Annotated in this window: 84 protein-coding genes, 1 other RNA gene and 1 riboswitch (2 of these 86 only partly in view); of the genes, 43 read left to right on the top strand and 42 right to left on the bottom strand. The window is 46.8% G+C overall.

Annotated elements, in window-relative coordinates; translation table 11 throughout:
* The 3 genes from R3D00_18060 to R3D00_18050 all read left to right on the top strand — a co-directional run.
* Window positions 1-202: the final stretch of a DUF1573 domain-containing protein gene (locus R3D00_18060; protein ID MEZ4775094.1), read on the top strand. Its footprint begins 920 nt before the window's first position; the window shows 202 of its 1,122 coding nt (coding positions 921-1,122); its start codon lies beyond the left edge, outside the window; it ends in the stop codon at window positions 200-202.
* 186 nt (window positions 203-388) lie between these two features.
* Window positions 389-760, top strand: a transfer-messenger RNA (tmRNA) gene (gene ssrA / locus R3D00_18055).
* Between the two features lie 233 nt (window positions 761-993).
* A complete protein-coding gene (locus R3D00_18050) occupies window positions 994-4,383 on the top strand; it encodes a gliding motility-associated C-terminal domain-containing protein (GenBank protein ID MEZ4775093.1) in 3,390 nt (1,129 codons plus the stop codon).
* Window positions 4,384-4,397: 14 nt separating this feature from the next.
* On the opposite strand, the gene R3D00_18045 is transcribed toward R3D00_18050, so the two are convergent.
* The 5 genes from R3D00_18045 to R3D00_18025 form a co-directional block, all read right to left on the bottom strand.
* A complete protein-coding gene (locus R3D00_18045; GenBank protein ID MEZ4775092.1) occupies window positions 4,398-5,294 on the bottom strand; it encodes a hypothetical protein in 897 nt (298 codons plus the stop codon).
* A 100-nt stretch (window positions 5,295-5,394) separates the two neighbouring features.
* A complete protein-coding gene (locus R3D00_18040; protein ID MEZ4775091.1) occupies window positions 5,395-5,970 on the bottom strand; it encodes a hypothetical protein in 576 nt (191 codons plus the stop codon).
* Window positions 5,971-5,980: 10 nt separating this feature from the next.
* Window positions 5,981-6,634 carry a hypothetical protein gene (locus R3D00_18035; GenBank protein ID MEZ4775090.1) on the bottom strand — a complete coding sequence of 218 codons (654 nt, stop codon included), beginning with the start codon at window positions 6,632-6,634 and terminating at the stop codon, window positions 5,981-5,983.
* Between the two features lie 140 nt (window positions 6,635-6,774).
* Window positions 6,775-7,206, bottom strand: a complete 432-nt coding sequence (locus tag R3D00_18030; protein ID MEZ4775089.1) for a hypothetical protein — start codon at window positions 7,204-7,206, stop codon at window positions 6,775-6,777.
* A 1-nt stretch (window position 7,207) separates the two neighbouring features.
* On the bottom strand, window positions 7,208-8,842 hold the full coding sequence (locus R3D00_18025; protein ID MEZ4775088.1) for an RHS repeat-associated core domain-containing protein: 1,635 nt from the start codon (window positions 8,840-8,842) through the stop codon (window positions 7,208-7,210).
* Window positions 8,843-9,041: 199 nt separating this feature from the next.
* Here R3D00_18025 and R3D00_18020 point away from each other — a divergent pair, with 199 nt between their 5' ends.
* From R3D00_18020 to R3D00_18010, 3 genes are all read left to right on the top strand, one after another.
* Window positions 9,042-9,341 carry a hypothetical protein gene (locus R3D00_18020; protein MEZ4775087.1) on the top strand — a complete coding sequence of 100 codons (300 nt, stop codon included), beginning with the start codon at window positions 9,042-9,044 and terminating at the stop codon, window positions 9,339-9,341.
* A 224-nt stretch (window positions 9,342-9,565) separates the two neighbouring features.
* On the top strand, window positions 9,566-12,844 hold the full coding sequence (locus R3D00_18015; GenBank protein ID MEZ4775086.1) for a SusC/RagA family TonB-linked outer membrane protein: 3,279 nt from the start codon (window positions 9,566-9,568) through the stop codon (window positions 12,842-12,844).
* A gap of 42 nt (window positions 12,845-12,886) precedes the next feature.
* Window positions 12,887-14,380: a SusD/RagB family nutrient-binding outer membrane lipoprotein gene (locus R3D00_18010; protein ID MEZ4775085.1), complete on the top strand. Its 1,494-nt coding sequence runs from the start codon at window positions 12,887-12,889 to the stop codon at window positions 14,378-14,380.
* An 83-nt stretch (window positions 14,381-14,463) separates the two neighbouring features.
* Here the strand turns inward: R3D00_18010 and R3D00_18005 are convergent, their stop codons facing one another.
* A complete protein-coding gene (locus R3D00_18005) occupies window positions 14,464-16,608 on the bottom strand; it encodes a choice-of-anchor J domain-containing protein (protein ID MEZ4775084.1) in 2,145 nt (714 codons plus the stop codon).
* Window positions 16,609-16,830: 222 nt separating this feature from the next.
* On the opposite strand from R3D00_18005, the gene R3D00_18000 reads away from it, so the two are divergent.
* From R3D00_18000 to R3D00_17970, 7 genes are all read left to right on the top strand, one after another.
* A complete protein-coding gene (locus tag R3D00_18000) occupies window positions 16,831-19,164 on the top strand; it encodes a DUF4838 domain-containing protein (protein MEZ4775083.1) in 2,334 nt (777 codons plus the stop codon).
* A 44-nt stretch (window positions 19,165-19,208) separates the two neighbouring features.
* Window positions 19,209-20,453, top strand: coding sequence for a DUF5009 domain-containing protein (locus tag R3D00_17995; GenBank protein MEZ4775082.1), 1,245 nt, complete (start codon window positions 19,209-19,211; stop codon window positions 20,451-20,453).
* A 7-nt stretch (window positions 20,454-20,460) separates the two neighbouring features.
* A complete protein-coding gene (locus R3D00_17990) occupies window positions 20,461-21,423 on the top strand; it encodes a glycosyl hydrolase family 18 protein (GenBank protein MEZ4775081.1) in 963 nt (320 codons plus the stop codon).
* Window positions 21,424-21,643: 220 nt separating this feature from the next.
* On the top strand, window positions 21,644-22,549 hold the full coding sequence (locus R3D00_17985; GenBank protein ID MEZ4775080.1) for a hypothetical protein: 906 nt from the start codon (window positions 21,644-21,646) through the stop codon (window positions 22,547-22,549).
* 15 nt (window positions 22,550-22,564) lie between these two features.
* A complete protein-coding gene (locus R3D00_17980) occupies window positions 22,565-23,161 on the top strand; it encodes a CDP-alcohol phosphatidyltransferase family protein (GenBank protein ID MEZ4775079.1) in 597 nt (198 codons plus the stop codon).
* A 25-nt stretch (window positions 23,162-23,186) separates the two neighbouring features.
* Window positions 23,187-24,134 carry a phosphatidate cytidylyltransferase gene (locus R3D00_17975; GenBank protein MEZ4775078.1) on the top strand — a complete coding sequence of 316 codons (948 nt, stop codon included), beginning with the start codon at window positions 23,187-23,189 and terminating at the stop codon, window positions 24,132-24,134.
* 24 nt (window positions 24,135-24,158) lie between these two features.
* Window positions 24,159-24,830 (top strand): lysophospholipid acyltransferase family protein, encoded by a 672-nt coding sequence (locus R3D00_17970; GenBank protein ID MEZ4775077.1) that lies wholly within the window; start codon window positions 24,159-24,161, stop codon window positions 24,828-24,830.
* 364 nt (window positions 24,831-25,194) lie between these two features.
* Here the strand turns inward: R3D00_17970 and R3D00_17965 are convergent, their stop codons facing one another.
* Entirely contained in the window at window positions 25,195-27,036 is a 1,842-nt protein-coding gene (locus tag R3D00_17965) for a kelch repeat-containing protein (GenBank protein MEZ4775076.1), read from the bottom strand.
* A 135-nt stretch (window positions 27,037-27,171) separates the two neighbouring features.
* Between R3D00_17965 and R3D00_17960 the strand changes: the two genes are divergently transcribed.
* Window positions 27,172-28,554: a SusD/RagB family nutrient-binding outer membrane lipoprotein gene (locus R3D00_17960; protein ID MEZ4775075.1), complete on the top strand. Its 1,383-nt coding sequence runs from the start codon at window positions 27,172-27,174 to the stop codon at window positions 28,552-28,554.
* 252 nt (window positions 28,555-28,806) lie between these two features.
* Window positions 28,807-29,415 (top strand): hypothetical protein, encoded by a 609-nt coding sequence (locus tag R3D00_17955; protein MEZ4775074.1) that lies wholly within the window; start codon window positions 28,807-28,809, stop codon window positions 29,413-29,415.
* Between the two features lie 386 nt (window positions 29,416-29,801).
* Here the strand turns inward: R3D00_17955 and R3D00_17950 are convergent, their stop codons facing one another.
* The 3 genes from R3D00_17950 to R3D00_17940 form a co-directional block, all read right to left on the bottom strand.
* Window positions 29,802-34,739 carry a PKD domain-containing protein gene (locus R3D00_17950; GenBank protein MEZ4775073.1) on the bottom strand — a complete coding sequence of 1,646 codons (4,938 nt, stop codon included), beginning with the start codon at window positions 34,737-34,739 and terminating at the stop codon, window positions 29,802-29,804.
* 49 nt (window positions 34,740-34,788) lie between these two features.
* A complete protein-coding gene (locus tag R3D00_17945; protein ID MEZ4775072.1) occupies window positions 34,789-35,133 on the bottom strand; it encodes a translation initiation factor in 345 nt (114 codons plus the stop codon).
* Between the two features lie 336 nt (window positions 35,134-35,469).
* On the bottom strand, window positions 35,470-36,321 hold the full coding sequence (locus R3D00_17940; GenBank protein ID MEZ4775071.1) for an aminotransferase class IV: 852 nt from the start codon (window positions 36,319-36,321) through the stop codon (window positions 35,470-35,472).
* Between the two features lie 118 nt (window positions 36,322-36,439).
* Here R3D00_17940 and R3D00_17935 point away from each other — a divergent pair, with 118 nt between their 5' ends.
* Window positions 36,440-38,500 carry a S9 family peptidase gene (locus tag R3D00_17935; protein MEZ4775070.1) on the top strand — a complete coding sequence of 687 codons (2,061 nt, stop codon included), beginning with the start codon at window positions 36,440-36,442 and terminating at the stop codon, window positions 38,498-38,500.
* A 36-nt stretch (window positions 38,501-38,536) separates the two neighbouring features.
* On the top strand, window positions 38,537-39,805 hold the full coding sequence (locus tag R3D00_17930) for a glycosyltransferase (protein ID MEZ4775069.1): 1,269 nt from the start codon (window positions 38,537-38,539) through the stop codon (window positions 39,803-39,805).
* Here R3D00_17930 and R3D00_17925 read toward each other — a convergent pair.
* The 3 genes from R3D00_17925 to tsaD all read right to left on the bottom strand — a co-directional run bounded on the left by R3D00_17925 (window position 39,794) and on the right by tsaD (window position 43,895).
* Window positions 39,794-40,216: a response regulator gene (locus tag R3D00_17925; protein ID MEZ4775068.1), complete on the bottom strand. Its 423-nt coding sequence runs from the start codon at window positions 40,214-40,216 to the stop codon at window positions 39,794-39,796. The two genes, R3D00_17930 and R3D00_17925, sit on opposite strands and share 12 nt — an antisense overlap.
* Before the next feature lie 89 nt (window positions 40,217-40,305).
* Window positions 40,306-42,840 (bottom strand): TonB-dependent receptor, encoded by a 2,535-nt coding sequence (locus tag R3D00_17920; GenBank protein MEZ4775067.1) that lies wholly within the window; start codon window positions 42,838-42,840, stop codon window positions 40,306-40,308.
* Between the two features lie 50 nt (window positions 42,841-42,890).
* The gene (tsaD, locus tag R3D00_17915; GenBank protein MEZ4775066.1) at window positions 42,891-43,895 is read right to left on the bottom strand and encodes a tRNA (adenosine(37)-N6)-threonylcarbamoyltransferase complex transferase subunit TsaD; all 1,005 of its coding nucleotides are present in this window, start codon (window positions 43,893-43,895) and stop codon (window positions 42,891-42,893) included.
* Window positions 43,896-44,019: 124 nt separating this feature from the next.
* Here tsaD and R3D00_17910 point away from each other — a divergent pair, with 124 nt between their 5' ends.
* A complete protein-coding gene (locus tag R3D00_17910) occupies window positions 44,020-48,534 on the top strand; it encodes a translocation/assembly module TamB domain-containing protein (protein MEZ4775065.1) in 4,515 nt (1,504 codons plus the stop codon).
* 61 nt (window positions 48,535-48,595) lie between these two features.
* Here R3D00_17910 and R3D00_17905 read toward each other — a convergent pair whose 3' ends face one another.
* On the bottom strand, window positions 48,596-51,445 hold the full coding sequence (locus R3D00_17905; protein ID MEZ4775064.1) for a M4 family metallopeptidase: 2,850 nt from the start codon (window positions 51,443-51,445) through the stop codon (window positions 48,596-48,598).
* A gap of 282 nt (window positions 51,446-51,727) precedes the next feature.
* Here R3D00_17905 and R3D00_17900 point away from each other — a divergent pair, with 282 nt between their 5' ends.
* Window positions 51,728-52,576, top strand: a complete 849-nt coding sequence (locus tag R3D00_17900) for a universal stress protein (protein ID MEZ4775063.1) — start codon at window positions 51,728-51,730, stop codon at window positions 52,574-52,576.
* Between the two features lie 54 nt (window positions 52,577-52,630).
* Here R3D00_17900 and R3D00_17895 read toward each other — a convergent pair whose 3' ends face one another.
* Window positions 52,631-53,311 (bottom strand): rhomboid family intramembrane serine protease, encoded by a 681-nt coding sequence (locus tag R3D00_17895; protein ID MEZ4775062.1) that lies wholly within the window; start codon window positions 53,309-53,311, stop codon window positions 52,631-52,633.
* Window positions 53,312-53,395: 84 nt separating this feature from the next.
* On the opposite strand from R3D00_17895, the gene R3D00_17890 reads away from it, so the two are divergent.
* Window positions 53,396-55,138, top strand: a complete 1,743-nt coding sequence (locus tag R3D00_17890) for an ABC transporter ATP-binding protein (protein MEZ4775061.1) — start codon at window positions 53,396-53,398, stop codon at window positions 55,136-55,138.
* Window positions 55,139-55,190: 52 nt separating this feature from the next.
* On the opposite strand, the gene R3D00_17885 is transcribed toward R3D00_17890, so the two are convergent.
* The gene (locus R3D00_17885) at window positions 55,191-58,226 is read right to left on the bottom strand and encodes a T9SS type A sorting domain-containing protein (GenBank protein MEZ4775060.1); all 3,036 of its coding nucleotides are present in this window, start codon (window positions 58,224-58,226) and stop codon (window positions 55,191-55,193) included.
* Window positions 58,227-58,607: 381 nt separating this feature from the next.
* A riboswitch (SAM riboswitch) is annotated at window positions 58,608-58,718 on the top strand.
* A gap of 276 nt (window positions 58,719-58,994) precedes the next feature.
* On the opposite strand from R3D00_17885, the gene R3D00_17880 reads away from it, so the two are divergent.
* Window positions 58,995-60,311: an O-acetylhomoserine aminocarboxypropyltransferase/cysteine synthase gene (locus R3D00_17880; GenBank protein ID MEZ4775059.1), complete on the top strand. Its 1,317-nt coding sequence runs from the start codon at window positions 58,995-58,997 to the stop codon at window positions 60,309-60,311.
* 55 nt (window positions 60,312-60,366) lie between these two features.
* Entirely contained in the window at window positions 60,367-61,383 is a 1,017-nt protein-coding gene (gene metX / locus R3D00_17875; GenBank protein ID MEZ4775058.1) for a homoserine O-acetyltransferase, read from the top strand.
* Window positions 61,384-61,419: 36 nt separating this feature from the next.
* On the opposite strand, the gene R3D00_17870 is transcribed toward metX, so the two are convergent.
* The 9 genes from R3D00_17870 to R3D00_17830 form a co-directional block, all read right to left on the bottom strand.
* Window positions 61,420-62,310 carry a transglycosylase SLT domain-containing protein gene (locus R3D00_17870; GenBank protein MEZ4775057.1) on the bottom strand — a complete coding sequence of 297 codons (891 nt, stop codon included), beginning with the start codon at window positions 62,308-62,310 and terminating at the stop codon, window positions 61,420-61,422.
* Between the two features lie 189 nt (window positions 62,311-62,499).
* The gene (locus R3D00_17865; protein ID MEZ4775056.1) at window positions 62,500-63,672 is read right to left on the bottom strand and encodes an acyl-CoA dehydrogenase family protein; all 1,173 of its coding nucleotides are present in this window, start codon (window positions 63,670-63,672) and stop codon (window positions 62,500-62,502) included.
* A gap of 27 nt (window positions 63,673-63,699) precedes the next feature.
* On the bottom strand, window positions 63,700-64,236 hold the full coding sequence (locus R3D00_17860) for an adenine phosphoribosyltransferase (GenBank protein ID MEZ4775055.1): 537 nt from the start codon (window positions 64,234-64,236) through the stop codon (window positions 63,700-63,702).
* A gap of 74 nt (window positions 64,237-64,310) precedes the next feature.
* Window positions 64,311-65,528 (bottom strand): helix-hairpin-helix domain-containing protein, encoded by a 1,218-nt coding sequence (locus R3D00_17855; GenBank protein ID MEZ4775054.1) that lies wholly within the window; start codon window positions 65,526-65,528, stop codon window positions 64,311-64,313.
* Between the two features lie 93 nt (window positions 65,529-65,621).
* Window positions 65,622-67,796 (bottom strand): PAS domain S-box protein, encoded by a 2,175-nt coding sequence (locus R3D00_17850; GenBank protein ID MEZ4775053.1) that lies wholly within the window; start codon window positions 67,794-67,796, stop codon window positions 65,622-65,624.
* 17 nt (window positions 67,797-67,813) lie between these two features.
* Window positions 67,814-68,719: a TraB/GumN family protein gene (locus R3D00_17845; protein MEZ4775052.1), complete on the bottom strand. Its 906-nt coding sequence runs from the start codon at window positions 68,717-68,719 to the stop codon at window positions 67,814-67,816.
* A 22-nt stretch (window positions 68,720-68,741) separates the two neighbouring features.
* Window positions 68,742-69,752 (bottom strand): TraB/GumN family protein, encoded by a 1,011-nt coding sequence (locus R3D00_17840; protein MEZ4775051.1) that lies wholly within the window; start codon window positions 69,750-69,752, stop codon window positions 68,742-68,744.
* Between the two features lie 53 nt (window positions 69,753-69,805).
* A complete protein-coding gene (rocD, locus tag R3D00_17835) occupies window positions 69,806-71,050 on the bottom strand; it encodes an ornithine--oxo-acid transaminase (protein ID MEZ4775050.1) in 1,245 nt (414 codons plus the stop codon).
* Between the two features lie 46 nt (window positions 71,051-71,096).
* Window positions 71,097-71,759, bottom strand: coding sequence for a metal-dependent transcriptional regulator (locus R3D00_17830; GenBank protein MEZ4775049.1), 663 nt, complete (start codon window positions 71,757-71,759; stop codon window positions 71,097-71,099).
* A gap of 263 nt (window positions 71,760-72,022) precedes the next feature.
* Between R3D00_17830 and R3D00_17825 the strand changes: the two genes are divergently transcribed.
* Window positions 72,023-76,504, top strand: a complete 4,482-nt coding sequence (locus R3D00_17825) for a PKD domain-containing protein (protein MEZ4775048.1) — start codon at window positions 72,023-72,025, stop codon at window positions 76,502-76,504.
* Between the two features lie 77 nt (window positions 76,505-76,581).
* Window positions 76,582-77,931, top strand: coding sequence for a signal recognition particle protein (gene ffh / locus R3D00_17820; protein ID MEZ4775047.1), 1,350 nt, complete (start codon window positions 76,582-76,584; stop codon window positions 77,929-77,931).
* A 2-nt stretch (window positions 77,932-77,933) separates the two neighbouring features.
* Here the strand turns inward: ffh and R3D00_17815 are convergent, their stop codons facing one another.
* The 3 genes from R3D00_17815 to R3D00_17805 are packed head-to-tail and all read right to left on the bottom strand — an operon-like array spanning window position 77,934 to window position 79,830.
* On the bottom strand, window positions 77,934-79,106 hold the full coding sequence (locus R3D00_17815) for an aminotransferase class I/II-fold pyridoxal phosphate-dependent enzyme (GenBank protein ID MEZ4775046.1): 1,173 nt from the start codon (window positions 79,104-79,106) through the stop codon (window positions 77,934-77,936).
* Window positions 79,107-79,112: 6 nt separating this feature from the next.
* Complete coding sequence (locus R3D00_17810) at window positions 79,113-79,526, bottom strand: OsmC family protein (GenBank protein MEZ4775045.1); 414 nt, start codon at window positions 79,524-79,526, stop codon at window positions 79,113-79,115.
* Between the two features lie 58 nt (window positions 79,527-79,584).
* A complete protein-coding gene (locus tag R3D00_17805; protein ID MEZ4775044.1) occupies window positions 79,585-79,830 on the bottom strand; it encodes a hypothetical protein in 246 nt (81 codons plus the stop codon).
* A 1-nt stretch (window position 79,831) separates the two neighbouring features.
* Between R3D00_17805 and R3D00_17800 the strand changes: the two genes are divergently transcribed.
* The 5 genes from R3D00_17800 to R3D00_17780 all read left to right on the top strand — a co-directional run bounded on the left by R3D00_17800 (window position 79,832) and on the right by R3D00_17780 (window position 85,645).
* Window positions 79,832-83,275 carry a M36 family metallopeptidase gene (locus R3D00_17800; GenBank protein ID MEZ4775043.1) on the top strand — a complete coding sequence of 1,148 codons (3,444 nt, stop codon included), beginning with the start codon at window positions 79,832-79,834 and terminating at the stop codon, window positions 83,273-83,275.
* Window positions 83,276-83,318: 43 nt separating this feature from the next.
* Window positions 83,319-83,759, top strand: a complete 441-nt coding sequence (locus tag R3D00_17795) for a hypothetical protein (GenBank protein MEZ4775042.1) — start codon at window positions 83,319-83,321, stop codon at window positions 83,757-83,759.
* Between the two features lie 108 nt (window positions 83,760-83,867).
* A complete protein-coding gene (locus R3D00_17790; protein MEZ4775041.1) occupies window positions 83,868-84,413 on the top strand; it encodes an SCO family protein in 546 nt (181 codons plus the stop codon).
* Window positions 84,397-84,831 (top strand): cytochrome c, encoded by a 435-nt coding sequence (locus tag R3D00_17785; GenBank protein MEZ4775040.1) that lies wholly within the window; start codon window positions 84,397-84,399, stop codon window positions 84,829-84,831. Before R3D00_17790 ends, R3D00_17785 begins: the two co-directional genes overlap by 17 nt.
* A gap of 4 nt (window positions 84,832-84,835) precedes the next feature.
* Window positions 84,836-85,645, top strand: coding sequence for a crotonase/enoyl-CoA hydratase family protein (locus R3D00_17780; GenBank protein MEZ4775039.1), 810 nt, complete (start codon window positions 84,836-84,838; stop codon window positions 85,643-85,645).
* Here R3D00_17780 and R3D00_17775 read toward each other — a convergent pair.
* The 5 genes from R3D00_17775 to R3D00_17755 form a co-directional block, all read right to left on the bottom strand.
* Window positions 85,642-86,676: a hypothetical protein gene (locus R3D00_17775; GenBank protein MEZ4775038.1), complete on the bottom strand. Its 1,035-nt coding sequence runs from the start codon at window positions 86,674-86,676 to the stop codon at window positions 85,642-85,644. The genes R3D00_17780 and R3D00_17775 overlap by 4 nt on opposite strands.
* Before the next feature lie 44 nt (window positions 86,677-86,720).
* The gene (locus R3D00_17770) at window positions 86,721-87,140 is read right to left on the bottom strand and encodes a hypothetical protein (protein ID MEZ4775037.1); all 420 of its coding nucleotides are present in this window, start codon (window positions 87,138-87,140) and stop codon (window positions 86,721-86,723) included.
* A 10-nt stretch (window positions 87,141-87,150) separates the two neighbouring features.
* Window positions 87,151-87,483: a hypothetical protein gene (locus R3D00_17765; GenBank protein MEZ4775036.1), complete on the bottom strand. Its 333-nt coding sequence runs from the start codon at window positions 87,481-87,483 to the stop codon at window positions 87,151-87,153.
* Window positions 87,484-87,495: 12 nt separating this feature from the next.
* Entirely contained in the window at window positions 87,496-88,071 is a 576-nt protein-coding gene (locus tag R3D00_17760; protein ID MEZ4775035.1) for an RNA polymerase sigma factor, read from the bottom strand.
* A 68-nt stretch (window positions 88,072-88,139) separates the two neighbouring features.
* A complete protein-coding gene (locus R3D00_17755; GenBank protein ID MEZ4775034.1) occupies window positions 88,140-88,868 on the bottom strand; it encodes a hypothetical protein in 729 nt (242 codons plus the stop codon).
* Window positions 88,869-88,959: 91 nt separating this feature from the next.
* Here R3D00_17755 and hutU point away from each other — a divergent pair, with 91 nt between their 5' ends.
* From hutU to R3D00_17730, 5 genes are read left to right on the top strand one after another with little or no spacing between them, the layout of a single operon-like run.
* The gene (gene hutU, locus R3D00_17750; protein MEZ4775033.1) at window positions 88,960-90,648 is read left to right on the top strand and encodes a urocanate hydratase; all 1,689 of its coding nucleotides are present in this window, start codon (window positions 88,960-88,962) and stop codon (window positions 90,646-90,648) included.
* 9 nt (window positions 90,649-90,657) lie between these two features.
* The gene (gene hutI / locus R3D00_17745) at window positions 90,658-91,896 is read left to right on the top strand and encodes an imidazolonepropionase (GenBank protein ID MEZ4775032.1); all 1,239 of its coding nucleotides are present in this window, start codon (window positions 90,658-90,660) and stop codon (window positions 91,894-91,896) included.
* 5 nt (window positions 91,897-91,901) lie between these two features.
* The gene (locus R3D00_17740; GenBank protein MEZ4775031.1) at window positions 91,902-92,714 is read left to right on the top strand and encodes an N-formylglutamate amidohydrolase; all 813 of its coding nucleotides are present in this window, start codon (window positions 91,902-91,904) and stop codon (window positions 92,712-92,714) included.
* A complete protein-coding gene (hutF, locus tag R3D00_17735; protein MEZ4775030.1) occupies window positions 92,701-94,074 on the top strand; it encodes a formimidoylglutamate deiminase in 1,374 nt (457 codons plus the stop codon). The genes R3D00_17740 and hutF overlap by 14 nt, the downstream gene beginning before the upstream one ends.
* Window positions 94,075-94,078: 4 nt before the next feature.
* A complete protein-coding gene (locus R3D00_17730) occupies window positions 94,079-94,855 on the top strand; it encodes a phytanoyl-CoA dioxygenase family protein (protein MEZ4775029.1) in 777 nt (258 codons plus the stop codon).
* A gap of 549 nt (window positions 94,856-95,404) precedes the next feature.
* Here the strand turns inward: R3D00_17730 and R3D00_17725 are convergent.
* From R3D00_17725 to R3D00_17705, 5 genes are all read right to left on the bottom strand, one after another.
* Window positions 95,405-95,815, bottom strand: a complete 411-nt coding sequence (locus R3D00_17725) for an HNH endonuclease signature motif containing protein (GenBank protein MEZ4775028.1) — start codon at window positions 95,813-95,815, stop codon at window positions 95,405-95,407.
* Window positions 95,812-96,057, bottom strand: a complete 246-nt coding sequence (locus tag R3D00_17720; GenBank protein MEZ4775027.1) for a hypothetical protein — start codon at window positions 96,055-96,057, stop codon at window positions 95,812-95,814. Before R3D00_17720 ends, R3D00_17725 begins: the two co-directional genes overlap by 4 nt.
* Window positions 96,058-96,351: 294 nt before the next feature.
* Window positions 96,352-96,579 (bottom strand): hypothetical protein, encoded by a 228-nt coding sequence (locus tag R3D00_17715; protein ID MEZ4775026.1) that lies wholly within the window; start codon window positions 96,577-96,579, stop codon window positions 96,352-96,354.
* 876 nt (window positions 96,580-97,455) lie between these two features.
* On the bottom strand, window positions 97,456-98,100 hold the full coding sequence (locus tag R3D00_17710) for a gluconate 2-dehydrogenase subunit 3 family protein (protein ID MEZ4775025.1): 645 nt from the start codon (window positions 98,098-98,100) through the stop codon (window positions 97,456-97,458).
* A gap of 30 nt (window positions 98,101-98,130) precedes the next feature.
* Entirely contained in the window at window positions 98,131-99,867 is a 1,737-nt protein-coding gene (locus R3D00_17705; GenBank protein ID MEZ4775024.1) for a GMC family oxidoreductase, read from the bottom strand.
* Between the two features lie 103 nt (window positions 99,868-99,970).
* On the opposite strand from R3D00_17705, the gene R3D00_17700 reads away from it, so the two are divergent.
* Entirely contained in the window at window positions 99,971-101,068 is a 1,098-nt protein-coding gene (locus tag R3D00_17700) for a Gfo/Idh/MocA family oxidoreductase (GenBank protein MEZ4775023.1), read from the top strand.
* A 144-nt stretch (window positions 101,069-101,212) separates the two neighbouring features.
* Here the strand turns inward: R3D00_17700 and R3D00_17695 are convergent, their stop codons facing one another.
* The 3 genes from R3D00_17695 to R3D00_17685 all read right to left on the bottom strand — a co-directional run bounded on the left by R3D00_17695 (window position 101,213) and on the right by R3D00_17685 (window position 103,990).
* Complete coding sequence (locus R3D00_17695; protein ID MEZ4775022.1) at window positions 101,213-102,172, bottom strand: T9SS type A sorting domain-containing protein; 960 nt, start codon at window positions 102,170-102,172, stop codon at window positions 101,213-101,215.
* Window positions 102,173-102,301: 129 nt separating this feature from the next.
* Entirely contained in the window at window positions 102,302-102,673 is a 372-nt protein-coding gene (locus R3D00_17690; GenBank protein ID MEZ4775021.1) for a DUF3276 family protein, read from the bottom strand.
* 102 nt (window positions 102,674-102,775) lie between these two features.
* The gene (locus R3D00_17685; GenBank protein MEZ4775020.1) at window positions 102,776-103,990 is read right to left on the bottom strand and encodes a hypothetical protein; all 1,215 of its coding nucleotides are present in this window, start codon (window positions 103,988-103,990) and stop codon (window positions 102,776-102,778) included.
* Window positions 103,991-104,267: 277 nt separating this feature from the next.
* Between R3D00_17685 and R3D00_17680 the strand changes: the two genes are divergently transcribed.
* The 8 genes from R3D00_17680 to R3D00_17645 all read left to right on the top strand — a co-directional run bounded on the left by R3D00_17680 (window position 104,268) and on the right by R3D00_17645 (window position 114,194).
* Entirely contained in the window at window positions 104,268-105,185 is a 918-nt protein-coding gene (locus tag R3D00_17680; protein ID MEZ4775019.1) for a hypothetical protein, read from the top strand.
* Window positions 105,178-105,987 (top strand): hypothetical protein, encoded by an 810-nt coding sequence (locus R3D00_17675; GenBank protein ID MEZ4775018.1) that lies wholly within the window; start codon window positions 105,178-105,180, stop codon window positions 105,985-105,987. Before R3D00_17680 ends, R3D00_17675 begins: the two co-directional genes overlap by 8 nt.
* A gap of 73 nt (window positions 105,988-106,060) precedes the next feature.
* Window positions 106,061-108,451, top strand: a complete 2,391-nt coding sequence (locus R3D00_17670; protein ID MEZ4775017.1) for a T9SS type A sorting domain-containing protein — start codon at window positions 106,061-106,063, stop codon at window positions 108,449-108,451.
* 13 nt (window positions 108,452-108,464) lie between these two features.
* Window positions 108,465-109,304, top strand: a complete 840-nt coding sequence (locus R3D00_17665) for a hypothetical protein (GenBank protein ID MEZ4775016.1) — start codon at window positions 108,465-108,467, stop codon at window positions 109,302-109,304.
* Between the two features lie 12 nt (window positions 109,305-109,316).
* Window positions 109,317-109,589, top strand: a complete 273-nt coding sequence (locus R3D00_17660) for a hypothetical protein (protein MEZ4775015.1) — start codon at window positions 109,317-109,319, stop codon at window positions 109,587-109,589.
* Window positions 109,590-109,716: 127 nt separating this feature from the next.
* Entirely contained in the window at window positions 109,717-111,642 is a 1,926-nt protein-coding gene (locus R3D00_17655; GenBank protein MEZ4775014.1) for a T9SS type A sorting domain-containing protein, read from the top strand.
* A 13-nt stretch (window positions 111,643-111,655) separates the two neighbouring features.
* Window positions 111,656-112,420: a hypothetical protein gene (locus R3D00_17650; GenBank protein MEZ4775013.1), complete on the top strand. Its 765-nt coding sequence runs from the start codon at window positions 111,656-111,658 to the stop codon at window positions 112,418-112,420.
* A gap of 361 nt (window positions 112,421-112,781) precedes the next feature.
* Window positions 112,782-114,194 carry a T9SS type A sorting domain-containing protein gene (locus tag R3D00_17645; GenBank protein ID MEZ4775012.1) on the top strand — a complete coding sequence of 471 codons (1,413 nt, stop codon included), beginning with the start codon at window positions 112,782-112,784 and terminating at the stop codon, window positions 114,192-114,194.
* A 189-nt stretch (window positions 114,195-114,383) separates the two neighbouring features.
* Here R3D00_17645 and R3D00_17640 read toward each other — a convergent pair whose 3' ends face one another.
* Window positions 114,384-115,343: the 3' portion of a sodium:solute symporter gene (locus R3D00_17640; protein MEZ4775011.1), read on the bottom strand. 759 nt of this gene lie beyond the right edge of the window; 960 of the gene's 1,719 nt are visible here — the last part of the coding sequence; its start codon lies off the right edge, out of view — the gene reads right to left on this strand; it ends in the stop codon at window positions 114,384-114,386.

Here is a 115,343-nt window from a genome sequence, read left to right as displayed (position 1 = left end):
CATGGTGATCGCAGGAGGAAAAACCTCTGAGATTGTGGCCACATTTGACTCCAGAGGACGCAGCGGCGCGCAGACCAAAACCATCACTGTTCGCTCCAATGACCCCGACAGTCCGACAATCGTATTGCGACTGAAAGTGGAAGTGGAAAAAGATCCTTTCCATATGGATGATGCCGGTCCGGCAGTGAGAAGCCAGCGTTAATAATAGCCAATAGCCAATAGCCAATAGCTAATGGCCAATAGCCAATAGCCAATAGCCAATAGCCAATAGCCAATAGCCAATAGCTAATGGCCAATAGCCAATAGCTAATAGCTAATGAAAAATTGCAACTATTTAGATTGCGATTCGTATATTTGTATCGCTGGCAACAGCAAGTTATTTTGAAATGGGGACGACACGGAATTGACGGGTCGGTAAATGTAAAGTATAAGCATGCAGTGGGGTGTAGAGGAACCACTTAAATCCACTTCTGCAAACCATAAATGGCGAAAGAAATTACGCTCTCGCAGCTTAGTTAGACTAAGTTCTGAGATGTTTTCCGGGAGTTTTTATCTGTCAGACTCTCATATGGAAAACACATCAACCCCGACAGGTTGCTGCTGTGAACGGCCTTGGCCACAGCCTAAGACTAGAGGCAAACTCATCAGGCACGCCCCCGTTGTTCGGGTATCCTGACGAGTAACAAAGAACAACTAAGCATGTAGAAGGCTCTATGTATGCTTTCTCCGGACGAGGGTTCGACTCCCTCCGTCTCCACACCATATGAACGAAACTCTCCGGCAGATAGACTTGCCGGGGAGTTTTTTTGTTTTCTTCTGACACATTTACTGACAGATCATGTAACGAGGATAATTCCGTTGGATGGCTGATTTTCAGGGAGTTCAACTGAATAATTTTCCTTAATTCAAATATCAGAAAGAAGCCATTTTTCTGAAAAAACAGGGAGTTTTTTGCTGAGAAAATTGTATCTTCCCCCAAACACAATTCCAGCAATGAAATTACCTGCCCTTGCCTGCATTTTTTTGCTTACCCTGTTTCCATTTTCCGCCAGTCTGGCTCAGGGTGAAGCCTTTCACTGGTACTTTGGTTATGACAGCACAGGTCTGGACTTTCATACCAATCCTCCCTCGCTGCTGAATAATAGTCCTATGCAAATGCTTATCTGGGGTGGTGCCACCCTGTCGGATCCCTGCGGCAATCTGGTTTTTTACACCAATGACGAGGAGGTATGGAATCGCAATCACCAGATCATGCCTAATGGAACAGGATTATTTGGATATCCCAATGTGCAAACCGTCGTTGTGCCTCATCCGGGAAATGGAAATCTCTATTATATTTTCACTACAGGTCGTGATTATATTAATACAACCTACCCAAATGAAGAAACCATCCTATGTTATTCTGTTGTGGATATGAGTCTTCAGGGAGGAATGGGGGATGTGATTATGAAAAACACTTTTCTGGAAGACAGTGCTTCCGGTAAAATTGCCGGTGTTCAACACAGCAACCAGACCGATATATGGGTGGTAACCCTTGATGGCGCAACCGATGAATTTCATGCATACCTGATCACCGCTTCCGGACTTAACCCCGTTCCGGTTATCAGTTATGTCGGCCCGATTTCTACCGGACTTTCTTATTTTGATTTTATTTTTTTGGGGCAAACAAAATTTTCTCCGGATGGGAAAAGACTGGCACTTACCCTTCAGAAGACGGATACGACCGTGGTGTTAGATTTTGATCCCGGAACGGGGATCGTCAGCAATCCCCTTTTTCTTCCTGAAATCACTTCCTCCTATAATGATGACAATACCATGGGCCTGGAATTTTCTCCGGATGGTTCGAAATTGTATCGGACATATCTCAATGATTCAGTCATGTATCAATACGATCTGAATGCCGGGTCGCCTGCGGCAGTCATCAATTCGGTTACCCCGGTAGGAATAAGTACTGCTCAGACAGGATTAGTTACCATGCAACTAGGGCCGGATGGTCGGATTTATGTAACGAGGGAGGATGGAATGACCTATACGATGGATGTGATTGCCCACCCCAATTTACCGGGAACAGCCTGTACCTATCTGAATCAGGGAATAAACCTCTTTCCTGGGCGAACTCATAATTTCACGCCCACCTTCCTGGCACATTATCTGCTGCCCTTTGAGATTTCCCTTTCAGGGGGAGGAAGTAGCAATGGGACGGTTCACTGCACCGGTGATACGACATTTTTTTCCCTTTCGGGGGTTCGTGGACTGGATTCAGCCCTCTGGGATTTTGGCGACCCGGGTTCGGGGATGCTCAACTTTGCCAATGACCCCGCACCGGTTCATCTCTACAATACCCCCGGCACCTATCCGGTCGAAGTAATCATCTATCGCGGCTGTCCCGAACCCGATACCCTGCGCGATACCCTCTCGGTTTTGCCCCAACCCTTGGTGGATCTGGGGCCCGATTCCACCCTTTGCAGTGGCACACCGCTCTCACTTCTGGCGGGAAATCAGCCGGTGAATTACCTCTGGCAGGACGGTTCGACACTAAACACCTTCCCGGTAACTGCCTCCGGGCTTTACTGGGCCGAAGCTGCCAATGCCTGTGGCACTTTTCGCGATTCGATCCTCGTGAATATTGACACCCTGCCCCAGGTGGAGTTGGGGGTGGATACTTTTCTCTGTCCCGGATCGTCCTTTCTGCCCGATATCACTACCTCCGGCGCTTCCTATCTCTGGCAGGATAGTTCGACTGCCAGTCAGTTTCTGATCAGTGCCTCCGGACTCTACTGGGCCGAGGCCACCAATACCTGCGGGAGTTCCCGTGATTCGATCCTTGTCGAAACCGACACCCTCCTTCCCCTGAGTCTTGGGCCTGATACCACCCTTTGTGCCGGAGAAAGTCTGGTGCTTTCGGGCGTTCTGAGCAGTTTTTCCCCGCTGAACTACCTCTGGAATGACAACCTCACCGATTCGGTGCGAACGGTGAGCACGGCAGGATTATATGTATTGACCGTGAGCAATGCCTGTAGCAGTGTGAAAGACTCGGTGGATGTGGCCGTATTGCCCCAGCCGCAAATCAGCCTGGGCAGTGATCAGACCCTTTGCACGGGAGAAACCCTGCTCCTTTCGGCAGCTTTTCCCGGAGGGAATTATCTCTGGCAGGACGGAACAACGGATTCCGTATTTCTCGTCTCTGGGCCGGGAACCTATTCCGCAGCCCTCTCCACCTTCTGTGGAACGGTTGCCGATACCGTAGAAATTTTTTATGACCCGGTTCCTGTGGTGGAACTGGGAGAAGATACGATTCTCTGCGAAGGCAGTACCCTTCGGCTGGATGCCACATTTCCCGGGGCCACAGCCCTCTGGCAAAACGGCAGCACAGCTTCCATTCTGATGGTCAGCACAGCAGGGGTATATTCCGTTACCCTGACCAACACCGCCTGTGAATTCAGGGATACCCTTGTTGTAACCTACCAACCCCTGCCGGTACTTTCACTCGGAGCGGATACCCTCCTTTGCGATGGGGCCACCCTGGAGGTGAATGTCGCTTTTCCCGGTGCAAGCTACCGCTGGCAGGATGGTTCGACCGGCCCCGGTTTTCTCATTGCCGCTCCGGGAACCTATGCCGTTACGCTTTCTGCTTACTGTGGGGAGTTGCGCGATACCCTGGTGGTGGATTACGGCACAAGTCCGGCAGTAAATCTCGGTTCGGACACCACCCTTTGTGAAGGAGAAACTCTCCTGCTGGATGCTACGTTTGCCGGTGCTGCCTACCAGTGGCAGGACGGTTCGATACTTCCATCTTTTCTGATTCAGACGGCGGGAACCTATGCGGTTACCCTTAGCACGGCCTGTGGCAGTGAGACGGATGAAATCCGAATCCGGTACGAGACCCTGCCCGAAGTGGCACTTCCGGCAGACACCACCCTCTGCGAAGGACAGACCTACCGGTTGGATGTCTCGGGAACGGGGAACCGCTACCGCTGGCAAGACGGATCGGATCAGCCGGAGTATCTGGTGCGGGAAGCGGGGCTGTACTTTGTGGAAGTGTTTAACACCTGTGGCAGCCGAAGCGATTCGATGGAAGTCCGGACGGTGGATTGCAACTGTTACCTCTACCTGCCCACGGGATTTACCCCCAACAATGACGGGTACAACGACCGGTTCAGCATCGGCTATCAGTGCGGATTTTTGCAGTTTCAGCTACAGATTTTCAACCGGTGGGGGGAAAAGGTGTTTGAAAGCAACAGCCCCGATCAGAGCTGGGACGGACGGTCAGGAGGCAAAGCCCTGCCGGAGGGTGTTTACACCTGGCAGGTGATCTACACCTATGAAAACCGGGTGAGGGCACTGACTCAGGTCAGAGCCGGGACGGTAACGCTGATACGGTAGGCTAACAAAAAGAATTACCATCGATACATCACCCCACATTGGCAGAAATATTGTTGAAATACCGGCCGGTCTTCGGTGTAGGGATTAAAAAAGTCCTGCTGGAATAAAACTTCTGCGTTGAGGTTTTTTAGTAAGGGAAAACTGCTGTTCAGATAAAGACTTTTACGTGAGGTTCTTCCTCGTTCCTGCATTAGCATACCCCCGAAAGTATTGCTCCATTTCTGAAAAAAAGTCGCACTACCTGAAAGATCCACTGTCCAGGTTTGATGAAAATCCTGCGACCATTGGGAGTGGAGGTACGAACCTGTGGCATTCAGACTAAAGGGAATCGAAAAAGTGAGTACCTGGCTCAGATTGACCATATTTGCAGAAAAGTCGGTTTTCCCCGAAAGGCTTCGGCTGATCTGTTGGGAATACAGGAAGGAGGTAGTAGCTGTCATTCCCCCGAAAGAGAAGCTGTAACCACTGGTAGCCGAAATCACGGATATCCGATCAGAAAGTTGCAGACTGTCGGTTCGATTATTTTCCCGATAGAGGGGGGCGAACTGAAGCTGAAAATAGGGTAGCTTTCTGGGCCGGAGCCGGAGACTTACCCCTGCGGAAGTTACCGTCGTGCGGGTTATTTTGTAAGGAAGAAGATTGTCAAAATCTCGCCGGGCAAAGCCAGAAAGGGTGAATTTTCCTTTCCAGAGAGATTGGTCGGTGCGGAATTCATACCGCTGTCGGTCCGTGATAAGCAAGGGCGCGCCCATGGAGTAATAACCAGGCTGAATCCCTGTCATCCGGCCCAAAAACCGGGTGCTGGCACCCGGTGTGGCCACCACCTGAACAGACCATGCTTGTCCCTGAATGCGGGAAGGGCCAGATACCGGATTCACCCAGGATACCGTATCCCGGAAGGGGAGATACACTGAGCCGGATTCCGCCTCCAGTTGGGAATGATTGATTCCATTCTCCTTCGAGGATCAGACGAGATTTCCAAAGCAGTAACCGGCCATCCAACCCGTAAAGTTAATTGGCGGCAACCTCCAGCCCTTTGACGGCAATACCATTCACACTCAAAGGAGAAAAATAGGGAAATACTGTGCCTATTCCCAGCTTTTCGACCGAAGCCAGGAAGGAACGTGCTTTGGAAAACACGCCCAGTGAACGCAATGCATCTGGTTCCTGAAGGAGGGTAGAAATATTTCCCTGTTTGAGTTTTTCCGCTTCCTCGAGTTTTTCCCGAAGAGCTTGGGCTTTTCGAAGGGTTTTTTCGAGTTGCTCAAGCTTGTTGCGTTTTTCCTCCAGTCGGCGGAGATTTTCACACTGGCTTCGGATTCGCTGCAACTGGCGAAACCGCAGATAGTCATTGATCCGGAGGGAATCCAGATACCCACCGAGTTTTTCCCTATCCCATCCTTCTGTTTTTTTATCCAGCGATTCGCAATCAAGGCGAATTTCCGTATATTCCGGAGAAGCCAGTACCTGCCGGATTCGATCCAGTTGTTCGAGTTCCTTAAGTTGGGAAAGGAGGGTTGAGTCTTGCAGAATCTTCTGATAAGGGCCCAACTGATGCAGGGCCTTCTGATAAGCTGATTCCCGCAAGGCCTGTATTTTATGGGTTAAGGAGATATCCTCGGGTAAATTTCCCCTGGCAGCGGCCTGTATTTTTGTCAATGCCTGTTGCCGCATCGTGGAGAGTAACTGGCGGGTGAATACCCCACACCGACACACGCGGACTTGCCTGAAAGCGGATATAGCGCGGTGGAATCCCGGTGAAAAGATCAGGCTGGTTGGAGATGCGGGCCGTGAGGCGTGCCTGACCGGAAAAAGCAACCGGCTGTTTTTTTTTGTTTGCCGAAGCTGTGGGGGAAATCGGTGTGGTTTCGTATCGCCGGGACACACACTGAGTACCCAATTCCTGCCCGTTATCTTCCTGAATGACCGAAAGGCAAAAGGTATAAACCCCTGCCGGAAGGGATTCGACTCCTTCCATATGCACAACCGGAATCTCACCCGGCAAAAAAGTGCGCCCGCCGGGTGCAAGTAAAACGGGTGCAGACTGGAGGAAAAGGATTTCCCGGCTGGTTTTCAACCGGGCGGTAACATATACCCGCTGCGACGCAGGGTGGTGGTTTTGCAGCCGGAAGGCAAAAGCCCCCTCCGGAAGGAAAGAAGACGAGCCACTCGCCAGAAATATCTCCACCTGCGCCTGGACGATCAGGGGGAAGAAAAAAAAGAGAGGGAATATGAGTTTAACGTATGGCAATAGGTTGGGTTTTGAGGGGGAGTGGGAACCGTTGAGTGAGTTGCGTTACATATCAGGTTTTTATAGAGAGCCCATGTTCATTGGCCGCTTTTGGTGGGTGTGGTATAGTGTAGTCCATACTTGTTTATTAACTTACTGCCTTACTCCAGAACCACCCCAAATGCTCTCACAAATCCCTGTTCGTTAAATATGATGTTAAGCTCATAATAGGGACTATATCCTTCGCATTCATTTTGAGAAAGAATATAGGACATCTCTACTATCTTCTTTTCCTCTGTTTCCACGATACTATTCGGGATTCCTAATACATTTTCTACACAAGTTGAACTCCAATCTTTTAATATAAAAAGCGATTTTAAAGAAAATATTATCATTCTAAATCTATCACACCCTAATGAATCTGATTTCCATTTTTGGGAAAAATGGGGATATATCGTATTTAGGATACCTTCTAGACTATCACACCTGAATGCCCAGGAATTATCCGTAGCTTTATTCGTATCTGCCACATATGTTGCCTTACAACCCCAGAAAGACAAGGCTAGCAAAATAAATATCAGTAGTTTTCCCATATTAATTTCCTCCTTCCTTGAGTCTATTTTTGAAACCTTCATAACTGGGCGAAAACCAACCCACATTAGTCCTTCCATTTCTAATTGACCGAGGGTTAAAATACAACTTCAAAATATCGGCAGGAATTACCTTTCCATTTGTAACCTCATTTTCCGAATCTACATAAATATCGCTAAATGGAATTCCACCCAGATAACCCGCCAAACGTTTTTGGTCTTCTATCGACATTGTTCCCGTCATTATTCCTGGCGCTCTGCTTCCATTAATCTGATAGCCAAGAACATCATGGTAGCCATTTAAGTATTCATCTAACTTTACTAACCCATATTCATGAAGAATTTGGGGATCATCCGGGTTTAATAACCTTTCTTCCATTGGAGAAATTTGACTGGCGTCATACCACCCTAAACCATGTCCGTATTCATGCTTCATGGAATGTTTTAACCGGGATGCATTATTGTAATAAAGATTTCCGCCTCTAAGAAACGGATCATATTGTGCTTGTGTGAAAGGATCATAATTGTTATCTAATAATACATAATTGTTTTCCAAGGTTTTCATCCCTTTTTTTGTACGAATGCCCATCTCTTCATATATCGCCTCATCCTGTTGAATTTTTGCAAGAGATATTTCCTTAGATATAGATTTTCCGTTAACTTTAAATTGGACAAGATAGTTTTTCCCATTTATTTCTATACTTCCTTTTGCTTCATTCCAAGCCATTTCCACACTATTCGCAGTCTCTTTTGCTAGTTCAGTAGTTGCACCTTCCCCAGAAAAATATAATGTCGATTTGATAATAAACTTCCTTCTCCATTTCTTCAAATAGCCTACTCCTGACTCCCCCGAAGGATCAACATTATAAATGGGATTAAGATTAAAAGCCGAATATGTGCTTTGATGAGGAAAGTTGTTCTCTTGTGGATCCCGACTCAAAAACTTCCCCAACCTTGAATCATACACTCTCGCCCCAAAATCGAGACTATTCCCCACACCTTTCGCCTCATTGTCTTGCTCCATTCCATTAAACCCAAACCGATACCCCCCGCGCCGCTGGTTCCGCCCGGGCATCAACATGCCGAAGGCGTAATAGTCATTCATCCCCCATACATCGGCGGTGTAGCCACTGACCGTTTCCTCGTCCGTGGTGAGTTGCAGTTTGCGGTCGCTGACGGTGGAGAGGACGTTGCCGAGGTGATTCGAAAGTTCATAGCGTTTCTCCCCACGGGTGAGGGTGTAAAAGTACGTCCCATCCTCCGGCGGAGTCTGATACGGAATCGGGAGGGCCGGGGTAAGATTCATCGTGTCAGACCAGTAACCCGTATCGGTAAACAGACCCTCGCCTTCCCCTGTGCGGAAAACCTGCGCTTTCAGGGTATCGACATATAAATGAATACCCAACCGGCTACTGCCATAGAGATGATACTCCGCCGAACGAAACAGGGTAATATGTGAAGCACCTTCCGGCAGCCATTCTACCTCGGGCCAGCCAGGGTCGGAGAGATACTCAGGGTCTATATAGGTCTTTTCATATACCGCCATCGTCTGTCCGCTTGCATCGCGTGCGTAATAGGTGTATTGCCATTCATCTTCATTTTCACCGGATTTGACAATTTTCACAATCCGATTGCCCATCGGGTCGTACCGGAATTCGAGGTCGGGTTTGCCCGCTGAGGGATCAAAAGTAATTGTACGAATTTTATTCGAATGATTCCAGGTGATTTCGGTAATAACTTACCCTTTCCGTTTTTTCCCCTTTAAAATGCTTTTATTTTTTGGATAGATCAAGGGTCAGAAGTAAATTCATCAGGTACTCAAAGCTAACCCTCTCCCTATGGTAAATATTAATAGCTGGAAAACTATCCTTAAAATTGAAACTGGCGGACACACAGGTAGCATCACCGAACTCCTGCTGACTTCTGATGGTAAAGCAATTATCACTTCCAGCGAAGATAAAACCATTCGTGTGTGGGATGTGAAATCACAAAAAGAATCCCGCAAAATTCTCGGACAGGTTGGGCCAGGCGTAACAGGTGAAATTAAGGCTACTCAGGATACAGACCACCTGCTGTATGTGGCTGTAAGTAAAGACTATATTGCTACCATGCTGACAGTTCGCTGGGTATTTATGTGACTGCTACATTTATCTTTTTTTGGATATGGCATTATTTAGGCACCTAATGGTGCTTCGGTTGCTGATATCACCCCAAAAGATTAATAATAATTTAATTCAACGTAACACTGGGTTTATTGCCAGATACATAATATTGTGCCGGATTAATAAACAAAAAGCCAGTTTCAGCGCGAACTGAAACTGACAGATAATCTTAGTTACTTAAATTAAATACCCTTAAAATTATGAAAAGAGGCTTACTTTTACAAGCCGCTAATGGTCTTTTGCGCCATTCGCGAAGCATCAGTCTCGTTTTAGCACTTTTACTCACCGGATTTTTTGGCTTTTCTCAGCGCAGCGTCAATGGCAAAGTTACTGACGCTGCCAGTGGTGAAGTTATTATCGGTGCACGTGTAATCGTGAAAGGAACCGCCATCGGAGCCCTTACAAACGAAAAGGGCAGCTACACAATTGAAGTTCCTGATTATGGAACAGAATTGGTGTTTTCCTACCTCGGCTATACTACTGTGGAGGTTACTATTGGCAGTCAAACCACGATAGACCTTCAAATGACAGAAGCTGCTATCGGTATGGATGAAGTGGTCATCACTGCCTTAGGCATTGAAAAATCAAAATCCCGGGTGGGTTTTGCTGTCCAGGATCTTCAGGGTGCCGATCTGGTCAAGGCACGTGAGCCAAACCCGATCAACTCTCTGACGGGAAAAATTGCCGGTCTGAATGTAGGTGCTTCCGCTGAATTACTCGGTGCGCCTCAAATTCTGCTTCGCGGTTCGGGCAACATCCTGTATGTAGTCGATGGGGTACCCATTCAGTCTGATACCTGGAACATCAGCCCCGATGATATCGAAAGTATTACCGTCTTAAAAGGCCCCAACGCTTCCGCTCTCTATGGTTCGAGAGGCCAGTTTGGCGCAATCCAGATTACCACCAAACGCGGTACAAAAGACAATCGGGGATTCTCCGTCGAATTCAACTCCTCCAACATGGTGGAATCTGGCTTTATGACCATCCCGAAAGTGCAAAATGAATATGGCCCCGGTGACCACGGCCGCTATGCATTTACAAATGGAAAAGGCGGTGGTTTGTACGACAACGATTATGATATCTGGGGACCAAAATTTGAAGGACAGTTGATCCCGCAGTATGATGGTGTGGTTGACCCCAATCAAACGTACACGACAACTTTTGCCAATGGCGCTACCCATACCGGAAATATTGTCCCCACCCCATGGGTTGCCCGTGGTACGGATAACCTGCAACGCTTTTTGCAGGATGGATTATTGTCCACCACCAATATGGCAGTCTCCGCTCAGGGTGAGCGTTACGATATGCGCTTTTCCGGTACCTATACTTATCAAAAAGGGATTGTACCCAATACGCAGCTAAACGGCGCCAACTTCAACACTACGATCGGTTATGACTTTTCGAAAAAACTCCGCTTTGAATCGTCTTTTAACTATAACCGTCAGTTTACAGACAACATCCCTGACGTACAATATGGCCCCAATTCCATGATCTACAATATTATCATCTGGGGTGGAGCCGACTGGGATATTGACGAACTTCGCAATTACTGGCAACCAGGTAAAGAAGGACTTCAGCAAATCTATGCAGAATATCAACGTTACAATAACCCCTGGTTTTTGTCCAATGAATGGCTGCGCGGGCATTACAAAACCGACATTTACGGCTTTACTTCTTTGAATTATAAGATCACACCTTATTTAAGTTTGTTGGGCCGTACCCAGATTACAACGTATGACCTCTTCCGCACCGAAAAATTCCCTTATTCGGCTACTGTTTACGGAAGAGAGCAGGCTAAAGGTGATTACCGCGAAGACAACCGCGAACTGTTTGAAAACAATACAGATGTCCTGTTGACTTTCGACAAAGATCTCAGTTCAAGTTTCCACCTCAACGCTACAGCTGGCGGTAACGTTCGTAGCTTTAAGTTCAACTCCACATACGCAACTACCGATTATTTGAACGTACCAGGTTGGTTTAACCTAAACAACTCGCTGAACCCCAAACGAGTGTATAACTACGCTTCGGATATGCTGGTACTTTCGACTTATGGTTATGTGGATTTCGGCTATAAGAGTATTGCCAACTTATCCCTTACCGGTCGCTGGGACAAAAATTCCACCCTTCCAACAAGCAAAAACAGTTTCTTTTATCCTTCTGCTTCTTTGAGCCTTGTGGTTTCAGAAATGCTGGATATGCCAGCCGCCTTTCCTTATTTGAAACTCCGCGGCTCTTACGCTTATGTCGGTTCTGGTTTGACGCTGCGTACGATCGGGCCAGCTGACCGTGCTACAGGCTCAGATGTTACCGGATATGGCGTTGATTATGCGACACCATTTGAAGGGCCTCAATACACCAATATTGCAGCGTACTCAATTGTAAATCGTTACAACAATCAACCTTCTGCGGCCTTTTCCAACTCGATTGCCAATCCCAACCTTGAGCCTAGCTTTAGTTCTTCCTGGGAGGTTGGCGCTGATGCCCGTTTTTTCAGTAATGCGCTTGGGGTTGATTTTACTTTCTTCCGTACCCTGGACGGGCCGGGTATTTTTAATCTGCCCATATCTGACGCAACAGGTTATAGCAGCCTTTTGGAAAACGGTATCAAAACCAGCAGGACCGGGGTAGAACTGACCCTTACGGGAAAACCTGTTCGCGATCGCGGTGGCTGGAGCTGGGATATCCTGGGTAACTGGTCAACCTATAAGCAGGTACTGGAAGAGATTTATCCTGGTGTTGATGTATTGAACCGTTTTTATAAGGTAGGCGACAGATACGACAAATACTACGCAGCCAAAGTTCTCAGAACCGAAGATGGTCAGATTATCAACGATGCAGGTGGCCGGCCAGTACTCAATTCTGTACCGCAATTTATGGGTTATCTGAATCCGGACTGGACATGGGGAGTTGTCAATAAAATCCGCTACAAAAACTTCGCTTTTAACTTCCAGCTTGATGGTCGTGTGGGTGGGGTAATTGTCAACTACATACAGCGTCAAACCTTCCGTGGAGGACGTCATATAGCCACGGTTGAAGGAGATATGGGAGAAGCTCGTTATCAGGATTATCTGGGTAACAAAACCTGGGTTGGTGAAGGAGTGCAGCTGGCCAGTGGCGAGATCAAACTCGATGCTGATGGCAATATTACCAACTACGACGAACTGACCTTTAAGCCCAACGAAACGGCAACTTTCCTCCAGGATTGGATCAGCCGTTGGTATGCAACAGAGGAAGCCAACCTGACCAATCGCACCTATGCCAAACTGCGTGAGGTCACTTTTAGCTACAGCATTCCCCAGTCGGCATTAAATAAGACTTTCTTCAATACTGCCACTATATCTTTGATCGGCCGCAATCTCCTGTATTTTGCAGAAACCAAAGACCTGGATATGGATCAGTTCGTAGCCGGACAGGGGTATTCAGATCTTCAAACGCCAACTTTGCGCCGCTTTGGGGTGAACCTGAATTTCACGTTCTAGTCAGTGCCTGTTTGTTTATTTGACACTCAAAAGAATAATAAAATGAAATCTTTCACTTATATAATATTGGTAATTACTTTCCTGTTTGCTTCCTGCCAGAACTTTGAAGAACTGGCGCTGGATCCAAACCGTCCGACAAATGCACCGGCCTCGTTGATTCTCAACAATGTACTAAACGACGTGTATGAACTGAACCGTCCGTGGAGTCTGGAACACCGCTGGAATCAATACTGGTGCTGCAACTACAATTATTATGGGGATAATGAATACCGCTGGACGACCGGAGATTTTCGGTATTTCTCTGTTAAGAACATTGTGAAAATGGAGGAAGAAGCTTTGAAAACCGGGGTAGGGGAACTGAACTCGTACAGTGCGGTAGGTAAGTTTTTGAAAGCCTATTTCTTCTACGATATGACCATGCGTTTTGGCGATATCCCTGCTAGTGAGGCAGCGCAGGGAGCTGAGAACATTTTCCCGAAATACGACAGCCAGAAAGAAGTATTCGTCCAGATTCTTACTTTGCTTGAACAGGCAAACGACGATCTTTCCAAACTATTGGCTGCCAATACCACAAAAATCGATGGCGATATCTATTTCGGAGGAAGCCTCGAAAATTACCAGAAGGTGGTCAATAGCCTGAAGCTGCGCGTGTTGTTACAATTGAGCAAGAAAGACAGCGATGGTGAACTCAACATCAAACAGCGTTTCGCTGAAGTGCTGAATAATCCGGTCAAATTCCCCATTATGGAGAGCAGTGATGATAATTTTGAATTCACTTATATTGCCAACATCAACAACTATCCAACCAACCCGGGTAATAGAGGATTTGACAGCCGTCGTTACAATATGGCTGCTACTTATCTCAATACGCTGGTTTCGTTGAAAGATCCCCGGACTTTTATAGTTGCTGATCCAACCGAAGTTGCTATTGCTGGTGGCGCTTCAGCTACGGACTTCTCTGCCTATTTGGGTGCGCCATCTGGCGAAGATCTCTCTATCATGACCTTCCGTATGGGTAATGGAGAATATTCTGCGATCAATCAGACCCGCTATTATGGCACATTTGGTGGTCCTGAACCAGGTGTGATTTTGAGTTACCACGAACTGGCTTTTAACATCGCAGAAGCGCTTAACCGCGGTTGGGGTGGTACGGGGAATGCTGCTGATTGGTATGCTAAAGGTGTTACTGCTTCTTTGGAATTTTACGGTATCAGCCAGGCAGATCAGCAAGCTTACCTCGCACAAGCTGAAGTTGCTTATAAAGGAGACACCGAAGCCGGATTAAACCAGATCATGCTGCAGCGTTATCTGTCTTTGTTCCAACAGTCGGGCCGCGAATCTTACTATCACTGGCGCCGCACAGGCTTTCCTACTTTTGATGTAGGGGTAGGAACTGGTAATTCTGGAGTGATTCCTTACCGTTACCAATATCCTGCCTCAGAGCGCACGGCAAACAAAACGAATTATGAAGCTGCGCTCTCCAGCCAGTTTGGGGGTAAAGACGATGTAAACGCGAAGATGTGGCTGATTGAATAGCCTATAGTCTGATCATAAAAAAACATCCCCATATACCTTTCCGGCGTATGGGGATGTTCTGTTTTTATAACATTGAGAAATGATTATTCCAGGTTAAACCTTTTGCGAATTTTTACTTTGTCGGTTGTTACCTCCAGAATGTACATTCCTTTGGCAAGATTACCCGTTAAATTCACCTGGTGGTTGTATGAGTTGAGAATAGGATCAAGTTTTTCATGATAAATCTTCTGACCTGTCATGGTATAGATCTCAATCTGCACATCCTGAAGTTTGAGGTTTTCAAAATTCACATGGAACATACCCTGGTTGGGGTTTGGTGCGATGGTGATATTTTTTTGTAAATCATCTTCCAGTCCAACCGTTTCCATGTTGACGGTATCACTAAGGGTAGTGGTTCCGCAATTGTTGGTGATGGCCAGCGTAACGGTATAACTTCCATTATTGGCATAAGTATGCACCGGATTTGGAACTGTCTGTACAGCTGAACCGTCACCAAAATTCCAGCTATAAGTAGTGGCATTGCTGGCATTTGCAGAAAACCCTACATCACCTCCGGTGATATTGAATGTGATTTCACCGTCTGGTAAAGTATCCGTACTATTGATCGTGATGGTAGGGGAAACATACTCACAACCTTCACTGTCGGTAATAGTTCCTGTATAATCTCCTACACCAATCCCTGAGAGATCCTCCGTCGTATCGCCATTACTCCAACTGAATGAATAAGGAGGTGTACCGCCGGATGGGGTGATGTTGATCGCTCCATTTAAGTCGCCGGGGCAGGTATTTGCCGTTACATTATTTAATACCGCAGACAGACTGCAAAATTTGCTGGTATTTACCCGAAGCATATAGGCTACCTGAAATCCGAAGTCTTCCGAATTTGCCCATGTTCCAAACGGATTTCCAGGGAATGTTACCCATCCAGCACCAGGTGTGAAAATGTTGGGGGTAGTTCCAATGGTTATATTGGAGTCGCCTTCCTGCGCAAGGAAACTAAATATACCCGGAGGCAGGGTAATCGGGCCGCCAGAAATGGGCAAATCAATCCATTGAGCACCAGATTGTGTAACCGTGATAGTATCAGTCGTGGCAACTTCAGAAGTCGGCTCATTTGAGAAGAAATAAACTTTTACACTAACCGGCTGCCCAACCATTACATCATTCCCGTTTTCCAGGAAAATGGAAACAGAATTGACGTTAGCCAGATTGGTAAAGGTAAAATTCTGCCCTAATTCTCCCGGTGTACCTGGGCCGATACCCAAACTTCCTGTCTGAATGCCATTGTCCCTGGCATATACCGAATCGGTAATTTTTATGCTGGCTGAAAGCGTATTATTGGAACCATCTGCATCGGTCTCCGAAATGCTGGAGTGATATTCAATGGTATAGGTACCGGTGTCTGCCGGAGTATATGCCGCAAAAGAAGCCACACTGGTAGCCCCGGGGTTAATGGTAACTCCCGCAGAAGTGTCGGTGAAAACGACTACCCCATTTCTTTTTACATCGACGGTAAGTCGGGCGTTGGTTACTACGTTTCCTCCGGTGTTTTCAAGTGTTCCTCCCAGGGTGAGTACCGGGGCCTGATTCAAAGGAATCTGGGTGTATTCTGCATTTGGTAGTTCAACCTCTGCAACCCCTGCATCGAATGCCGCCAGATCTTTTACCACAATATTATCCACTAAAAGGAGAAACTGGTCATTGGAGTTATTGCGCCATGCGAGGTAAATATTCTGGTTGGCATAACCCGCAGCGCCCAGATTTATACTCAGGTTTGTCCATGATGGAGCTGCTGCCGCAATGGAATAAAGCGGAGGATTTGCCAGAAAACCCGCTACATCTGGTGTGGTTGTAGAAATCCGCAGCTGATATCCGTCTGGAAAAGCAGGGTCCTGTGCTTTCACATCCCAGGAAACACCTGCACTTGCCCCAATATTGAGTTGTGGTGTAATCAGATAGTCGTCTGCTATTCCGGCAGGAGTGTACCAGGAAGTACTGGCTGCTACGGAATCACCAATACCTAATGAATCGAAATTTTCGATTTTGATCCACGCAGAGGTGTAGTTGGCGACGTTTGAATTGGGCGTAAGCCCGTCATTATTAATGAGGGTCCAGCCAGATGGAAACCCTGCTGAGTTGAAATTTTCTGATAAATAGATTGTCTGAGCTTGCATAAGTGCAGGCGCAAGAAACCCAATCAGAAATACTGCTAAAGTAATTTTTCTCATGTTGTTTTTAGGTTTAGTTGGGAAAATTGTGTTTCGATGAAAATATAAGTGTAAAGTTAAACAGCTAATGGCAATTTTCTCTACTATTCGCCAGGTGATCATTACATTTCCCCTGTAAAGTGTTGATGGGTAATGTCTTTCGCGCTGATTTTTTTCGACTATACAAAATACTTTTTGTATTTGATGAGAACTTCTGTAAAATAGCCTAAACCTTCTCCTCAAATGGCAAGACATACGCGCTCATACCAGGCCCTCTTTATTTTTGCGGCAGTTCTTATCCTGTTTTCCCCGCCGTTGATTTTTGCGCAAAAGAGTATCAGGAAAAATCTGTCGACCGCCCCGCCTGCTCCGCAGGGGATTGTGCTGGCAGATGCCGGTGGGGTATCCCGTTATCGCATTGTTATTCCGTCTTCTCCCACAGATCATGAAAAACAAGCGGCGGAAGTGTTGAAAGATTATATCCTCCAGATTTCGGGCGCGGCTTTGCCTATTCTTCGCGCCAATCAGGCCCATTATCCTTACGAAATTGTGCTTGGACAAAATGATCGCCTGGATCAGCTTTCTTTTTCCGTAGATCTGAACGAACTGGCCGCCGACGGGTTTCTGATCAAAACGGATAGCCTGCGACTGGTCATTGCCGGTGGCAATGAAAAGGGGACGCTTTACGGGGTCTATTCCTTCCTCGAAAAATACCTCGATTGCCGGATGTACAGCCCGAAGGTGAAAATCATCCCCCCCAGAGAAAAGATCATCCTGGGGAATATTGACGATAAACAAATTCCTGAAATTCTGTTCCGCGATACACATTATCGGGTAACCTGGGATAAAGAATACACCGACTGGCACAAACTTGATCACAATGAACAAGGCGACCGCACCGACTGGGGGATGTGGGTGCATACGTTTAACGCGCTGGTTCCGCCGGAGGTTTACTTTAAAGACCACCCGGAGTATTTTTCTGAAGTCAATGGGAAACGTATTCCCACACAACTCTGCCTTACCAATTCCGAGGTGCTGGAAATCACAATTCAGAACCTGCGGAAAAAGATTGCGCAAAATCCTTCTGCTACTTACTGGTCTGTCAGTCAAAATGATAACCGCAATTACTGCACCTGCGAAAAGTGTAAGGCGATTGATGACCGGGAAGGCTCGCCCTCCGGATCGATTGTTTCTTTTGTCAATCAGGTCGCCGATCAGTTTCCCGAAAAAATCATTTCCACCCTGGCTTATGAATACGGGCGGAAAGCACCGCGCACGATTCAGCCACGGGAAAATGTGAATATCATGCTTTGCAGTATCGAAATCAACCGCGACAAAGCCATTGAGGAAGATCCTTCCAGCGAGGAGTTTAAACGCGATGTGGAGGCCTGGGGGAAAATAGCCAAAGATATTATTGTATGGGATTATGTGGTTCAGTTCAACAATCTTCTCAGCCCGTTTCCCAACCTCCATGTCCTGCAACCCAATCTTCAGTTTTTTGCTAAAAACGGTGTAACTGCCATGTTTGAGCAGGGAAACCGGGAGGTCGGCGGTGAGTTCTCTGAACTGCGGGCCTATCTGATTTCCAAGCTGATGTGGAATCCTGAGGCTAATGCAGATTCTATCATCAATGACTTTCTCACAGGTTATTATGGTGCGGGTGCCACTTACATTCGGCGGTATATTGACGAAATGCGGCTGGCACTTCTGGCTTCGGGCAAACCGCTACGGATTTTTGGCGGCCCCAACGAGGCGGCAGAGACCTATCTTTCGGAGGAAAATATCACAAAATATGAAGCGCTGTTTGATGAAGCAGAACAAGCCGTCAAAGACCATCCGGAAGTTCTGGAAAGGGTCCGCATTGCCCGACTTCCCCTGAAATATGCCATCATGGAACAGGCGAAGAAATTTTATACCGGGGACAGAGGATTGTTTATAAAAGAAGATGGGAAATGGGTGGCGCGAACGGCGATTCGCTCCATGATTGATCCGTTTGCAGACTTGTGTATTCGCCAGGGGGTGACCCGGGTTAAGGAGTGGAGTACTTCTCCTGAGGAATATCGTTCGGCGATGTACCGGCTTTTTTCGCTCGGAATGAACGAACACCTGGCCTACGGGAAAAAGGTAACTTTTATCAGCCCGGAAGAAAATACCCTGCCTGAAAATGCGGGGAAAATGCTTACCGATGGTATCCGTGGAAGTTGCGATTTTACCTTTAACTGGTTGGTTTTCCCCGGAAAAAATCTGGAGGCAGTGATTGATCTGGAAGCGGTGAGGAAAGTACGGCGAATGGAATCTTCGTATTTTCAGTACGGATTCTGGCTGCGTCTTTTCCCTCAAAAAGTGGAATATTTTGTCTCGCTGGATGGAAAAACTTATGAAAGGGTAGGGGAAGTGGAAAATACTTTGCCTATCGACCAGTATGGCGGCCAGCAGCGGGATTTTATCTCTCAATTTCCCCCCAGAGATGCGCGGTTTGTAAAAATAATCGCTCACACCATCGGCAATACGCCTGACTGGCATCCGGGCGCGGGGCGTCCTGCCAATATGCTTATTGATGAAATTGTGGTAGAATAGATGTTTGATTTACCCGATAAAGATTCACCCTTCAAGTTTCCGTTATGAAAACAACTTCTGTTTCCGCAGCTACGCCGGTTTCGACTTCCAGCCCCAACGGTACGGCGACGTTGGCACCCAATCGCGTGGAGTCTATTGATATCCTGCGTGCATTGACCATGGTGCTGATGATTTTTGTGAATGATCTGTGGTCTCTGACTAATATTCCTGCATGGTTGGAACACGTCGAAAGAGGCGTTGATGGCATTGGTCTGGCGGATATCGTTTTCCCTGCATTTTTATTTATTGTAGGTCTTTCCCTTCCGTTTGCTGTAGATGCGCGAAGAAAGAAGGGCGATACCGATTGGCAGATTGTGCAGCATGTATTGGTCAGAACGGTGATTCTGTTGATTATGGGTGTCTTTCTGGTCAATGGCGAAACGCTAAACGCAGCCGCTACCGGTATGCCCCGGCATATCTGGAATCCACTCTGTTGTCTGTGTTTTATACTGATCAGCAACGTTTTTCCGATTTCAACAAATAAAAATATTGTACTGGGTGCGCGGGCTGTTGGATTGATTTCCCTGCTTATCCTCGCGATTGTGTACCGTGGAGGCGATGATGATAACATCCAGTTTTTTGGCCCTCAGTGGTGGGGAATTCTGGGTCTGATCGGCTGGTCTTATCTGGCTTCGGGGCTGATTACGATTTATAGCCGCAATAAAATCGTTCCTGTGCTGATTGGATGGGCATTTTTTGCTGTATTGAGCATGTTGTATCATGCCAGGTTGGTTCCCGGAGTACTTTCCTTTATTCCTGCACCGATTCTTGGCGGTACTCTGGCCGGACTCACCATGGGTGGGGTTTTGACTACGACTGTTTTTCAGTATTTCAGACAGCGGCAGCAAAACCGCCAGATGATATTGACCTTTTTGGGTATGGCGGCTGTGTGGATTGTTTTGTCGCTCATTACCCGGCCTTATTGGGGGCTGGCAAAACTTGGTGCTACACCGGCCTGGCTTTTTCTTTGCAGTGCGTTTACCATTTTGGGGCTCACTGTTATTTACTGGGTCGCAGATATCAACGGGAAAGCCAGTTGGTTTGCGATTGTAAAACCAGCGGGAACGGCTACCTTACTTTGTTATCTGATACCCTATTTTGCGTATTCTGCGATGCGTTTGGCGGGATTGCATTTACCTGATATGTTGCTTTCCGGCGGTATTGGACTGCTGAAATCCCTCCTTTTTGCCTTGCTATGTGTGGGGATAACTGCCGCTTTGACCAGATGGGGGATACGTCTTAAAATATAAAAAGCATATGTTGAAAGTATGGGTTTTGACTCTGTGTCTGATCACTTGTTTTGTCCATGTGAATGGACAGGATCAGACTTCCGACTTTAAAGTTGTCGGTTATATTTCTCTGAATGCAGCTATGGAGAATGCGAAGGAAATTCCATTCAAAAGGCTTACACATATCAATTTGTGGTTTCTGAACCCAGACTCTCTGGGCAATTTTACCCGAGACTTGTCCGCGCTCCATCCATTTGTCGAAACAGCCCACAAAAAAAAGGTAAAAGTTCTTTTTTCGATTGGTGGAGGCAGTAAACAAAAACAATATCACTGGCTTTTGCAGGACGACCAGCGGCAGCAGTTAATCGATCACCTGATGGCAGTTGTGGAGGAATACCATGTGGATGGGGTGGATGTAGATTTGGAAGGCGGGGATATTGACGACAATTATGAAAAGTTTGTCGGCGAACTGGCAAAAGCCCTGCATGCCCGGAACAAGCTCATTACCGCTGCGGTGGCTGTTTATTACAAAGAAAAAATGACCGATAATGTTCTGGCTTTCTACGATTTTGTCAATGTCATGAGTTATGACCGCACCGGCCCATGGCGTCCGGAAAAGCCAGGGCCACATTCTACTTACCAACATGCGGTGGAGGATCTGACCTATTTTGGTGTGGAAAGAAAAATGCCCGCGGAAAAAATGACACTGGGCGTTCCGTTTTATGGTTATGGCTACGGCCCCGAACTTACCTCCAAAGCCATCAGCATGAATTACGGGAAGATCGTTGAACAATTTCCCGGCGCAGAAATGGCCGATGAGTGGAATATGCCCGACGGGAAAATTCTTTACTACAACGGGATCCCCACCATCCAAAGAAAATCGGCACTGGCCGCCGAAAAAGCCTCAGGGGTCATGATCTGGCAGGTGATGGGGGATGCCAAAGGCGCTAAATCGCTGTTGAAGGCAATTGATAAACAGCGGAAAAAATAAGGGTAAATAAATTTTCGCGATAGCTGCCAAATTCCTGCCGGACTTTTGCATTTTTTGCCAGGCATTAATGCCGGAACCAGGTTTGTTGTCTTTTTTCCTAAACAACTTCAACGAGCGGTAGCGTTTGGTGGTTAATCCTGATTCGGTTAACTGCTAAGCGCAAAGCCGTTACTGTTCTTCACAGATTCCATTGAATTTTGTTTGATCAAACAATGGAATTATGAAAAAGCTATTTTATCTGGTTTTCAAAAGTCTGGTTTTTTTGATCCTGGTTTCCCTTTTTCTGCATGAAGTAAAGGGAAAAAACGATTCCAGGATTATTCTGGTGGAAAGCCCATTGCCCAAAAACCAGCGGGAAGCAATTCTGATTCTACCCGGTTTAGGCGACAGTCGTAAAGGCCGTAATGCACAGGAGAAGTTTTTTAGCGATCGTGGGTACGATGTATACATCCCCGATTTTCTGGATCGCAATTCCTTCGAAGGAAGTGTGGAAAATCTTTCGGGGTTTTACGAAATGTATGACCTCGCTGCTTACAAAAAAATTCACGCTTTCTGCTATATACTGGGGGCTTTTGCGATGAATGAATTTCTCGCAGGTAGAACCTCCCACAATATCGCTACCATTGTCTATGACCGCAGTCCTTTGCAGGAAAGGGCACCATTTGTGGTAGTTGAAGCGATTCCGCGGTTGGGTCGGTTGGTGGTGGGAAAAGTGGTCGCCGATTTTAGTACTGTGAGCTATTTACCCTTCAACGACACTTCTGTTTCGGTGGGAATAGTTGTGGAAAGTAAGGCAACCCGGTTAATCCGTATGTTTAAAAAGACGGCCTTGCGCCCCGGGCCTGTCAGCTGGAATCCTGCCGATCTTAATCAGGGCTATCAAGATATCCACTTTACCCGGCTCAATCATGCACAGATGTATCATCGGTTTGATGTGGTGGGCGATGAGATTATGTATTTCATTGAAAACGCTCAATTTTCGCCCCGATCAGTGGATACGGCATATACATGGAACCCATATAAACCCTGGCGAAAGAAGGATGAAAAGTCTGTTTCTCCCAATAATAGCTTGTCAGGAAGCCAACCTTCTGGTGTTTTTATCTTAAAATGGTTTGACTATCAATAACTTAATGCTAAGACAATGATTTCTGCATATCAGTTAAAACCTCGCTTCCAGCAATTGCTGGTTCCTTTTCTGAGATTTCTTCATCGACAAGGCATTACCCCCAATTTCCTTACGATTTCTGCCGTGGTTTTGTCCTTGTTGATCGGCCTTTCTTTGTGGTTTGTCTCCCGGATTCCAGCCCTGATTTGGGTTGTTCCTTTCGGCCTTTTGGTGAGAATGGCCCTCAATGCGCTCGATGGCATGATGGCCAGAACCTACCATATGCAATCCCGGCTGGGCGAAGTGCTCAATGAATTAGGTGATGTCGTGGCGGATGCGCTGGTGTATCTGCCGCTGATCGCCTTATTGCCTCAGTGGCAGTTCCTGGTATGGGCTTTTGTTCTTTTATCGGTAGTCAACGAATATGCGGGCATTTTAGGAAAAGCGCTGGGCGGGGAAAGAAGATACGATGGCCCAATGGGAAAAAGTGACCGCGCATTCACCATAGGACTTTCTTGTCTGTTGATAGGCTTTTGGAGCGGTTTTGCAAACTACTTTCCAATAGTGCTGGGGGTGGCGATCGTGCTTGTGATCGTAAGCACGGTTGTACGGATTCAAAAAGCGCTGATATAATTTTTAAACCATTAATCTTCCTGTCATGTTACTTTCCATAAATCAATTTTTCAGGTCGGAAGCTGCTGTGTTGCTCCTCATTATGTACAGTGTGCTGAGCTTTGCCACCGGATTGTTTTACGTCTGGGGAAAAGTGAAACCGGCTGCCAATCTCACCGAGCTTAAACTCCGCACCCGTTCGTGGTGGGTGATGGCCGCAATTTTCACTGCGGCTACGGTTATCCACCCTGTGGTTACCTTTGTGTCGATTGCCTTTTTGTCATTTGTGGTGTTGCGCGAACTTTTTTCTCTGATGAATCTCCGGATGGCAGACCGGAAAGCGGTGTTGTTTGCGTATCTGGCGATTCCGGTTCAGTATTTTTTCGCCTACATGGGCTGGTATATTTCCTTTCTGGTGTTCATTCCTATTTGTATGTATGTGTGGATTCCGCTGGTGTTGGTAGTTGAGGGGGAGACAAAAGGTATTATTCAGTCAATGACTCAACTTACGGCCATTCTGATGTTGTCGGTTTTTTGTATCAGTCATATGGCGTATTTGCTTTCACTGCCAGATCTGGAAGGATTTTCTGCCGGTGGCCGGGGTTTATTGCTGTTTCTGGTATTTATTACCGAGATCAATGATGTGATGCAGTTTGTCTGGGGAAAATTGTTGGGTAAGCGGAGAATACTCCCATCGATAAGCCCTAATAAAACCTGGGAAGGATTTTTGGGCGGGATTTTCTCAACCGCAGCTCTTGGATATTTCCTTCGGTTTTTGACCCCACTCAATGAATGGCAGGCGCTGGTTGTAAGTTTATTGGTTGGGGTAGCCGGTTTTACGGGTGATGTGATTATCTCTGCGATCAAACGCGATCTGGGCCTAAAAGACACCGGCAATACGATTCCCGGCCACGGTGGTATTTTGGATAGGGTAGATTCGCTGGCCGTAACTTCTCCTGTGTTTTTTTATCTGGTTTACTTTATGGCGTATTAATTCTTCAACTAACGGGTAAAAGTCATGCGAAAAATATTTTTATATATTCTGTATCATCTGATTGTACGGTCTATGCTTCGGTGGGTATTGGGGATTAGTTTCCGGAATACTGAACATCTTCGAAGATATGATCAGTTTATCCTTGTGGGTAATCACAACAGTCATCTGGATTCTATCAGTATTTTGTCCGCCTTGCCTGCGGAAATCATAGAGAAAGTTCACCCTGTAGCTGCTGCCGATTATTTTGGAAATACCGGGCAGAGAGCCTTCTGGACGCGGTTTTTGGTGAATGCAATTCTGATCCCACGCAAAAGACCAAAAGAAACCGGCGATCCTGATCCCTTAAAAATGATGGAAGATGCATTGGAAAATGGTCAGTCAATCGTACTTTTTCCCGAAGGTTCACGGGGAAAGCCTGAAGTTATCCAGCCTTTTCGAATGGGGATTGGTCATTTGTTGAAAGAACACCCGGAGATACCTTATATTCCTGTCTATATGAAAGGCCTGGGAAGATGTCTGCCGAAGGGTAATGGGCTGCTGCTTCCCCTTAAAGGAGAGGTGGTTTTTGGTGAACCTCGCTTTTGTCAGGGAGGAAGTGTGGAAGGGATTGTAAAAGAGGTGGAGTTTTCGGTTCGATTTCTGGAGGACCTGACTTTCCCGCAACCTGGATGGGATTGGTTGGTAATGGCCAAATAAGAAACACCCCTCACTGCGCGATTTGCGTACAGAAAGGGGCGTTTACATGGAAATCCAGCGCTTACCTATTGCGTTAAAAATTTTTCCTTTGTAAAAGAATCGGTTACAGGTAACAGCTACAATGTCTGAAAACCATTTAAATGACAACAACCGTTTCCCATTCATCTCAATTTTCCTGCCTCACGTTGTTACCTGTAACCTGACTTCAAAATCTGTTTAACCCTTACTTAATCTCTGTTTCACCATTTAATTCTCTTCAAAGGTAGGAGACTGGGATATGGTTCCGAATAACAAAAATCACTTTGGAAGGAGATAGATATCTGTATCAGAGGTGATATATGTCACCCGGCCCCGGTTTTTGGATTTATTGGGGCACCGGATAGTAATCCAGCCGATCCAGTTCAGGGCCTCCTCCGCGATTTCCGCTACCTGCTGCCACATAAATAGTGCCCTGATAATAGATTGCCCCTGTCCCATGCCGACCCTGGTTCATTTCCGGCCATTTGCTCCAGGTTTCGGTTCGCGGATCATATACTTCCACCTCCCGGTGTCCAGCTTCCTGGCTTCCGCTTTCACCACAAAGTACCACAAGTTTTCCGTTTATACTCAGGCTACTGCTCCCGGCACGCTGGGTAGGGATTTGCGTAGTTGCTGTCGTCCATTTTTCTGTTGCAAAATCGAAGATATCCATGGCTCCGATGGTGAGTTCGAAGGACTGACCAGTCTTTTGTGAGGAGTTTCGGCCTCCTGCGGTGTACATTTTTCCATCAACTACAACAACCTGAAAATGGTCTCTGGTATGAGGTGCATCTGGCAGTTTTCGCCATTTTCCGGTTTTCGGATCAAATTCATCTACCCAGTTGACATGCCCGTCTATGTGACCATTTTGAATCCCAGCAACTATATAAATTTTGTCCTGATAGACCGTTACTCCCGCAGCTCCCCGGAGTCGGTTGGGGGGGATTTTTCCTCCTATCCGCCATTGATTGGTTTGGGGGTTATAAATGTAAATATCCGCGATGGGTTTTTCTCCAGGGTAAGGCCCGGTGAGGGCGCCGAGAATATAAATTTCCCCATGATAGTTTACCGGCTGAAAGTGGTGGATTTCCTGTGGCAGATTGGCACCTGTGGTCCAGGTTTGGGTGGCCGGGTTATAGATATCCATCCGGAGGATGTTTCGCCCGCCCAGAAGAAAAAACTTTCCATCCACTTCTACAAAACCGTTTTCACTGCGCTCTTTGGGGGAATTGATCGTGCGCATTTGTTCCCATTTGCCGGACATGCCCGGTACGGGTACAAACTTTTGTACCCGCCAGTTGAGCACTTCGGTTACATATAAAGCGCCATGTGAATCGGATGTTATGCCATGTGCTGCATGCATTTGACCGATCTGGGTTCCCGGTCCACAGTTGATGATACCTTTAATATTGCCTTCCAGATCTAGCTTCAGAATTTTTTCCACATCTCCGTCTGTCATGTAAATATGATTGTCCGGAGAAAGTGTCAGCCCCCAGGGTTTGCCCAGGTTTTTCCATTCTGCGATAAAATCGCCATTGAGGTTAAACACCTGAATCCGCCGGTTATTTCTGTCCGCAACATATACCCGGTTATTGGAGGGAATGACCACGTTGTGTGGGTTGTCAAAATCGCCTTTTCCTCCGCCTTTGACTCCCCAGGCGCGAATGAGGTTTCCGTTTTTGTCGAGTCTGACCATACGGCTGTTGCCATACCCGTCGGCGATATATAAGTCTCCGTTGGGGGCAAAGGCAATATCGGCGGGTTTGAAAAACAGTACGCGATTGCGAAGAGAATCGTAAAGTCCGCTAGTTCCGTTTTGCCCCAGTACCATCAGTACCCTTCCTTCCGGGCTGAGTTTAAGTACAACATGGGCATCGAGATCGGTCGTCCAGATATTGTCATTTTTATCGATCCTGAGTCCGTGGGGATCTTTGAACAGCCCCTTGCCAATAGACCTTACAAAGCTGCCTTGTGCGTCGAATTCTTCAAGTTGAAGATTTCCTTTATTGAAAATGAATATATGCCCGTGAGAATTGACCGCAACACCGGTAGGCTGAATGATGTTACCGTCTGGGGGAACCTGGAAAAAGTCAGGGATGGATTGATATTGTAAAACAGGGGCGTTCTGCGTTTGCCCAATAGCATACAGAAAGCAGGAAAAGAGGGCCAGAAAAAATATTCGGTTCATAAGCTGGGATATTTGGGAAAGGATAAGGGAATGAATTTGGGAGAAATATGAAAATAAATCTGTAAAATTCTATCGGTTATGGCTAATTTGTCATACAAGAAGAACCTTAATTTTGTAAAACTCAAGTCTGATTTCATGAAAAAGCTTTTGTTAGTTTCTCTGATCTGGATTGCCGGTATTTTTTCCTCCTGTGGATTTTTAGATGGTAATAAGCCGGGTGATAAATTGCCGTTTGACCCAGAGGCGTATTTTCTCGACGCTATGGTTTCCAATGTAGAAGTGCAGGTGGGCCACTTGCAGCGAATTTCGGCCCTTTGGAGTGGGCAACTTGTTGGTTATACCGGCAGCTATCGTTTATTATATGACTATAAAATTACTTCAGAAGAGACCAATGATGCGTGGCTGGCTGCGTATCCGGGTGCCATAACCTTGTTGCGCGAAGTGCGAAATAATATGCAGGATAATCTGCTGCACATAGGAATTGCCAAAGTCATGGAAGCGTATATTATGGGCACCCTGGCTTCGATTTTTGGTGATGTTCCCTATTCTGATATTCTTCGGCCAAACGTGATCAATCCTAAATTTGATGATCAGTTGATTGTATATGATGCCATTCAGGATTTGCTGGACGAAGCAATTGCCGATCTGGAAGTTGCTCAATCACAAGTACTTGATTATGATATCTATTATAAGGGTGATGCCGGAAAATGGGCAGAAGCCGCCGCCACTTTAAAGGCCCGTTTTTTTCTGCAGGCAAAAGATTATTCTAATGCCTACTCATCGGCTTTAAATGGTATTTCTTCTGCCGAAAATTCGATGAAGTTTTATCCGGCATTGATTACGGGTACCGCCCAGCAAAATAAGTTTTATGAAGCACTCGCCGGCCAATACGCCGGCCAAATAGGTACAGATAATAGTTTTCTGATGGAGCTCCTTGCCTCAGGTAGAAATCATAGCAAAACCAATGAAGCCTCGCGGCGAACCTATTTGGCAATTGATGCTGTTTTTTCCGCCAATAACAAAGGTGTATCCGCACCTCAGGAGCCACAGGGACTCGTAACCTATGAGGAAAATCTGCTGATCCTCGCAGAAACTGCTGCCCGCTTGCAAGGGTTGTCACAAGGCCTGGTGTATTTAAATGAACTGCGCAGTTTCCTCGATAGCGGACTGGCGTTTAAAAAACTTAACCAGACAGATGCAATGGTTTATGAGCCATTTTCAGAAGATGACTTTATCGTTGGGGGGATAGAAAATCCCGATGGCATAAATGCCGTAAGAGCTTTTCTTCGCGAAGTAATAGAAGAACGGTATGTATCTGGTTTTGGGTCTTACACGGCATTTGATGACGCGAGGAGGCTTAGAAAAGAAGACCAGGATATCGATGTGCCCTTTTTGCTTAATACCCCCACGGCTACAGATTATCCAGAACGCTTTGTGATCCCTTATGATGAACAGTCCAATAATGTCAACGCGCCCGACGATCCGGGCATATATGAAAAGACTGCTGTAAATCGATAGGGATGTTTATTTGTAAAAAGTCTGCAAGTCTTATTGACCTGCAGACTGCGCAAGCGTTGTGTGTGTTAATTAACAATTGCTATCCCATAAATAAAAAAATCTCAGGACAAATCCGAAGAGAAAACAATATTTGAAAGGTTTCTCTTCGGATTTTTTTTATCCCGATTGGGTAAATTGTTTCATGTGTAATATATAATAGTCGAACAGATCGGAAGTTGAGGGAATTTTTTTCTGATTTGGAAAACAAAACACATGAATATCACGACCAGTACCCTTTTCTTGCTTCTGTTTCTTTCAAACAGCACCTTTGCCCAGGTAATAACCCAGTTGTCAATCACACCTTCAGAAGAAAATCTTAGGATTTCCTGGGAAATGAATATTGATTTCTCTACGGTTTGTGTAGTCGAAAAAAGTGATGATGCGAAACATTTTACTCCGCTCGCAACCCTTCAAACCGGTATATTCGATGAGGGGTATGCTTCCTACAGTGTTGAGGATGAAAGTGTTGTCCCGGGAATCGATTATTTTTACCGGATCAGGTATAAAGATGAATCGGGAAATTTTCAGCAATCCGAGACTCTTTCAGCAAATATCGAAAGAGAGATTTTGCTTGTGGGTGAATTTTTCCCAAACCCTACCTATACAGGTCATGTAAGCATTGAATGCCGGGCTTTGGAAAACTGCGAGGTGGAACTTTCGGTGATTTCTACTCAGGGAATTGAACTTTTTTCGGGAAAACAAAACTTCCTGATGGGAGACCACGTGATGGATTTGAATTTTCCCGAAATTCCGCCGGGTTTATATTTTGTGAAAATGGAAACCGCTGAATGGATTCGTTTTAAGGGGTTTGTAGTAGAATAGGCCCTCCCTGGATAAGTCGCTGGTAATATAGTGGTGATTGATATGACCTTTTATTGGTCAATTGATATTGCCCCATATTGTAAAAAAACTTACACGGTTTCTGTAAAGCAGCATCCTCCCCTTTTATTAATAAACCGGAATAGCTTCTATATTGTAGTAAACCCAAACATTGCTCAAGATGAAATTCCCCCTAAAACTACGCACCCGCGCTGTTTTGCTCATGTTAATTCCAGTAATATGCCTTATGTTTTGTTTTGCCTCCAGTGGGGACGGTACGCTTGTTTTACCAAGAAGTGCCAGATTGCTGGTGTTATAGATGTCTCTGAAAAGAAAAGGCTGAAATCAGTAACAACTGATTTCAGCCTTTTAATTTTTACATGATTTTTCTACCTCACCAGCGTAACATTACCTGCATAGTTTTTGTCGCCGATGGAGATGGCGTAGAAATAGACGCCTTCCGGAGCCTTGTTGCCATTTTCATCGGTACCTTCCCAGGTTTTGTTGGGTGCATCGGCCGTGAAAAAGCCTCTGCCCCACCGGTCAAATACCTTCACCGCAAAGGGCTCATTGCCATTGTACTGCACCCGGAAGACATCATTGATGCCATCGCTGTTGGGGCTAAACACATTGGGAATCATCACTTCAGGTATGACCACTTTGTAGCTGCTGTATTCTACCGTTTCGACACAGCCATTGACATCCGTAACAGTCAGCTTGACGGTGTATTCTCCGGGCTGCTCATAGGTATGGGTAGGATTGGCATTTCTCGACACATTGCCATCGCCAAAGTCCCAGAACCAGGACACGGCGTTTTGCGACAGGTCAATAAACCCTACCGTCGCCCCTGGCAAGGATAAGGTCTCGTTGGCTGCGGGCTCGGAGCGGAAATCGGCGAGCATATCTTCGGATACTTCAATGGTAGCCATCGTGATCTCATCGCCACAGCCGCCCACGCCAATGGCCTTGAGCGTTACGGTATAACTGCCCGGCAGTTCAAACACATGGGTGGGGTTGGGCCCGTTGACCACGCCGCTGCCATCGCCAAAGTCCCACTCAAAGCTGATGGCGCCTTCGGCATTTTCCATAAACGAGACCACCAACGGTGCACAACCGCCCGGTGCCGAGGTGAAATACCCGGCCTTGGGGGTCGGGTTGACATCAATGGTAATATCTGCCGTATCAGCACAGGCACCCTCACTGACAATGACGGTGTAAGTGGTCGTCGTATCGGGGCCTGCCATCGGCGTCGCTGTGCCGGCATCGCTCAGACCCGTGGCGGGCGACCAGGTATAGGTCGCATTGCCCAGTCCGCCCGTGGCGGTCAACAGCGTTTCTTCATCACTACAAATCCGGGTGGTGTCGGCACTCACGCCCGCCACGACTTTCGGACTCACTGTTACCAGTACCCGGTCAAAGGTCGGACAGTCCGCCGAAGCCACCGAAGCCTGCACCGTGTAAAGGGTCGTCTGGGTCGGCGAAGCCGTTACCTGGGGCAGGAAAGGCGAACCGCTGATCTGGTTGGCCGGGGTCCAGGTGTACACCACCGGACTGCCGGTGGGGGTTGTCCAGCTATGGGTCGCCCGCAGCACGATTTCATCGCCTTCGCAGATCACGGTGTCGGCACTCAGGGCCTGCACCTCCGGCGTCGGCTTGACCGTGATGACAATCACATCCTGGTCGGAGCCACAACCGAAGTTGGAACTGGCTTCGAGGGTGTAGGTCGTCGTGGTCGAAGGGCTGGCCAGCGGCTGGGCAATATTCGGATTGCTCAACCCCGTGGCCGGACTCCAATGGTAGGTGTAGAACGTCGCATCGGGGTCGCCATCGGCTCGGCCCGGCAGGATCACACTGTCGCCCAGACAGATCGATTCATTCTGACCGGCATCGACCGTCGGCTTGGTATCGACGATCACATCGATCTGATCGCCTTCACTGTAACAGCCATTGGACAATACCACCAAGGTATAGGTCGTCGTCTGCAACGGCTGGATCGTCGGCGTCGCAGAGTTGGGGTTCGAGATCGTTCCCGGCGTCGCCGGGGTCCAGAAGTACTGATAGTTGGGCCCTGCGCCGGAGGCAAAACCCTGCAGCTGAATCTGGTCGCCCACACACATCGCCGTGTCCGGTCCGGCCGAAGCCACCGGCAGCGGATTGACATGTACCGTTACCGTGCTCAGCGTATCGAGGGTCGTGACATCCGAACTACACCCATTCACCGATGTGCCTACCAGCGTGTAGATCGTCGTCTGGGTTGGGCGTGCATACGGATTGGGCACATTCGGGTCGCTCAGGCCCAAAGAAGGCTGCCAGTGGTAGCTGATCGGTTGGGGCGCATGGTTGGTAGCGGCCACACTGCCGTTGAGGAAGTCGCCCAGTCCTTCTTCGCAGAGGAACACATCCGGACCCGCATTCATCCGAGGTTTGGCTTTCACCGTTACCTGCACCGAGTCGATATTGCTCACACAACCATTCACATCATTGACAATCAGGTAGTACACCACCGTGTCGGTCGCCTGGGCCACGTGCGGGTTGGCCGTCGGGTCCTGAACCGCATTGCTGCTCAGTCCGCAGTTTGGCGGGTCGCTACACGTCCACGAGTAGAAATATGGCGCAGTGCCCCCCGTTACCGAGGCGTTGATCAGTGCGCCTCCATCTCCTTCGCAGAACGCCACATCCGCCCCTGCGCTGACAATAGGTCTGCTGTTGATGGTCACAGTCTGTGAAGAGGACACCACACAGCCTTTATAGGAAACCGTAAGTGTAACTGTTTTTACTCCCCCACTGAAATAAGTAACACAAGGAGGATTGGGTTGAGTAGAAGTAGGAGGTATAGAACCCGATCCGAAATTCCACAGATAGGTTTGGTTTGGGCCTTGTGGAATTCCTGAATAACTGAAAGTAATACAGTCATCAGAACAGATTCCATTACTGCTGGTGGTAAAAGCCGCAGAGGGTTCGGGTATAACTTCAAAAGAAATTTTAGCTGTATCAGAAATACAGCCACCTTTGCTAACGACCACAGAAACCGTTTTGATTCCCGGGTTGATATAGGAAACTGCCCCGGGGTTAAATGAATTGCTGACAGCCGGGTTTGCATCCGGTCCAAAAATCCAGCTAATGGAGTTTGCAGGCGTACCGTTATAGGTAAAATTAAAGCTATTACCAGTAAAACATTGATTGGCGACCGGTGCAATGCTGGCGACTGGTTGCGAAAGGACCTTTACATTTTTACAGAATAGCGTAGAGATACAGCCATTTTCTTCTACCTGAAGACAAATCTGCTTTGTACCGGAAGTAGGCCAGTAGATGGTATATGGGCCAATACCTGAACCATTGACTACCTGCCCACCGTCAAAGTTCCATGCAAAACTTGCCTGAGGAGCGGCTCCGCCGGTGTAAACGACCTGAACCTGATCCCCTTCACAGACTGAATCTGCGGTAGTAAAAGTTGCAGCAGGTACGGGGAAAACGGTGACAAATTGAGAGAATTCCGGACTTGGACACCCTTTATCTATAACGATGAGCTTAATTTCTTTTTGTCCCGGTGTATTCCATACAAGTTGGTGAGGGCCGGGGCCATTTAATGGAGACGGCAGACCGCCATCAGTATCCCACTGAAAGGTTGCGCCTGCCTGCGCACTGCCTGTATAGTTTACGAGCGTGGGCTGACCTGCACATACCGGGCTGAGGGCCCCAAATGTTGCCGTAGGAATAGGATTTACCGTAATTGTTTTGACAACCGTATTGGAAACACAGTTGTTGTCAATCACATAAACACTTACTGTTTTGGGACCCGGTGTATTCCATGATACTACATAGGGACCTACACCCGCACCGGTTACTGAACTTACGTTAGTACCAAAGTCCCATACGTAAGTAGCTCCGGGGATAGGAGGTTTTGTAAAAGTGATGGTGACGACATTATTTACGCAAACCGCAGGCGGCAGGAAAAAGTCAGCTTGAGGCAGGGGCACAAAAGTTACCTTTACTGTATCAGAGTCTGTACAGGCGTTTTCATCCGTTGCATGTACAACATAGTTAAAGGTTTGCTGGAATGTTGTAATGAGCGTAGCTGTGGGGTTGGCAGAGTTTAGCGGCCCCTGAAGTCCTATATTCGATTGCCATGTGTAAGTGACCAGCGGATCGGGAGCACCTCCAAGAATAGCAGGGACACCGGAGCAAACTCCCTGGTCTGGCCCCGCGTCCACTTTGAAAGGATCCAGGATCGTCATTACTGCCGTATCACTGAGACAACTGAGTATATTTAAGGCCAGGATCAGCGTTTCCGGACCTTCAGTAATTCCATCAGCGATGATAGTTACAGGCAGGTTGAGAGAATCTTTTCCTGCGGGGATCGTAACAGATGAAGGCAGCGGCACATAGTCAGCACCACTGGTAGCTGTACCAAGGATGGTGAAATTGATAGTAAGCGGAACGGTGGTATCGCCTGGATTGTAGAAGGTAAAGTAACCGTTTACACATTCTTCAACCGCTTCCGGACTGAATGGATTGTTGAAGTTCCGGGCGATGACAGCTGGCGGATCTTCGCCGCAGGTAACTTCCTCCAGAAATACACCTGAGTCAAGGATTTGATCGCTTTCATCAGCAATGACAAACTTGAGCGTATAGGTCTGGCAGGGAACGACAGCTGCTTTACCCGTCAGTACTACGGTGCGGCTGTTGTATCCGGTACCGCCTGCATTGGCTACAAAAAATGCCGCATTATTACCGGCATTCACATTGCTGATGGATACCGGCGCATTAGTTACCGGGATGGTTGCAATATTGGTAAATGCCGGAAACCCGGGTCCCTGTATGAATGCCGCAAATACGTCATCAATAGAGTTGACGAATGTAGGGTATTCATTTGATGCAAATACATAACGAAACTTAACTGTATCACATGAGGGTACGAAATCAAATGTGATCGCACAGGCATCAAAAGTATTGTTAAACGGAGGACCCCATTGTGGAAGGGCGTTGATGGTCGGGTCCCCAGGGAAATTATTTCCCTGACTTCCCCCTGTCGGAGGGGTTGCATTGGTAATGGAGCCTGTCGTCAGTACAGTGCCACCAGGAAGGCCCATTGCAGCACCATTTCCCAAAAATGCACCCATCGCAGGAGTACCCGTATTGTTGGTTGTATCACAATTAATGATAATGGAGCCAGGTACAATATCTATACCCGATCCTTCCAGTTGTGTAACATATTGGGAGAACGGCACACCCGTGGAAACAGTCACCTGGGCATGGGAAATAATCGTCCCCCCAAGTAGAAAACTGAATGACAATAACTGGAAAAATAAGCGTAATGGTATGTTCATATGCAAGCAAGTAAGTGAAACCAAAAATATAAAAACCTAACAAGGGTAATCATCCACCTGAAAATTTATATTTAAACCCGAGTTTTTGCAGTTCATTGCCCACCTTTTCCTTAAAATCTCCCTGAAGCATAATCTCTCCATCCTTGACCGCGCCCCCGCAGCCACAGGTGTTTTTTAGCTTTTTCCCCAATTCTTTCATTTCGGATTCGGGCCCTCGAAATCCTGTAATAAGCGTCACAACCTTGTTTCCCTTGAGTCTTTGACGACTTACCCGGAGGTCTTGTTTCCTGGGATCAAAAGGTGAGTCATCCTCCTGATCTTCCATGCCCTCATAAAGATATTCCGGATCTGTGGAGTAAATGATTCCGTCCGTATTTCTTTTCTTTTTTGCCATCAGTAGTGGTGGAGTTTTGGTAAAACTACCATTTTCTGCGATATTTTTTAATAAAATTTAACATATGCGTAGTAGATTTTACCTGTACTTTTGGCCTTTATTTCTGTGTTTTCCTGATTTTTCCAACCCCCAAACCGGGATAATTACCCTTTCATCATAACCTATTTTCCAAAATCTTTGCCAATCCGCCGCGCTTTCATTCGCTGGAAGCCCCTTTGGGGATTTTTTGTTACCATTTGCGCTTCGCACTCTGCAAAATATTACGTATTTAAATCTCTGTTTTTGGAAAGTTTTGACTTTCTGACCATCGGGTTCTTTTTGCAAATCGGGCACCGGCTACTTCTTTGTTTCGGAATTGACCATTTGCATCAGGCAGTTTTTTAAAAAAGGAACCATCGTAAAGGCCCTTACATCCAGTAACTGGTCCTTCCATTGTCTTACGGGCATGATTCCCCGCATGCTGTTGGTCAGGAAAATCTCGTCGGCCTGAGAGAGATCCCTGCTCTTGAGCTTTTTTTCCGCAAAGTTTAATTTCAGCTCTCCCGCAAGACGAATTACCCGCTTCCGCATGATTCCGTCCACACATCCTGCGCTTAAAGGGGGCGTGAGAATTTTCTGTTTTTCAATAATAAATATATTGGATGAGGATGTCTCTGAAACATACCCGTTGCAGTACAAAACCGATTCGTCAAACCCTTTTTCTTCTGCATGGATGGCTGCCATAACATAGGGTAAGGCACTGGTTGTTTTGAATGGCGATAAAAGGTTGGAATTCAAGCTGATATCTGTGTACTCTGTGAGTGTATATGTTGCCTTTGACTGAAAATAATCGTCTTTCAATGCATAGCCTTCCAACAAATAATATGGTGAATGGCTGATTGGTTTATAGTTGCCCTCTCCGGACCGGAAAATGCGCAGAGAAACCTTGCCGTGTTTGTCTATTCCGCTTATTTCCATCATTCGTCTCAACTCACTGGTGATTTTTTCAGCAAAGCTATCTGCCTGAAATTCAAACTTTAGCGCCTTCATTCCATTTGTCATCCGCGCGAGGTGGCTATCCAGCGAAAGTGGATGCCCGTTGTGTATCCTGATAGTTTCAAACAGGCCATCTCCATATCGGAATGAGCGGTTAAGGAATGTCGCTTCCGGATCACCCGGGGCATAAAGTTTTCCGTTGAGAATTATCATGGTGCAAAATAAACGATTCGGATTGACTTTTTTTAACGGAGAATGACCAGTCCGTTTACTTTTATCTATATTTGGCATTCGTGTTTTTTGTGAATTACAAAGTGGTAAGATGAATGTTATGAATTTTACAGCTATTCGTTTATTCCCGGCGTTTTTACTGCTGGCAGTTTTTGATTTTACGGCATCCTTTTCTGGATTTGGCCAGACGGGTCGCCTAACCCCGGAAAAGCTCTGGGAAATGGGCAGAGTTTCTCAGGATGATATCTCCCCCGACGGTAAAACCGTGGTGTTTGGGATTACCCGCTATAATCTTGCTGAGAATAAGGGAAACCGGGATTTGTACACAGTCTCTACAGCAGGCGGTGAAATAAGAAAAATCACTGCGTTTGAAGGCAGTGAATCGCAGGCAAAATGGCGGCCTGATGGAAAAAAAATCGGGTTTATTTCTTCCGAATCCGGCTCATCCCAATTGTGGGAAATGAGCGCCGACGGGTCCAATAAAATGCAGGTGTCAAAAGTGGAAGGTGGAATATCGGGTTTCCTTTATGCGCCTACAGGTGATAAAATCCTTTATACCAGGGATGTGAAAATCGATTCTACTGTCACGGAGCTTTACCCCGACCTGCCGCTGGCAAAAGCCCGCATTATCGACGATCTGATGTACCGCCACTGGAATCAATGGCATGACTTCAGTTACAGTCATATTTTTGTGGTTGATTATGAAGACGGAAAAATTACCGGCGACCCGATCGATATCATGCATGGTGAGCCATTTGACTCGCCCATGAACCCATTTGGCGGTATTGAACAAATCGCATGGAGCCCCAATGGTTTTCTTATCGCTTATACCTGCAAAAAACTCTCCGGTAAAGCATTCGCCGTCAGCACCAATTCGGATATCTATCTTTATGACCTTCAGGCTGAAAAAACTACCAACCTTACCGAAGGCATGCTGGGCTATGATCTGGACCCTGTGTTTTCTCCCGATGGAAAACACCTTGCGTGGAACAGTATGGAAACTCCGGGATTTGAATCTGACCGCAACCGGATATTTGTTATGAATGTGCAATCGCTGCACAAAGAGGAAATTACAGAAGGCCTCGACCAGGAAGCCAATCACCCGCAATGGAGCGCAGATGGTAAAACGATCTATTTTATCACCGGTGTACAGGCAACCTATCAGTTGGCAAGTATTGAAGTGGAAAGTAAAAAATACCGCCAGATTACTTCCGGAGAGCATAATTACAACAGTTTCAATATCGGCGACAAAGGCCTCGTAGCCGCAAAAACCACGCTTTCTTCCCCGCAGGAATTATTTCTTGTCGATCTGAAAACAGGCAAAGATACTCCGCTTACGACCGCCAACGATTTTCTGCTCAAGCAGCTTGCAATGGGGAAAGTGGAAAAAAGAATGATCAAAACTACCGATGGAGAAGATATGCTCACATGGGTGATTTTTCCTCCCGGGTTTGATGAAAATAAAAAATACCCCACGCTGTTGTACTGTCAGGGCGGGCCACAGTCTGCGGTCAGTCAGTCTTTTTCCTACCGGTGGAATTTTCAACTGATGGCTGCCAATGACTATATCATCATCGCCCCCAATCGTCGGGGTTTGCCTTCCTTCGGACAACAGTGGAATGATGAAATCAGCGGTGACTGGGGCGGGCAGGCCATGAAAGATTATCTCAGCGCAGTGGATGCGGTTTCCAAAGAACCTTATGTGGACGCCGACCGTCTGGGTGCTGTAGGGGCCTCGTATGGTGGATACTCAGTGTACTGGCTGGCCGGCAATCACGAAAAACGATTTAAGGCTTTTATCGCACACTGCGGGGTATTTAATCTGGAGAGCATGTATGGAACGACGGAGGAACTGTTTTTTGTAAACCATGATTTGGGTGGACCATATTGGAAAAACAAGCCCAACCCTTCCTACAAAATATTTTCTCCCCATTTGTATGCCGCAAACTGGGATACGCCTATTCTGGTGATTCATAATGAAAAGGATTTTCGTGTTCCGCTGGGTGAGGGAATGCAAGCTTTTACTGCGGCGCGAATGCAGGATATCCCGGCTCGTTTTCTCTATTTCCCGGATGAAGGACACTGGGTGTTGGGGCCACAAAATGGCGTCTTATGGCACCGGGTATTCTTCGAATGGCTGGATACGTACCTGAAACCCTAAGCTTCTGTACAGCAGAGCGATTGAGAACTGAATAAAATGAGAAAAATTGTTTGTTTTGGGCCAGGCCCAATGTTCAAGGGCGGAATTTCCAATTACAATACCTCTCTGGCAAAAGCGCTGGATCAACTTCCCGATACGGAGGTTCATATTGTATCCTGGACCCAGCAATATCCGGCGATTATTCCCCGTGATTTTGTGGACAGATCCAGTAAAGAGTCGTTTCTGGAAGGCACGGATATTAAGGTTACGTATCTGACAAATTACAACCGGCCCGGAACCTGGCGGGCTACCTGGAAATTTATCCGCGACCTGAATCCCGATATGGTTGTATTTCAGTGGGCAATTGCCCTGCAGGGTTTGCCTATGGGGAGAATCGCCCGAATGCTGAAAAAGCATACAGATATTGAAATTGTGTTTGATGTGCATGTGCTGGTGCAAAAAGAAGCGAGTGTGCTGGATAAATTTTTTACCCGCTATGGGCTGAAAATTGCCGATACCTTTATCGCTCATGCATATACTACCGCGGGAGAATTGCAAAGTACCTTTCCCAACGAAAAATTTATTGTAAACGAAACCGGACAAAGAGATACGGCCGGCGGTAAAACAATCATTAAACTGTATCACCCGGTATATAACTTATTCTCACCAGACCCCAGGTTTGATGTAGAAGGAATGAAAGCAAAACTTGGCTTGCAGCCCAATGTCTTTTTATTTTTTGGTTTTATCCGGAAATACAAAGGGCTTCACCATGTCATTCCGGCATTTGCGAAAGCGCTGAAACAAAGAAGCGATATTTCTCTGTTGATTGTAGGGGAATCATTTTGGCAGACGCTTGATCAGAAAAACTTCTCGACCCGGGTGAAGAACTTTCTTTTTGGCGCTGCAAAAAAACTTTTCCTCCGAAAGTCGGATGATGAGCGCAATTACAATCCGCTTGCACTCATTGAAGCATTGGGCATTGGCGATCATTGTGTGGTGGTAAATGAATTTGTGCCCAATGAAAAAGTCCATCAGTATTTTCAAATCAGCGACGCTATTCTGACTTATTATATGACAGCTACCCCTTCAGGGGTGGAGTCGCTGGCCTACAATTTCCAAATGCCCGTACTTGCAACAAGGGTCGGGCATTTTCCTGAAACTATTACCGATGGATATAATGGATATATGGCTGAGCCTGAGGATATTGATTCAATGGCGGCTGTGATGTTGAAATTTTTGGATAAACCGATTCCCCGTGAAAATGTGGCGGCATCTGCCTCAGAGATGAGCTGGTACAACTACGCATCTGCCGTTTTACACCGGTAGTGAGTTTTTGTTGTCGATATTTAATGTTTCTATGGCTTTCCTTAAAACTAAGACAAAGTCATTGTAATTCATGGGTTTCATGGCATAAAACCCCGGCTTGTTTTCTTCAACAATTCGTCTGTCCTCCGCCCGGTTGGAAGTGGAGATGACGATGGCTGGAATATTTTTCGTTGTATGGATTCTTCGGATATGTTCAAGAACCAACTTCCCATGGACTTTTGGTAGATTCAGGTCAATAAAAAAGAGATCTGGAACAGAAACAATGCCTGTTTCCATTTCATCTACCATCGATATAGCAAGTGCACCGTCCGTGGCGACATCCATTTGAAATTCCCGCCCAATAATCTCCTTTAGTGCTTCTCTTGTAAGTACGACGTCCCCCGGATTGTCTTCGACCAAAAATATTCTCATTGTATTATCCCTATCATTAGACGTCTGTCAGGGTTTACGTTTACAAAAAGTACGAATCAATTTTGGTTTGCTTATAACCATGTAAGAAATTAACGGAATTTGATAATAATACGGGCATTGAGCAACCGTGCTGAAAGATGATTGGGAACGGCAAAAGCCCGGTTTTGCAAATCTTTTATCCATACATAGGAAACAGTATTTTCACGCTGAAGCAGATTGAAAATCTCGACAGTTGCCCAGATGGACTCTACGCCTTTTTTATTATTTCGTTCTCCCCCGGTGATAAATGAAATGAGTTTGCTAAAACCTATATCCACACGATGGTAAGCGGGGAAATCGTAAAAGGTGCGCAAATCAAAATTATTGGGTGGTCCAAAACGCATACCACTTCCATATACATAACTCACATGGACTTTGTACGTGGGGTTGACCGGTAATTCATCCTGAAAATACATGGCGAAGGTAAAACGCTGATCTGTGGGGCGCGGAATATATCCTCGGTCATCGCCCTCAATATCCTCTGCCGTTTTCAGCAAACCTACACTTACCCATGAATCAATCCCTTTGATAAACTCTCCATTGAGCCGGGCGTCGATCCCCATGGCATATCCGTCGGCAATCTGGTCGGGATAATAGCGAATCCGGACATTTTGGACTTCATAAGGGATAAGATTGTACAATCGTTTATAGTAAGCTTCAGAAAACAGGCGGAAAGGTCTGTTCCATGCATAAAACCGGTAATCCATCCCGGCAATGAAGTGAAGCGAGCTCTGCGCCCTCAGGTTGGTATTGACTGTCCCGTCGAGCCTGCGAAATTCTCTGTAAAAGGGAGGCTGTTGATAAAGACCGCTTGCCAATCTGAACCGCAATTGTGTTTCTCCGTTTTTTTCCTCCATAGCCTTAATCAGCAACTGCACCCGTGGGCTAAACATCCACCGGTCGATTTGGTCATAATAGAGCAATCTTGATCCACTGATCAGGGTGATTTGGGGGGTGAGCAGCCATTCGTGCTGTAAATAGGCCTTATACAGATTGTTCTCCAGGGTGATTTTACCGCGAATATATTCGTCCAGCCCAAACTGACCGGTAGAATCAACCAGATAACCGGCCGAGTCGAGTGCCGAATATTCTTTCACATCGTCATTAATGATTTGATGTTGATATTTCAGGCCAAACAACAAGCGGTGGGTCGCACTATTGTTGTTGGTCCAGCGGCCGTTGGTTTCTGCACTGAATACAAATGCGTCAAGATAGTTTCGGGCATGCCGAAACTGTGTGCCGATGCCCAGATCAAACTCTGTTTCGTTAAACTCGTCGGAACCGAAATTGGTGTTTACTTCACCGAGCAGATAACCGCCTTCGACATCAAATAATTCGCTTTCTTCGGTTTTAAAACCCGTGACAATATAATTAAACTGAAGTCGCGTATGGGGTTTGTATTCAGCCATAAGTGCCCCCAGTCCGGTAGTATAGGAACTGATTTCCCGCCCTTCAAAGGCCACTCTTAGCCGGAAAGCCTGCTGAATAGTGCCGAAAGTGGTTTCTTGCCCGGTTGGATCAAACCGATACTGATTTTGGGTGACAGCAAAAAAAGAAGTGAAGGTAAGTTTTTCGTTGGGGTAATAGAGGACATCTGTCGTATCTCCATTGACAACTGTGTACCGGGGTTTATAATATTTGGATTTGGGCGTAAAGGTAAACATCCCCTGATAATCAAGATAGCTGGGGCGATAATCCCCCCTGGTTTCAAGACTATTGAGTAAATAGGACATCGAAAAACGGCGCGCGCCCATAAGCCAGGTAAAACGGCCGGGTTTTGCAGGATCTTTTTTATTCCTGCTTATTCCTTCCGCATGGAGATTTGTGCTGATGATGCCAATTTCGGCGGTTCCTCTAAAATCTTTAGGGCGGCGGTAATCGATATCAAGCACGGAAGACATTTTGTCTCCATATTCTGCGCCAAAACCTCCTGTGCTAAATTTTAGTCCCTGGGCCATACTTGCGTTGGAAAAGCCCAAGCCTTCCTGCTGACCCGAACGGGTAAGAAAGGGGCGGTAGATTTCGATTCCGTTGACATACACGAGGTTCTCATCATAATTCCCGCCTCGCACCTGATACTGTGAGGTAAATTCGGAGGTGGTGGCGACTCCCGGCTGGTATTTGGTAAAAGCTTCCACACTGGGCGCTACGGATGGCATTTCCAGCAATTTTTCCATTTTAATGGGAGATACCAGCATCGCGCTGCGATCATCGATACTGGTGGGGGCCTTTTCTCCGATGATTTCTACATCTGCAACAGCCCGGGAAATCATCTTAACCGGACGGTCGTAAACCCGTCCGTCAGCGACTTCCTGTTCCAGAACCGCATTGATATAGGCAACATGTGAAAACTGGATCCGGTACACACGGCCGGAGGGAAGTTTCAGAGAGTAATTGCCCTCCGCATCGCTTCGAATCTTCACTTCCGGCTGAAAATCCAGCACGACAATGGAAACATCTGAAATCGGGTCATTGTTGGGGTCTTTTACTTTCCCCTTAATCACGCCCGTTTGCCCAATTGCCAAACCCGGAAGAAGGGCCAGCAGGGTAGCAAGAAAATATATTCGGAATAGACTCAGCTTCATTGCCGGTAAATATAGTTCAATCCGGGAAAGGAATTCAGGTAATTATTCTATCACTCTTTCCCTTCTCTGGTAAATGGAATTGCTTTTAAATCTGTAAAATCACCGGAAAGAAACTTGAAGTGCCCGGCAATAGCAATCATGCCCGCATTGTCTGTGCAGTATTCAAATGCAGGTATGTGTGCAGTCCATCCTTCTTTCCTGCACATGGTTTCAAATCTTCTCCTGAGTTCGGAGTTGGCAGAAACTCCTCCTGCAATGGCCAGATGCTTAACCCCAAAATCTTTGGCTGCAAGGTGGAATTTTTCCAGCAAAATACTCACAATTTTATCCTGATAACTGGCACAAAGATCTTCCAGACGCTCCTGCAAAAAGGAAGGGTTTTCTTTCAAATGATCTCTGATCAGGTATAGTATGGAAGTTTTCAGCCCGCTGAAGCTAAATTCATACCTTCCGATATCCGGGCGGGGGAAAGAAAACGCTTTTGGGTTTCCGGAACTGGCATACTTGTCGATCAGCGGTCCGCCAGGGTAGGGAAGTCCCATGATTTTTGCGGCTTTGTCAAAGGCTTCTCCAGCGGCATCGTCGATAGTTTTACCGATGATCTCCATATCCTGGTGGCTGCGCACAAGTACAAGCTGGGTATGCCCGCCTGATACGGTCAGGCACAGGAAGGGAAATTCGGGCGGATTGTCAGAAATGAAATTTGCCAGTACATGCGCCTGCATATGATTTACCTCAATGAGGGGCAAATTCAGGCCGTAGGCCAGAGATTTTGCAAAACATGTCCCAACCAGCAGCGCCCCAAGTAGTCCCGGGCCCCGGGTAAAAGCAATGGCGTCCAGTTCCTGAAGGGAGATTTTTGCCGTTGAAAGTGATTGTTGCACTACCCGGATGATTTGTTGCTGGTGTAGCCGGGAGGCAAGTTCTGGTACGACGCCCCCATACTCGCTATGAGCGAGTTGTGAGCTGATCAGATTCACCAATATACGGCCGTCGCGAATGACGGCGGATGAAGTTTCATCACAGGAAGATTCTATGGCAAGAATAATCGGCATTATGCCCCAAAATTATAAATATCTGCGGATATTGCAGTTAAAATCCACTTTTCACCGAAATCTTTGTCTTTATTCCATCGTTGAACACAATGGGAATGTATATTCGTAGTTTTAAGGTTTTGATTTGAAGAAATCTTTTTGGAAAATATTGAGGTATGTGGCAGGGGGAGTGGGCCTCTTTGTAATGCTGTTTCTCGGCCTTAGTATGCTTGTGTCTTTTCCCAGGGTACAAACCTGGCTGGTCATGCACACACAAGGGTATATGTCAGAGTACCTGGGCACCCGTGTGCAGATTGAAAAAGTCAGCATGGCTTTTCCCTATAAAGGTGTGTTTGAAAGTGTTTCTGTTGAAGATTGCCAGGGGTTGCCTTTGGTAAAAATTGAAAGACTGAAAGTGAATATGCTTAGTTTTTCTCTGTGGAATGTTTTCTTCAAACCAACAGAAACCAAACGGTTTAAAATCAGTGGGGTAGATCTGATAGGCCCCGAAATCTTTCTTTCCAGAACGCGGGCAGATAGTCTCTTTAATCTAAACTGTATTCTGGAAAATTTCCTCTCCAATGATACCACTGACGTAGAAAAGTCAGGCTTTGTCATAGATATTGCCGCTGTTCATATTGAAAATGGCCAATTTATTTTTGCTGATTCTACGGCGGAGGATTTTGACTCATTGTACGCCGACCGGATCAATCTGCGCCATATCCAACTGGATTCTATTGAAACCGATTTTTCCCTTTTACTGGAATCAACCGGAAAAGTGGAAATGTACCTCAATCAGATTTCTGCAATTGAAAACTTTACCGGACTTAAACTAGAGCATTTTAGCACCTTCCTGGTCACTGGCGAAAAGCCTGATCCGGCAGACCTTTCCGGAGATGTTCCCTTTGTGGAGTTGTCTGACCTCTCCCTGAAAACGGGCAATACCTGGATTAAGGGAGATATATGGTTCCCCAACACTACTTTCCGCCAACTGATTGACCGTGATTTTAACGAAAATTTTGAAATCAAATTAAAGGATTCCCGGTTGGAGGTAGCGCTGGTAAACTATTTTATTTCCAACCCATTGCCGCTTTCGGGAGTTATCAGGGGGGAAGGGCAGGTGAATGGAAACCGCAATGAAATTCACGCACGTGGATTTTTTGCCAGATATCTCAACCAAACGCGTGTACGTGCAGATATAGACTTATTGGGATATCTTGATCCGGATAAAGCTTCTATCGATATCAGGGTTCAGGAAAGCCGGATATTTTTGCCCGAAATAGAGGCGCTCCTTCCTTCTGTCAAACTCCCCAATATGCTCAAGACACTTCAGACACTTTCTATGACTGGTAGTCTTAAAGGGGGATTTTATGACTTTCTCATTAATGCAAAAACGGCCACTGATCTGGGGGCTGTGAATGGAAATCTCCATATAAAATTGCCGCCTGTAGTAAGAGTACTTACGTATGAGGGATTTGTTACCACGAAGGAACTGGATGTGGATAAGTTGTCATTGATAGATCAAAAAATATCCTCCCGACTAAATTTTGAGGGAAAAGTCAAAGGAAAAGGCCTGAGTTTAGATGATATAGACACTTATTTTGATGCCCGAATCACAGATTCTGATCTTATTGGATATTATGTGGACTCAATATATGGCGATGTGAAAGTTTCCGATCACATTTTGGCAGGCCATCTGATTGGCAGTGATGGTGAAGGGAGTGTGAATGTGCAGGTGGATTTGGATATGGCACAATCTCCGGCAGTCTATAAGGTAGATGGCGTGGTCAAAAATCTGAATCTTTGGCGTTACAAAATGTACACAGATACCATTATGGTCTCCGCTGATCTGCATGTGGATCTGAAGGGCGACTCTTTGGAGGAAATGAATGGGGAGTTGCGAATGTCACAGATGTCGCTATTCCGGCCTTCAGATTCTTCGGAAATCAGAGTCCCCGATCTGTTATTTACTTCTGATCAAAACCGCTATAATTATAAATACATCAATCTGAAAAGCAGTATCCTCGATGCAGATATTGCCGGAGATTTTTCCATCAAAAATGCCCTGGCGCTTACCCGAAGGCTGGGGTATGAGAGTTCCCTCTATTTTGCCAATGATGACAGTCTGATTCAGGCCTACTATGCCGGGAAAATCACAGACTCTACAGAAACAGATATGCGTTTTGGCATTGCTACAAGAGATAGTATCAATCAAATATTCACCTTCCTCAATCAACCTATTTTTATTTCTCCGGGTTCCTCTATATTAGGCCAGCTGCAATTCAGTAAATATGACCAGGCATTGATATCTCTCGATATCGATTCTGTTTATTATCATCAGGTAGCAGCGGAAAACATCCGGGCAGACCTCAATCTCCTAAAACAAAGTGATAAAAACCAGTTGAATATTGCCGGGGGGATTTATAGCGATACAGTCAAAATTGGACCAGATCTTAGCTTTGATCAGGTTTCGCTCGATTTACAGGGTAAACAGGATACGCTTTCAGCAGATCTTACCGCTAAACAACATCTTCAGGACAACGATTTCCGGTTAAAACTGATTGCAGGATTTTTTCCCGGAGGAAGAATTGAGGCCAGTATTGACCCGGTCTCTTCCCGATTGGTGGTAAGAGGGCAGGAACTCCAGTTTAATAATGGGCACAAATTTATCTATGACCAGAAATCACTCGATATCAGAAACCTGATGCTGGAAGATGAGAATAGCTACCTGCGACTTGATGGGGTAGTTTCTGCGGATATTAATTCTGTGCTGAATATAGATTTAGGGCAATTGGAAATAAATGCCATCAACGATTTTTACCCTTTACCATTTTCTCCTTCAGGGAAGATTAGCGCAGACGTTGCTTTGCACCATGTATTGGATGATCCGGGTTTTGATGGCTTATTTAAAGTTGAGCAATTCCAACTGGATGGATTTGACTACGGAGAGGTGTTTGTCAATTCAGACTGGCTGCAATCCCAGGGTGATCTTCATCTACGTGCCAATCTGATCGCTGAAGGCGACACTACCCTGACTTTAGTCGGAAAATACGCTTTCCCGGACTCCATTGCACCGATTGATTTTAATCTGATCACGCAAAGTGGATTCCCGCTCGATTATATTTATCCTTTCGTAAAAACCCAGTTATTTGAAATAAAAGGGAACGTCGAGCTGGAAGAATTTACCATCAGAGGGAATGTCAAAAACCTGAAAGTCAATGGGATTGGCCATTTTGAAGAAGCTGGATTCGGGGTGGAGTATTTCCAGACCCGCTATTCCTTTGATGGGAAGATATATTTCGACAACGACCGGATCACATTTCCCCGCATTACCCTGTATGACCCCGAACGCAATCATGCTGATTTTCACGGGGTTATTCGACACAGAGGGTTACGTGAATTTGAGTTTGACCTGCAGCTTGATCAGGTTAAAAATTTTCTGGTCATGAATACAGGTAAAGAAGACAATGATCTCTTTTACGGTACGATGTATGTCAAAAATGGCATTGCTGATATTACCGGAAACCTCGAAAAGCTCACCATACAGGCCATTGCCTCTTCTGGTCCTAAAAGCCGTTTGCGTATTCCCATCTCCTATGAAGACGATCTGGGAAAGCCGGAATTTGTGCATTTTACGACAGACAAATTGTATGAACAGGGCAAAATCAAAACCGGACTTCAGGGATTCGAACTGAATCTCACCGCCATCGCCACAGAAGATATTCAGATAGACCTCATTTTTGACGAAAAAGTGGGCGATATCATGCAGGGAAGAGGGGAAGGTGTGCTTAATCTCAAAGTTACCGAAGATGGGGAATTTACCATGTTTGGTGATTATGAAGTAAAACGCGGTGAATACTTGTTTACCGCCCAAAACGTCCTGAATAAAAAATTTCAGGTAAAACCCGGAGGCATGATCAAATGGACAGGGGACCCATTTGGCGCAGAACTGAACATTGACGCGATTTATGCATTGAATGCAGACATCAAAGATCTGTTGCGGGAAGATCGCTCGATCCGTGTTCCGGTTCAGGTACTGATGCATCTGCAAGGTTTGCTGCTGCAACCCGAAATTCAGCTGTCGATCAACTTACCCAATCTTTCGGAGCAGGGGATATCTCAGATCGCCTCCTACCTGAAAAATATCGAGTACGATGAGCAGGAACTCAATAAACAGGTATTCAGCCTGATGGTATTTAACCGCTTTGCCCCTACAGGCGGGCTCCTTGCTGAAAGTGGTGCGGGTACAGGTGTCACGACCAGTGTATCAGAATTGCTAAGTAATCAGCTCAATTATTGGCTTTCGCAGGTGATGAGCGATAAAGTAAGCGTCAACGTCAACACAACCAATTTTCAGGATGTGAACCTGCTGGTTTCCGCAAAGCTCTTTAATGACCGCGTTACGCTCGAGCGAGATGGAACGCTGGTCGGGCCCGGTTCCAATTTTGCATTGGGCAATATTAGTATGAACATCCGCCTTCTTCCCAAAAAAGGAGAAGAAGGACAGGTCGGAGCGAAGCCTACCGAGCTTGTACTTGAAGTCTTTAACCGGGAAAGCCTCGATCTTCGTCAGCAAAACAATACCAACAAAGCAGGTATTGGTATATTTTTTAAGAAGGACTTTGACAAACTCAGTGAGTTGATGAAAAAGTCGAAATAGCTTTTGTTGCAATCCGTGGGCAGAAATCCGGAGCTTCGGGAGCCTCTGCCACCGGATTTCTCTAATATTTGATAACTTTTTCGCTATAGACTTTTTCCCCGGAATTAATCTTTACGATATAGAGACCTGGAGAAAGCTGCCGGGTATCCAATTTTACCCGATCTGGTGAAACCGAGGTGGCGGTATGGGGTAAGCTTTTGCCCATGAGATCCAATATGCTGATATCAGCCGGGAAAACGCTGCCCTGATGAGTCTGGATGAAAATTTCGTCTGATGCCGGATTGGGAAACAGGCTAAAATAAGCAAGGCCTGCTTCCGGTTCGTTTGCGGTGAAAATTCCTTCCAGGCGGATATTGTCAATAAAAACCCGGTCACCGATTCCCTCAAAATCATCTGCTTTACGCCAGACAGCTTTGGATTCAAAACATAGCGGAAAAATCTGCCCTGCAAAATTGCCCAGGTCCAGGCTGTGGGTCATAAATGTATCCTGATCCTTTGTTTCGGGGCGATACCATGCCAGCGTAGTGCCGTTGGCCGTTACTTTGAGATTGTTGGCGTTTCTGCGCATCATGGAGTCTCGCAGGTTCCCAAACTCTGCACTAAACTTAGGCGCAAAAAAGTTTGAGTAATGTTGTTTCAGATCGAAGGAAAGGTTCATTTGATACATTTGCGAGGCGTCAACACAAATACAGGCCGCGCTGTAAAATGCCGGGTTGTAGTCAAATAAATCGATAGCCGGCCCTCCCCATAAAGGAAAAGATTCGACAAACCGGTAGTTAAATCCATAGCCGCCCTCCATTAAAATGCCCATACCTCCGCCATTTCCTGCCTCAGGGGAAATGCTGATTTCTGCTTCTTCACCGGCAACGAATGAGATGGAATCAATCCACGAACTGGTTTCAAAAGAAATCGTCTGTTCACCAAATGGAAATCTGCTTTTCACAATCATAGGCGGTGAAAGATCATTTGTTTTGTCAGGATCGGGAATATACAGGGTTCTGGCTGTGATTTCGTAATCTTTGGCCGGGCTCAGGTTGGCAGGAGTCGGAAAAGTAAGCGTTGCCGTCGATAACCCGGGAATGCCATTGGGAATGGCAATATTTTCTACCACAGTTGTCGCAGGGTCTTTGATAAAATACACCATTTGAAGATCACCGGCGGAGATATCGGTACAACCCCAATTCATGACAGTCACAGTGATCGGTTCTGCAGACCCGGGCAGACAGTCCGAAACCGGTTGAATTTCAATGACAGAAAGATCCTCATTGCGAACCGTGTCGCCGATGCCTACCGCGTACCAGGCATTCATCGTTTGTATCACTTCTTCTGAGCATTTTCCAAACAAATCCTCCGCAGCCCAGATCAATCCCTGCCGGGCATCGCTAAACTGCGCAGTGGGTGTCAGGTATGTGGTGAGATTTCTGTAAACAATCTGGGCGGCATGGTCGATGCCGACGCCATTGACCTGATAGGTTTTTCCTTTGTCATTTGTACCGGTTCCCCCTTCAGACAGAAGATAAAACCAATGGGTAAGCACATTGGCATTGGTATGGGCGCCGCCATTGTCCGGGTCGCCGGTTGCCCAGAAAGTACCCTTGTAGGTGTCAGGGTCGCCATAGGAATTGGGGTTGGCAAGGCTACGAATCGGGTTTCCTGACCGCTGCCCCATGATCCAGGAGAAGTTGGCGCTATCAGTATAATGCTCAACGGCTTTCCCGAAAATATCTGCATGCCCTTCATTTAATGCTCCCCCCTCGTCGATATAGACGAGGTTGCCTGCACTACTTCGGATGATGCCATGTGTTACTTCGTGGCCGACTACATCGATACTGGCGTGGGGGGATCCGTTATTGTCACCAAATCCTCCATAGGATACATTCCAGAATGCAGTGGAGGAAGCCGGCGCATCAAAATGGACATAAACAATCATCTTTGCACCATTGGCGTCATAGCTGTCCCGCTGGTATTTTTGGAAAAAATAGTCATACGTCATCTCGAGCCCCCAATGCACATCCGTGGCATATTCATCCCATTGGGGATTGATATTATTCCAATTATTGTCGTCATCTGTCATATCCACCGCAGTTGCCAGGTTGGTGGAGTTATTCAGATCGCGGACTTCAATTCCCTGACTGGCGCGGCTGAACTCCCGGAGCCGATAGCCGTTTTCGAAGGAATCTGCTACAATCGGGCGGGTTCCGTGGTATTTGGTTTCTGCTGTGCCGGGTTTGTCAGTCGTCTGGAGTGTGTTGAGCGACTTGATGACCGAACCATCCAAAGCATCGATGTAAATCAACTGAGAGCCATAGGGGAGGGCCGTAAAGACTTCCATTTTCCAGGCCAGCCGGTAAACGGGCGTTTCCCATTTAAAATCAGTATCTGTAAGCAATAATTCCGGCTGTGGATAAAATGTCGCAGAAGAATCATTTCTGATATCCCGGATCACCTGCGTAACACCCGGCCATTCCCACATATACTTCTCTGCACCGATGTGGGCAAGCGCCTGCTCAATCGCGGTTTCCGCTGAAATCTGTTGTACGGCATTTTCAACCTGAAGGGAAGGCAGGAATCCATTCGCTTTTTCTACCCGACCATTTCGCTCATGGGTAAATAAAACGGCAAACTCTACAGGTATTCCGGCATGGTAGAGTTGGAAACGGTTATGCAAAAATCCCTGTTCATCCCAGTTTGCATCAGTCCATTCCAGGGTTTCATCCTGCTTTTCGGTGAGGTGCTGAATGAGTTCACCTGAAGAAAGATTTATCCCCGGTTTGAGGATCATCCAATCATGGTTTTCTGAAGAAAGGAAAAGATTTTGTCCGGAAAGTTGTGGCCGTGCCTGGGCAGAAAGAAACACTGGCGTAAGAATCAGGACAAAATGTAAGTAGAAATGGAAAAGTTGACGTTTCATAACCAAATAAGCGAAGGTTTGTAGATTCAAATTCACAGGAAAATACAGAAAATACCAGATTTTCGGAGATACTTTCAACGGAAATTCCTCTTGAACCCGGATGTTAGGAAAATTAATGCTTTGTACCCAAAAAATCGCATTTCACTAGCATCTTTTAAATGCCCAATCACGTTAAATGGGTAAGTGGTTTCCCTGATATAAATCGATTTCGTAACTATTTTTAACCCGAAACAGTTGTATAAAAAAAATAAACAACTGTCATTCGAACAAACACAGACTTAGATGAAAAGAATCCTCGCCCCTGTTAATCTCCGCTCAGACTACGAAAATGTTTTGGGCTATGCAGCCTCAGTCGCTGTTAAATCCAGTGCTGTATTGACTGTTTTTTATGCAGGTGGTTCTCGGCTGTTGAAAAACAAAAATCAGCGAATATTCTCCTCTGATCTGGGGTCTGACACCATGATAGCGGAAATAAGAAATGAGTCTATTGCTTCAGCCGCAGCAAAAATCTGGGAATCCCTTGCCGCCCGCAATATTCAGTTTGAATTTAAATTTGGAGAAAGCAGCTCCATATACGAAATCGTTCGCGAAACACAATCGAATGCGTACGAACTGGTTATTATGGGAACCCATGCCTCGCCGGGATTAAGGGGCTACTTCCGTACAGCAATGGCTTCCAGATTGATTGAAGGCGTACATACCCCGGTTTTTATTGTTCCGGCCAAACGTGGTTTTGATGAAATACAGCATATTACCTATGCAGTGGATTTAACTGACTATGATTCAAATGTAATCAGCCAGGTAAAAGGCATCGCAGCAATGTTTGATGCAAAGCTGACGATTGTTCATGTCAACAGCCAGGAGCCTGCCGGTGGTAATGAAAAGTATCTCCATAGTTTGGAAAAAACGATCTCCGACACGCTCGATTATCCTAAGGTCTATTATAAGTTTTTTGACCATGCAGACCCGCTCAGCGGAATCAAAAAATTTGTAAATCAGAATAATATCAATCTTTTGGCGATGATCAACCGGAAAAAATTTTCCTGGAGGAATTTGTTCTCCAACCCGGGCTTCACGCGTGAAATGACCCGGGACGGATCCGTTCCGATCCTCGCTTTTCACAAGCATTAATTGTTAATTATATTCTCGCAGTAATAATTGGGCTGTTCCTGGTGAGCAGCCTTTTTATTTTGGGGGATACGTAAACCCATCCGGTGGAGGAAAAAGGGTACGATAATTCCACGGCTCAATGGCGTCTCTCGGCTCCTCTTCTTCAGACTCTTCTTCCCAATCATATGTTTTTCGCTGAGGTCCTGACTTTCGAAAGAAAAAGGCAACGATGGTTCCAACACAAGCGCCAAACAGATGTGATTCCCATGAAACGCCTTCCTGAATCGGCAATATCCCCCATACCGCACTTCCATAAAACAGGGCCACAATCAGAGCAATCGCCATCGATTGGGTTTCTTTTCGGAATACCCCGCTGAAAAACAGAAAAAATACCAGGGCATAAACCAATCCACTTGCCCCAATGTGAAAACTGGAACGCGCCGCGATCCAGACCCATATCCCGGTTCCCAGCCATAGAATGGACAGAACCTGCCCCGCAATCTTTTGGTAAAAGATGAATAACCCCGCAGAAAGTACAAAAATAGGAATGGAATTGGACGTGATATGCCCCAGGTCGCCGTGGATAAAAGGGGAGAGTACAATTCCCGGCAATCCCGCCAGTTTTCTGGGTAAAATCCCCAGAAAGGAAAAACTCTTTCCTGTGAGCCACTCTACCCCAAAAACCAGCCACATGCCGACTAAAATGATCGCAGGAACCGCCAATTGACGAAGCAGGGTTTTATGTTCGTTTTTCAAAATCAGTTTTTAGATATTACGAATATAAAAAAGTCTTCGTTGTTATTGCCTCACTTCGTAGTTTGCTGATCCAAAATCAGTAAAATGCCGGCTGAGTACATACTTGAAGTAAAAAATCTCTCTACAGAATTTCGAACACGCGAGGGAACCGTATCCGCAGTAAAGAATGTAAATTTCCACCTTGAAAAGGGAAAAACCCTGGGGATTGTAGGCGAGTCAGGTAGTGGAAAATCCGTTACTGCTTTGTCCATCATGAAATTGCTGCCCGATTATGCATTTACTCCGAATGGCGAAATCTTATTCTCAAACGGGGGTGATATACAAAAAAATCTGCTCCTGGCGTCTGCTGCTGATATGCAGAAAATCAGGGGGAATCAGATTTCCATGATTTTTCAGGAGCCAATGACTTCTCTTAACCCCGTTTTTTCCTGTGGAGAACAGGTAAGTGAAGTGCTGAGACTTCATAAACAACTTTCAAGAGAAGAAGCACACCAGCGGACACTGGAATTGTTTGACCAGGTAGAATTGCCCCGGAAAGAACAACTGTATCATGCCTATCCTCACCAGATTTCTGGTGGACAAAAACAGCGGGTCATGATCGCGATGGCGATGAGTTGTCATCCTGCCATATTGATTGCAGATGAACCGACCACCGCATTGGATGTAACGGTGCAGAAGAGCATTCTCCGCCTGATGGAACAGTTGCAGGCGCAATATGGAATGGCGATCATATTTATCACACATGACCTGGGTGTGGTAGGGGAAATTGCCGACGATGTATTGGTGATGTACAGAGGCGAAGCCGTAGAGAGAGGGGCAGTAGAGCAAATTTTCCAACACCCCAAACATTTGTACACGCAGGGTTTGCTTTCCTGTCGCCCCAATGCCAATATCCATATGCGGCGCTTGCGTACGGTGGAAGATTTTATGAATCACACCCAGTCCGTCATTGAACCGAAGAATCCGGATCGGCAGGTAACCATTCAGGAAAAATCCCCCCTGCTGGTTGTGGAAAATCTTGTCAAACACTATACCTCGAAGAAAGGCTTTTTTGCTACGAAAGAGCAAGTGGTAAAAGCGGTAGATGATGTGAGTCTGGTTGTCTATCCTGGCGAGACAGTCGGACTGGTAGGCGAATCAGGATGTGGAAAAACGACATTAGGCCGTACCATACTTCGTCTGATCGACCCTACGGGCGGGAAAGTCATATTTCAGGGAAAAGATCTGACTTCTTTGAGCCCGGCAGCGCTTCGGCCAATGCGCCGGGATATGCAAATTATTTTTCAAGACCCTTACAGTTCGCTCAATCCCCGGATTCCTGTGGGGGAAGCCATTATGGAGCCCATGACTGTACATGGCATTGGCGGTAATGCACGGGAGCGAAAGGCCCGCGCAGAAGAATTACTGGAGAAGGTGCAATTGTCCGCTTCCTTTTTTGACCGATACCCGCACCAGTTTTCCGGTGGTCAGCGGCAGCGGGTCTGTATCGCGCGCGCGTTGGCGGTAGATCCCCGGTTTATTATTTGTGATGAATCTGTATCGGCTTTGGATGTATCCGTGCAGGCACAGATTCTGAATCTGCTCAAAGACCTTCAGGATGCGCGCAATCTGACCTATATATTCATTTCCCATGATCTGAGTGTCATCCGGTTTATGAGCGACCGGATCCTGGTGATGAAAGAGGGAAAAATTGTAGAGCAGGGGCCTTCAGAAGCGTTGTATTTAAATCCACAGAATCCCTATACACAGAAATTGATTGATGCCGTGCCTCCCGGTACACCGGAGGCCATTCGTGCTGCCATGGAGCGGCGCCAAAAAAGAGTATAAAAAAAAGCTGCTTCCATTACAGAAGCAGCTTTTTTTATGGAATCACCGGAAACTACCGGATGATTATTTTTTGCGTAGCATAACCCAGTGAAGTAGTTACTTTCACCAGATAGATGCCGGAGGCGATGCCTGTCATGTGGAAGTCTTCTTCTACGAAAAGCACTTTTTCAGCATTTTTGGTAGCGATCACTTTTCCATTCAGGTCAATTACCTGTACGCTTACATTGTCGCGGTTTTGAAGCTCGAGGTTAAGGGTGAATGAACCGTTGTTTGGGTTCGGGAACAGGCTCATGGTGTTGATACCAGCTGCCAGTTCGCGGTCAATCGCGTCACTGCCGGTAATACAGTTTACCCCATTTCCAGCTACGCCTACTACAGCAGAGTCAGTGAACACACACCCTTTGGAATCGGTGATTTGCAGGTAGTAGGTACCACCGCAAAGACCAAAGATAAATTGGGTATTGGTGTTGTCTGTGAAACCATTAGGCCCGCTCCATGCGAGTGTATAAGGCGCTGTACCACCAGCAGGAGTTGCGGTGATATTACCAGTATAAACAGGAACGGCTGCGGAGTTAGGATTTGCATTGAGGGTAGCAGCAATTGGCGCTGGCTCAGCAACAGTGACATTTGCTGTAGTCGTACAGCTGTTGCCATCAGTTACTGTAACCGTATAGCTACCACCGGGAAGACCGGAAACAGAAGGCCCTGTATCACCGGAAGACCATGCGTAAGTCAATGCACCACTTCCACCGGAAGCACTGGCAGAAACAGAACCATTGGTATCACCATTACAATCTACGCCAGTAGCAGTAGCAGAAACGTTGATTGCTGCGGGTTCAGTGATGTTTACGGTGATGAAAGATTTACAGCCGTTTGCATCAGTTACGGTACAAGTATGGGTACCAGGTGCAAGTGCCAAAGCAGTTGCAGTGGTTTCACCATTGTCCCAAAGGTAGGTTTCACTTCCTGCACCACCGGTTGGTGTTACGGTAGCCGTACCGTCATTTGCTCCGTTACATGAAATATTTGCGGAAGCAGAAATGCTCAGCGTAGGCGCGTTGGCGTTGTTCAGAACAACAGATACCACTTCGCTACAACCCACTTCGTCGCTAATCACTACAGAGTAAATACCAGCAGCAAGACCAGTTGCAGTAGGCGTGGTTACACTACCTGCATTTGCACTCCATTCGTAAGAGTAAGCACCAACACCACCGGTAGGAGCAACAGCCAGAGCACCATCAGAAGTACCACAGTCAGGGCTTGTGACAGCCGGGTTACCTACGATTGGATTCTCTTTACAGTTGTAGAAGAATTGACCGGTATTTACGAAGTCGGTATTCTTATCAAACTGCACATCAGAGAAGTACCAGAAAGAAACTGGCAGTGTAGCAGAAGTTCCGGGAGGGCCCATATCCATGATCACAGTAGGCAGGGTGTACTTGGAAATTTTGTCATAAAGTGCGATAGAAGATACTCTCGGCATAAGTGCACGGGAAGCCCAGTTTGCATCATCACCTGTGCGGTTGATTGCATTGGTAATGGTGTTGTTATCCACATTATATGCTGCGGTGATCTGGTCAGGACGGGTATTGGAAGTGAAGTTGGCACTGTTACCTGTACTGTCAGTATCTGTCCATGAGAAGAATACTACGCTACCATCAGTAGAACGAGCGACCTGCATCCATGGGTCAATTCCTTCCAGCAGTTCAGAACCTGTAGGGTTGGCGGGGTCTCCGAAAGAGCCGCGGAAAGCAGTTTGTTTGCTGACATACAGCATGTTCCAGTCACCGTAGGAATCTTTCGTAAAGTCAAATACAAACAGACCCAACCCAGAGAAAATAGAATAGCCCGGGAAGTCATAAGTTCCGTCGCTATTGCTCAGCGATGCACTTCCCACAACAGCCAGTAAGTGAGGGTTTCCGTTTTTATCAACGGTGAGGTCAAAGTCAAAAGCAGAAGTAACGCGGTTTGAAATAGGTACAGTATCTCCGGTAATGGTATCGATGTCGATAAAGTACTGGTTGGTAGTATCGAGCAGACCGCGGTTGTAGTATTGGCTCATGTCAAACTGGACAAAGTTGCCCCAGTTTGCGCCGCCATCGGTAGTAGCAGCAAAACATGGAGACATTACAGAGTCAGCACCACCTACGAGGTCAGCAATCAGACCAACATAACCGGTCATACCGTCAGGGCTGAAAGCCATGTTCATGGAACCGGCACGGGTAGGTGAGCCATCAAAGCCGAGGTAATAGTTGGGTGAAAGAGTTGCAACGGTGCTCCAGGTCAAAGATTCTGTGGTATTGTCCCAAACACCTTTGTTCAGGATCACATCACTTCCAACGTTTGTACCATCCCAGGTAAAAGAAGCATACCACCATTCTCCGGGAACTCTTTCTGTAAGAGAGTAGGAGAAGTATTGGTTGCCAGCCTGGAAAGGATATATTTCCTGAGTAGAAACGGGTGTCGTCGTTAGATCTGTAACTGTACCGATTACGTTACCATCCCATCCGGAGCCGGCAGCTGTAAGTACAGGACCTACATAAGTCATAGCCAGATTGAGGGTATCGGGGTTTTGGCCGGGAGGCAGAAACAATCCCATGTTGGGATAACGGGAAGCCTGTGAATACGCAGTGTTAATTGGGCCAAGGCCATAACAACCACCGGGAGTTCCTACATTCCATGTTGTACCTCCATTGGTGGAGATGGAATAGCGATATTTCCCACTTTCACTACCTGTACCGCCACACTGATTGATATTTTGGCGATAGATAAATGCAACAGATCCACCGTTGAGCCCTACATCAGCAGCGACTCCTATCTGGTTGTTGTCTGGCAAAATGAATGTAAATGCATTGGACGCCTCACCGATTTTCGTCGCAGTGACAGCATCTGTAACAGTTGTTCCAAGCGGAATGCCCGTTGAGCCAGCGTTTGCGGGAAGGGTTGCCGACAGATCAATTTGTGCTGATCGATCAAACACCCGCACTTCTGTCTCAGACATCGCCTTTCGGTTGATTAGTTGTGCAGATTGCCCGTACATACTCGCCGTAGCAACCAACGCAACCATAATTGCGGATAATTTTCTCATAGTCTACCTACTTTTTAGACAGTTTTGGTTAAAGAATAACACGAAATTAAACAAATAATTCTGTTAACAAAAAAACTCAACCCTCAGAGATTTATCCGGGATTATCCGTTTTTTCTATACCAATACAATTTACAACATAAATACCCCAACAGGGATGGCGAAAATTTGAAGATGATTTTTCTCGTTTGAAATGACGATTTGCAGGTTACCGAATTTTCGGTATTATCATTATAAAATTATAATATAATAAATCAATATAACCATGAATTGCTACTTTGTTAATCAATGCGGGAAATAATTGTAAAAATAAATTTGCATTTATTAAAAGGTTCTATATCTTTGGGGTAATCAACGGCTTCTTACATCTGTTAAGGTGTAATTAGTATATAGAGAAGAGGCGAGAGACCTGGCTCACTGACCCTCTGGCAACCATTCTGAAAATCAAATGCGGAAAAGGTGCCCCATCCAGACCCCTCAGGGGAAAGATAAACTGGTTAACACTATTTTTATGAAAAGATGTAGTTATTCTCTCCGCACCGTTCAATCATCCAATTCTTCTACACCGCCTGTCTATCCGGTCTCCATGTTCCACATGGCTTCCATGCGATGTTGTTGTTGATATCTTTCCATTTTTTATCTGAAGCAGGTCGTTGTGGCGGTTAATCCCGTCTGCAATCATATATCTGTCTATCATCTATTTGCCTGTCAATCAGGCATCCTGTATTCACGTCTGTTATATCCTTTTAATCTATATCCAATTCAATTGTTATGAGTCAGAATTATCGTTTTGAAACACTCCAGTTGCACGCTGGTCAAGAAGTAGATGAAACTACCCGTTCGCGTGCCGTCCCTATTTATCAGACTACATCGTATGTCTTTAAAGATACTGATCATGCAGCCAATCTCTTTGCATTGAAAGAATTTGGCAATATCTACACCCGGATCATGAACCCAACCACGGATGTCTTCGAAAAGCGGATTGCCGCGCTTGAAGGAGGGGTATTGGCGGTGGCTACAAGTTCCGGACAAGCTGCGCAGTTTCTCGCACTCAACAATATTCTTTCTGCGGGAGACAATTTTGTATCAACTTCTTATCTCTATGGCGGTACGTACAATCAGTTTAAAGTGGCCTTTAAAAGGCTGGGTATTGAAGTACGCTTTGCTGACGGAGATAAGGTAAGTTCCTTCGAAAAACTGATCGATGAAAATACGAAAGCGTTTTACGTTGAATCCATCGGGAATCCGGAATTTAATATCCCTGATCTCGAAGCGCTCGGCAAACTGGCGCAGAAGTACGATATACCCCTCGTCGTGGATAACACCTTTGGGGCAGCTGGGTATCTGATTCGCCCGCTCGAATATGGGGCACATGTTGTGACACATTCTGCCACAAAATGGATAGGTGGTCATGGCACAACCATCGGCGGGGTGCTGGTTGATGGCGGAAACTATAACTGGGGAAATGGAAAATATCCGCAGTTTAGCGAACCTTCTGAAGGGTATCATGGCCTGATTTTCAGCGAAGTATTTGGCCCCAACGGTCCGTTTGGGAATATCCAGTTTGCAATTCGTGCCAGGGTAGAAGGGCTTCGCGATTTTGGCCCCGCCATTTCGCCTTTCAATTCTTTCCTTCTATTGCAAGGGCTGGAAACACTTTCTCTGCGCGTTCAACGTGCCGTAGATAATACACTTTCTCTGGCAAAATGGTTTGAAGCGCACCCGCTGGTCGAAAAAGTAAATTATGCCGGTCTCGAAAGCAGTCCATATTTTGATCTCGGTAAAAAATATGCACCCAATGGCGCCGGTGCTGTTCTTAGCCTGATCTTAAAAGGGGATAAAGCGCAAGCGGAGACTTTTGTCAACAGCCTGAAGCTGGTAAGCCATCTTGCCAATGTCGGCGATTCAAAAACGCTGATTATTCACCCGGCTTCCACTACGCACCAGCAGTTGAGTGATGCCGAACAACTGGCCTCCGGCGTAAAACCTACGTTGCTGCGGGTTTCTGTCGGAATCGAACATATTGACGATATCATCGGTGATTTCAAGCAGGCATTTTCTACTGTTTTCCAGCCTGTGTCCTCATAAGAATAAATTGTAATTTTGCTCCCCGGGTATATTTGCCCGGGGATTTTTTTGTTTTATGCAGACACATTTTTTCCATTATCAACAACCGTTTCAACTGGAATCAGGGGAAATCCTGCCGGAATTGACACTTGCCTACGCAACATTGGGTACGATCAATCCTGCGCGGGATAATATTGTCTGGTTTTGTCATGCCCTTACCGCCAATGCCATTGTGCCTGAGTGGTGGCCGGGAATGATTGGCGATGGGTTACTGTTTGATCCCGCCCGTGATTTTCTGATTTGTGCCAATATGCCGGGCTCGTGTTACGGTTCTACGAATGCTTTATCTGTCAATCCGGCGACGGGAGAACCCTATTATCATACATTCCCCCTGCTTACCAACCGGGATATTGCCCGTGCATTTGACCTGCTGAGACAACACCTGAAAATCGAGCGAATCCGTTTGATTTTAGGTGGTTCACTGGGCGGGCAACAGGCACTGGAGTGGGCCATTTTGCAGCCTGAAGTTTTTGACTATCTGATCCCTATTGCGACGAATGCTCAACATTCTCCCTGGGGAATTGCCTTCAATGAATCGCAGCGGCTGGCGATACAAGCGGATGTCACATGGAAAAACTCCCGCCCGGATGCCGGTCTGGCAGGTATGCGCGCGGCTCGTTCTGTTGCCTTGCTTTCCTATCGGGGCTATGGGGCTTATTCTGCCACCCAACAAGAATCTACTGACGAAAAAACAGACGATTTCCTGGCGTCTTCTTATCAGCGGTATCAGGGCGATAAACTGGTGAAACGATTTCACGCATTTTCCTATTGGGCATTATCCAAAGCGATGGATTCGCATCATGTGGGCAGGGGGCGGGGAGGAGTCGAAACAGCGCTTCAGGCCATCCGGGCAAAAACCCTGGTCATTGGGCTGGACTCAGATATTCTTTTTCCGGTGAATGAGCAAAAATTGCTGGCAGAGCATATTCCTGGAGCTATTTACCGGGAAATAAGCTCTGATTTTGGGCATGACGGTTTTTTGATCGAAACAGAAAAGTTGACCAAGCTGATCCGGGCGTTTGGGTTATCATGAAATATGGTTCAAAAGCGTCTGCTTTAAGCAGCTATTTTATTTCATTTTATAAAAAGCCGTTGGAAATAACCGCCGCATGCGGTCACTGATATCTGTTACCGTTACCGATCCATCTTTGTTTTCGTCGAGCCCTACGTTTTGGTTGTACATTTTGGTGGGTTTGGCATAAAGGACATAGGTGGGGCCAAACTCCAGCGCTTTGGGGTAAAGAATCGCCAGATACAAATCAGTCAGGCTTTCGTATTCACCATATCGCTCTCTGACCGTTTGTAAATATTCTCTCACGAGCTCCATTTGTTGATGTGCCTCCATTTTCCGGACATCGCTCATATAATAATTGGTACCCAGCCGGTCATTGAGCTCTCTGACAGTAGGAACCATAAACTGTATAAGACCGGTCGCACCGCTTCCTCTGCGGTTGATTACCGAGGGGTTTAATTTTGATTCGGAATACATGACTGCCATCAGCCATTCAGGCGGAACATCCAGCGAGCGGGCTACTTCTTTGACTTTCTCCTCAAATTTGTCCATGTCCGCTACATACGGATCTGCATGTTCGATCAGATAAAGTCTTTCAGACAATCTTACGGGTGCATACAATCCCTCGAAATCCAATCCAATAAAGATAAAACCTACGATGGAGATCGCCCCGCTTGTTACGGCGACCCACTTTCCCTGAATGCGTATTAAGTGAAACATTTCTCGGAAAGAGAAACTTCGCCAGGCTTCGCGGCTTTTTTGCAGGAGATACCTGAAAGCTGCGACAGATTCTTTGCGAAACCAGGGTATCCCTGTAGTTCTAAGAAAATCGTAACCTACTGTGGTGGTTTTCATCAGCAGGAAAAAGATCAACACCGGCAATTTGAAAATATGGGCCAGAAAAATCCCGCCCAGGTCTGCCATTTTATCTCCGATGCTAAATTTCATGTCTTTTTTACGGATTTGCTCCACAAAGTTCTAAAAAAAAAGGGAATTTTTACTACAAGTCAAATAAAAAATGCCTCTTCACTGAAGAGGCATCGTTAGACATGAAGCCAGGAGTTAACTTTTGCTAAAACAAATTACAAACCATATGCCAGCTGGCAGTAAAAAGATTAGTTTTCGCAAAAGAGCTGACTAGTTGAGTACAGACCTGGCAATGACCAGTTTCTGTATCTCGGATGTGCCTTCGCCTATGGTACACAACTTTGCGTCGCGGTAGTATTTTTCCACCGGAAAGTCTTTGATATATCCGTAGCCGCCAAAAATCTGAACGGCTTCATTGGCCACCCAAACCGCCATTTCACTGGTATAAAGTTTGGCCATCGCCGATTCTTTTGAAACGGGCTGTTTCCGGTTGATCAAATCGGCTGCTTTAAACGTCAATAATTCGCCTGCCGCAATTTTTGTCTGCATTTCAGCGAGTTTGAAGGAAATCGCCTGAAATTCAAAAATGGGTTTATCAAACTGCTGTCGTTCTTTTGCATATTTGACGCTGGCTTCAAATGCGCCTTTGGCGATACCCAGCCCGAGTGCTGCAATAGAAATTCTCCCGCCATCCAGCACAACGAGCGACTGTTTAAACCCTTCACCTACTTTTCCCAATATCTGGGACTTGTGAACGCGGCAGTCCTGAAATACGAGTTCGGTAGTTTCGGAGGCGCGCATTCCGAGTTTGTTTTCTTTTTTGCCATGGGTAAAACCCGGGGTTCCTTTTTCTATAATAAAAGCTGTGGCATTATTTCTCGCACGGGGCTCTCCGGTTCTGGCAATTACCACTGCAACATTGCCGGATTTGCCATGAGTGATAAAATTTTTGGAGCCATTGAGCACATAATAATCGCCATCTTCAACGGCAACCGTACGCATATTTCCTGCATCCGATCCCGTATTGGCTTCCGTCAGTCCCCATGCGCCAATCCATTCGGCAGTGGCCAGTTTGGGCAGGTATCTCTGTTTTTGTTCTTCATTGCCAAATTTCAGAATATGCCCTGTGCAAAGCGAATTGTGGGCTGCGAGCGAAAGCCCGATTCCTCCACAAAATCTGGCCACTTCGCTGATGACAGTGATATATTCAAAATATCCGAAACCAGAACCTCCATAAGCTTCGGGAACCAGCACGCCCATCAGGCCCATTTCTCCCAGTTCTTTAAATATTTGGATCGGAAATTCCTGGGATTCATCATATTCCATGATGACCGGACGTAGGCGTTCTTCCCCATACCGGCGGATCATATCGGTGATCATTTGTTGATTTTCACTGAGTTGAAAATCAAGGCCTGAGGCAGCATAGTCAATCGCGGAGTTCATAGTCGTTTGGTTTAAATGCTTTGAGAATTATTGGTCGTAACTGACCAGAGTATGTATATGGGGCGAAATAGCCTGAAGTCGATGATACCCGGGCAAAAATGTGAGCCAAACCAGAAAGCTAAATCCAACAACTTCTGCGCCCAGTTGATTGGCGAGTTTGGCTGCCGCAAGTGCCGTACCTCCTGTTGCCAGCAGATCGTCGTGAATAATCACGCGGTCTCCGGGTTCCAGTGCTTTTTTCACAGACTCAAGCGTCGCGGTTCCGTATTCCAACTCATAAGTTACCGAAAGTGTTTCAGGCGGAAGTTTTCCTTTTTTTCGGACCATAACAAAACCGGCTTCCAATTCTGCGGCCATTTGGGGCCCAAACAGAAACCCTCGGCTGTCGATGCCAATGACTTTGGTAATCCTATCGTCTTTCCAGTGATTTCCCAGTTCTATGGCTGTTTCCCTGATGAGGTCAGGATTGAGGAAAACCGGGGAAATGTCTTTAAAATTAATGCCGGGGAGTGGGAAATCCGGTACTTCCCGTATATGGCTTTTCAGCGCTTCGGTAAGGTTCATATATGTTATTTTCCTGATTTGCGGAACAGCGATCAAACAGGCAAGATAAAAAAAAATGCGGACTATTTACCGATTCAGATTTTGAAATAAGCTTTCAGGACTTCCAGCGCCTCGGGCGTCATATTTTTAACCCTGGCGACTTCATCCCAGGAATCAAATCTTCCCGTTTTTTTTCGATGCTGGGTAATGGTTTCTGCGAGAGAAAGATCAATCGCGGGGTATGCGGCCAATACCCTGAAGTAGACGGTATTGAGATCTTGCTTTGGATAATTTTCGATGCTGCCGATATACAAGTAGGGGCTCATCCGCTGATAATTTTCCTCTGAAAGTCCATAGATGTCCCGGAGTTGGGAAACGTCAAAGAAATAGCCTACTTTATTTCTGTACCGGATGATTTTTCCGGAGAGTACTGCGCCAATCCCCGGCAGTGTGATTAATTCCGCAGAATCAGCGGTATTGAGATCCAATGCCCTGATTTTTGCAGAACCCGATGCGGCATCATTTCCCCGGGAGTAACCATTACCGGTCAGCTCTTCGAAGGGCAAGTCATTGAGCGAGCGAATGCCCGGGTCAGGTTCTTCCTGTTTGGCGCTATTATCAGCCAGAAGATCGTGAATTTCGGGACTATTTTTCCTTATCTCAGAAAGGGTCATGGTATTGACATAAAGATAATCGCGAATATCACTTAGTGTTTCTGGTTTCAGGCCATAAACGGCACCCAGATCTTCGACAGATTCAAAGCCTTTGAGGCTGCTTCGGTAGCGAACAATTCTTTCACTTAATACATCTCCTATACCCGGAAGTTTTTTCAACTCTTCGGCTGAAGCGAGGTTAATATCCAGCAAGGGATACTCTTCTGCCGACCGGGAATTCCCGGCATGGGTATAGACCGGTTTTGCCGGAGCGGTGATTTCATTGACAAACAGGTAGGGGGCTATTGTTTCAAAGGTCTCCTGGGATAAGCCATAGACCTGTGCCACCTGCTCAATAGAAGAAAAGCCTCCCAGTGAACGGCGGTAATTAAGGATTCGTTTGGCCAGTATGGGGCCAATTCCTTTAAGTGAGACCCACTGCGCACTGTCGGCCAAATTAATATCCAGCCTGGACGCAGAGTCCCGGGTATAAACAGGTGATGTAAAGAAGGGTTCAGCAAATTCTAACGAAAGATTTTCTTCTTTCGAAAGTTGTCGGATACTGACTGTCCCGGCTGTCAGGACAAGTATCACGATGGAAAGAACAAATAAACCCTTTTTATGAGCATTTGTGAAGGTCAGTCCTTCTCTCACTGGCATAGCAGTTAAATGGTCCTACATTAGGTTCCCAGTGTTTGCGTGTGCAATTTAAAATATATTCCGTAAAATAAAAAGTTATTTCTTCGCAGCATTTCATGTGTCCTGAATAGTATCTGCCGTAAGAAGTAGTTCTTCCTGTGGGGGAATCGTTACGGTAAACAATGTTCCTGCTCCGGGTTCTGATTGCAGTTCAATAGTTCCATTGAGTTTTTCCAAAGCGCTTTTGACGAGGTACAAACCGAGGCCCGAACCTTTGGAAAGGGTATTGCCCCGGTAAAACATTTCAAAAACTCTGCCCTGGATTTTTTCGGGAATTCCCACACCATTGTCTTCCACCTTAAAAACCGCTTTTTCATTTCTCAAAAAAGCGCTGATCTTTACTTGTGGTTGTTCTTTCCGGAGATCCTGATAATTTACTGCGTTTACGATCAGATTTTGGAGAATGGACACCAGCATCTTTTTATCACTGGGGAAAGGTTGTTCGATTTGAATATCTGTGATAAACTCTGTTTTTTCTGATTGAGGGAGATGGCGTAAACTATGGATAATTTCCTCCACCAATGCGTGAATGTCGACAGATTCTATGACAAGACTGGCTTTGTTGATGCGGGTTAGGTCAAGCAGTTCTGTCAGAATTCCATCCAGTCGTCGGGCACTTTTGGTAATCAGGTCAAAATACCGGTGGGCAGAACTGTCTTTCACTTCTTCCCTTGCAATATTGGTTACTCCTATGATAGAAGCCAGTGGCCCTTTCAGGTCATGGGAGGCCTTATACACGAAAGCATCCAGTTCATTGTTTTTTTCCTGTAATTTAATTTCTGTCAACTTTCGGTCAGAGATATCGGTCACAATGGCGATGGTTCCAATCAGATCTTCGTTGGGATCTACATAGGGCGTGCCTGCAATCAGCAACCAGATCGTCTCTCCGTCCTGTCGGGTAGTCTGTAGTTCGTATTGGTCGGAGATTCCCTGTCTGCGAAGAATGGACTTATGTTCAATTAACTGCCGGGTATTTTCCCCCATGAGTACGTCAAACGATCGTTTTCCCACCACATCTTCCCGCCGCATGCCCATGATTTCGCATAAGCGGTTGTTGACAAACAGAATGGTCTCGTCGTTGTCGGTCAGGATGAGCCCTTCATTCATCCTTTCCACCAATGTCCGGTATTTTTGCTCACTCTGCCGCAAGGCTTCTTCCTGAAACAGGCGATCTGCCAGGTTTCTCGCCATCGCGGCACTTACTTCTTCCTCCACATCCCTTATCACAAGCATGATCCGAAATTCCCCTCCCAGCAGAATAAAGCTTGAAGTGGCGGTACGGAGCTGCCATTCGTCATGAATATTTTTTGTTTTTACTTCTATGGTTGGTTTTTTCCCTTCCAGTGTTTGCTCAAAGCATGTTGTAAGTTTTCGGGATTCTGACTCTTCAAAAAAAGAGGTGATTGGTTTTTGGCAAAGTTCGGTGGCGGAATAACCTAAAAAACGGCTTGCCTGAAGATTGGCCAGGGTGGGGATGTATGTTTCGGGGGCAAGGATCAAAATACCTTCAGCCGATGCGTCAAAGATTTCCTGGTAAATAATGGATGCCGGCGTCTCAGATGCTGGTTCTGGCAATACAATCCCGGGATTTTCCTGCTCATCGACCTGTAGTTCTGACTGCGGCGTATTGGGTAGTTGAATGTCTGGTATGTCGTTTTTTTCTGCGACTGATTCCTTCGGTTGTACTTCCGGTTTTTGGTTTAGCCAGACAAAAATCCCGCTGCCAATCGTGGCAAATCCCATGACACTGAGAAAAAGATTGGGATGGATTTTTAGTTCTTCAAAAGAAAACGCCAATACTGCATAAAGAATCAGACTGGCAACGGCAACGAGTAAAAATTCGGGTATTTTCCGAAAAGAAATATTGAGCAGAATCTGAGCCGCTACCAGCGTTGCCGCAAAATAAGTCCCCAAATGGTTGTGGAAAGCGAGGAAAATCAACAGCAGGTAAATCAGCACAAATGATACAAAGCTGTAATCAATGAGCCTGCGGCGGATATGGGAAATAACAAAAGACAACAGTGCAATCACTCCGGGAAGCGCCACGACAGGGTAAAACAGTTTTTCGGGCAAAAGAATCCTCGGGTATTGGGTTTTTATCAAAAAGCCTACGCTTATGCCAATGATGGCGATAAGAAACAGCGCAATACGCAGCGGATTGCGACTACCTCCGATTGTCAGTGACCGATTACCGGAATATTTTCCTTCGTTTTTGCCTGCGACGCCCATGCCCTGAGTAATTCACTTTATCGTATGGGAACAACCGTGTATCCCTGTTTTTTTAAGAGGTTTACCACTCCATTCGGACCGCCCAGATGTCCTGCGCCTACAGCAATAAATACACTTTCGGCTTTTACAAAAGATTCAATCTTTGCAATCCATTTCTGATTTCTGGCATCCAGTAGCTGGTCCAAATGTTCGCTTACATCTTCACTTTCCCCCATCATTTTCATCAGGGAGGTAAGATCCTGTTTTCTGTACATAGCAATCATCTCGCCAAATTCCAGACAACCTTGCCGGGGATTGCGGATTACACTCACCAGCGATGCGATCTGTTCTTCCATGGTCATATTATTGAGATATTGCATTTGTTCGCTAATGGTTTCCAACCCGGAAACAGGTTTGTTGTCTGCTTTGCATTTCGAAGAAAAATAGAGCTCGTAAGACTCCATTTCCTGAGGAAAACAGTAACTGGTAGAAATGTGCTGGCTAATAAAAATAGGTTTGATCCGCTGATAGAAGGGTAGGGGCGTGGAAATACTATCCTGCATAAACTGGGTAAGGAAGGCATAATCCTCGGGATCCATCAACGCCTTGAGCGTTTTCCCTTCAGGAATAAACATTTGCATGGTAGAGCTCAGCATCGCGCTGGCATTCATATCCAGCGGAATTTCCAAAACCAGGCGTTGAGCCAGGGCGAGGTTTTCTTCTACATGAGGTAACAGGAAAAATGAGTCTTTGGGAATAATATGAATGGTGCCGTAGAGGTAAGAGGGTTGTGCCAGGTCATCTCTCGTGATCTTCCAGAAAAGCCCGCTTTCCTCTTCTGTGGGTACTGCTACCTCTTCCTGGGATTCGGAAGTTTGGGCATAGATTGGGGGAATATAACCACTTCCAGTCAGTACGAGGATCAACAACAATAAATGTTTCATAGGATTTTTTCCAGGGTAGGGATCATTTTTTAGGGTTTGCGTATCGTTGCGGATCGTTTTTATAGGGAGGAATCCGAAGCAGAATCGGGTTGACTTCATAGCCCGCTTTTCTCAGCAGATGCAGGAGTCCAAATTCGCCCGGAAGTTGTACCGCATGAACGACAATAAACAGGCTTTCCCGCTTAAGTTGCCAGTCCAGGGATTTTATCCAGTCGCGGTTTCTTGCTTCCACAAAATCGTGGGCATTCCACCCCAGGTCCGGTACTTCCTGCGCAAGCATAGAGAGTGCATCGAGGTCCTGTCTCCGGTAAGCCATGAGGTACTCGTCATACAACACACATAAGCTATCTTTTTCCTTTATCGTAAATAGCAGGTTGACTGCCTGTTCCCGTATAGAAAACTCATCCTCTTGCCACGTAGCGCGGGTCCAGCCGGTATTTAACGTTTTGAGTGGAAGAGAAATCGCCTTGGCGAGGTAGGATTCATAATCAATGGGTTCTTCTTTTTCCAGATATCCCAGGCAATAATCGGTAATGATTTGCCGGGCAAGGGCATTCGGTGAATAGCGGTTGAAAAGTTTTCCCTGACTGGCTGGGGAAAGGGTATCCATAACAAAGTTCTCCAGCTTTTCAAAGGTCTTTTTATCAAAAATCAGGTCAAGGGTAGAGTCAAAGGGAACCGCCCCGCGATAGAGATAGTCGGGATCGTATTCTGCCGGATCGACTTCCATCACCAGCTTATCTGAAAATTGAATATAATGATTGATTTCTGCCGGTATAAAAAAATTATCAGCCGGTACCAGGTGGAGAATCGCATAGACATAGGAGGGCTTTTCAAGACCGGGTTTGGTGATTTCCCAGAGAATGGACTGGGTTGCCTGAACCGTTACGGGGCGGCTTTGAAGGTCAATGATTTCCGGTCGGTTTTGAGCCGTCGAAGTCAGCATTGGCGAAAATAGAACAAGAAAAACAATTCGTACGAGTTTTGTGGTAAAACGGGCCATAGCCATTGTTGTGTTTGCATTGGGCATCATACTTGGCGGGTGGGGCTTACCGCATCAAATATATTACGACCAAAGTATACATTTTATTTTTGAAATGCCAGCAGGGTTTGTTCGATAATTTCGCAGCATTCGAGCATTTGGCTTTCCGAAATCACCAGCGGCGGTGCAAAACGGATAATATTGCCATGTGTTGGTTTTGCCAATAGTCCGTTTTCTGCAAGTTTCAGGCAAATATTCCAGGCTGTATGGCTTTCTTCGCTGTCGTTGATAATGATGGCGTTGAGCAGACCTTTTCCTCTGACAAGGGTCAGGATATCGGGGCGTTTGTCAATAATGTCCTGCATTTTTTTCCTAAAAACCTTCCCCAGGATTTCAGCATTCTCTGCCATTTTTTCCTCTATCAGGACGTCCATGGCTGCCATAGCTACGGCGCAGGCCAGGGGGTTCCCTCCGTAGGTGGAGCCATGTTCTCCCGGTTTGATCGTCATCATGATTTCGTTATCACAGAGTACTGCCGAAACGGGCAATACGCCACCTGAAAGTGCTTTGCCGAGGATAAGAATATCGGGTTTTACCTCTTCGTGATCACAGCACAACATTTTTCCGGTACGGGCAAGGCCAGTTTGCACTTCGTCAGCAATAAACAACACCTGGTACTGCCGGCAGATTTCATGTGCTTTTTTCAGATAGCCTTCGTCAGGGACCACCACCCCTGCTTCTCCCTGGATCGGCTCTACCATAAATCCCGCAACATGTGGATCCTGAAGTGCCGATTCCAGAGCTGCGAGGTCATTGTAGGGAATAATTTCATATCCGGGCATATAGGGCCCAAACCCTTTATAGCTGGAGGGGTCAGTGGAAGCTGAAATAGCGGCAAGCGTACGTCCCCAAAAATTTCCCTGAACAAAAATGATCTTCGCCTGATTTTCCGGAATGCCTTTGACTGAGTACGCCCATTTTCTGCAAAGTTTGACAGCAGTTTCTCCCGCTTCCACGCCGGTATTCATCGGTAATAGTTTGTCATATCCCAGCAGGCGGGTCATATAGGCTTCGTACACCCCCAGTACATCGTTGTGAAAGGCCCGGCTGGTAAGCGTCAGCTTTGATGCCTGAGTTACCAGGGCGTCGATGATACGAGGGTGGCAGTGCCCCTGATTGACAGCACTGTAGGCTGAAAGAAAATCATAATAGCGTTTTCCTTCCGGGCTCCAAAGAAAAACTCCTTCGCCCCGGGAGAGAACCACAGGCAGTGGGTGGTAGTTGTGGGCACCAAACTGGTCTTCCAGTTCGATCGCTTTGGAGGTAGTGATTTCGTCAGTGTGGATCATTGGTTATCCTTTAGGTTAGCCTGCAAGATAACGATCAAAATTCAAATTACACGTCCCGAAGAACCAATAGATTGTGTGCAACGTTTCCGCTGATAACCATTTGTGCGCCCTGTACGATGATTTGCAGGGAATTATCAAAGCTTAGTTTCTCTACGACAGTTACTCTGCGATTGATCGTCAGGCCTACCTTTTCAAGGTATTGAAGGAAATCCGGGTCGGAATGCCCTACGGAGGCAATTACAACTTCTTCTCCGGGTTCAGCTTCCGAAATAAAGTAGGTATTTCTGTCCGGTATTTCACCCTTTTCATTGGGAATCGGATCGCCATGCGGATCAAAGTTGGGAGAACCCAGAAATTTATCCAGAGCGGAAATCAGCTCATTGGAATCGATATGCTCCAGTTGTTCGGCCATATCATGTACCTGATCCCAGGAGAAGTTGAGTTTCTGCACCAGAAAAACTTCCCATAGTCTGTGTTTCCTCAAAATTTTCAATGCAATCTCTTTTCCCGCGGGAGTAAGGGTTACTCCCTGGTGTTTCAGGTAATCCACTAATCCGTCTTTTTTGAGCTTTTTGATCATGTCGGTGACGGAAGCCGGACTTGTTTTCAGGAAATTGGCGAGGGTATTGGTGGAAACTCGTTCCCCTGAACCTGAAAATTTAAAAATACATTTAAGATAGTTTTCCCGTGTTTCTGACTGACGCTTCATATTGCAAAAATCGCAGATGAAAACCATTTATCAAAGTAATTGCAAACGGTTATGGTTATAAACGACACGATTATTCATTCTGTGTATGAAGACTGGCAGAATTGCGTTTATATTTCAATCGGTGCTGCTCGTTAAAGTAAAAGAAATTAATTTGTACCTTCGTTATAGAACAAAACATATTCTGGACTCAGGCATTTGCAGCCATTTCTTCATGATTTACGTTCTGTCGGATACGGGGCAAAAAAAGGTATAATTCCTGGCTTATGAAAATTCGGTTTACGATTCTGGCAATTTTGCTGACTGCATTGGCAGCCGGCATTACCTATATAACTGCAGACCAGCTCTCTCCTATGGATGTTCAGGATCCGGCGATGGGGCAAAGCGACCTTCGGTTTATTGAAAACAAAGGCCAGTGGGAGGATGTGATTCGATATAGGGTAAGGCTTAATGGTGGCCATATCTTTGTTGAAGACAACCAGTTGACTTATTATTTTTATGATATGCCGCATGAGGGGCATGGACTTCCCGCTTTGTCGGAAAGACCTGAGTCGGAACGTCAGTTTCGTTCCCATACTTACCGGATGGGATTTTTGGGTGCGAATAAAAACGCCCGCATTGTTCCGGAGATGTTGTATCCCCAGTATCACAATTATTACTACGGCAATGATCCGGCCCATTGGGCTGAAAATGTAGGGCTTTACGGGCTATTGACCTATTCTGAGCTATATCCGCAGATTGATCTCCGGCTCTATGGCCTGGGGGATGCCATGAAATATGATTTTATCATAAAACCTGGCGGAGACCCTGCTTCTATTCAGGTCAGTTATGAAGGCGTAGATAAAATATTTATCAGCAAAGGCGCCCTGCATATTGAAACTTCTCTGCGGAGTACTACCGAGTTTCCTCCCGTCGCGTATCAAAATATCAACGGAAAAAAACGTCAGGTTGCCTGTGAATTTCGGCTAAAGGGCACTCAGCTCTCTTATCATTTTCCCAATGGCTATGATCCTGAGTACGAATTGGTGATTGATCCCACCCTTATTTTTTCTACTTATACGGGTTCTCATGCAGACAACTGGGGATTTACCGCCACCTATGACGATCTGGGAAATGCCTATGCCGGTGGGTTTGTATGGAGTAATGCATTCAATAGCGGTTATCCAACTACTACCGGTGCTTTTCAAACTACCTTTCAGGGCGGTGATTCTGACGTAACCTTGTCCAAATTTAGTCCGGATGGTTCTAATCTCATGTTTTCCACCTATCTGGGCGGTAATGCCAGTGAACAGCCGCATAGTCTGGTTACCGATAACCTCGGCGACCTGTATGTTTATGGCCGCACCAACTCACTCGATTTTCCCACAACCCAGGGCGCTTTTGACAATACCAAGTCTTCCGGCTTTGATATTTTTGTCGCAAAAATCAGCCCTGCCGGCGGATTGTTAGCTTCCACTTTTGTCGGCGGTACGGGAGATGACGGGGTAAACGGATCGGCTGGATATAACCCGCTGGTGTTTACCTCTACCAAGTTTAACTATGGTGACGATGCGCGGGGAGAAATTATCCTCGATGCACAGGGAAACTGTTTTGTTGCTGCGCAGACCAACTCAACCAATTTTCCCGGTACAGCGGGCCATGCACAACCCACCATTGGAGGCGGACAGGACGGGGTTGTGTTTAAGATGAATAATGATCTTTCTTCCATGATTTGGGCAACTTATCTCGGGGGATCTGGTGCAGATGCTGCTTACACGATGAAGCTGGATACTGTGGATAATGTCTATGTTGCCGGTGGCACGAGCAGTTCGAATTTCCCCACCAATACCTATCACACTACCTATCATGGAGGAACAACTGATGGTTTTGTGTCCAAAATCAGTAGCAACGGCAATACGCTGCTCGCCAGTACCTATATCGGAACAGCCAGTTACGATCAGGTATATCTGCTTGATCTGGATAAAGATTTTAATGTGTATATCTGCGGTCAGTCAAACGGAAACTATCCGATTCTCAACCCCCCTTCCGGGCCGGTTTATTTCAACAGCAATGCCAAACAGTTTATCGTAAAACTGCAAAACAACCTTTCGGCGCCTATTTTCTCGACGGTATTTGGTTCGGTAAACTCCGCTTCCCCCAATATCAGCCCGACGGCCATATTGGTGGACCGCTGCGACAATATTTATGTTTCGGGCTGGGGCGGATCTACCAATACAACCGGGTCGGTGATTGGCATGCCGATAACATCGGATGCGTTTGACCCCAACCCCAATGATGGCAGTGATTTTTATATGATTGTGCTGAGCCGGGACGCACAATCATTGATCTATGGAACCTTTTTGGGAGGAGACAATACCGCAGCGACTTCCGCCGGAGATCACGTAGATGGTGGAACCAGCCGGTTTGACAAAAATGGCGTCGTCTATCACGCGGTTTGTGCCGGTTGTTGGGGAAATTCCTCTTTTCCCGCGCAACCCTCCAGCGTGTGGAGCACGACCAACGGCGCCAACGGAGTTGCCGGCCTATCTGCCAATGGTTGTAATCTCGCAATCTTCAAAATGTCGTTTGATCTTGCCGGTATTGAGGCCAGCTTTGTGCCGCTGGATCAGTTTAACCAGCCAATTATATCCACAACAGGCTGTGCGCCGCTGACTGTCAATTTTGATAATACAAGTTTTCTGGGTACCGTCCCCGGTAACCCTACCTACTTCTGGAGCTTCAATGACAACGGGGCGACTTCCGGGCTCTTTGAGCCTACCCATGTATTTCAGAATGCAGGAACATACGAAGTAATGCTGGTAGTCACAGACTCTGCGAGTTGTAATATATCTGATACTTCCTTTCGCACCATTATTGTTTTCCCGCCGCCCGATGTTGATGCCGGCCCGGATATTAATACTTGTGCCGGGGATACCATTACCCTTCTTTCGCTGACTTCTGCGGTTTCTTATCAATGGTCTCCCTCTGTTGGAATCATTTCTCCTGATTCCTTGCCTCAGGTCTCCATAGCACCTCCTGCTTCGGGACAATATATCCTGACAATCACGGATGTAAATGGCTGTGAAGCCAGTGATACCGTTGCCGTCCTGGTTGATAATACCTTTAAAGTAACCGCCCGGCCAGATTCTGTAGTCTGTCGTGGAGGGTCTTTTCTGTTGAATGCCAGTTCAAACGGCGGTATTTTATATGAATGGACAGCCTCGCCTTCTGCGGTGATTTCCAATCCTTCCATCGCCAATCCTTCGGTTTCCAATCTCGATACCACGACCGTTTTTTACGTTCGGTCGGAAAATGCGCTGGGTTGTGAGTCTTTTGATTCAGTCAGAATTGAAGTCTTTGAGGTGTTTACGCTGGAAGACACTTTTGTCTGTAATGGGAATAGTCTGCTGCTTCAGACCAGCAATGGGGTTTCCTGGGTATGGTCGCCCAACGATGGGACATTAAGCAGTACGACGATTTCAAGCCCGGTCGCGTCACCGCTTGTTTCTACCACCTATACCGTTTTGGCCACCAGTGCAGATGGGTGTATCAGCTCTAAGGATATTCTTGTGGAGGTTCTGCCTAATCCGGTTGCTGAAGCGGGGGAAGATCTTCAGATGTGTTTTGGCCGTACGGTTCAACTTCAGGCTTTTGGCGGGGTGTTTTACCGCTGGTCGCCGGTCGTCGGATTATCCGATCCCAATATTGCCAACCCTACGGCTTCCCCAGATACAACCACTACTTACTATGTGACGGTGATTGATTCTTCCGGATGTGAGGATACTGATTCCATGACGATTCGTGTAAATGACCTCCCCCCGGTAAATGCCGGAGAAGATGCCACGATTTGTCAGGGCGAAACTTTTCAGCTTCGCGCTACCGGTGCCAGCTTCTACCAATGGTCTCCGGAAAATACGTTGTCGAATCCGCTTGTGCCCAACCCGGTTGCCACCCCTATCAATAACACCCTGTATATCGTGGTTGGTACAGATGCGAGTGGTTGCCAGAACAGGGACTCTGTGCTGATTTCCGTTGTTCCCCGCCCGATAACCCAAATCGAGGGAATTAATCAGATATGTGTGGGCGGCAGTATTATATTGACTGCATCGGGGGGAGATTCTTATCTCTGGAGCACCGGAGATACGACGGCTACGATTTCCGTTGTACCGCAGCAGGCCACTACTTACTACGCGACTGCATTTGTCGGAGCTTGCGAGGGTATTCGGGATTCTATTACCATTGATGTGTTTTTTGATTATCCGGAGGCTTCCTTCACATTCAACCCCAACCCGGGATGGGCACCGGAAGAAGTCAATTTCGTGAATACCTCCACCGGTGCTTCTTCTTATTTGTGGGATTTTGGTTTTGGCCGCCAAAGCACCGAAACAAATCCTGCGCATATTTTCCCCGCCGCAGGCACTTACCGGGTAATGCTGATTGCGTTTTCTGCGCAGGGTTGTCCTGATACAGTCTGGCAGGATCTGTTGGTCGAGAATGTTACCCTTCACGTTCCGAGTGGATTTACTCCCAATGCGGATGGCGTAAATGACTTTTTTAAAGTTGGATATTATGGAATCGGCAGTCTGAATGTAAAAATCTTCAGCCGTTGGGGACCTAAAATTTTTGAGTCAGACGACAGAGATTTTCTGTGGGATGGCACATACCAGGGCGTTGCCGTTCCTGAAGGTGTGTATGTCTTTGTAATAACCGGTTATGGGGAAAACAACCTGAAATACGAAAGAAAGGGCACGGTTACCCTGATCCGTTAGGATTTTCCCGCGATTCATTTTTGTTTTCCTGTGTTTGAATGATTTATTTTGCAGACTAGAAAACCAGAGTAAGAATTATGTTCGAAAGTTTATCCCAAAATATAGAAACCGCCTTTCGCAAACTGAAAGGTCAGGGTAAGATCACCGAAATCAATGTTGCCGAAACCCTTAAAGAGATCAGGCGGGCACTGATTGATGCAGACGTAAACTATAAGGTTGCCAAAGATTTTACGGCAAAGGTAAAAGACGAGGCATTGGGTAAGGAAATTCTGATCTCGGTCACCCCGGGTCAGTTGATGGTGAAAATCGTCCATGAAGAACTTTCGAAGTTGATGGGAGGCACCAATGAGGGCCTCGCGTCTGCTAAAAACCCACCCACTGTTATTCTGGTCGCAGGGCTTCAGGGTTCTGGTAAGACTACCTTCACTGGCAAACTCGCCAAATACCTGAAAAGTAAAGGTAAAAACCCGCTGCTGGTAGCCGGGGACGTGTATCGCCCCGCTGCGATTGATCAGTTGGGCGTGCTGGGCGAGCAGGTGCAGGTGGATGTGTATAAAGAAATCGAAAATAAAAACCCTGTTCAGATTGCCCAAAATGCCATCGCGCATGCGCGGAAACTGGGTAAAGATGTAGTCATCGTGGATACCGCCGGTCGTCTGGCGGTAGATGAGCAGATGATGCAGGAAATTGAAGCGGTAAAAAAGGCGATTAATCCCAATGAAATCCTCTTTGTCGTGGATGCGATGACAGGTCAGGATGCCGTCAATACGGCCAAAGCCTTCAACGACAGACTTGATTTTCATGGCGTGGTACTAACCAAGCTTGACGGTGATACCCGTGGCGGTGCGGCAATCTCTATCCGCTCCGTGGTGGAAAAACCCATCAAATTTGTCAGCACGGGCGAAAAACTCGATGACCTCGATCTTTTCCATCCCCAGCGTATGGCTTCCCGTATTTTGGGAATGGGGGACGTACTGACTCTCGTAGAGCGTGCGCAGGAACAGTTTGATCAGGACCAGGCAGAGCGGTTGCAGAAAAAAATCCGGAAAAACGAACTGGATTTTGATGACTTCCTTTCCCAGATTCAGACAATCAAGAAGATGGGTAATTTTAAAGACCTGATCTCGATGATTCCCGGTATGGGTAAAATGCTCCGGAATGTTGAGCTGGAAGACGATGCCTTTAAGCATGTGGAGGCGATCATCTACTCGATGACCAAAGAAGAACGGGTAAAACCTCATATTATCGACGGCTCCCGCCGTCGCAGGATTGCCGCAGGAAGTGGCCGCACCATCCGGGAGGTCAACGAACTGCTCAATCAGTTTGGTACGATGAAGAAAGCGATGAAAAAGATGAATACCGCAGGTGCCGGTGGTGGAAAACCTCCGCGCTCCCTGGGAAATATGGGCATGTTTAACCGTCGCTAAAATTATTGTAGCGACTGCGCAAGTGCCTGTCTGATATCAGCAATGATATCGTCGATATGTTCCAACCCTACAGATATTCTTATGAGACCGGGCAATATACCGGTCTCTTCTCTTTCTGCATCTGACAGTCGGGCATGCGTGGTAGATGCCGGGTGCGTGGCAATGGTACGCGTATCGCCCAGATTAGCCGTAAGCGAAGCCATTTGCAGCGCGTCTAAAAACTTCCGACCTCTTTCAATTCCGCCTTCAACAACAAAAGAGACAATTCCGCCTCCCATTCGCATCTGCTTACGGGCGACTTCATACATAGGGTGGGAGGGGAGAAACGGATACCTTACCCTTAGCACATCGGATTGACTTTCCAGCCATTCTGCCAGAGCCAATGCATTTTGCGAGTGCCGCTCCATGCGAATCGCCAGCGTTTCCAGACTTTTGGAGAGAATCCACGCATGAAAGGGCGAAAGGGATGGCCCAGAATGCCGGGCAAAAAGTCGAATCTCATCCACCAAATCCTGTCTGCCTGCAATCACGCCGCCTAATACACGTCCCTGACCGTCGAGGTACTTGGTGGCAGAGTGGAGCACCAGGTCGGCGCCATATTTGATGGGCTGCTGAATATAAGGGGTCGCAAAACAATTATCGATAATGAGGATCAAGCCATGCCGGCGGGCAAATTCACCCAGCCATTCCATATCCAGCACATCAACTGCCGGATTGCTGGGCGTTTCTGCAAATACGATTTTTGTCGCCGGCTGTACCAGTCCTTCCCACGAATCAGTATCGTTGATGTCTGCATAAGTGTGGGTAATATTCCATTTGGGCAGCAGTTTGGTCAGAATCGAATGAGTCGAGCCAAATACTGACCGGCAGGCCAGAATATGATCACCCGAAGCACACAGGGCTGCCAGCGTAGTAAAAACTGCTGCCATACCGGTTGCTGTAGCATAGGCAGCTTCTGCACCTTCCATCTGACATATTTTATCTGCCAGCTCGGTATTGTTGGGGTTGGAAAACCGGCTGTAGATATTCCCGGGAATTTCGTCTGCAAACAGGGCCCGCATCTGCTCAGCATCGTCAAAGACAAAGCTGGAGGTAAGATAGACCGGCGCGGAATGTTCACGGAAGGCGGAACGATCCATCTGGTTGCGTATAGCATCAGTTTCGAAATGGGACATGTCGTATTAGTTAATCTGATAACTGGATGTGATTTCAGCTGTTTGTTCAAGCATTTTGGCGACAGAGCAGTATTTTTCGAGTGAAAGGTTGATCGCGTGCTCAACTTTTGCCGGATCAAGATCGCCTGAAAGTAAAAACCGGATGTGGATATGGGTAAAAACGGCAGGCTCTTTTCCCTCATCCCGCTGACCTTCTATTTCTACCCGGTAGCTGGTGACGATCTGTCTTTTCTTTTTCAGAATCATCAGCACATCAATCGATGTACAGCCAGCGAGTCCTGCCAATACAATCTGCATAGGGCGAAAACCCATATTGCCGCCGCCGATGGCAGGGTTTGCATCCATAATAACCGTATTGCCGGTGTCATTGGTCGCTTCCATGAGGAAGTCGTCGTTTTTTCTGATCAGATTTACTTTCATCTTGATAGGGTGGGAAATTGCCGTTTGGGTTGTAACAAATGAGAAAAAAACTGGTTCTTCAACAGTAGTTGGGAACGGGTTCTCCATTCAGGACTTTCAGTTTGTCGAGCCGTATGACCTGACCATCGGTGAATTTTAGAAATTCTACATGGTCTTCATCTGTATATAGATCCTGAATGACGCCTTCTGTGAAGCTCAGCATATGCTCAGATTCATAGCCCAACTGAATGCGGGTTTTGCGCATCGCCAGTAATTCGAGCTGGTCATATAGCGCGCAACTAACCGGAATATATTTATTTTGCATAATGAAATACTTAATCTCTGTATCTCTGACTTTTCTGCTTTCCCTGCAAGGTCTGTTTGCCGGGAATTTTCCTGACGCTGCGCGCAAATATCTGGAAAAAAATCGGTTAAAGTGGAACCTGACACTGGCCGATGTTTCATTTTTGGACGTTACCGATAGTTATACTTCGGTAGAAAAAGGCGTTACTTATCTCTATTTCAGGCAAATCCATGAAGGAATAGGGGTAAATGGGACAGAATCATCGATCGTTTTTTCGGGTGAAGAAAAAATATTCAGCGCACAGATTCATTTTCTTCCGGCTCTAAGTAGCCGGATCAATCTGTCCTCACCTGTGATTTCGGCTGAACAAGCCATTCATTTTGCTGCACTGGCTTCCGGCGCGCCGGTTGCACAACCGTTAAAAATGCTTTCTCCGCCTACGGGCATTTCCGGAAAATCGGTTTTTTCTGACGGAGGCATTTCTCAGGAGCCCATTTCTGTAAATCTCGTCTATCTGGCTTCTGAATCGCAAACCCGGGTGATGCTTACGTGGAATCTGCAGATTTATACATTAGCAGGGGATCACTGGTGGGATATTTGGGTGGATGCCGAAACCGGGGCTATTGTCAAAACCGCTGACTGGGTGTCTCAATGTGTGGTAAATCCTCACTGGGGCGAAGGTGGTTCTGTTCACGGCGCGAATGAATACCGCGTATTTCCGATTCCCCTTGAAAGCCCGTCCGTCGGGCCGAGATCCTATGTTTTTGATCCTTCAGAACCGATCGCTTCTCCATACGGCTGGCATGATACCGACGGAATGCCGGGTAATGATTTTACGCTTACCCGCGGAAATAATGTATTTTCCTATGAAGACCATGACGGAAATAATAGCGTGGGACTGAGCGCAGACGGAGGGCCGGCACTCGATTTTGACTTCCCTTTGAATTTGACACTTCCTCCCGGTGCCGGTACAAATGCGGCAATTACCAATTTGTTTTACTGGAACAACCTGATGCACGATATCTGGTACCTTTACGGATTTGATGAGGGTAGCGGAAATTTTCAGGAAAATAATTATGGCCGGGGGGGAAAAGGAGCCGATTATGTGCGTGCTGAAGCGCAGGATGGATCCGGTCGCAACAATGCCAATTTTGCTACCCCGCCTGACAGTATACGCCCCCGGATGCAGATGTTTCTCTGGGGTAATGGCTTTGACACACTCAGTGTTTCTATTCCGGGTTCTGTGACGGTGCGGTATCAGGCAAAATCTGCTTCTTTTGGTCCGGCTTTGCTTCACGACACCCCGGTAAGCGGGCAAATGATCATCGCCGTCGACACGGCCAATACCACCCGGGCATGTGCCCCGATTGTGAATGTCGCCGCTGTCAGTGGAAAAATTGCGGTGATCGATCGCGGAAACTGCGACTTTGTTACAAAAGTGTTGCGTGTTCAGGCTGCCGGTGCTATTGCGGCAATTGTAATCAATAATGTTGCCGGACCTCCGGAAGCGATGTGGACCAGCGGCAACCTTGCCAACGTGACGATTCCCTCCATTATGATCAGTCAGGCCGATGGGGATATGATCCGGCTTCAACTCAATACGGCTTTGTCACTGACCGGTACAATATTGGGATTTGATATGCTCAACAATACCGGCATTATTGACGGTGATTTTGATAACGGCGTCATCGCTCACGAATACGCGCATGGAATCTCTAATCGCATGACTGGTGGCCCGTCTAACGTCTCCTGTTTGTCCAATGAGGAGCAAGCCGGAGAAGGCTGGAGCGACTGGTTTGCGCTGGTGATGACGACAACTGCCAATTCCCAGTCTGCAGAATCACGCCCGATCGGCACCTTTGTCAGTGGACAGAGCCCCACAGGAGCTGGGTTGCGTCCTTATCCGTACACAACCGACATGAGCAAAAACCCCGCTACCTACAATGATATAAAGACCCTTTCCATCCCTCACGGGGTAGGGTTTGTAATGGCGACGATGCTATGGGATCTTTACTGGAATCTGGTGGATATGTACGGATATGATCCGGATATTTATTACGGACAGGGAGGGAATAATATGGCCATGCGTCTGGTGATGGAAGGATTGCGGCTTCAGCCGTGCAGTCCTGGTTTTGCAGATGTGCGCGACGCTATTTTGCTGGCAGATGCACTTGAAAACGGTGGAACCAATGAATGCCTGATCTGGAAGACCTTTGCACGCCGCGGATTAGGGTATAGCGCGGTTCAGGGAAGTCCAAATGATCGCAGTGATGGTGTGGAGGCATTTAATCTTCCTCCGCAATGTGCGCCGATTCTGGCCATTGAGAAAACAACTGACCGCGAAAAAGTCTCAAAAAAAGATACCATCACCTATACCCTGACGGTTCGCAACCAGACAGACGGTAACCAGACAGATGTGCGGATTACCGACACCCTGCAGGCAGGGCTGGTAATGGTTCCGGGTTCGCTCAGTTGTTCGGGTGCAGTTTCTGGAAATATGGTTGAAATACCCGTCGGGAATCTTTCTTCCGGACAGGCTTTTACTTGTAGTTTTCAGGCGACCGTTGTCAATACTTTCCCCGAAAGTGCAATGGTTTTTGAAGATGAGTTGGAAGAAAATGTGCATACTTATACAACAATTTCACAGACTGGAACCAATGGATTTGTAAAGGACACGGCTAACCCGAGGAGCGCAACTCATGCCTGGTTTGTGCCCAATGCGCCGGCTGTAAATGATCAGATCCTGATGATGCCTTCCCTTGTACTGAATGGGAAACCCATCCTTTCTTTTTGGCATTCATTTGATACCGAAACCGAGTGGGATGGGGGATTGGTGGAGATTTTGCCAACGGTTTCCTCCGGTCAATGGAAAGATCTGGGCCCCCTGATGATAGAGAATGGGTATAATTCGAAGGTGGGTACAAATAATCCTGCCGGCGCTCGGCCTGCTTTCAGCGGAAACAGCAAAGGGTATATACGCACCAAAATTGATCTGAGCAGTTATGCCGGTGAGCCTGTGTTTATTCGCTTTCGATTTGTATCCGATGACAATACCTATCAGACCGGCTGGTGGATCGATGATTTACTTATCAGCAATGGCCCGGAAATTAACCTGACAAACACTGCCTGTGTGTCTTCGGCAGAAGGACAGGGGGGCTGCGATGCTTTAGACAATCCGCATCTCGTGGTACCCGTATGGACTACAGATATTAAATCAGAAATAGACAAAGTCTCTTTTCGCATTTTCCCAAATCCTGCGGATAAAGAAGTGCGTATTGTGGTGAACCAGGGAAAACCAACGGGTTTTTTGGTAGAAATAACCGATATGGCAGGCAGACAACTGATTCGCAGTCAAACGCAGGGGAAGGAATCGAAGGTAAATATTTCTGGACTTTCAGCAGGTATCTATCTCGTGAAAATAACCGCAGGAAACCAGTCAGGTTTCCGCAAATTGATTGTGCAATAGTATAATGATTGTGTAACTTTGGAGTCGAAAAAAACCAATCGTTATGAATATCAGAGTATTTTCTTCAGTTGTTGTACTGATTGTCTCCCTTGCCGCTTGTTCTGTAAAAACTGGTCACAACCATTCTTCCGAAAACACTGACAGCCCCGTTGCAAAACTCATGGGCGAAGTAATGGCTGTACACGATGAAGTCATGCCTCAAATGAGCAAATTGTATGACCTGAAAAAATCATTAGCTGAAAAAACCGAAACTTTGGGAGACAGTGCACCGGATATGGAGATGCGCACCAAAATTGAAGCAGCTATGCAGTTGCTTGAAAAAGCCGACGAAAGTATGATGAACTGGATGCGCAATTTTGAAGATCCCGGTGAAAGTGATGTCGAAAAGGCCACTGCCTATCTTGAAAAAGAAAAAGAAAGGGTGCTGGAAGTGCAACAGGCCATGAACGAAGGCATCCAGGCCGCAGAGCTTTTGTTACAGTAAGTATACCAATGGATCATGAAAGTTATGGTTGGGAAGAATTGGGTTAAGTATTTGATAATAAGTATTTTAGCTCCTTTGGTGGTAAGTTGTGCGCCAACCGGGAAGAAATTGCCCATCCTGGGATTTCGGGAGGTGGGGCCTGCTGGCGATACTTTGTATCATACCATCCCCGATTTTGCTTTCACTGATCAGGATGGAAATACAATCACTCCGCAAACGACAGCCGGTAAGCTATATGTGGCTGATTTTTTCTTCACCAGTTGTCCTACCATTTGTCCCAAGATGAAGGCACAAATGATACGGATTCACGATGCTTTTATCGATAATGACTCGGTTGTTCTGCTTTCCCACACCATTGATCCCGGATATGATTCGGTTGCCGTTTTAAAGGATTATGCTGTGCGTCTGGGAATTCAAACTGCCAAATGGCATTTACTCACCGGTGATAAAGACGCCATTTATGGAATTGCCGATGAATATCTGGTATCTGTTGCTGAAGATGACCAGGAACCTGGTGGTTTTATCCATGGTGGCCATTTTATTCTGGTAGATCCTTCCCGTCGTATTCGTGGTTATTATGATGGGACAAAAGAAGAAGCGGTAACTCAGTTGATTGCGGATATCCGTCTGTTGTTGAATGAACCTACGGAGTAATAAAATAAAAACAATTCTCTGGCTGGGCTGGCCTTTACTGGTGATTGGCGGATTGCTGATGTACCGGAGTTTTTCCGGACAGGGAACCGCCGGTCAAAAAATCTATCAGATGCACTGTGCCAGTTGCCATATGGCGGAAGGCGAGGGACTTCGTCAATTGATTCCGCCGTTGCGACAAGCTGATTATTTTGTCACAAATGGCTTAAATATGGCCTGTATTATCAGAAATGGATTAAACACCCCTATCAAGGTAAATGGGGTTGACTATAACCGCCCGATGCCGGGGAATATTTTATTGTCTCCTGCCGAAATCACCGCAGTTATTGGCTATATTCAGAAAAAGTGGTACCCCAGGCTGCCGGAAGTGAATTTTCAGGAAGTGGAGGCAGCCCTGCAGAACTGTGACCCTAATCAATAATTTTATGTACGAAACCTTTGCCCTATCCATCGAAAATCATATTGCACATGTACGGTTCAACCGTCCTGAAAAAGCCAATGCACTCAACCAGCAGGCATGGGATGAGATGAAAGCACTTTTTTCCTCCTTGGATAATAATCCCGAAGTGCGGGTAGTGGTATTGAGTGGAGAGGGAAAACATTTTTGTTCAGGGATTGATCTGACCCTGCTGATGGATGTCGGGCGAATCAGCGGCGATAACTGTGAAGGTCGGAAGCGGGAAAAGCTCCATCAGATTATTCTGGGGCTTCAGGCTCCCATCAACGCGCTGGAAGCATGCCGCAAGCCCGTACTGGCAGCCATTCACAACGGCTGTATCGGTGCAGGCGTCGATATTATCTCTGCTTGTGATATGCGTTATGTAACGGAAGATGCCTATTTTACGATTCGTGAAATTGATATGGGAATGGTCGCTGATCTGGGAACATTGCAGCGGCTGCCTAAAATTATCCCGGACGGTGTCGCAAGGGAAATGGCTTATACCGGTCGTAAAATGTATGGACAGGAAGCAAGGTCGGTGGGTTTGGTGAATAATGTATTTGCCGATCAGGAAAAAATGCTCGAAGGGGTTATGGAAATCGCGGGTCAGATTGCCGCAAAATCTCCCCTTTCCATTCGGGGCACGAAGGAAATGTTATTGTATGCACGCGATCATTCGGTCGATGAAAGCCTTCGGTATATGGCGGTTTGGAATGCTGCGATGCTGTTGTCTGAAGATCTGGCTAAGGCTTTTCAGGCCACATTGACCAAAAAACAGCCAGAGTTTGACAATTAACCCTTGCAGGTGTTCAGAATTTTATTTCTGACGAGGGTTGGGTTTTCAATGATTTGATAAAAATCATTGAGGTAATCGATGGATATTTTTTTAGAGGTTTCGTCTAGCCAGGGAGAATCTTTATAGAGCTGGATCATTTGATCTTTTTTCTCATGGAAGAGGTCAAACACTTCTTCGCCTTCCGAATTGGTGAAGCAGGGCCCCCGGTAAATCCTGTCCTTTACATCGGTAATTCCCAGGCCATCGGGTGGGATGGCATAAGCCGCATTGACCATGCCGGAATAGTCAAAGTCATAGGGAACCGGATAGGGCGTTTCCTGTGAAAAGTCATTGGACTTCAGTAGCTTCAGATTATGAAGATTGGGCACGTACCAGTCGCAGTTTCCGATCATATATTGAAAAACAGCCACCATGATCAGGTGTTTGCGGTTGATCATGGCAGAAGTGACCCGTTCGGGTTCCAGTTCAAAAGAATGGGTTCTTTTGCCTACATCGTCAATATCCTCAATAAGAAATCCATACCTTTTCAGTGGTTTCCTTTTTTTTTCACTATCGGTAAAAGTCATATCTACCAGGCGGGCATGGAAACTCATGGGGGAAAGCAGGTTGTATAGCTGGTAGAGCGTATATTCTCTGAAAATATATTCCTGGTATAAAGGTTGATATTTGCAGATCGTAACCAGCTTGAGCGATGAGACTCCTTCAAAGGAGGGGTCAGAAAACCCAGATTCTTTAAAGTTGAGCTTTAAGGGAGGTAGCTGGCAAAACCTGCGGCGAAACTCTCCCCTTGCTTTGATCCGGATATCACCAGAGAGGGAATCGCCATTCCCGGAATAAAGCGTGATAGAAGCTGGCTGGTACTCGTCTTTAAATCGCTCAGACATAAATTTTTTCTGATCAAAGTCGAGCTGAATGCGAAGGGGAACCTCATTCCTAAATAGATCACTGGTCGCCGTATCTTCCGTTCCTTGTCCCCAAACTTGAGGAATCAGCAAACACAGCGTGTAGAGAAATAGAAAATTTAATCGCATTTCTTTAAAAATATCCCGTAAAAATAGGGATTATTTTGAAATTATTATTCGGGCCTGGGCGGTCCTCCGGGTGGTGGAAATCCTTCCGGTCTTTGATGTTTTCTTTTTCTTCCCCGGAAATGCATTGCCTGAATCACTTTTTCAATCTGGTCTTCACTCAGATAGGGTTTTAGCTGAAGTCTAAGACTATCAGACCGCTCACGCATTTGGGAAAAGAATACCTTTTGCGATGCCTGTACCTCCTGATGATAAGTTTCCAGGATTGGTCTGATTTTATTCATTTGTTCCGGATCTGCATTGGCCATTTCGGAGAAAAAGTTTTCGAAATAGGCTTTGTCATCCATGATTTTGCGCATATTCTCGAAGCGCTTTTTTACAATCCACCCACTGCTGATAAATCCGGCCGCAAACCCGATAGCCAGCGTAAGGAGGATAATGGCAATTGGCTTTATTCTGGTGTACATAAGATCGGCATTAAAGGCTGACAAAAACATTTCCCACAATATCTTCTACACTAATTTCGGAGGTGCCAATAAGCGTATCCAAAGAAACCGTCTGATCTTTGAATACAATTACGGCCAAAAATACAATTGTCGCGGCAAGTACGGGTAAAGCCACCCGGCTAAAGGCAAACGTAAGTCCCGGAAGCCATTCCCGCTCTTCTTTGTATGCTTTTTCCAGACGTGCCATTACCCGGGAGGAGAAAAAAGGCTGAAATTGAAATGATTGTTCCAATAGCTGTTTTTCTTCTTCGGAAGGGCTTTCTTCCTGAGTGCGAAGCAAGAGTTGATATAATTTCCTTTCCATAACTCTGTTGACTTAAAGGGCTTCCCGTAAATGAACCCCATACGTATTTTCTAAAATCTCTTTCAGTTTTTTTTGTGCCCTGGACAACCTGGAAAGCACCGTGCCTAAAGGAAGTCCGAGCATATCCGCCGTTTCCTGTGAGGAATATCCCTCAATCATACGGAGAACCAATACCGCCCGAAAATCTTTATCCAGATCCAACAGGGCTTTCTGTACCAGTTCCTGGGTTTCTACCTGCTCCCGTGTCTGTCCTGTATCCGGAATCTGAAACACCGGCGCTTTATCTTCTGTAGAGAAAAAGTTAAATATTTGTTTTCTTTTCCTCTTTTTTATGGCGTTGAGTGAGAGGTTGATGGCGATTCTTGTCAGGTAGGTTCCCAGCGCAGAATCTCCCCTGAAATTGTCCATTGACCGGAAAAATCGAATGAACACTTCCTGTCCCACATCTTCGGCTTCTTCTGTATTTCCCATCATACCGATCACTGTTCCCGCTACCTGCCGTTCATATCTCTCTACCAGCAAGCGAAAAGCTGACTGGTCGCCGTTTCGGGATCTTTCGATCAGTTCGGTATCTGGTACAGTTGCCAATATCAACAACGTTCTCGGTTTTGTTGGTTAGACACTGGTTTGCAGGGGTTTATTCCCGTCGGCTTAAATTATTTATCCGTTGCGGGCAACTGCTGTTTTTTTAGCTCAAATGCGGCTGGTACGGTAAATGCGCGATAATCCTCCAGCATATTCTGCATCAGTCGGTCATAACTGCCTGTTACGGTTGCCTGACTTCCCATTCCCATCCCTACACCCATATCACCGCGGATGAGTGGCCTTCCGAGTTTGCCTGTTTCGAATCCCAGCGTAAAGTGTTTTTCTCTCCCCTCCCGGTACAGTTCGGCTTGTTTGCCAAATATCAGTTCGACCGGAATGAGTGCCTGGTAGTGAAGGGTTTTGTTTTTCCCTGCCTGAATGGTCGTCTGAATACTTCCCGGATTTTGGTTTTCGCCCCAGGTGTATTCTCCTTCGCCGTAAAAATTGACTAACTCCAGATGCCGCATCTCTCCGGGCAAATCCGGAAAGGCATTGTGAATATTACTTCGCTGTTCCAGTAAAACGCCGGGATCATTGGTGCGCGCATCTTCGGGCAAACCCAGTGGATAATGAATGCCTCTGATGGCCTTTTTTTTGCCGTCCGGCGCGATCCAAAGGGTAAGGCCTGTGATCAGCACCTGGTCGCAAATGATGGGATCATGAATATCGAGAAAAACAGTCATGACCGAATCATTTCCAGAGAGCCGGCATTCCCAACCTTCCGGTTTTTTCTGCCCCAGAATATGCCCCGATGCAGAGAGAAAAAAGAAAAAAGTGGCAAAAATTAATCGCAGATTCATATCCTAAAGTTAAAGAATTCCCACAAATTGAATGGACAATTTGAAAAAGACGGCAATCTGAGTCATATTGCCTGTTTGAATATCATCGACTATGGCTACAATAACGCAATCTTACCTCGAACAGTTTCTGCAAGCTTACGCTTCGCATCCTCACTACAAAGCCCCTGCCGGCAATACACTGCATGCCCGTTCCTGGCAAACAGAAGCCCCGCTGCGCATGTTTCTCAATAACCTCGATGCCGAAGTGGCGGAAGATCCTTCCCGGCTGGTGGTTTATGGCGGAACCGGGCAGGCTGCCCGAAATGAAAAGGAAGCCCGCCGCATAATCGAACTCCTGCTCCGCCTGGAAGATGACGAGAGCTTGCTGGTGCAATCGGGCAAACCCGTCGGCGTTGTGCGTACCCACCCCGAAGCGCCCCGTGTGCTCATCGCCAACAGCAATCTGGTACCTGCCTGGGCAACCTGGGAACACTTTGAATCGCTGAAAGCCCGTGGTCTGATGATGTATGGGCAAATGACAGCCGGCAGCTGGATTTATATCGGCACACAGGGAATCCTTCAGGGAACGTACGAAACCTTTGTAGCCTGCGGCCAGAAACATTTTGGCGGAAGTCTCCGCAATAAGTTGCTGGTTACTGCCGGACTCGGCGGCATGGGCGGCGCACAACCCCTTGCGGCTACCATGGCTGGTGCGACCTTCCTTGGCGCAGACGTGGACCCCGCCCGGATTCAGAAGCGGCTGAAAACCCGCTATATCGACCGGATGACTTCATCGTATGAAGAGGCCCGGGACTGGGCCCTCGCAGCCCGCGACAAAGGTGAGGCGATTTCCATCGGACTGGTGTCCGATGCGGGCGATATGCTCGAAAAATTGCTCCACGACAATATAATCCCCGATATTCTTACAGACCAGACTTCTGCCCATGATCCCGTACATGGCTACATTCCCAATGGAATGTCACTGGCAGAGGCTGCCCAACTCCGCGAAGCGGATCCTGAACAATATAAAACCCGCTCTCTTCAAAGCATGGCCCGGCACGTCGGATTTATGCTGGAAATGCAGAAACGCGGAAGTAAAACCTTCGACTATGGCAATAATCTCCGCGAATTTGCCCGGCAGGGTGGGGAAGCCAACGCTTTTAACTTTCACGGATTCGTACCGGAATATATTCGCCCCCTATTTTGTGAAGGAAAAGGGCCTTTTCGCTGGGCGGCATTGAGCGGGGATCCTGAAGATATTTACACCACGGATGAAGCGCTGATTGAAGCTTTTCCGGAAAATATCCATATGATCAACTGGCTGCGGGAGGCGCGTCAGAAAGTGGCTTTTCAGGGTATTCCCTGCCGTATCTGTTGGCTGGGTCTGGGAGAAAGGGAAAAAGCAGGATTGATTTTTAATGATCTGGTTCGGACCGGTAAGGTGAAAGCGCCCATTGTCATTGGCCGCGACCACCTGGATTGCGGTTCGGTGGCATCGCCCAACCGGGAAACGGAAGGCATGCTCGACGGTTCGGATGCCGTTTCTGACTGGCCATTGCTCAACCTGATGGCCAATACTTCGGGAGGGGCAACCTGGGTTTCTTTTCACCACGGCGGTGGGGTAGGGATGGGGTACTCCCAGCATGCCGGCATGGTGGTGGTAGCTGACGGCACCGATCGGGCCGACCGGTGTTTGCGCAGGGTTTTGTTTAACGATCCCGCAATGGGTGTTTTTCGGCATAAAGATGCCGGTTATGCCGAAGCGCAGGCTGTCGCAGATGCATTTGACTTAAATCTTTAATCCTGAAATATGGAAAAACGACTGATTGGTCCTTTCCGGCAGATCATACCCATGACGCATTTGCCGGGGAAAGGACCTGTTGCCGATGAGCAGTTGCCGATCATTGTAGAAGGCGGAGTGGTGGTGGAAGATGGAAAAATTGCCGCCATAGATACCTGGGAGAAACTTTCCTCGTTTCCGGGAATTTCGCGGGAAATAGTTTCAGGGGACAAGGTGTTGATGCCGGGTTTGATTGATGCGCATACGCATATCTGCTATGCCGGATCGCGGGTCAATGATTACGCAATGCGCGTTGCCGGGAAATCTTACCTGGAAATTGCTGCCGCCGGAGGCGGAATCTGGACTTCTGTAAGCCATACGCGTGCTGCTGACAAAGACCATCTCCTGGAAGAAACCCGTATCCGTGCCCGAAGATTGCTGGCCGATGGAATTACTACCGTGGAGGTAAAAAGTGGGTATGGGTTGAGTGTTGCCGATGAACTGAAAATGCTGGAAGTTATCGCTGCGGTGGGGGAAATGGAAAAAATTGATACCATTTCTACCTGTCTGGCGGCGCATATCAAACCGAAAGATTTTGCGGGTGATGAGTCGGCCTATTTGCACATGATTCTTGCTGATCTCCTGCCGAAGATTCAGGCCAGAAACCTAACCCGGCGGGTGGATATTTTTATTGAGGAGACGGCTTTTCCTGTGGCGGCTGCCGAGCCTTTTCTCCGGGAAGCGCAGCGAATGGGATTTGAAATCACCATTCATGCCGATCAGTTTTCTACAGGGGCAAGTGAGCTGGGCGTAAAACTAGGCGCGAGAAGTCTCGATCATCTGGAAGCCAGCGGCGAACGGGAAATTGCGATGATCGGTTCCTCCTCCTGCGTGGCGGTAGTTTTGCCGGGTGCTTCTTTGGGATTAGGTATGCCTTTTGCCCCGGCGCGTAAATTGCTCGATGCCGGCGCTTGTCTGGCCATTGCCTCCGACTGGAATCCCGGAAGTGCCCCGATGGGGGATCTGCTGATGCAGGCTGCGGTCATGGGGGCTGCCGAAAAACTTTCTGTCGCCGAAACACTGGCCGGAATCACCACCCGGGCGGCCATGGCTTTGGGTTTGCCGGACCGCGGGGTGCTTCAGCCGGGAAAAATTGCCGACATGATTGCTTTTCCTGCCCGCGATTATCGGGATGTTATGTATTTTCAGGGTAAAATGAAACCTGTGATGGTTTGGAAAAATGGCCGGAATGTCCTGTCTGAAAAGTAAAAAATATGGTGTTTACAATCGTTGAGCCTATTGGCAAAAAGGTGCCGGTGCTGGTGAGCATTCCCCATTGTGGGACAGATTTTCCTGATGATATCCGGGATATGTATGTACAGGAACAAATCGATGCGCCTGACGATACCGACTGGTTTCTTCAGCAGTTGTATGATTTTGTTCCACAAATGGGCATTACCCTGATTTTTGCAAATTATTCCCGCTGGGTGATAGATCTCAACCGGGATCCTGACAGCAAACCTTTATACGACGATGGCAGAGCCATCACGGGTTTGACACCGGATAAGACTTTTTTCGGGAAAAATATTTATCAAAATACTCCTCCGGACGCGCAGGAAGTTCAACGCCGGCTAACGCAGTATTATCACCCCTATCATTCAAAGATTCAGGAAATTTTAGCAGGTTTTCGCGAAGATTTTCAGCATGTTTTGCTGTATGATGCGCATTCTATCCGGCGGCGGGTGCCCTCTATTTACGCTTCTCCATTTCCCGACCTGATCCTCGGCGACAATGATCAAACCTCTGCCCACCCGGAATTGATCCGTACTGCATGGGAAATCCTTTCTTCCGGGCCTTACTCGCCCATGCACAACACTCTGTTTAAAGGTGGTCAGATCACAAGATTTTTTGGACAGCCGCAAAATGGCGTTCATGCCTTACAGCTGGAGCGAAGCAAAGATTTGTATATGGACGATTCGGAGACCCACTATCACCCCGAACGCGCTGCGATCATGCAAAACCACCTCAAAAGTTTATTTACCAGCCTGATCCTTACCCTCGAAAAACTCAACCATGAAGGTATATGAATTTGCCGGCCTATTGACTGATACCGGCTGGATTACCCCCGGGTACGTGCAACTGGATGCTGAGGGCAATATATTGTATGCGGGAAATGTTGCACCTGGGGAAACTTCAGCCACAGAAAAAGTAGCCGGATATGCACTGCCGGGTTTTCAAAATGCCCATTCCCATGCTTTTCAATACGCGATGGCAGGGATTGCGGAAAGACACGTACAGTCAGATGATTTTTGGTCGTGGCGGGAAAATATGTATCAGCTCGCACTAAGCATGAATCCGGACCAAATGGAAGCGGTCGCAGCGATGTTGTATGCAGAAATGCTCCGGCAGGGTTATACCGCTGTCGCAGAATTTCACTACGTACACCATGACAAAGATGGCTCGCCCTATGATAACCTGTCTGAGTTGGGCGAAAGGCTGGTTTCCGCTGCACAAACCGCCGGAATCCGCATTACGCTGATCCCGATGTTTTATCAGCAGGGAGGATTTGGTTTGCCTGCCAATCACGGCCAGCGGCGGTTTATTTCTCCGGCTACAGAAGATTATTTTCGGCTGGTGGAGGCCTCCGCCAGGTCGCTGAAGTTTTATGAAAAAGCATCTTTGGGTGTGGGGGTACATTCCCTTCGTGCGGTGAAATTTGAGGATATTCTCCGCACCATTGGAGAAACGGATCAGCACTTGCCCTTTCATGTGCATGTGGCCGAACAACTGAAAGAAGTCGCCGATTGTCTGGCTTATTGTGGAAAACGTCCGGTTGAATGGCTGATAGAAAATGCCGGACTTACCGACCGGTTTCACCTGGTGCATGCCACGCACCTCACCGAATCTGAAATTATGGGTATCACCCAATCCGGGGCGCAGGTTGTGCTTTGTCCTTCCACCGAAGGAAATCTGGGTGACGGCAGATTTTCACTTGTGGAGTTTCAGCAGTCGGGAGGAAAATGGTCGATCGGAACAGACAGCCATATCGGGCTGAGTCCCATGGAAGAGCTGCGAATATTGGACTACGGGCAGCGAATCTATCACCATCGCCGCAACATATTTCATTCCCCCGACCAGACAGACAGCGGTACTTACGGATTTCGCCAGGTATGGACAAACGGGCGGAAAGCCATGGGCGAAAATCCTTCCGGATATTTTCAGACAGGGAAACCCTTTGATGCAGTAGTGATAGACGAGCGTCATCCATTGATCGAAAATTCCCATCCGGAAAATCTGCTTTCCACCTTGATATATGCCGGAGATTCCACATTTTTGCTGGGAACCATCGTCGCGGGAGAATGGAAGGTGTATGAAGGAAAACACCCGGAATCCGGGACCATTTTCTCACGTTTTGGAACAACCATTCGCGAACTTAAGAACCGATAAAAACATGAAGGAAGCACTACAACAACTGGGGGTAAAGCCGGAAATCCTTTCTCCGGAAGAGAAAAAATTTCTGGATGAAAACGGGTATCTCCCGTTAGGCCAGATTTTGACTAATGAACAGGTTGCAGCAATTAACCAGCGGATTCAGTCCCTGATGGACAGCGAAGGAGAGTCCGCCGGGGCGGAGCTCCTCGATTCGCCTTATATCCGCCACCCGAAGGAAGCCGGTGCAGACCGTCTGGCCGATTTGGTAAATAAAGATCCACTGTTTGACATCTTTTATACACATCCACGGGTGCTGGCTGCGGTTGCCCATGTTTTGGGAGAAGAGATCAAACTCTCGTCCCTAAACTACCGTGCCGCCAAACCAGGTGCAGGTTTACAAAAATTGCATGCCGACTGGCACGAAGCAGTTGAGCCGGGAGACTATAAGGTCTGCAATTCGATCTGGCTGCTGGACGATTTCTCCGCCCAGAATGGCGCGACAAGGATTGTGCCCGGCACCCATCTTTTGCCCATTTTACCACAGGAGGATCTGGAAGATCCGCTGGCGCCCCACCCCGACGAATTGATCATCCACGCACCGGCCGGCACCGTGGTAATTTTCAACAGCCACGCATGGCATGGCGGCACAACCAATACGACGGATAAACACCGGCGGTCGATCCACAGTTACTTTTGTCGCAGGGACCAGCCGCAGCAGGTCGATCAGTCACGCTATATACGCCCAGAAACCCGCGCGCGATTATCCCCGGCTGCGCTGGATTTGCTGGGGGTGTGATGAAACCGGGGCTTCGACTCCGCTCAACCACCGGGGTTCGAGCCGAAGGCCCCTGCTTGGGAGCCTCACCCACCGGGGTTCGAGAGCCTCACCCACCGGATGGTCAGGCCGAAGGCCCCCTGCCGGTGGCTGAGGAGGCTCGAAGCCCCGGCTAACATAGGGCGCCGTACGGCGCGCAGAGATGTTGGGAAAAAATAATATAGGTCGCCGGATGGCTACAGACATATGACTCCTCCGGAGTCCAGGCTATGCCTGAAGAAAAGAGACACTAATTGGAAATGGCTATGATCATTTGCCGTCAGGCAAGACCTCGGAGAGGTCACATGTTTGTAGCCGTAGGTCAGCCCCTCAAATGTTTCCAGCAAAATGCGCGCTGCGGCGCGAGGAGATGAGGGGAATATAATAGAATGGGCCACCTATGGCTATAATAATATCACTCCCTTAATGGGATCTTCGACGCTTCGCGGTTGGGCTTCGCCTGAAAAATGCTTCAAATATCAATAGCGCGGGGATTTATCCCTGCGCTCCATCCCTGTGTCTGAGGGGTGATCAAGGATAATAACCGGCCTGGGTCAGAACATCCCTGATTTCAATTCTTTCGGGAAGGTTAAATTCCAGCAATTTGATCGTTGCCTTGCCTATATCTGTTTTGGCAGTAATGTGTCCTCCACGTGTCTCAAAATGATCAAACCATTTTTGTGAACGGGGATTAAACAATGGAATGATTTGCTTCTCTCCATCGAGAATTGTGGCAATATTCGGGCCTTTTTTCCAATTACAAAAAGCACAACACCATGCCAGATTTTCAAGGGAATTTTCACCTCCGTGCTGAATGCCAATAATATGTTCAATATGAAAATCGTAATTGGTGATGGCTTGTGGGATACGGCAATATTCGCAACGGTTTCCGGCGCGTTCAATTACGAGTTTTCGGATTAGTTTGGAAATGTGAGAACTCATGGTTTTGCAAGGCGCAGGAGAGATTTGGCTTTTGCAAGTTGAACAATGTGTTCGATGAGCATGTATTGTTCCATTTCACGGTTTTCCTCGGTAGAAAGTCCCCCTTCCTTATTTTTGTTCAGTAAATAAGTTACTCGTTCCTGCGACTTTTTTGAAGTTTGAAAAGCCAGCACCTTTCGGGGCGAAAGTGTAGCGAGAAATTGGGCCAGTTCTTCAAAAATCAAAACAGGGGTTGTTTCCATTATTTTTCCTTTGAACAAATATAATTAAAAATGGGGAAATGTAAAATGGTTGCGCCGAAAGCCCGCTGCCGGTGGCTGAGGAGGCTCGAAGCCCCGGCTAATATAGGGCGCCGTACGGCGCGAGGAGTGAAAAAATGGAATAGGTGCTAAATACCTAATTCCGTTCAGGAACCCAAAGACGTAAGCCTTTAATAAATTGAAAATCTTTTATGTTATCCGTATAAAGCATCAGGTTATGCCGAATTGCAGTGGCAGCGATGAGTGCATCAGGAATCACATTGCTATCACACAAAATCATCTTTTCCAGGCTTTTCTGCGAATTTCTTTGAGATTGAGTGGGTTTTTTGCTGTCAGATTAAAAATCGAACTAGCATCCGGTGATTTAGCCCGCTGGATTACCATATCTGCACCAGGCTTGTCATCAGTGGTCATTTGAGCCAAAAAATCAATATACAGATCCACTGCCTGCTTCAGGTGTTGTGGGAGAGATTGATATTTTTCTAATAGTTGCGTTGCGCTCATAATTGAATCAAACTAGTTCTCTAATATACGATTTTTTTTGTGTAGGGTCTGCAAAATGCGCGATGCAGCGCAATTTCTACCGGTGGCTGAGGAGGCTCGAAGCCCCGGCTGACACAACGCGCCATACGGCGCGAGGAGTTTGGGAAAAAATAATATGGGTCGCCGGATGGCTACAGACATATGACTCCTCCGGCCGATAGGTCCCCTCCGGGAAGTCCAGGCTATGCCTGAAGAAAAGAAACACAATTGGAAATGGCTACAAATCGAAGATGCCTCAGGTACATTCGATCCCTCAGGGATCAATCAGGCTGCGCATGAAAAATGCTGCAAATATCAATAGCGCGGGGATTTATCCCTGCGCTTGCGGGGTGTACCAAAGGTATCTTCGATTTGGAATTTCACCAGGGTTCCGCCAGATCCCCATTTAAAGGGGGATCGGCAGGGCGGAAAGGGGGTTCACCAAATTTGCGCCGTACGGCGCGAGGATTGTGGGAAAAAATAATATAGGTCGCCGGATGGCTACAGACATATGACTCCTCCGGAGTCTAGGCTACGCCTAAACCTCCCTTTGGAATCTGTCATCCAAAGTGGATCTTCGATTTGTCATTTCACCAGGCTTCCGCCCGATCCCCATTTAAAGGGGGATCGGCAGGGCGGAAAGGGGGTTCACCAAATTTGCGCCGTACGGCGCGAGGATTGTTGGGAAAAATAATATAGGTCGCCGGATGGCTACAGACATATGACTCCTCCGGAGTCCAGGCTACGCCTAAACCTTCCTTTGGAATCTGTCATCCAAAGTGGATCTTCGATTTGTCATTTCACCAGGGTTCCGCCAGATCCCCTTTAAAGGGGGATCGGCAGGGCGGAAAGGGGGTTCTAACCATAACTCACTCCCAGCCGGTCGAGCCACTCCTGTGGGGCACCGGTCCATACGTTGCCGACATTGCCGATATACTGGATGTCGGCGATGCCTGTTTTGCTGGACCAGAAACCTGAAGCGACGAGGTCGCGGAAGCGATTGAAAAATGCCACGCCCTGACTCATCTCCGGCAGCGCCGAATCGGGCCAGGCGATGTCATCGAGGATTTGTTTTTGCTGTGTTTCGTCGCAATCTACAAAGGCTTTCTCAAACCGGTGAAGGGATTCTATATCCAGCCAGCGCAATCCGCCGCGGATCGGTGTCTGCTGATGTGGCTGGTCTTTCATCATAAATTCGATAAAATCGGGGACTCCGGCATCCTGTGCGTTTCCTGAACGGTCGTCGGCGGGGATGATCAGATTGGCCAAAACGGTTACCGTGGCAAACTCGTGTTCTGTGAAGAACCTTTCTGCCATCAATTTCTGATCTTCCGGTGAAAGGGTCATGCCTTCTGGCTGCGTCCCGTGCTGGTGTTCGCTGTGTTCCGGGGTTTTGTTTTCGGGTTCACAACCAGTGGAGGTCAGCGCAAGTCCTGCTCCAACGGAACCGAGTGCTATGAATTTCAGGGAATCCCTGCGGGAGAGTTTTTGTTTTTTTTCCATGATCTTCTGATATAGATGGGTTGCCGTTGATTAAAGATTTTGTTGTTTGGTCTGCTCAATGATATAATCTGCTGCCCGCCATGAAAGGGCGAGAATGGTCCAGGTGGGGTTTTTGTCTGCCATGGAGACAAATGATCCGCCATCGACGACAAACAGGTTTTTTACATCGTGGGATTGGCAGTACTCATTGAGTACCGAATCTTTTGGGGATTTTCCCATACGTGTAGTACCCACTTCGTGGATGATCCGACCGGGTGCGGCCAGTCCGTAGTCCTGGTCTTTTCCGGGTTTTTCGCCCAGGGGTGTGCCTCCCATGTTGTGGATGATTTCTTCAAAGGTGTCTTGCATATGTTTGGCCTGAAGCACTTCGTGATCGGTCCATTTGTAGTTAAACCGTAGGACGGGAATCCCAAATTTATCGACTACATTGGGGTCTATTTCGCAATAGTTGCTTTTGAGTGCTACGGGTTCTCCGCGTCCTGAAAAACCTACCACTGCACCAAACAATCGGCGATAATCGTTTTTCAGATCTGCGCCATAACCCCCTCCGCCTCTTGGGCGGGGACTGCCGTCGATTTCTCCAAGCAACTGGTTGATTCGCTGAATGCCTCCCATAAATCCGTAAGCGGGCATTCTTCTTCCTCCCCAAAGTTCGATATGATACCCTCTGGGGAAGTCCAGTTTTTTGTTGTCCAGCCACCACGGAATATACAGATGCGCACCGCCGACTCCATCTTCATTGTGGGGAATATAATCTACCAGCTTGGGGATCAGTCCGGCCATGGATGCGCCGGTGGAGTCCATCAGGTATTTGCCCATCACATCGCTCGAATTTCCCAGTCCATTGGGGAAACGGCTCGATTTGGAATTGAGCAGGAGCCGCGCGGATTCGCAGGCACTGGCGGCAAGGATGACGGTTTTGGCTTTCACCTGGTATTCCATCATGTCCTGGGTGTTGACATAAGAAACACCGGTTGCCAGTCCGTTTTTGTCGGTCGTGACTTCTCTTGCCATCGCGTGAATGATAATATCCACGTTTCCTGTTTTTTGTGCAGGCATCAGCAAAACAGGTGGTGATGAGAAGTTGGAGTAGGTGGAACAGCCCCTGTTACACTGCGAACAATAGTGGCAAGCTGCCCGTCCGTTGTGTGGTTGTGTGATGATCGAAAGGCGGCTGGGAATAATCGGTATGTTGATTTTCTGACAGGCTTCTTTCATCAGCAGTTCGTATCCCCGCGGTTTGGGCGGTGGCATAAATATGCCGTCAGGTTCGTTGTAAATGCCTTCTTTCGATCCAAAAATCCCTACCAGTTGATCTACTTTGTCGTAGTAAGGTTTGATATCGTCATAGGAGATGGGCCAGTCATCGCCGAGTCCGTCGAGGCTTTTTCGCTTGAAGTCATTGGGGCCAAACCGGAGAGAAATTCGCCCCCAGTGATTGGTGCGACCACCAAGCATGCGGCTACGAAACCAGTCAAATTCGGTGCCTTTTACGCGGGTATAGGGTTCTCCTTCGATTTCCCAACCGCCGTAGGCTGCGTCAAATTCGCCAAAAGGTCTGTGGGTTCCTGCACCTCTTCGCGGAGACTGGTAGGGCCATTTAAACATTTCTCCTTCTGCCGAATCAAACCAGGGCCCGGCTTCGAGGACGGCAACTTTGGCGCCTGCATCGGCGAGAATTTTAGCAGCCATACCGCCGCCTGCTCCCGAACCAACGATACATACATCGTATTCTTTGGGATTCTTTTTTATTTGTAAATCGCTCATGAGATAATAGCTGGTAGATAGTATGGAGAAAAGATAATCACCCTTAGTGGAAATAGCAAAAATCGTCTATCTTCATTTTTCTTTCATTTTAATCATACTTATCATGATTTTCAGGATTACTACCGCCCTCACTGCCATTTTTATTTCCTTTCAGGGATTATTTTCCCAAACGACCCAACCGCTTCGGCTGGGGGTTGCCGGACTCGTGCACGACCATGTGCATGGGATTCTGGGGCGTCCCGATAAAGGTGATATTGAAATTGTCGGAATTGTGGAGGCCAATCAGGCACTCGCAAAAAGACTTTGTGAAAGATATAAAATCAGCATGGATCTGGTTTATCCTGATCTGGAAACCATGTTGGAAAAAGCTCATCCTGAGGCTGTTTCTGTATTTTCGAGTATCTATGATCACCTGGCCATTACCGAAAAATGTGCGGCTAAGGGAATTCATGTCATGGTAGAAAAGCCCTTGGCGGTGAATCTCGATCATGCCATGAAGATGCAGAAAGCGGCGCAGGCCGGAGGCATTCACCTGATCACCAACTACGAAACTACCTGGTACGCTTCCAACCACAAAGTAGCGCAGATGGTGAAAGACAACGAACTGGGTGAAGTGCGGAAAATGGTGATCCACGATGGTCATCAGGGGCCGAGGGAAATCGGTTGCAGTGAGGAATTTCTTGCATGGCTGACCGACCCTGTAGCAAACGGCGGGGGGGCAGTGATGGATTTTGGTTGTTATGGTGCTGATCTCGCGACCTGGGTAATGAATGGCGAACGACCCGTTTCTGTAACGGCAATCACGCAGCAGATCAAACCGGATATTTACCCGAAAGTGGATGATGAGGCTACCATTATTGTAACCTACCCCAAAGCGCAGGCGATTATCCAGGCTTCATGGAACTGGCCGATGGGTCGAAAAGATTTTCATGTGTACGGGAAAACCGGATATGCCAAAACCATTGACGGGCGGAATATGGTTATCCGCCTCAATGAAAAAAGCGCTGAATATAAGCAGGAAGAGCCGCCATTAGTCGCACCGCAGAATGATGCATTCTCTTATTTTGCCGGTGTGATCCGCGGGAATATTGATCCGGCGGGGAGTCCCGGTTCGTTGGCTGTAAATATGGTGGCAATGGAAATTCTGGATGCAGCCGTAAAGTCTGCGGCAAAGGGAAAAACAATTTATCTAAAAAAATAGCGGAGTTATTCTGCATATTGAAGGTTTACGCAGAGTCCCACAAAGGAATCGCAGAGTTTCGCAGAGGAAAAATGAATTCTCTGCGTACTCTGCGTGGTACTTTGCGTTACTCTGCGTTTAAATGTATGGAGCTTGATCTCCGATCTACTTATCAATCAAAATTTTTCTGGATTCGAGGCCTGAGGGGGTTTTTATCTGGTAGAAATAGATACCGTTGCTCAGCTCGCTGACGCTGGTTTGTATTTCATACCTGCCTTTAGTCTGGACTTCATTTACGAGTGTTTTTACCACAATTCCTTTGTCGTTCAGGATATGGATGGTTACCTGTCCTGCTTCACCTACGTTGTATTCGAGGGTGCTTGAAACCGCCGCAGGGTTGGGAAATGTGCGTACACCCTGGCCCATTTCATTCATTATCGGAAATTCACCATCTGCATCCCAAAGCAAAAACCCTACGGGCTGAGTAATGTTCATCAAGCCCATCATGCCGGGGCCACCCATACCTGGCCCGCGCATACCCGGACCACCTGACTGGCCAGGCTTATCTCCATGAAAGCCTTCTCCGTTGCGGGGGCGTCCTTCCATGGGTTGTCCCTTACCCATTCCTTCGGGCCGTTGACGAGGTTGGAGGCCATTTTTTTCTGCAATGGCGTGTATATCGGTTCTCCACTGCTCCATTTTGGGTTGCACATCGGCCAGCAGTTGGTCGATTTCTGTTTTGTGATTATCGGCAATCGCTTTCACAGATTCCATCGTGGCTCTGTGGGCTTCACGTTGTGCTTTCATCTGACTGATTTGCGCTTCATCGGGCCTTGACCCGGGTTCTGGCCTTCCGCCAAATTGCCCTTTTCTGTTTTGCATTTCCTTGCGATGGGCCTGCATTTCTGTACGAATTTCGCTGAGTCTGGCCTTTTCTTCTTTTGAAAGATAGGTTTCCAGCTGTTGGCGCTTAGGTTTCATGACCGGAACGATATTTTCTTTGGCATATCGTTGGGCTTCCTGATGGAAGGCTTTTCTGTCGGCCTGGTCATTCTGTGCGAATACACTGGCGGACAATAAGATACATGCCGCAACTGAGGTTGCGAATCGTTTTACCGTATGCATATGTGTTTGATTAATATTTACGCATTAGACATGCGGCGATATGCTTTTATTCCCCGCAAGGAAAAAAAGTATAAAAAAAAAGGAGTTGCTGTTCGCGACTCCTTTTTATATTCATTTACTTTTTGTTTGTTATTCTTCCCATGAAGGCAGGCTCTCTATTTCACCGTCAGCATCCCCTTCATAGTCGACGCGGTCTCTTCTGTCATCGTCGTCGTCATCATCATAATCCATTTCACGTCTGTCAAACTCATCATAGTCATAGTCGGGCATTAATTCATTTTTGACATGATCTACGGTTTTGTTTAGCGAAGCAAGGAACTTATTGAAGTCCTCCTTGTAAAGGAAGATTTTGTGCTTGTCATAGCCTCTTCCGTTAAACCTGCGCTTACTTTCTGTGATGGTAATGTAATAATCATTGGAGCGGGTTGACCTTACATCGAAAAAATAAGTGCGTTTCCCTGCTCTAATCTTTTCCGAATACACTTCATCTCTCCCTTGCATAACTTCAGTTTTAGTTCTATTAATAACCTGTTATGCGTCAAAAATATAAATTTATGCAAAACCTAACAAAAGGTTTTTCGTATCTGCCCGAAAAAAATCCTGTTACTGATCGCTATCGGGTAGTTTGATCCCTGCCTGCTTGAGTTTTTCCTCTTCTTTTTTGCGTTGAGCCTCCAATTCTTTCAGCATTTGTTTTTGGGCTTTTTTGCTGTATGGATTATAGTTTGTACGGGACGATTTCCCTTTTTCCATGAGGTTAAACTGCTCTGCAACATCGCTTTCCCCTTTCATCGCGTTTTCGCGGTCTTCGGCGATTTTTTGCTGATTTCTTCTGACTTCCTCCTGCTGTTTTCTGTTTTCGCTGCTGATATATTTATCTGCCAGCGATACATTGCGATACCATTCGAAGTAGCCTACTTTTTTATAGAAATAGAGCGCATCATAGGATCCGTCTGCACCAGTTTCAAATACATCCTCCATTTTTTGATCTCCCTGTTTGGGCGTTCCCATGTGATCATAGACAATCATTTTTTTCTTTTTACCGCCGTCCTGTACATAGCTGTAGTTTAGGCTGAACGGGGCATATTCGGAATATTTAAACAAAGCCCGGTATTTGGGAATCTGATCGAAGTAGAAAATGTCGGCACCAAACAACACCCGGTTTTTGTCTTTTGGATCAAACGAGAGTACGTCCGCAATTTTGTAATTGCTTTTTTCGTCATTTCCATTCCAGCCCAACAGGAGGTAAACGGTATTTTTTACATTTTTGGGTTTCCCGTTCCGGTAGTCAATGGCTTTTACTGTATAGGAGGGAATATAGTCGTGGTATTTGGGTTTGTAGTATAATGCACCCAGCCAACTGCCGTTGTCCAGTACACTGTTTTCTACTCCGCGGGGAATGGTTCGAAGTTCTACCAATGGGATGACCAGAAATTCGGTTTTACCGTTTTCTTCGTATTTGCGCTGAACAAGGCCAAAATAGTAGTGGTATTGTTCGCCATAATATTCATTATAGTTTTTGTCGACCATATGCCAGGTAAAAATGCGGAAGCTATGGTCTTCCGGCTCAAGAATGGATATGGTTTTGAGCGAGTCAAACGGGTAGTCAAAGCTTTCGGGCCGTTTGAGGGTTTCGATCATGAGGCGGGTGAAAAGTTTGTTTTGCTGTATTTTGAATGAAAGTGAGTCATGGGTGAGAATATCTCTGGAAAGGACTTGTAGTTCTTGCTCGATTTCCGGTAAAGACTGCTGGGCAAAAAGGGCTGCTCCGGGGAAAATCAGCAGCGCAATGAACCAATACTTTGCATATTTCATCATAATGAATGTGTTAAGGGACATGGGCAAATCTATGGGTAAAACGAATGCTTGCCAAGACTATTTTACGGTATCATAACTAAACCTATTGAATTAGTTACAGCTACCCGTATTTCTACGTATCAAAAAAAATGCGTAGAAATACGGTTGATTAAGATCGGAAAGAAGCAGAACTTACGTTTGTTTGTTATAACACCTAAAAACCCAAACACGATGCGACGACTTCTTCCTTCTTCCTTCTTCCTTCTTCCTTCTTCCTATCCTATTGCTAAGTGCTGATATGATAGCCCAAAGCACCTGGAGTTCGACCGGCTCAGGGGTAATCTATTACAACCCCATTGGCGGGGCGGAAAAAGTGGGGATCAATAACAACAATCCACAATATCTCTTAGACTTTGGGACTGCCTATCAGAGCAGAATGTTGTCGCTTTACACCAGCGGCAGCTCATTTTACGGACTGGGCATGAGTGCGGGGATGCTTCGGTTTGAAATGCCGTCCAATACTGCGCATAGTTTCAGTTTTTTTGCCGGAAGCAGCGAAATCTTCAAGATTCAGTCTCAGGGGCTACGCGCAGGTGCAGGGATCAGTAAGCTGGGCATGGGAACCGCCTACGGCAGCGGACTAAACTGGGGAACCGCCTATATTGGCTTTAATGCGACGCGGTCGGGCACAACCTGGACTTTTGACACAGATGGCGGCAACAACGGTGGCGCGGTGATCTGGTCGAGCGTAGGGGGTGCGATTCAGTTTGCCTCCATCGCCAATAACGGCAACGCGACGCAGACCAAAAGTGATGCGGAGGTATTTTCGAGCGTAAAAATGGTGATTCAGAACGACGGCAAAGTCTCAGTAGGCAATGTCAGCACGGCCAGCAATGATTACCTGCTGTTTGTGCAAAAGGGGATTGCCACGGGCCGTGTATTTGTCAATAGCAGCTATGCCGACTATGTGTTTTTGCCGGAATACCCGCTGCCGACACTGGCAGCGGTAAAAAACCATATCCAATTACACGGCCACCTGCCGGGCATGCCATCGCAGGCAGAAATAGACGCCGCGGGTGGTTTTGAGGTGGGGCAGATCGCGGTGAAACAAATGGAAAAAATCGAAGAATTGTACCTTTACGTGCTGCAACTGCACGACCGGATCGCAGAATTGGAAAGTCAACTACACAACACTTCAACGAGAGGCCATGAATAGATACGCATTGATTTTCTGCGGAGTGATCTTTTTACTCCTGACTGCACTCCTCACCGGATGCAAATGCGACGATCCGACCAATCCGGAGTGCCCGAACTACTGTGTCGATGAGACCAATCCCGAATGTCCGAATTATAATCCTTGTTGGGATCAGACACCGGTGAGTGCGGATTTTCGGATCATTGAGAATGGGTCTTTTGCAACAACAAAGGTTTTGGATACGGTTTATTTTGATACTGTACGGGCCTCCAATCTGATTTTTGAAGTTTTGGATGAAAAACCCGGTCAGACTTATACCTGGCAAATCGGGGCGGGAGTATATGATACGCCAAGGGTTTCCCTCAACTTCGCCCAGGCCCCCAAATTTGTGCCCATTGAGATCAAACTCATGGTTCAGGGTACACCTAATACAAATTGTTTTCCGGAAGATACCGGCACAGATACCATGGTACGAAAAGTGGTGTTTACGGATAAACACCGATGGATTGCTGATTATCATGGCTTTCTTAATGGAAATCCAGAAGATACCATTACCCTGAAAATTTACCCCGGCGATCCTTTCCTTGTTACACAAATGTATAATTTTAAAAGAGGCTGCGAAGATGTCCTCAATCAGAGTGCAATTACTTACCGAAAGTTGCGATTTGTGGGTACCTCTGCCTGTGATTATCCGAACGGTATTTTGACCTGGGATCCCGACAAAACAGGCGACAGGAATAAAGTTCGCTGTGAATATACGTTGGATCGCCGCAACGAGCAGCCAAACATAGTAAAATACATTTTTGAAGGGAGAATGTTATAGAGGCACATGTATTTTCTCTACAACTCTGTATAGCCCTGCCCCTTTCCAGGGGCAATAATAAAAATTTACAAAAATGAAATACCTATCTATATTTTTTCTGGCTTTCCTCTTAGGAAATCTGGTTATGGGACAACCCTATTGCACCGATTCGGTGGGTATCTCCACTGACCCCCGCCCGGGAAAAGCCTACAATCTGGAACGCCCTGCGCTTGCCAATACCTTTGATTGGATGAATGACTCGATTCAGCCAGTTCATCTGTACGGCCCAACCTATAGCGGTACTACCTATTTTAATAGTCCGTATTATAACAACAACTATGACCTGAATTTTCTGGCAAAAGAAGCCGCCAGTGATTTTTACCCGGAAGAAGGCTGGGAACTGATTCACTGGGGGTTTGGTAAAACGGTCAATGGCGGTAATGAGTCCTATAATCGCCAACTGCCTTATCTGATTTTGTATAACCGGCATACCGGTATGCTTCATGTATTTGGTGCCTCTGACCTTACGGGATATGATGTATTTGAAATTGAATTGAGTTTTACAACAGAATATGATCGCACAGACTATGGCCCAGCCGGGTTATTGGGATATGTAAATCCGGTTGCCCAGGTTCTTGATGACTCTACACGCATAGCAATAGTTAAAGGAACCTTTCTTCATCCCAACCAGACATTAAAGTTTGTCCATGCGGTTTTTCCGATAGCCTATGACCCTTGTGTCTGTCATAATCAGTCTGCCTTTAGGGTAAAGTTCTGGCTTGTCGAGGAATCTGATATTAAACTTTATGGGAGGTTGCTGGGAACCCAGGTGGATCTCCTGAGCTACTATCAGGGTGTAGGAGGCTCTCCCTATTTTCATCCTGATTACTTAAGTTCTGTATTCGCTAATGGTTATGATGTTGAGGCCGGAGCGCAGATCTACAAGGAAGCGGGGGATATTTACAATGATCTGATACCAGTAATGGGGGCAAAAGGGAAATTTGATATTGTGGCAGCCTTGGATGTGCTGAAGGCAATGATCGATTTAGGAGTAGAAGTAGCAGGCATAATTCCCGGAGGGAAAAAAATTACGGCCCCTTTTAAGATTGCGTCAAAAGCAATTAATTTTTCGCAGTCTGTCCTGAAGTTCAAAAAATCGGGGCAGCCCGCCAAACCGAGTAAGGCAATCCCTGCCATCATTAAAGCAGAGGTTACAATGGCAGGTACGTTACAGGATACAGACCAGCAACTTGTCACCGAAATCGCCGTTCCCGGCAGCCTGGGCACAAGTACCCTGCCGGAGGCAAATTATCCCCAACAGCCTTATTATCCGCTCTACAACGAAGAATTGGGGGTGTTTGCCTTGCTGGAAACGCCGGTGATAAACCGGTATGTCACGCAGACATATTCGACTTCGGGCAACTGTAACAGCCTCGAAGAAACCGAAATTGTCACCGAAAACATTTCCTACCGGCTGGCATCGGCCATTAAATATGCGATCAATCCGGCAGCGCGAATTGATTTTTCAAAAAGCGAAATTTCCGCAGCATTGGTTATTAAAAGTCCTTCGGATGAACCCTATAATCTGTCCAACGGCTCGTACAGCCATGTGATCGAATACGGAAACCTGGAAGAAGGAGTCGGCGATTATACCTATATCTCGCCATTCTTACCGTTGGAATGTTTGGAAAATCTATCGATGTATCTGGACAAATACCACTATTTTTCCTCCCTGAACTGCACCGGATCAAGTTATTCGCCCCGTTCCGATGACACGGTGTATCTGCGATTTGCCAATGTTTATCTGTCCAGTACTCTTGACACGGAAGGATTACCCAATGTGTCTTTGCAAACCGTTACCTTTCCCGTAAAAATTCAGGAGGTGACTGCCCCGCTTCCAACTTCGGTCATCCTTCCCTTTGAGAAAAACATCAGTGGAGTATTAACCACCGATCAGAAAGCGTGGCGGAAAATCACCGTTACGGGCAATATTTCCGCTGCCAACCCGGTAGTGGTGAGTGCCGGGGCGGAAATTGTGGTTCCTCCGAATGCACAGATATTGCCCAATATTGAGTTGGTGCCCGGGGTTATCCCGATGAGCTGCGGGAGTGTAAATCTGCCTAAAGACCCTGCATGGTTAAATACGTATTGTACTTCTTCCCAGTATAAAGCGGGGCAGCTTTCTGCCAAAACTCAACAACTCCCGTCCTCCAACGGATTTGTGGCAGAAATCCCCCTCACCGCCTTCCCCAATCCTTTCACCGGCGAAATCACCCTGCGGTTTGAACTGTTGCAAACAACAGAGGTTTCGCTCACCCTCTACGACTTGCTGGGCCGCCCGGTGATGCCGATCCGCAAGTCTGAGCCGATGAAAGCCGGGCCGCAGGAACTGACGATGGATATGGGTTTTCTGGCAGCGGGTGTATATATTGTTGTGATGGACGCCAACGGACAAAGGCGGACGGTGCGGATTGTGAAGGAATGAAAATAAGAAAACCATGAATAGATACGCATTGATTTTCTGCGGAGTGATCTTTTTACTCCTGACTGCACTCCTCACCGGATGCAAATGCGACGATCCGACCAATCCGGAGTGCCCGAACTACTGTGTCGATGAGACCAATCCCGAATGTCCGAATTATAATCCTTGTTTAGATAAAAAACCAGTAAGTGCTGCTTTCGAAATACGGGAGGCTTTTTATCTTGGGTATCCGCCTGATTGGGAAACCTACGATACTGATACAGTTGTTACCGGACTGGTGGAATTTTATGCACTGGAAGCCGATGCCCAATATGAATGGCATATCGGGAGCGAGGTGATCCGTACCCGGTCAGTCGCACGAAGTGATTTCCCACCGGGAAATACAACCATAAGGCTGAAAGTTACCAAAAAACCAGATATAATGTGTTTTCCGGATGATGACGGGGTGGATAGTCTTGCCCGGACATTCTTTCAGAAAACCGGATGTAACTCCCTGCTCAATGGCCGGTACCGTGGGGTGATTTCTACAGCTCCGCTAGATACATTTGAGGCGATCGTGAATCTTTGTTATTCGATTGACCCGATTCATCCTGCTTTTAATATCAAGCCTATTATAGGCGGGTTTGAGCAGGCTTGTGATACGCTTTTTGTAGTTGGAAATTGGGCTCACCGGCAATTGTTAATAGGAGAAAACAGCATTGGCCAGAATAATGGATTCTGCAATTGTATGCAGGGTTTGATGACCTTGAACCCCGATAATCTCGATTCACTACGGTTTGATTTTTACTGGCATCCGATCTGCCAGGTGAATGTAGGCATTACCAAACAGTTCCGGGGCGTCCGGATTCATCTCTAACTACATTGTTGTATGAAAAAATATAGCTTTGGGTTCACAACTGCGTGGTTGATGGTCTTACTTTCCCTACCCTTCCAGTTGCACTCACAGGAATGTATTGCCAATGACTCTACGATTGTACAAGCCTGTTGTAATGGGCTTATCCGAACAGACTCCGCTGCGGCATTAAACAATGCCCGTCCCAACCTTCGCAACCGGTTTGAATGGCGTAATCCTATCTGGGAGGTTTATATCCCGACTCCGGGAGGCGGATATACCTATAACGGAACACAGCCACCTTTATAACCGCTATACAGGACGACTGAGGATTCTGGCTTCGTTTCAGGGGATTAATCCAACAACTGACTTGATGCAAACAGAACTTCGGTTTAGAACGTTGGATAATCCATTAATAAAACCTAGTACATTATTGATGAAAAACAATAATATTGCACAGGCTCTGAGTGAAAAGACTTCCGTAGCTAAGGCTGCAACAGTGAGTCGTGCCACCAGTACTTCCGAGTTTTTTGCTGCGGAGTTTGATCTGGCTTACGATCCATGTATATGCCTGAATTACTCTGAGATCCAGGTGGATTTTGGGGTCGTAGATACCTCGCTGGTAAATCTTTCCGGCAGGTTGATTGGAACCAGCCAGGTTATCAACACCAATGGCTCCAGCCCACTCCTGAACAATCAGGATTTTCTCACCACTGTATATAAAAACGGATTAGATGTGGAAGCCGGAACCGTTACCTATAAGAATATTGATGGTCTTATCGCAAAATATAAAACACCGCCCGGATTGTCTTCCTTTGAGCAAATTGCACTGGGAGTTGTAGGAAGTATTATTAAAACCGGAATAGGGGCAACTGATAAATGGCTTACCGCAGCAATTGACGGTGAAATCACCCAATACATCAAAGATATGGGGTTTGTGAATGATACAACCGGGACTCCTGATAGCACATTTAAAGTAAAAACGGGGCTAAAAATTATTGGAGATCAAACCGACAGGATATTGGTAGCGATGGGATTAAAATCTTCTCCCAGCCGCCCGCCCAGTCCTTCTGTGATTGAGGCAGAAATGGCGATAACTGGTTCTATAAAAAACTTTGGATCTATTGGTGGCAATTCCTCCATTTTACTCCGCACCCCAGGGAGTTTAGGTACGGATGGTGCCGAATCAACATCTCCATGGTTTTACTACCCCACCTACAACGAGCCGCTTGGTGTTTTTGCTCTTCTGGATTCGCCACTTGTTAAAAAAATGTCAGCTTCTCAGCGTGGCTTATATCCGTATGAGTTTGGTTATGAAGATCCTCCCGGTTCGCTTCTTTCCTATAATTCTTGGCTAGATGCTTATTCGAGGTACAGATTTGAGGATATCGAATATGTTTTTAACCCGGCAGCAGAAGTGGATGATGAAAAAACCGTCATTCTGGCCGCTTTGGTCGTAAAAGGTTCTCCTGCAACCCGGATTGAAGAATATTATGACTATTTTCAGGATTTAAGCACATATTCTTACTTTCCTTCTTTTCCCAATATTGATGGAGAAGAAGAATACTATGTTTCCCCATTTCTGACGCTGGAGTGTCTGAAAGATTATATTGTAGGGGATTTTGAGCCTGGCTCACAGGTTTTTCTCCGACTCATGATCCAATATGTTTTTAAGGAAAATGTTTATGGCAAAGTCAATCAGGTATTTGAAATACTCACCTATCCGGTTCGATTTACTTCGGCAGCTCTTCCACCTTATACTTATTTTCCAGATACGCTGATCGTCAACGGTTCAACGACTTTTAACCAGAACACCATACTAAAAGCGAGAAGTGTCATTATGGTTACAGGTGGGCTGACGCTTAATGCCGGAGTAACGCTTACTTTGGCTGCCGGCAGAGAAGTCATTGTCAATCCCGGGGTATCTCTGCCTCCAGGAATCAATTTAGAAGTCGGGGTCAAATCCGTCCTGGGGTGTAACTATACAGACTTTGTTCAGGTTCCTGTAGATACTATCAAAGCATTTTGCAATTCAACCCGCTATAAGGCCAATCAACTGGCAAGCAGGGTAGCAGCGCCCGACAACCCTACGCAACCTGAAAAAAGGCCACCCCTCACCGCTTTCCCCAATCCTTTCACCGGCGAAATCACCCTGCGGTTTGAACTGTTGCAAACAACAGAGGTTTCGATCACGCTCTACGACCTGCTGGGTCGCCCGGTGATGCCGATCCGCAAGTCGGAGCCGATGAAAGCCGGGCCGCAGGAACTGACAGTGGATATGGGTTTTCTGGCAGCGGGGGTATATATTGTTGTGATGGACGCCAACGGACAAAGGCGGACGGTGCGGATTGTGAAGGAATGAAAATAAGAAAACCATGAATAAATACGCATTGATTTTCTGCGGAGTGATCTTATTACTCCTGACCGCACTCCTCACCGGATGCAAATGCGACGATCCGACCAATCCGGAGTGCCCGAACTACAACCCCTGTATGGAGGAGGTGCCGCTAAACGCGGACTTTGTCATGGAAGAGAGTTTCTCTTCGGATATAGCTCTTCCGCTTCAGGATACGATGTATAAATTGAGCCAACTCCTGCTTACAGCTGTACAAGAAATGGAAAGTTATGAGTGGATAATCGGAACCGATACCAACCATCGAAAAACGCCTTCCGTGGTGATCGAATTTGGTTATCCGTATGGCCCGATTCCCATTACCCTGATTGGCAAACGCAAATCTTCCGCTTGTTTTCCCGGAGACGACGGCATAGACACGGTAACAAAAACCGTTTATGTCGTGGATTTATTTGACCTGCCCCTTTGGGGGAAATACCGGGGGCAAACGACCAGCCGGGTGGTGGATAGCTTTACGGTTGAACTTGCTGTAGAGTGGGATACTTTTATGGCAAGGAATATTGCAGTCATGAATAATTTTTTCCCTGATTGTCATACCAGAAATTTTCGAGTAGGAGCCACCGGATTTGATCTTTATGCCACTGAAGGCTGGGACTGCGAACATTACACAGTTACCGGAACGGGGAAACTTTCTCCCAGTAAAGATACCCTGGACGTTTATTTTTATCGTGCGATTGGAAACAGTTATGTGCAAGATACTTTCACCGGAATAAGAATACCCCAATGAATACCCTCAAATTCTTTTTTGCGCTGAATCTGTTCTTCGGATTCGGGCCGACCCTTCTTGCCCAATGTGACGGGTTTGATGCTTCGACGTTTACGCATACGACCTCCGTCTGGGATTGGCGGGATTTTAATGAATCGAATTGGACCGCCCATTTAAAAACCGACATAGCCGGTCAGTACGTAACACGTACTTTGCCCAATCCCTGTCTCCGCCGCCCCTTCAGAAACCAATCTATGATTATGTTTTGGGAGTTTTCAATTTACTAGAAACGCCGGTTCTCGAATTTTCAACATTCGAGGTATCTTCCTCGGTAAACAAAAATTTATACGGATGTTCTACTGGAAACTCAACGGTTCCTGCGGTGTTCCCTCGTATTTATCAATACAAATTAAAAAACCCTTTAAAATACGCTCTTAATCCGGCCTCTCAATTAGAAGTGGTTTCGATAGATGCCGCCATTATTTATGAAATTGGTCAGAATGAAGCAAATATCAGTGTAGATACCACGCTTCAAATGGTTCGGGAAATCAGCACATCGCTAGGCCCTCCCTTCATAAAAAGCCCATTAGCATTTTATGGCCCGGTATCTATGACTAAGCTGGGCAGCCGTTATAATGATTTGTCCTTTGTTGAGCGACTCAACGAATCCGGAATCCAGGTTGATCTCTGGCCCAAAGCCGATATTACCACTTCCAATAATAATTCAAAGGGAGTAAATGACGCCGGAAAAATCACCTACAGCACAGGTTTCTATCCTTTTCAATGTCTGGATGAACAACGGGTTCTTCTTGCCATTCCGTCACCTTCGCCCGGCGCAGATTCCTTAACAAATCGTTTGAATTTTGGTGATTTTACGTATGAACCGCAGTTTAAATTAAAGCTAAAGGTACTATTGAAACGAACGGATGCGGAGGCTATGAATACCAATACCGAGTATGTAGTGATTATGGCTTCATATCAAGTGAAATTGGATAGCACAAACACTTCTCCTGGAACATATTATGTATCCCATCTCGCACCCTGGACAACGCCCGTTTGTAATCAAACTGCAAAATACATGAAAGATTATGTGGTTACTTCTCTTTTTTCTCCCTCGGGAACACCCATAGCGGAATTGGGCGGAAATGGATTACCAATGGACCTCAGTCTTACCGGAGTAGAGATAACTACGGACAGGGAAGCACTAAGAAAAATAACGTTAGATAATTGCTGGATTGGTTCGTCTCAAACCTTTATTCCGCCCCCACCCTCAGCACCCGAAGATATTATTTATGGCCCACCTGTAATTATTCGGGCAGGGAAATCTATTGAAGTTCTATCGTCTTCCAATACAAGTAATCTATTCCAGACAGCATCTTTGTTAGTAGGGGTTCCTTCGAGATTTGGGGGATGTGATGGTTCTCCGCTACCGCCTCCGGTGAGTGCTACGGAAATTCAAAGTTTTTGTGAAAACGGCAACCTTTATAAGCCGTATATTTTACCCAATAAATTGGCTGCATCGAACTTATTGGAGAATCCCATCCCCCTCACCGCTTTCCCCAATCCTTTCACCGGCGAAATCACCCTGCGGTTTGAACTGTTGCAAACAACAGAGGTTTCGATTACGCTCTACGACCTGCTGGGTCGCCCGGTGATGCCGATCCGCAAGTCGGAGCCGATGAAAGCCGGGCCGCAGGAACTGACAGTGGATATGGGTTTTCTGGCAGCGGGTGTATATATTGTTGTTATGGACGCTGACGGGCAGCGGCGGACGGTGCGGATTGTGAAGGAATAACACAGGCTACCCGTATTTCTACGTATCAGAAAAAATGCGTAGAAATACGGTTGATTAAGAATTTGAAATAACAGAACTTGCGCCTGTACCAGAAAACATAGCTTATTCGAAGAATGATTAAATGCTTTCCGGCATTACCATGTTGCCCAATATCGCCGTCTCTGAATCAGGACGGCGTTTTTTTATCCCTTATTCTGGTAAAACTGCCTGAAAGATTGCCGCAAGCCCGGTGACAACCAGGCAACCGATAAGGTTAAACCACAAAAAACCAATGTCCGGAATAGATGGGAAAATCTGCGGAAGTACGTAAAAACCGATTACTACGAGTTCTGCAATGATCGCCGCAAAAAATACGGCCCGGCCTTTGGTTTTTTTCATAAAGAAGGCGACAACAAATATACCCAGCAAAGTGCCGTAAAAGAGGGAGCCCAGAATGTTAACGGCCTGTATCAGGTTGCCCAGCTCACTGGCAAACAGTGCAAAACCAATCGCAAATATTCCCCAGCCAAAAGTCGCCCAACGGGAAGCTTTAAGATAGTTTTTCGTATCATCGTTTTTGTGAACGAGGCGTTTGTAAATATCTACAATGGTCGTAGTCGCCAATGAGTTTAGTTCGGCTGCTGTGGAGGACATCGAAGCGGAAAGAATAACGGCCATCAACAAGCCAATCAATCCTACCGGTAAGTGGTTCAGCACGAAGGTCAGGAAAATTTTATCCAGATCATTGGTGTCGGCGCGGGGGTTCTGCTGTTTGATCAGGTCTATGCCAGTTTTTCGGGTAGAAATCGCCTCTGACTCGACCTGTTTCAGTTTAACCTCTGTCTGCTCAATCAGGGGCGCATTCCCCTCTTTCCTGGCGGCAAGGAGTTGGCGAAGCAGATCTGCTTTTTCCTCATGAAGGGTTTCATAATTTTTTTCTACTTCCAGATACTGCGGGCCGGTGCTGCTGGCAACAATATTCTCCCGGTCGGGAGAATTAAAAAACATAGGGCGGGCGTTAAACTGATAAAAAACAAACATCATCGCCCCGATAAACAAAATCATAAACTGCATGGGCACTTTGAAAACTCCATTAAACAGCAAGCCAATACGGCTTTCGGTCAATGACTTTCCGCCCAGATAACGCTGTACCTGAGACTGGTCTGTACC

The organism is Bacteroidia bacterium (genome assembly GCA_041391665.1).
Lineage (GTDB): Bacteria > Bacteroidota > Bacteroidia > J057 > J057 > JAGQVA01.
Note: the sequence above shows the minus strand (reverse complement) of the source record. Positions and strands in the feature narration are given on the sequence as shown.

Coding starts and splice junctions, on each gene's coding strand:
- R3D00_17685 (MEZ4775020.1), bottom strand. CDS start 103,990: ATGATGAAATATGCAAAGTATTGGTTCATTGCGCTGCTGATTTTCCCC.
- R3D00_17830 (MEZ4775049.1), bottom strand. CDS start 71,759: ATGAAGCGTCAGTCAGAAACACGGGAAAACTATCTTAAATGTATTTTT.
- rocD (MEZ4775050.1), bottom strand. CDS start 71,050: ATGATCCACACTGACGAAATCACTACCTCCAAAGCGATCGAACTGGAA.
- R3D00_18010 (MEZ4775085.1), top strand. CDS start 12,887: ATGAAATCTTTCACTTATATAATATTGGTAATTACTTTCCTGTTTGCT.
- R3D00_17840 (MEZ4775051.1), bottom strand. CDS start 69,752: ATGATGCCCAATGCAAACACAACAATGGCTATGGCCCGTTTTACCACA.
- R3D00_17995 (MEZ4775082.1), top strand. CDS start 19,209: ATGAAAACAACTTCTGTTTCCGCAGCTACGCCGGTTTCGACTTCCAGC.
- R3D00_17935 (MEZ4775070.1), top strand. CDS start 36,440: ATGAATTTTACAGCTATTCGTTTATTCCCGGCGTTTTTACTGCTGGCA.
- R3D00_17810 (MEZ4775045.1), bottom strand. CDS start 79,526: ATGAAAGTAAATCTGATCAGAAAAAACGACGACTTCCTCATGGAAGCG.
- R3D00_17955 (MEZ4775074.1), top strand. CDS start 28,807: ATGAATATCACGACCAGTACCCTTTTCTTGCTTCTGTTTCTTTCAAAC.
- R3D00_17885 (MEZ4775060.1), bottom strand. CDS start 58,226: ATGAGAAAATTATCCGCAATTATGGTTGCGTTGGTTGCTACGGCGAGT.
- R3D00_17985 (MEZ4775080.1), top strand. CDS start 21,644: ATGAAAAAGCTATTTTATCTGGTTTTCAAAAGTCTGGTTTTTTTGATC.
- R3D00_17650 (MEZ4775013.1), top strand. CDS start 111,656: ATGAATAAATACGCATTGATTTTCTGCGGAGTGATCTTATTACTCCTG.
- R3D00_18020 (MEZ4775087.1), top strand. CDS start 9,042: ATGGTAAATATTAATAGCTGGAAAACTATCCTTAAAATTGAAACTGGC.
- R3D00_17925 (MEZ4775068.1), bottom strand. CDS start 40,216: ATGAGAATATTTTTGGTCGAAGACAATCCGGGGGACGTCGTACTTACA.
- R3D00_17940 (MEZ4775071.1), bottom strand. CDS start 36,321: ATGATAATTCTCAACGGAAAACTTTATGCCCCGGGTGATCCGGAAGCG.
- R3D00_17695 (MEZ4775022.1), bottom strand. CDS start 102,172: ATGCATACGGTAAAACGATTCGCAACCTCAGTTGCGGCATGTATCTTA.
- R3D00_17740 (MEZ4775031.1), top strand. CDS start 91,902: ATGGTGTTTACAATCGTTGAGCCTATTGGCAAAAAGGTGCCGGTGCTG.
- R3D00_17770 (MEZ4775037.1), bottom strand. CDS start 87,140: ATGTACACCAGAATAAAGCCAATTGCCATTATCCTCCTTACGCTGGCT.
- hutU (MEZ4775033.1), top strand. CDS start 88,960: ATGGCTACAATAACGCAATCTTACCTCGAACAGTTTCTGCAAGCTTAC.
- R3D00_17845 (MEZ4775052.1), bottom strand. CDS start 68,719: ATGAAACATTTATTGTTGTTGATCCTCGTACTGACTGGAAGTGGTTAT.
- R3D00_17700 (MEZ4775023.1), top strand. CDS start 99,971: ATGATTTTCAGGATTACTACCGCCCTCACTGCCATTTTTATTTCCTTT.
- R3D00_17900 (MEZ4775063.1), top strand. CDS start 51,728: ATGAAAAGAATCCTCGCCCCTGTTAATCTCCGCTCAGACTACGAAAAT.
- R3D00_17775 (MEZ4775038.1), bottom strand. CDS start 86,676: ATGCGATTAAATTTTCTATTTCTCTACACGCTGTGTTTGCTGATTCCT.
- R3D00_17970 (MEZ4775077.1), top strand. CDS start 24,159: ATGCGAAAAATATTTTTATATATTCTGTATCATCTGATTGTACGGTCT.
- R3D00_17730 (MEZ4775029.1), top strand. CDS start 94,079: ATGAAGGAAGCACTACAACAACTGGGGGTAAAGCCGGAAATCCTTTCT.
- R3D00_17980 (MEZ4775079.1), top strand. CDS start 22,565: ATGATTTCTGCATATCAGTTAAAACCTCGCTTCCAGCAATTGCTGGTT.
- R3D00_17950 (MEZ4775073.1), bottom strand. CDS start 34,739: ATGAACATACCATTACGCTTATTTTTCCAGTTATTGTCATTCAGTTTT.
- R3D00_17880 (MEZ4775059.1), top strand. CDS start 58,995: ATGAGTCAGAATTATCGTTTTGAAACACTCCAGTTGCACGCTGGTCAA.
- R3D00_17855 (MEZ4775054.1), bottom strand. CDS start 65,528: ATGCCAGTGAGAGAAGGACTGACCTTCACAAATGCTCATAAAAAGGGT.
- R3D00_17865 (MEZ4775056.1), bottom strand. CDS start 63,672: ATGAACTCCGCGATTGACTATGCTGCCTCAGGCCTTGATTTTCAACTC.
- metX (MEZ4775058.1), top strand. CDS start 60,367: ATGCAGACACATTTTTTCCATTATCAACAACCGTTTCAACTGGAATCA.
- R3D00_18025 (MEZ4775088.1), bottom strand. CDS start 8,842: ATGGGCAATCGGATTGTGAAAATTGTCAAATCCGGTGAAAATGAAGAT.
- R3D00_17800 (MEZ4775043.1), top strand. CDS start 79,832: ATGAAATACTTAATCTCTGTATCTCTGACTTTTCTGCTTTCCCTGCAA.
- R3D00_17905 (MEZ4775064.1), bottom strand. CDS start 51,445: ATGAAACGTCAACTTTTCCATTTCTACTTACATTTTGTCCTGATTCTT.
- R3D00_17785 (MEZ4775040.1), top strand. CDS start 84,397: ATGAACCTACGGAGTAATAAAATAAAAACAATTCTCTGGCTGGGCTGG.
- R3D00_18005 (MEZ4775084.1), bottom strand. CDS start 16,608: ATGAGAAAAATTACTTTAGCAGTATTTCTGATTGGGTTTCTTGCGCCT.
- R3D00_17990 (MEZ4775081.1), top strand. CDS start 20,461: ATGTTGAAAGTATGGGTTTTGACTCTGTGTCTGATCACTTGTTTTGTC.
- R3D00_17860 (MEZ4775055.1), bottom strand. CDS start 64,236: ATGAACCTTACCGAAGCGCTGAAAAGCCATATACGGGAAGTACCGGAT.
- R3D00_17655 (MEZ4775014.1), top strand. CDS start 109,717: ATGAAAAACAATAATATTGCACAGGCTCTGAGTGAAAAGACTTCCGTA.
- R3D00_17665 (MEZ4775016.1), top strand. CDS start 108,465: ATGAATAGATACGCATTGATTTTCTGCGGAGTGATCTTTTTACTCCTG.
- R3D00_17870 (MEZ4775057.1), bottom strand. CDS start 62,310: ATGAAATTTAGCATCGGAGATAAAATGGCAGACCTGGGCGGGATTTTT.
- R3D00_17975 (MEZ4775078.1), top strand. CDS start 23,187: ATGTTACTTTCCATAAATCAATTTTTCAGGTCGGAAGCTGCTGTGTTG.
- R3D00_17690 (MEZ4775021.1), bottom strand. CDS start 102,673: ATGCAAGGGAGAGATGAAGTGTATTCGGAAAAGATTAGAGCAGGGAAA.
- R3D00_18030 (MEZ4775089.1), bottom strand. CDS start 7,206: ATGGGAAAACTACTGATATTTATTTTGCTAGCCTTGTCTTTCTGGGGT.
- R3D00_17825 (MEZ4775048.1), top strand. CDS start 72,023: ATGAAAATTCGGTTTACGATTCTGGCAATTTTGCTGACTGCATTGGCA.
- R3D00_17965 (MEZ4775076.1), bottom strand. CDS start 27,036: ATGAACCGAATATTTTTTCTGGCCCTCTTTTCCTGCTTTCTGTATGCT.
- R3D00_17675 (MEZ4775018.1), top strand. CDS start 105,178: ATGAATAGATACGCATTGATTTTCTGCGGAGTGATCTTTTTACTCCTG.
- hutI (MEZ4775032.1), top strand. CDS start 90,658: ATGGAAAAACGACTGATTGGTCCTTTCCGGCAGATCATACCCATGACG.
- R3D00_17780 (MEZ4775039.1), top strand. CDS start 84,836: ATGTACGAAACCTTTGCCCTATCCATCGAAAATCATATTGCACATGTA.
- R3D00_17850 (MEZ4775053.1), bottom strand. CDS start 67,796: ATGGGCGTCGCAGGCAAAAACGAAGGAAAATATTCCGGTAATCGGTCA.
- R3D00_17805 (MEZ4775044.1), bottom strand. CDS start 79,830: ATGCAAAATAAATATATTCCGGTTAGTTGCGCGCTATATGACCAGCTC.
- hutF (MEZ4775030.1), top strand. CDS start 92,701: ATGAAGGTATATGAATTTGCCGGCCTATTGACTGATACCGGCTGGATT.
- R3D00_17920 (MEZ4775067.1), bottom strand. CDS start 42,840: ATGAAGCTGAGTCTATTCCGAATATATTTTCTTGCTACCCTGCTGGCC.
- R3D00_17815 (MEZ4775046.1), bottom strand. CDS start 79,106: ATGTCCCATTTCGAAACTGATGCTATACGCAACCAGATGGATCGTTCC.
- R3D00_18015 (MEZ4775086.1), top strand. CDS start 9,566: ATGAAAAGAGGCTTACTTTTACAAGCCGCTAATGGTCTTTTGCGCCAT.
- R3D00_17705 (MEZ4775024.1), bottom strand. CDS start 99,867: ATGAGCGATTTACAAATAAAAAAGAATCCCAAAGAATACGATGTATGT.
- R3D00_17725 (MEZ4775028.1), bottom strand. CDS start 95,815: ATGAGTTCTCACATTTCCAAACTAATCCGAAAACTCGTAATTGAACGC.
- R3D00_17680 (MEZ4775019.1), top strand. CDS start 104,268: ATGATAGCCCAAAGCACCTGGAGTTCGACCGGCTCAGGGGTAATCTAT.
- R3D00_17710 (MEZ4775025.1), bottom strand. CDS start 98,100: ATGGAAAAAAAACAAAAACTCTCCCGCAGGGATTCCCTGAAATTCATA.
- R3D00_17720 (MEZ4775027.1), bottom strand. CDS start 96,057: ATGGAAACAACCCCTGTTTTGATTTTTGAAGAACTGGCCCAATTTCTC.
- R3D00_17930 (MEZ4775069.1), top strand. CDS start 38,537: ATGAGAAAAATTGTTTGTTTTGGGCCAGGCCCAATGTTCAAGGGCGGA.
- R3D00_18050 (MEZ4775093.1), top strand. CDS start 994: ATGAAATTACCTGCCCTTGCCTGCATTTTTTTGCTTACCCTGTTTCCA.
- R3D00_17960 (MEZ4775075.1), top strand. CDS start 27,172: ATGAAAAAGCTTTTGTTAGTTTCTCTGATCTGGATTGCCGGTATTTTT.
- R3D00_17795 (MEZ4775042.1), top strand. CDS start 83,319: ATGAATATCAGAGTATTTTCTTCAGTTGTTGTACTGATTGTCTCCCTT.
- R3D00_17765 (MEZ4775036.1), bottom strand. CDS start 87,483: ATGGAAAGGAAATTATATCAACTCTTGCTTCGCACTCAGGAAGAAAGC.
- tsaD (MEZ4775066.1), bottom strand. CDS start 43,895: ATGCCGATTATTCTTGCCATAGAATCTTCCTGTGATGAAACTTCATCC.
- R3D00_17755 (MEZ4775034.1), bottom strand. CDS start 88,868: ATGAATCTGCGATTAATTTTTGCCACTTTTTTCTTTTTTCTCTCTGCA.
- ffh (MEZ4775047.1), top strand. CDS start 76,582: ATGTTCGAAAGTTTATCCCAAAATATAGAAACCGCCTTTCGCAAACTG.
- R3D00_17715 (MEZ4775026.1), bottom strand. CDS start 96,579: ATGAGCGCAACGCAACTATTAGAAAAATATCAATCTCTCCCACAACAC.
- R3D00_17660 (MEZ4775015.1), top strand. CDS start 109,317: ATGAAAAAATATAGCTTTGGGTTCACAACTGCGTGGTTGATGGTCTTA.
- R3D00_17670 (MEZ4775017.1), top strand. CDS start 106,061: ATGAAATACCTATCTATATTTTTTCTGGCTTTCCTCTTAGGAAATCTG.
- R3D00_18000 (MEZ4775083.1), top strand. CDS start 16,831: ATGGCAAGACATACGCGCTCATACCAGGCCCTCTTTATTTTTGCGGCA.
- R3D00_17945 (MEZ4775072.1), bottom strand. CDS start 35,133: ATGGCAAAAAAGAAAAGAAATACGGACGGAATCATTTACTCCACAGAT.
- R3D00_17890 (MEZ4775061.1), top strand. CDS start 53,396: ATGCCGGCTGAGTACATACTTGAAGTAAAAAATCTCTCTACAGAATTT.